This window comes from Bradyrhizobium betae, assembly GCF_004123905.1.
In the GTDB taxonomy this organism is placed as follows: Bacteria; Pseudomonadota; Alphaproteobacteria; order Rhizobiales; family Xanthobacteraceae; genus Bradyrhizobium; species Bradyrhizobium betae_A.
The window spans coordinates 1-113,971 of record NZ_MZXW01000055.1 but is presented as its reverse complement, the minus strand read 5'-3'; the positions used below and the strand labels follow the sequence as shown (position 1 = coordinate 113,971).

General features: G+C 64.0%; 106 protein-coding genes and 1 tRNA gene (1 of these 107 cut by a window edge). 53 read left to right on the top strand and 54 right to left on the bottom strand.

What is annotated here, in order from left to right; translation table 11 throughout:
- Positions 1-760 carry the 5' portion of a glycoside hydrolase family 3 N-terminal domain-containing protein gene (locus tag B5V03_RS39810; RefSeq protein WP_129275869.1) on the bottom strand. 584 nt of this gene lie to the left of the window's left edge, so only the first 760 of its 1,344 coding nucleotides appear in the window; the start codon lies at positions 758-760; the stop codon falls past the left edge of the window.
- A 189-nt stretch (positions 761-949) separates the two neighbouring features.
- On the opposite strand from B5V03_RS39810, the gene B5V03_RS39805 reads away from it, so the two are divergent.
- Genes B5V03_RS39805 through B5V03_RS39795 form a run of 3 tightly spaced genes read left to right on the top strand, consistent with a single transcriptional unit; the run spans position 950 to position 4,752 of the window.
- On the top strand, positions 950-2,452 hold the full coding sequence (locus B5V03_RS39805) for a DUF4153 domain-containing protein (protein WP_164988616.1): 1,503 nt from the start codon (positions 950-952) through the stop codon (positions 2,450-2,452).
- A 12-nt stretch (positions 2,453-2,464) separates the two neighbouring features.
- Positions 2,465-3,169, top strand: a complete 705-nt coding sequence (locus B5V03_RS39800) for a response regulator (protein ID WP_129275867.1) — start codon at positions 2,465-2,467, stop codon at positions 3,167-3,169.
- On the top strand, positions 3,166-4,752 hold the full coding sequence (locus tag B5V03_RS39795) for an ATP-binding protein (RefSeq protein WP_129275866.1): 1,587 nt from the start codon (positions 3,166-3,168) through the stop codon (positions 4,750-4,752). The genes B5V03_RS39800 and B5V03_RS39795 overlap by 4 nt, the downstream gene beginning before the upstream one ends.
- Here B5V03_RS39795 and B5V03_RS41960 read toward each other — a convergent pair.
- Positions 4,749-4,889 (bottom strand): hypothetical protein, encoded by a 141-nt coding sequence (locus B5V03_RS41960; RefSeq protein ID WP_007597071.1) that lies wholly within the window; start codon positions 4,887-4,889, stop codon positions 4,749-4,751. The two genes, B5V03_RS39795 and B5V03_RS41960, sit on opposite strands and share 4 nt — an antisense overlap.
- 231 nt (positions 4,890-5,120) lie before the next feature.
- Between B5V03_RS41960 and B5V03_RS39790 the strand changes: the two genes are divergently transcribed.
- The 8 genes from B5V03_RS39790 to B5V03_RS41955 all read left to right on the top strand — a co-directional run bounded on the left by B5V03_RS39790 (position 5,121) and on the right by B5V03_RS41955 (position 14,529).
- Positions 5,121-5,525, top strand: coding sequence for a DUF3606 domain-containing protein (locus B5V03_RS39790; protein ID WP_129275865.1), 405 nt, complete (start codon positions 5,121-5,123; stop codon positions 5,523-5,525).
- A 24-nt stretch (positions 5,526-5,549) separates the two neighbouring features.
- A complete protein-coding gene (locus tag B5V03_RS39785) occupies positions 5,550-6,041 on the top strand; it encodes a hypothetical protein (protein WP_129275864.1) in 492 nt (163 codons plus the stop codon).
- A gap of 124 nt (positions 6,042-6,165) precedes the next feature.
- Complete coding sequence (locus B5V03_RS39780; protein WP_129275863.1) at positions 6,166-7,095, top strand: alpha/beta hydrolase; 930 nt, start codon at positions 6,166-6,168, stop codon at positions 7,093-7,095.
- Between the two features lie 356 nt (positions 7,096-7,451).
- Complete coding sequence (locus B5V03_RS39775) at positions 7,452-8,456, top strand: TRAP transporter substrate-binding protein (protein ID WP_129275862.1); 1,005 nt, start codon at positions 7,452-7,454, stop codon at positions 8,454-8,456.
- Between the two features lie 6 nt (positions 8,457-8,462).
- Positions 8,463-10,454, top strand: coding sequence for a putative bifunctional diguanylate cyclase/phosphodiesterase (locus tag B5V03_RS39770; protein ID WP_129275861.1), 1,992 nt, complete (start codon positions 8,463-8,465; stop codon positions 10,452-10,454).
- A 157-nt stretch (positions 10,455-10,611) separates the two neighbouring features.
- On the top strand, positions 10,612-11,991 hold the full coding sequence (locus B5V03_RS39765; protein WP_129275860.1) for an HlyD family efflux transporter periplasmic adaptor subunit: 1,380 nt from the start codon (positions 10,612-10,614) through the stop codon (positions 11,989-11,991).
- Entirely contained in the window at positions 11,988-13,931 is a 1,944-nt protein-coding gene (locus B5V03_RS39760; protein WP_129275859.1) for a glycosyltransferase, read from the top strand. Before B5V03_RS39765 ends, B5V03_RS39760 begins: the two co-directional genes overlap by 4 nt.
- Positions 13,932-14,364: 433 nt before the next feature.
- Complete coding sequence (locus B5V03_RS41955; RefSeq protein WP_164988615.1) at positions 14,365-14,529, top strand: hypothetical protein; 165 nt, start codon at positions 14,365-14,367, stop codon at positions 14,527-14,529.
- Between the two features lie 98 nt (positions 14,530-14,627).
- Here the strand turns inward: B5V03_RS41955 and B5V03_RS39755 are convergent, their stop codons facing one another.
- Positions 14,628-14,789: a response regulator gene (locus B5V03_RS39755; protein ID WP_129275858.1), complete on the bottom strand. Its 162-nt coding sequence runs from the start codon at positions 14,787-14,789 to the stop codon at positions 14,628-14,630.
- A gap of 819 nt (positions 14,790-15,608) precedes the next feature.
- On the opposite strand from B5V03_RS39755, the gene B5V03_RS39745 reads away from it, so the two are divergent.
- Complete coding sequence (locus B5V03_RS39745; protein ID WP_164988614.1) at positions 15,609-16,835, top strand: ABC transporter substrate-binding protein; 1,227 nt, start codon at positions 15,609-15,611, stop codon at positions 16,833-16,835.
- 157 nt (positions 16,836-16,992) lie between these two features.
- On the opposite strand, the gene B5V03_RS39740 is transcribed toward B5V03_RS39745, so the two are convergent.
- The gene (locus tag B5V03_RS39740) at positions 16,993-18,555 is read right to left on the bottom strand and encodes an adenylate/guanylate cyclase domain-containing protein (protein ID WP_164988613.1); all 1,563 of its coding nucleotides are present in this window, start codon (positions 18,553-18,555) and stop codon (positions 16,993-16,995) included.
- Positions 18,556-18,745: 190 nt separating this feature from the next.
- Between B5V03_RS39740 and B5V03_RS39735 the strand changes: the two genes are divergently transcribed.
- From B5V03_RS39735 to B5V03_RS39725, 3 genes are all read left to right on the top strand, one after another.
- Entirely contained in the window at positions 18,746-19,837 is a 1,092-nt protein-coding gene (locus B5V03_RS39735; protein ID WP_129275854.1) for an enolase C-terminal domain-like protein, read from the top strand.
- Positions 19,838-19,916: 79 nt separating this feature from the next.
- Positions 19,917-20,969, top strand: coding sequence for a histidinol-phosphate transaminase (gene hisC, locus B5V03_RS39730; RefSeq protein WP_129275853.1), 1,053 nt, complete (start codon positions 19,917-19,919; stop codon positions 20,967-20,969).
- Positions 20,970-20,975: 6 nt separating this feature from the next.
- Entirely contained in the window at positions 20,976-21,461 is a 486-nt protein-coding gene (locus tag B5V03_RS39725; RefSeq protein WP_129275852.1) for an NUDIX hydrolase, read from the top strand.
- Between the two features lie 272 nt (positions 21,462-21,733).
- Here the strand turns inward: B5V03_RS39725 and B5V03_RS39720 are convergent, their stop codons facing one another.
- The gene (locus B5V03_RS39720; protein WP_129275851.1) at positions 21,734-21,976 is read right to left on the bottom strand and encodes a hypothetical protein; all 243 of its coding nucleotides are present in this window, start codon (positions 21,974-21,976) and stop codon (positions 21,734-21,736) included.
- A gap of 242 nt (positions 21,977-22,218) precedes the next feature.
- Between B5V03_RS39720 and B5V03_RS39715 the strand changes: the two genes are divergently transcribed.
- Positions 22,219-22,737, top strand: a complete 519-nt coding sequence (locus tag B5V03_RS39715; protein ID WP_129275850.1) for a DUF4440 domain-containing protein — start codon at positions 22,219-22,221, stop codon at positions 22,735-22,737.
- 102 nt (positions 22,738-22,839) lie between these two features.
- On the opposite strand, the gene B5V03_RS39710 is transcribed toward B5V03_RS39715, so the two are convergent.
- Together B5V03_RS39710 and cpdR are read right to left on the bottom strand one after the other, a co-directional pair.
- Positions 22,840-22,914: transfer RNA gene (locus tag B5V03_RS39710), tRNA-Val, on the bottom strand.
- Positions 22,915-22,988: 74 nt separating this feature from the next.
- Positions 22,989-23,348 carry a cell cycle two-component system response regulator CpdR gene (gene cpdR / locus B5V03_RS39705; RefSeq protein WP_007597092.1) on the bottom strand — a complete coding sequence of 120 codons (360 nt, stop codon included), beginning with the start codon at positions 23,346-23,348 and terminating at the stop codon, positions 22,989-22,991.
- Between the two features lie 324 nt (positions 23,349-23,672).
- Between cpdR and B5V03_RS39695 the strand changes: the two genes are divergently transcribed.
- From B5V03_RS39695 to B5V03_RS39680, 4 genes are all read left to right on the top strand, one after another.
- The gene (locus B5V03_RS39695; protein ID WP_129275849.1) at positions 23,673-24,563 is read left to right on the top strand and encodes an N-formylglutamate amidohydrolase; all 891 of its coding nucleotides are present in this window, start codon (positions 23,673-23,675) and stop codon (positions 24,561-24,563) included.
- A gap of 529 nt (positions 24,564-25,092) precedes the next feature.
- Positions 25,093-25,875, top strand: coding sequence for a histidinol-phosphatase (gene hisN / locus B5V03_RS39690; RefSeq protein WP_129275848.1), 783 nt, complete (start codon positions 25,093-25,095; stop codon positions 25,873-25,875).
- A gap of 73 nt (positions 25,876-25,948) precedes the next feature.
- Complete coding sequence (locus B5V03_RS39685) at positions 25,949-26,914, top strand: Bug family tripartite tricarboxylate transporter substrate binding protein (RefSeq protein ID WP_129275847.1); 966 nt, start codon at positions 25,949-25,951, stop codon at positions 26,912-26,914.
- Between the two features lie 111 nt (positions 26,915-27,025).
- Positions 27,026-27,793, top strand: a complete 768-nt coding sequence (locus tag B5V03_RS39680; RefSeq protein ID WP_129275846.1) for a hypothetical protein — start codon at positions 27,026-27,028, stop codon at positions 27,791-27,793.
- A gap of 69 nt (positions 27,794-27,862) precedes the next feature.
- Here the strand turns inward: B5V03_RS39680 and B5V03_RS39675 are convergent, their stop codons facing one another.
- Positions 27,863-28,753 (bottom strand): LysR substrate-binding domain-containing protein, encoded by an 891-nt coding sequence (locus B5V03_RS39675; protein ID WP_129275845.1) that lies wholly within the window; start codon positions 28,751-28,753, stop codon positions 27,863-27,865.
- Positions 28,754-28,844: 91 nt separating this feature from the next.
- Between B5V03_RS39675 and B5V03_RS39670 the strand changes: the two genes are divergently transcribed.
- A complete protein-coding gene (locus tag B5V03_RS39670) occupies positions 28,845-29,597 on the top strand; it encodes a sulfite exporter TauE/SafE family protein (protein ID WP_129275844.1) in 753 nt (250 codons plus the stop codon).
- Between the two features lie 123 nt (positions 29,598-29,720).
- Here B5V03_RS39670 and B5V03_RS39665 read toward each other — a convergent pair whose 3' ends face one another.
- Positions 29,721-30,353 (bottom strand): LysE family translocator, encoded by a 633-nt coding sequence (locus tag B5V03_RS39665; protein ID WP_129275843.1) that lies wholly within the window; start codon positions 30,351-30,353, stop codon positions 29,721-29,723.
- Between the two features lie 237 nt (positions 30,354-30,590).
- Between B5V03_RS39665 and B5V03_RS39660 the strand changes: the two genes are divergently transcribed.
- Positions 30,591-32,387 (top strand): adenylate/guanylate cyclase domain-containing protein, encoded by a 1,797-nt coding sequence (locus B5V03_RS39660; protein WP_164988612.1) that lies wholly within the window; start codon positions 30,591-30,593, stop codon positions 32,385-32,387.
- A 204-nt stretch (positions 32,388-32,591) separates the two neighbouring features.
- A complete protein-coding gene (locus B5V03_RS39655) occupies positions 32,592-35,399 on the top strand; it encodes a di-heme-cytochrome C peroxidase (protein WP_129275841.1) in 2,808 nt (935 codons plus the stop codon).
- A 169-nt stretch (positions 35,400-35,568) separates the two neighbouring features.
- Here the strand turns inward: B5V03_RS39655 and B5V03_RS39650 are convergent, their stop codons facing one another.
- A complete protein-coding gene (locus B5V03_RS39650; RefSeq protein ID WP_129275840.1) occupies positions 35,569-36,516 on the bottom strand; it encodes an alpha/beta fold hydrolase in 948 nt (315 codons plus the stop codon).
- Between the two features lie 208 nt (positions 36,517-36,724).
- Here B5V03_RS39650 and B5V03_RS39645 point away from each other — a divergent pair, with 208 nt between their 5' ends.
- Positions 36,725-37,195: an Hsp20 family protein gene (locus tag B5V03_RS39645; protein ID WP_164988611.1), complete on the top strand. Its 471-nt coding sequence runs from the start codon at positions 36,725-36,727 to the stop codon at positions 37,193-37,195.
- A 155-nt stretch (positions 37,196-37,350) separates the two neighbouring features.
- Positions 37,351-38,133 (top strand): alpha/beta fold hydrolase, encoded by a 783-nt coding sequence (locus tag B5V03_RS39640; RefSeq protein ID WP_129275838.1) that lies wholly within the window; start codon positions 37,351-37,353, stop codon positions 38,131-38,133.
- 234 nt (positions 38,134-38,367) lie between these two features.
- Here B5V03_RS39640 and B5V03_RS39635 read toward each other — a convergent pair whose 3' ends face one another.
- Positions 38,368-39,165, bottom strand: coding sequence for a hypothetical protein (locus tag B5V03_RS39635; protein ID WP_129275837.1), 798 nt, complete (start codon positions 39,163-39,165; stop codon positions 38,368-38,370).
- A gap of 491 nt (positions 39,166-39,656) precedes the next feature.
- Between B5V03_RS39635 and gltB the strand changes: the two genes are divergently transcribed.
- Positions 39,657-44,390, top strand: a complete 4,734-nt coding sequence (gene gltB, locus B5V03_RS39630) for a glutamate synthase large subunit (protein ID WP_129275836.1) — start codon at positions 39,657-39,659, stop codon at positions 44,388-44,390.
- A 145-nt stretch (positions 44,391-44,535) separates the two neighbouring features.
- Positions 44,536-45,987 (top strand): glutamate synthase subunit beta, encoded by a 1,452-nt coding sequence (locus B5V03_RS39625; protein ID WP_129275835.1) that lies wholly within the window; start codon positions 44,536-44,538, stop codon positions 45,985-45,987.
- A gap of 217 nt (positions 45,988-46,204) precedes the next feature.
- Here the strand turns inward: B5V03_RS39625 and B5V03_RS39620 are convergent, their stop codons facing one another.
- Complete coding sequence (locus tag B5V03_RS39620) at positions 46,205-47,947, bottom strand: outer membrane beta-barrel protein (protein ID WP_129275834.1); 1,743 nt, start codon at positions 47,945-47,947, stop codon at positions 46,205-46,207.
- A 185-nt stretch (positions 47,948-48,132) separates the two neighbouring features.
- Here B5V03_RS39620 and B5V03_RS39615 point away from each other — a divergent pair, with 185 nt between their 5' ends.
- Entirely contained in the window at positions 48,133-49,140 is a 1,008-nt protein-coding gene (locus tag B5V03_RS39615) for a KpsF/GutQ family sugar-phosphate isomerase (protein ID WP_164988610.1), read from the top strand.
- A gap of 107 nt (positions 49,141-49,247) precedes the next feature.
- Here the strand turns inward: B5V03_RS39615 and B5V03_RS39610 are convergent, their stop codons facing one another.
- Positions 49,248-49,805 carry a carboxymuconolactone decarboxylase family protein gene (locus B5V03_RS39610; protein WP_129275832.1) on the bottom strand — a complete coding sequence of 186 codons (558 nt, stop codon included), beginning with the start codon at positions 49,803-49,805 and terminating at the stop codon, positions 49,248-49,250.
- A 72-nt stretch (positions 49,806-49,877) separates the two neighbouring features.
- Here B5V03_RS39610 and B5V03_RS39605 point away from each other — a divergent pair, with 72 nt between their 5' ends.
- Complete coding sequence (locus B5V03_RS39605) at positions 49,878-50,210, top strand: winged helix-turn-helix transcriptional regulator (protein ID WP_129275831.1); 333 nt, start codon at positions 49,878-49,880, stop codon at positions 50,208-50,210.
- A gap of 60 nt (positions 50,211-50,270) precedes the next feature.
- Here the strand turns inward: B5V03_RS39605 and B5V03_RS39600 are convergent, their stop codons facing one another.
- The 4 genes from B5V03_RS39600 to hemH all read right to left on the bottom strand — a co-directional run bounded on the left by B5V03_RS39600 (position 50,271) and on the right by hemH (position 53,989).
- Positions 50,271-50,714, bottom strand: coding sequence for an NfeD family protein (locus B5V03_RS39600; protein WP_129275830.1), 444 nt, complete (start codon positions 50,712-50,714; stop codon positions 50,271-50,273).
- Between the two features lie 18 nt (positions 50,715-50,732).
- The gene (locus B5V03_RS39595; RefSeq protein WP_129275829.1) at positions 50,733-51,734 is read right to left on the bottom strand and encodes an SPFH domain-containing protein; all 1,002 of its coding nucleotides are present in this window, start codon (positions 51,732-51,734) and stop codon (positions 50,733-50,735) included.
- Positions 51,735-51,964: 230 nt separating this feature from the next.
- On the bottom strand, positions 51,965-52,942 hold the full coding sequence (locus tag B5V03_RS39590; RefSeq protein WP_129275828.1) for an ABC transporter substrate-binding protein: 978 nt from the start codon (positions 52,940-52,942) through the stop codon (positions 51,965-51,967).
- A 9-nt stretch (positions 52,943-52,951) separates the two neighbouring features.
- Positions 52,952-53,989 (bottom strand): ferrochelatase, encoded by a 1,038-nt coding sequence (gene hemH / locus B5V03_RS39585; RefSeq protein ID WP_129275827.1) that lies wholly within the window; start codon positions 53,987-53,989, stop codon positions 52,952-52,954.
- An 81-nt stretch (positions 53,990-54,070) separates the two neighbouring features.
- Between hemH and B5V03_RS39580 the strand changes: the two genes are divergently transcribed.
- Positions 54,071-54,469, top strand: a complete 399-nt coding sequence (locus B5V03_RS39580) for an MAPEG family protein (RefSeq protein ID WP_129275826.1) — start codon at positions 54,071-54,073, stop codon at positions 54,467-54,469.
- Positions 54,470-54,623: 154 nt separating this feature from the next.
- On the opposite strand, the gene B5V03_RS39575 is transcribed toward B5V03_RS39580, so the two are convergent.
- Genes B5V03_RS39575 through B5V03_RS39565 form a run of 3 tightly spaced genes read right to left on the bottom strand, consistent with a single transcriptional unit; the run spans position 54,624 to position 58,446 of the window.
- On the bottom strand, positions 54,624-55,730 hold the full coding sequence (locus tag B5V03_RS39575; protein ID WP_206736248.1) for a nickel/cobalt transporter: 1,107 nt from the start codon (positions 55,728-55,730) through the stop codon (positions 54,624-54,626).
- Positions 55,727-56,365: a DUF1007 family protein gene (locus B5V03_RS39570; protein ID WP_129275824.1), complete on the bottom strand. Its 639-nt coding sequence runs from the start codon at positions 56,363-56,365 to the stop codon at positions 55,727-55,729. The genes B5V03_RS39575 and B5V03_RS39570 overlap by 4 nt, the downstream gene beginning before the upstream one ends.
- Positions 56,365-58,446, bottom strand: a complete 2,082-nt coding sequence (locus tag B5V03_RS39565; RefSeq protein WP_129275823.1) for a M3 family metallopeptidase — start codon at positions 58,444-58,446, stop codon at positions 56,365-56,367. Before B5V03_RS39565 ends, B5V03_RS39570 begins: the two co-directional genes overlap by 1 nt.
- A 150-nt stretch (positions 58,447-58,596) precedes the next feature.
- On the opposite strand from B5V03_RS39565, the gene B5V03_RS39560 reads away from it, so the two are divergent.
- The 5 genes from B5V03_RS39560 to B5V03_RS39535 all read left to right on the top strand — a co-directional run bounded on the left by B5V03_RS39560 (position 58,597) and on the right by B5V03_RS39535 (position 63,421).
- A complete protein-coding gene (locus tag B5V03_RS39560) occupies positions 58,597-58,848 on the top strand; it encodes a hypothetical protein (RefSeq protein WP_129275822.1) in 252 nt (83 codons plus the stop codon).
- A gap of 661 nt (positions 58,849-59,509) precedes the next feature.
- Entirely contained in the window at positions 59,510-60,652 is a 1,143-nt protein-coding gene (locus B5V03_RS39550) for a type III PLP-dependent enzyme (RefSeq protein WP_129275821.1), read from the top strand.
- 134 nt (positions 60,653-60,786) lie between these two features.
- Complete coding sequence (locus tag B5V03_RS39545) at positions 60,787-61,374, top strand: GNAT family N-acetyltransferase (protein ID WP_129275820.1); 588 nt, start codon at positions 60,787-60,789, stop codon at positions 61,372-61,374.
- Positions 61,375-61,523: 149 nt separating this feature from the next.
- Positions 61,524-61,913 (top strand): RidA family protein, encoded by a 390-nt coding sequence (locus B5V03_RS39540; protein WP_129275819.1) that lies wholly within the window; start codon positions 61,524-61,526, stop codon positions 61,911-61,913.
- A 65-nt stretch (positions 61,914-61,978) separates the two neighbouring features.
- Positions 61,979-63,421 (top strand): homospermidine synthase, encoded by a 1,443-nt coding sequence (locus tag B5V03_RS39535; protein ID WP_129275818.1) that lies wholly within the window; start codon positions 61,979-61,981, stop codon positions 63,419-63,421.
- A 63-nt stretch (positions 63,422-63,484) separates the two neighbouring features.
- Here the strand turns inward: B5V03_RS39535 and B5V03_RS39530 are convergent, their stop codons facing one another.
- From B5V03_RS39530 to B5V03_RS39470, 13 genes are all read right to left on the bottom strand, one after another.
- Positions 63,485-64,225, bottom strand: coding sequence for an acetoacetate decarboxylase (locus B5V03_RS39530; RefSeq protein ID WP_164988609.1), 741 nt, complete (start codon positions 64,223-64,225; stop codon positions 63,485-63,487).
- A 94-nt stretch (positions 64,226-64,319) separates the two neighbouring features.
- Entirely contained in the window at positions 64,320-64,652 is a 333-nt protein-coding gene (locus B5V03_RS41950; protein WP_164988638.1) for a hypothetical protein, read from the bottom strand.
- A 104-nt stretch (positions 64,653-64,756) separates the two neighbouring features.
- Positions 64,757-65,470 carry an MgtC/SapB family protein gene (locus tag B5V03_RS39520; RefSeq protein ID WP_129275815.1) on the bottom strand — a complete coding sequence of 238 codons (714 nt, stop codon included), beginning with the start codon at positions 65,468-65,470 and terminating at the stop codon, positions 64,757-64,759.
- A gap of 104 nt (positions 65,471-65,574) precedes the next feature.
- Positions 65,575-68,754 carry an FG-GAP-like repeat-containing protein gene (locus B5V03_RS39515; RefSeq protein ID WP_129275814.1) on the bottom strand — a complete coding sequence of 1,060 codons (3,180 nt, stop codon included), beginning with the start codon at positions 68,752-68,754 and terminating at the stop codon, positions 65,575-65,577.
- 211 nt (positions 68,755-68,965) lie between these two features.
- Positions 68,966-69,985, bottom strand: a complete 1,020-nt coding sequence (locus B5V03_RS39510) for a WD40 repeat domain-containing protein (protein WP_164988608.1) — start codon at positions 69,983-69,985, stop codon at positions 68,966-68,968.
- Complete coding sequence (locus B5V03_RS39505) at positions 69,985-71,028, bottom strand: CobW family GTP-binding protein (protein WP_129275812.1); 1,044 nt, start codon at positions 71,026-71,028, stop codon at positions 69,985-69,987. The genes B5V03_RS39510 and B5V03_RS39505 overlap by 1 nt, the downstream gene beginning before the upstream one ends.
- A gap of 53 nt (positions 71,029-71,081) precedes the next feature.
- Positions 71,082-71,945: a metal ABC transporter solute-binding protein, Zn/Mn family gene (locus B5V03_RS39500; RefSeq protein WP_129275811.1), complete on the bottom strand. Its 864-nt coding sequence runs from the start codon at positions 71,943-71,945 to the stop codon at positions 71,082-71,084.
- 2 nt (positions 71,946-71,947) lie between these two features.
- Positions 71,948-72,817, bottom strand: a complete 870-nt coding sequence (locus B5V03_RS39495; RefSeq protein WP_129275810.1) for a metal ABC transporter permease — start codon at positions 72,815-72,817, stop codon at positions 71,948-71,950.
- A gap of 6 nt (positions 72,818-72,823) precedes the next feature.
- Positions 72,824-73,576, bottom strand: coding sequence for a metal ABC transporter ATP-binding protein (locus tag B5V03_RS39490; RefSeq protein WP_164988607.1), 753 nt, complete (start codon positions 73,574-73,576; stop codon positions 72,824-72,826).
- 2 nt (positions 73,577-73,578) lie between these two features.
- On the bottom strand, positions 73,579-73,815 hold the full coding sequence (locus B5V03_RS39485) for a hypothetical protein (RefSeq protein ID WP_129275808.1): 237 nt from the start codon (positions 73,813-73,815) through the stop codon (positions 73,579-73,581).
- Positions 73,816-73,859: 44 nt separating this feature from the next.
- Positions 73,860-74,360 carry a hypothetical protein gene (locus tag B5V03_RS39480; protein WP_008138982.1) on the bottom strand — a complete coding sequence of 167 codons (501 nt, stop codon included), beginning with the start codon at positions 74,358-74,360 and terminating at the stop codon, positions 73,860-73,862.
- Positions 74,357-74,968 carry a permease gene (locus tag B5V03_RS39475; RefSeq protein WP_164988606.1) on the bottom strand — a complete coding sequence of 204 codons (612 nt, stop codon included), beginning with the start codon at positions 74,966-74,968 and terminating at the stop codon, positions 74,357-74,359. The genes B5V03_RS39480 and B5V03_RS39475 overlap by 4 nt, the downstream gene beginning before the upstream one ends.
- A 180-nt stretch (positions 74,969-75,148) precedes the next feature.
- Complete coding sequence (locus B5V03_RS39470) at positions 75,149-75,745, bottom strand: superoxide dismutase (protein WP_014491764.1); 597 nt, start codon at positions 75,743-75,745, stop codon at positions 75,149-75,151.
- A 233-nt stretch (positions 75,746-75,978) separates the two neighbouring features.
- On the opposite strand from B5V03_RS39470, the gene B5V03_RS39465 reads away from it, so the two are divergent.
- From B5V03_RS39465 to B5V03_RS39455, 3 genes are all read left to right on the top strand, one after another.
- On the top strand, positions 75,979-76,506 hold the full coding sequence (locus B5V03_RS39465; protein ID WP_129275806.1) for a GNAT family N-acetyltransferase: 528 nt from the start codon (positions 75,979-75,981) through the stop codon (positions 76,504-76,506).
- An 81-nt stretch (positions 76,507-76,587) separates the two neighbouring features.
- Positions 76,588-77,973, top strand: coding sequence for an MATE family efflux transporter (locus B5V03_RS39460; RefSeq protein WP_164988605.1), 1,386 nt, complete (start codon positions 76,588-76,590; stop codon positions 77,971-77,973).
- A gap of 79 nt (positions 77,974-78,052) precedes the next feature.
- Positions 78,053-78,487, top strand: coding sequence for a DUF2147 domain-containing protein (locus B5V03_RS39455; RefSeq protein WP_129275804.1), 435 nt, complete (start codon positions 78,053-78,055; stop codon positions 78,485-78,487).
- Positions 78,488-78,637: 150 nt separating this feature from the next.
- Here the strand turns inward: B5V03_RS39455 and B5V03_RS39450 are convergent, their stop codons facing one another.
- From B5V03_RS39450 to B5V03_RS39425, 6 genes are all read right to left on the bottom strand, one after another.
- On the bottom strand, positions 78,638-79,780 hold the full coding sequence (locus tag B5V03_RS39450) for a DUF3095 domain-containing protein (RefSeq protein ID WP_129275803.1): 1,143 nt from the start codon (positions 79,778-79,780) through the stop codon (positions 78,638-78,640).
- 208 nt (positions 79,781-79,988) lie between these two features.
- Entirely contained in the window at positions 79,989-80,198 is a 210-nt protein-coding gene (locus B5V03_RS39445; RefSeq protein WP_129275976.1) for a hypothetical protein, read from the bottom strand.
- A 127-nt stretch (positions 80,199-80,325) separates the two neighbouring features.
- The gene (locus tag B5V03_RS39440; protein WP_129275802.1) at positions 80,326-81,048 is read right to left on the bottom strand and encodes an SDR family NAD(P)-dependent oxidoreductase; all 723 of its coding nucleotides are present in this window, start codon (positions 81,046-81,048) and stop codon (positions 80,326-80,328) included.
- Positions 81,041-82,423, bottom strand: a complete 1,383-nt coding sequence (locus tag B5V03_RS39435) for a class I adenylate-forming enzyme family protein (protein ID WP_164988603.1) — start codon at positions 82,421-82,423, stop codon at positions 81,041-81,043. The genes B5V03_RS39440 and B5V03_RS39435 overlap by 8 nt, the downstream gene beginning before the upstream one ends.
- The gene (locus B5V03_RS39430) at positions 82,410-82,655 is read right to left on the bottom strand and encodes an acyl carrier protein (RefSeq protein ID WP_129275800.1); all 246 of its coding nucleotides are present in this window, start codon (positions 82,653-82,655) and stop codon (positions 82,410-82,412) included. The genes B5V03_RS39435 and B5V03_RS39430 overlap by 14 nt, the downstream gene beginning before the upstream one ends.
- 145 nt (positions 82,656-82,800) lie before the next feature.
- The gene (locus B5V03_RS39425) at positions 82,801-84,615 is read right to left on the bottom strand and encodes a long-chain-acyl-CoA synthetase (protein WP_129275799.1); all 1,815 of its coding nucleotides are present in this window, start codon (positions 84,613-84,615) and stop codon (positions 82,801-82,803) included.
- Positions 84,616-84,799: 184 nt separating this feature from the next.
- Here B5V03_RS39425 and B5V03_RS39420 point away from each other — a divergent pair, with 184 nt between their 5' ends.
- Positions 84,800-85,780 carry a Bug family tripartite tricarboxylate transporter substrate binding protein gene (locus B5V03_RS39420; RefSeq protein ID WP_129275798.1) on the top strand — a complete coding sequence of 327 codons (981 nt, stop codon included), beginning with the start codon at positions 84,800-84,802 and terminating at the stop codon, positions 85,778-85,780.
- Positions 85,781-85,868: 88 nt separating this feature from the next.
- Positions 85,869-86,573, top strand: a complete 705-nt coding sequence (locus tag B5V03_RS39415) for an SGNH/GDSL hydrolase family protein (protein WP_129275797.1) — start codon at positions 85,869-85,871, stop codon at positions 86,571-86,573.
- Between the two features lie 40 nt (positions 86,574-86,613).
- On the opposite strand, the gene B5V03_RS39410 is transcribed toward B5V03_RS39415, so the two are convergent.
- From B5V03_RS39410 to B5V03_RS39390, 5 genes are all read right to left on the bottom strand, one after another.
- Positions 86,614-86,883 (bottom strand): DUF3551 domain-containing protein, encoded by a 270-nt coding sequence (locus B5V03_RS39410; protein ID WP_129275796.1) that lies wholly within the window; start codon positions 86,881-86,883, stop codon positions 86,614-86,616.
- 26 nt (positions 86,884-86,909) lie between these two features.
- A complete protein-coding gene (locus tag B5V03_RS39405; protein WP_129275795.1) occupies positions 86,910-87,194 on the bottom strand; it encodes a DUF3551 domain-containing protein in 285 nt (94 codons plus the stop codon).
- Between the two features lie 125 nt (positions 87,195-87,319).
- Positions 87,320-89,194 carry a molecular chaperone HtpG gene (htpG, locus tag B5V03_RS39400; protein WP_129275794.1) on the bottom strand — a complete coding sequence of 625 codons (1,875 nt, stop codon included), beginning with the start codon at positions 89,192-89,194 and terminating at the stop codon, positions 87,320-87,322.
- Between the two features lie 144 nt (positions 89,195-89,338).
- Positions 89,339-89,731: a hypothetical protein gene (locus tag B5V03_RS39395; protein ID WP_129275793.1), complete on the bottom strand. Its 393-nt coding sequence runs from the start codon at positions 89,729-89,731 to the stop codon at positions 89,339-89,341.
- A 252-nt stretch (positions 89,732-89,983) separates the two neighbouring features.
- Positions 89,984-90,583, bottom strand: a complete 600-nt coding sequence (locus B5V03_RS39390) for a nuclear transport factor 2 family protein (RefSeq protein WP_164988602.1) — start codon at positions 90,581-90,583, stop codon at positions 89,984-89,986.
- On the opposite strand from B5V03_RS39390, the gene B5V03_RS41945 reads away from it, so the two are divergent.
- On the top strand, positions 90,582-90,755 hold the full coding sequence (locus B5V03_RS41945) for a hypothetical protein (protein WP_164988601.1): 174 nt from the start codon (positions 90,582-90,584) through the stop codon (positions 90,753-90,755). The genes B5V03_RS39390 and B5V03_RS41945 overlap by 2 nt on opposite strands.
- 17 nt (positions 90,756-90,772) lie before the next feature.
- Complete coding sequence (locus B5V03_RS39385) at positions 90,773-91,567, top strand: energy transducer TonB family protein (RefSeq protein ID WP_245502487.1); 795 nt, start codon at positions 90,773-90,775, stop codon at positions 91,565-91,567.
- A gap of 90 nt (positions 91,568-91,657) precedes the next feature.
- Here B5V03_RS39385 and B5V03_RS39380 read toward each other — a convergent pair whose 3' ends face one another.
- Complete coding sequence (locus tag B5V03_RS39380; RefSeq protein ID WP_164988600.1) at positions 91,658-92,464, bottom strand: response regulator; 807 nt, start codon at positions 92,462-92,464, stop codon at positions 91,658-91,660.
- 221 nt (positions 92,465-92,685) lie between these two features.
- Here B5V03_RS39380 and B5V03_RS39375 point away from each other — a divergent pair, with 221 nt between their 5' ends.
- A complete protein-coding gene (locus B5V03_RS39375) occupies positions 92,686-92,919 on the top strand; it encodes a NepR family anti-sigma factor (RefSeq protein ID WP_164988599.1) in 234 nt (77 codons plus the stop codon).
- Positions 92,919-93,467, top strand: coding sequence for a sigma-70 family RNA polymerase sigma factor (locus tag B5V03_RS39370; protein ID WP_014491704.1), 549 nt, complete (start codon positions 92,919-92,921; stop codon positions 93,465-93,467). The genes B5V03_RS39375 and B5V03_RS39370 overlap by 1 nt, the downstream gene beginning before the upstream one ends.
- 71 nt (positions 93,468-93,538) lie before the next feature.
- Here B5V03_RS39370 and B5V03_RS39365 read toward each other — a convergent pair whose 3' ends face one another.
- The 8 genes from B5V03_RS39365 to B5V03_RS39325 all read right to left on the bottom strand — a co-directional run bounded on the left by B5V03_RS39365 (position 93,539) and on the right by B5V03_RS39325 (position 102,617).
- On the bottom strand, positions 93,539-94,237 hold the full coding sequence (locus B5V03_RS39365) for a nitroreductase (protein ID WP_129275788.1): 699 nt from the start codon (positions 94,235-94,237) through the stop codon (positions 93,539-93,541).
- Between the two features lie 149 nt (positions 94,238-94,386).
- Positions 94,387-95,631, bottom strand: a complete 1,245-nt coding sequence (locus B5V03_RS39360; RefSeq protein WP_129275787.1) for an acyl-CoA dehydrogenase — start codon at positions 95,629-95,631, stop codon at positions 94,387-94,389.
- 139 nt (positions 95,632-95,770) lie between these two features.
- A complete protein-coding gene (locus B5V03_RS39355; protein WP_129275786.1) occupies positions 95,771-97,015 on the bottom strand; it encodes an acyl-CoA dehydrogenase in 1,245 nt (414 codons plus the stop codon).
- A 119-nt stretch (positions 97,016-97,134) separates the two neighbouring features.
- The gene (locus B5V03_RS39350) at positions 97,135-98,262 is read right to left on the bottom strand and encodes an acyl-CoA dehydrogenase family protein (protein WP_129275785.1); all 1,128 of its coding nucleotides are present in this window, start codon (positions 98,260-98,262) and stop codon (positions 97,135-97,137) included.
- A gap of 28 nt (positions 98,263-98,290) precedes the next feature.
- Positions 98,291-100,162 carry an AMP-binding protein gene (locus B5V03_RS39345; RefSeq protein WP_129275784.1) on the bottom strand — a complete coding sequence of 624 codons (1,872 nt, stop codon included), beginning with the start codon at positions 100,160-100,162 and terminating at the stop codon, positions 98,291-98,293.
- A 43-nt stretch (positions 100,163-100,205) separates the two neighbouring features.
- Entirely contained in the window at positions 100,206-101,012 is an 807-nt protein-coding gene (locus tag B5V03_RS39340) for an enoyl-CoA hydratase/isomerase family protein (RefSeq protein WP_129275783.1), read from the bottom strand.
- 213 nt (positions 101,013-101,225) lie between these two features.
- A complete protein-coding gene (locus B5V03_RS39330; protein WP_129275782.1) occupies positions 101,226-101,984 on the bottom strand; it encodes an SDR family NAD(P)-dependent oxidoreductase in 759 nt (252 codons plus the stop codon).
- A 54-nt stretch (positions 101,985-102,038) separates the two neighbouring features.
- Positions 102,039-102,617: a TetR family transcriptional regulator gene (locus tag B5V03_RS39325; RefSeq protein ID WP_245502486.1), complete on the bottom strand. Its 579-nt coding sequence runs from the start codon at positions 102,615-102,617 to the stop codon at positions 102,039-102,041.
- 239 nt (positions 102,618-102,856) lie between these two features.
- Between B5V03_RS39325 and B5V03_RS39320 the strand changes: the two genes are divergently transcribed.
- Together B5V03_RS39320 and B5V03_RS39315 are read left to right on the top strand one after the other, a co-directional pair.
- Complete coding sequence (locus B5V03_RS39320) at positions 102,857-104,029, top strand: acetyl-CoA C-acetyltransferase (protein WP_129275780.1); 1,173 nt, start codon at positions 102,857-102,859, stop codon at positions 104,027-104,029.
- 114 nt (positions 104,030-104,143) lie between these two features.
- Positions 104,144-105,688 carry an acyl-CoA synthetase gene (locus tag B5V03_RS39315; protein WP_129275779.1) on the top strand — a complete coding sequence of 515 codons (1,545 nt, stop codon included), beginning with the start codon at positions 104,144-104,146 and terminating at the stop codon, positions 105,686-105,688.
- A 9-nt stretch (positions 105,689-105,697) separates the two neighbouring features.
- Here B5V03_RS39315 and B5V03_RS39310 read toward each other — a convergent pair whose 3' ends face one another.
- Positions 105,698-106,240 carry a methylated-DNA--[protein]-cysteine S-methyltransferase gene (locus tag B5V03_RS39310; protein ID WP_129275778.1) on the bottom strand — a complete coding sequence of 181 codons (543 nt, stop codon included), beginning with the start codon at positions 106,238-106,240 and terminating at the stop codon, positions 105,698-105,700.
- 137 nt (positions 106,241-106,377) lie between these two features.
- Here B5V03_RS39310 and B5V03_RS39305 point away from each other — a divergent pair, with 137 nt between their 5' ends.
- The 7 genes from B5V03_RS39305 to B5V03_RS39275 form a co-directional block, all read left to right on the top strand.
- Positions 106,378-107,196, top strand: a complete 819-nt coding sequence (locus tag B5V03_RS39305) for an alpha/beta fold hydrolase (protein WP_129275777.1) — start codon at positions 106,378-106,380, stop codon at positions 107,194-107,196.
- A 2-nt stretch (positions 107,197-107,198) separates the two neighbouring features.
- A complete protein-coding gene (locus B5V03_RS39300) occupies positions 107,199-108,011 on the top strand; it encodes an alpha/beta fold hydrolase (protein ID WP_129275776.1) in 813 nt (270 codons plus the stop codon).
- Between the two features lie 179 nt (positions 108,012-108,190).
- The gene (locus B5V03_RS39295) at positions 108,191-108,868 is read left to right on the top strand and encodes a GntR family transcriptional regulator (protein ID WP_129275775.1); all 678 of its coding nucleotides are present in this window, start codon (positions 108,191-108,193) and stop codon (positions 108,866-108,868) included.
- 120 nt (positions 108,869-108,988) lie between these two features.
- Positions 108,989-109,789, top strand: coding sequence for a phytanoyl-CoA dioxygenase family protein (locus B5V03_RS39290; RefSeq protein WP_129275774.1), 801 nt, complete (start codon positions 108,989-108,991; stop codon positions 109,787-109,789).
- 152 nt (positions 109,790-109,941) lie between these two features.
- Positions 109,942-111,255, top strand: coding sequence for an NAD(P)H-dependent oxidoreductase (locus B5V03_RS39285; protein WP_129275773.1), 1,314 nt, complete (start codon positions 109,942-109,944; stop codon positions 111,253-111,255).
- 452 nt (positions 111,256-111,707) lie between these two features.
- The gene (locus tag B5V03_RS39280) at positions 111,708-112,799 is read left to right on the top strand and encodes a TRAP transporter substrate-binding protein (RefSeq protein WP_129275772.1); all 1,092 of its coding nucleotides are present in this window, start codon (positions 111,708-111,710) and stop codon (positions 112,797-112,799) included.
- 416 nt (positions 112,800-113,215) lie between these two features.
- A partial coding sequence (locus B5V03_RS39275) for a TRAP transporter substrate-binding protein (RefSeq protein WP_129275771.1) occupies positions 113,216-113,971 on the top strand: 756 nt, incomplete at its 3' end.

Sequence of the window (113,971 nt, the reverse complement as noted above, 5' to 3'; positions counted from 1 at the left end):
CGGCGGGATCGGTGGCGATCGCGCGCTGGCCAATCAGCGTGTGGAAGTCGAGGCGGTTGCGCCGAACCGGCGGCTTGAGGTCGAGCACCGGCGCGAGATTGAGGTTGACGCCGAGGCCGGCGAGCTCACGGCCGTGGATGCGGCCGAACTCTTCGGCCTTGGCCTGCTGGTCGTCCGGGGCAAGCCCGGCGAGCGTCGCCAGCGCCGGCAGCTTGGTCAGCGGCGGCGAGAGATGCCCGACGATGCCGCCCTCCTGGTCCGCGGCGACCACCAGCGGCGGCAGGCCCGCGGCGCGTCGCTTGTCCTGAAGCGTCGCGATCTCGGTACGCAGCGCCTCGATGCTCCGTCCCCGGATGTTGTGCCTTGTGACGTAGACGCCGCCAATCAATCCCTGCTCGGCCAGGCGCGCGACATCGGGAAAAGAAGAATAGCCGACCATGAAGTGCGGCCCGAGCTGACGCGCTTCAGCGGCGCTGGCCTTGAGGACATCATGCTTGCACAGCTCGAACTTGAGATGCGCCGCCGACATCAGCAGCGGCGGCAGGCACCAGAGCATGACGAACAGCTTGCCGGCGATGGTCCGCCACCGTCCTCTACGCAGCAGGACGATGACGATCGCGATGCTTGCGACGACGAGCGTGATGTTTCCGGCGCCGCGCAATGGGACCAGATAGGGATCGTTCTTGTTCGCGGCCGCGAAAGCAACGAGAGGTGCGGCAAGCCAGAGCAAGATCAGTCCGATACGACCGAGGAATTGCATGATGCATCACGCGCGGGGAGTGGCGAATGCTTCGCACCTATCAAAGCGATTCACGCCGCGCGAGGGGCAAAAGCGCGCCTGCACGAAATCTGCAAAAGACTCCTGAAACCGTGCAGACGATGATCCCGCCTTCTGCACAAGAGGTGTTCAGACTTCGTGATGCCACCCATCACGAAAGGTCCTCTCGACATGACGAGCCTGGCTTCGACGATCGCTGCGGAAATCCAGCCGATCAGGCATTCCTCGATTCCGGCCAAGGTCGGCCTTGCGCTGGTGCTGGCCGCGCTGGCCGACTGGCTGTTCTATGGTGAGCGGATCGGGCTATCGCTGACGCTCTTTGCGATCGCGATCGCCTGCGTGTCGGCGCTCTTCAATCATGCGACACTGGATCTGCGGCGCGCCATGATCGGCGCGGCCATTCTCGTCGCAGGCCTCGTGCCGGCCGTCGAGGAGCTCAACATGCTGTCCTTCCTGATCCTCACCATGGCGCTGGTCATTGCGCTTCTGATCGCGACCAATCCGGAAACGACCGGGCTCGCCGAGCGCGCCCGCGCGCTGCGCAACCTCGTTCTGTTTGGTCCCTTCAGGTTCTTCCCCGACGCGCTCCAGATCTTCAACATGTCGGCGTTCACCCGCGGCATCGCGCTCTGGCTGCTGCCTGCAGCGCTCGGCACCGTCTTCGTCGCGCTGTTCGCTGCCGCCAATCCGGTGATCGAGCAGTGGGTGTCCCTGCTCAATCCAAAACTCTTCTTCGAATATGTCAGCATCCCCCGCGTGCTGTTCTGGGCCATGATGCTGGCGCTGGTCTGGCCTTTCATCCATGTGCGCTGGCGGCGCAAGACGGTTGTCACGGCGACCGTCCGCGATGTCGCGGTGCCGCCGCCGCTCCCGCCCGTCGTCTCGGCGGAGTTTCTGGGCCCCTCGACCATCATGCGCTCGCTGATTCTCTTCAATCTGCTGTTCGCGGCGCAGTCCATTCTCGACGGCATCTATCTCTGGGGTCATGTGGCGCTGCCGGCGAACATGACCTATGCCGCGTACGCCCATCGCGGCGCCTATCCGCTGATCGCGACCGCCCTGCTCGCCGCGGCTTTCGTGCTGGCCGCGATGCGCCCGGGCGGGGCGGCCGAGAAATCGACGGTGATCCGGCCGCTGGTCTATCTCTGGGTCGGGCAGAACGTCCTGCTCGTCGCCTCCTCCATCCTCCGCCTCGATCTTTACGTCGATATCTACATGCTGACCTATTGGCGGATCGCGGCGTTCATCTGGATGGGGCTGGTGGCGCTCGGGCTGATCCTGATCGTCGCCCGCATCGTGCTCAACCGTTCCAACCGGTGGCTTGTCGGCGCCAACCTGATCGCGTTAACGATCGTGCTGTACACTGCCTCGCTGGTGAACTTCGACGCATTCATTGCCGACTACAATCTGACGCACAGCAGTGAAATGTCGGGGAAGGGCTTGACCATTGATGCCAACTATCTCCTCACACTCGGACCGCAGGCGCTGCCAGCGCTCGGCAAGATCATCTCGCTTCGCGGTGGTGATTACTGCCTTGCGCGGCGCCGCGATCGGCTTGTAGAAACCCAGCGGCTGGACATGGCCTGGCGAGCCTGGGGATTTCGGAGCTGGCGTCTGCAGCGCCGGCTCGATGCTGAAGCCAAAAGCCAGCCCGGCAATCAGCCGGCAGGGTGAGCGGAGAATTTCTTGGCACATCGCATTCTCATCGTCGACGACGAGGGCCATATCCGCGAGGTGATCCGCGTCGCGCTGAAGAAGGCCGGCATGGACGTGATCGAGGCGCGCGACGGCAAGGAGGCGCTCGCCCGCTTTGCCGCCGACAAGCCCGATCTGATCGTGCTCGACATCGGCATGCCCGAATTCGACGGCCTCGACGTCTGCCGCGAGATCCGCAAGAGCTCCGATGTCCCGATCCTGTTCCTGTCGGCGCGCGACGAGGAAATCGATCGCATCCTCGGCCTCGAGATCGGCGGCGACGACTACGTGACAAAACCGTTCAGCCCGCGCGAACTGGTGGCGCGGGTCAATGTCATCCTGCGCCGCCTCAGCCCGCGCAATGGCGAGGCCAAAGCAAGTCCGGCGGCGCTTGCGCAAGGCGGCCTGCTGATCGATCCCGAGCAGCATGTCGCGACCTTCGCCGGCACGCCGCTAAAACTGACCGCGATCGAGTTCGGCATTTTGCGCGCGTTCCTGACCCGGCCGACCTCGGTGTTCAACCGCGAGCAGCTGATGCGGGCGGCCTACCAGCTCAACATCCAGGTGTCCGACCGCACCATCGACAGCCACATCCGCAACATCCGCGCCAAACTCGCGGCGCTGGCCTGCGAGAACGTCATCGAGACCATCCACGGCGTCGGCTTCAAGCTCGGTCGCTGCGAGAAAGAGGCATGAGCGCGGCGCCCGACAAATGGCGGCCGTCGCTCGGCCTCGTCATCTTCGCGGTGCTGGCGACCGTCGGCGTGCTGCCGCTGGTCGGCCTGTTCTTCTTCCGCCTCTATGACAACCAGCTGATCCGCCAGACCCAGGCCGAGCTGATCGCCCAGAGCCGTGTGCTCGCGACGATCTATGCGCAGGAGGTCACGGCAAGGCTCGACAGCGGCCTCACGCTCGGCGCCGAGGTACCGCCGAACGTGCTGCCCGATCCAGGCGACCAGGTCACCCCGATCCGCGCCGCACTCGATCTGACGGCCAACGACCTCCTCCGGCGGCGGCCGGAGGCGCTGCCCGCGCCGCAAGCAGCGCAGCCGGCCTATGTCGAAATCGGCGCAAGGCTCAATCCAATCATCCGCGAGACCCAGAAGGTGACGCTGGCGGGCTTTCGCATCCTCGATCCGCAGGGCGTGGTGATCGCCGGGCGTTACGAGGTCGGGCAATCGCTCGCCCATATCGAGGAGGTCGCGGACGCGCTGCACGGGCAATACCGCGCCACGCTGCGCAACCGCGTGCCGGATCGACCGCCGCCGCCGATCTATTCCTTCAGCCGCGGCCTCGGCGTCCACGTGTTCTCGGCCATGCCCGTGATCGTCAACAACCGTGTCGCCGGGGTGATCTACACCACGCGGACACCCAGCAACATCTTTGACCATCTCTACCAGGAGCGGGGCAAGTTCGTGCTGGCGGGACTGGCCGTGATCCTCGGCACGATCGCGATCGGCCTTGTCTTCTCTCGCACCATCACGCTGCCGATGCGCGAGCTGATCGATCGCGCCGCCAGAATTGGCCGCGGCGACCGCGAGGCGTTCCGGCCGCTCCGGCATTACGGCACGCGCGAGTTCGCCCAGCTCTCGCACAGCTTCCTCGGCATGGCCGAGCAACTGGCAAGGCGCTCCGACTATATTGCGACCTTCTCGGCGCACCTCACCCACGAGCTGAAATCGCCGCTGACCTCGATCAAGGGCGCGGCCGAACTGTTGCAGGATTCGGTTCAGGGCAAGGCCGGCAGCCTGACGCCCGCCGAGCAGAACACCTTCATCGCCAACATCCTGTCGGACACGCAGCGGTTGGAGGCGATGGCGCAGCGGCTGCGGGAGCTCGCCCGCGCCGAAAGCCTGCCGCAGAACGAGCGGACCGAGCTCGCGGCCGTCATCGCCGATCTCAGGAGCCGGTTTCCGACCAGCGCAATCGAGGCGAGCGGCAGCCTCGACCGCGCCATCGGCATGTCCGGCGAGAAGGCGCTGATCGTGCTGTCGCACCTCACTGATAACGCGATGCGGCACAAGGCTGGGACCATCAGGCTGGAAGCGGTGGACGCGCGGACGACCCTGCTGCTGACGGTGAGCAATGACGGCGAGCCGATCTCAGCGCCGAACCGCGACAGGATCTTTGATGCGTTCTTCACGACCCACCGCGACCAGGGCGGCACGGGGATGGGACTGGCAATCGTGCGCGCGGTCATGGCGAGCCATGGCGGCTCGATCAGGCTCAAGCCCACCGACGCGGGCGTCGCCTTCGAACTCCAGTTTCCGGCAGCCTAGATTGCGAACACCCAGGCGGCGACGATGGTGCCGATGGTGACGAGACCAGCGATGGTCCAGCCGGCGGCATATTCCAGCTCAGGATGACCGGTCGCCCGCATGATCTCTGCCGGATCGGCGGTATGCTTCTCTGCCATGACAGCCTCGCACGTGTTTCCCCGTGTCATGGATAAGTCGCTTCAGCCGGCAAAAGGTTCCGTCACGGACGCGCGACCGACAAAAAATGCGAAAACAACCCCATGCACAGTAGAAACCGCTTTCCGGAGCGGGGCGAAGTCGCGCCACACAAGCGTCTGGCGCGGCGAGGCAAAACGTCCGCTCCGCGCAATCGTCGCGCGGGTGGGCATCTTGCCTTCCAAATCGGACGCATGGCCGACGACAAGGCAAAGCGGGGCGGCGCGGATCGGGCGCTGATCGCGCTCACCGAGAAGTACGAGGTCGCCTACTGGTCGAAGAAGTTCAAGGTGACGCCAGCCAAGCTGAAATATGCCGTCAAGAAGGTCGGCCACTCCGCCAAGAAGGTCGAGGCCTACATCAAGCTCCAGAAGCACCGCGCCGCCGACAAGAGCCGGATCGCACTCGGCGAGGCCTATGAGGTCCGCTACTGGTCGAAGAAGTTCAAGATCACCCCGGCCAAGCTGAAGGCCGCGGTTGCCGCGGCCGGCCACTCCTCCAGGAAGGTCGAAGCCTATCTCGCAGCCCAGAAGGCGGCGAAGAAGAAAAAGGCCAAAAAGGTCCCGAAGAAAGTCGCCAAGCGGAAGAAGGCGGCCTGAGACTTGGGGGACCGTAAAAACAAGATGAAATCCGCCCAGCTGATCTTCGCCTGCGCCCTTGTTGCCGCAACCGCGTCCAGCGTCGCGGCGGCCGCCGACACGCTCGCCAAGGTCTCGGGCGCGACCGCGCTGGCGCTGGCGGGCGTGATCGCGCCATTGTCACCGGTCCTGTCGGGCGCCGAGAAGAAGGCAATGGCGATGCTGTTCGCCGCCAACGCCGATATTCCCTACAAGAAGCCGATCGTCGTGACCGCCGACCGGATCGTCTGCCGCACCGGCAATGTCGACATCACCGTTCGCAATTGCGAGGTGACCTTCGGCAAGAAGGCGAAGACCGTGAACGGCTCCACCGCCAACGAGATCTTCGCCACCGAGGCGCTGGCCGGCGTTCCCGCGGACGGCGCGGCGGGATCGAACTTCGAGAGCCTGAGCAAGCTCAGCTGCACCATCGACCCCAACGCCATCCGCCGGAAGGACGGCAGCGGGGCGGATTGCACGTTCCAGCCGGGGAATTGAAACGGCCTGGAGAACCTGCCAATGGTGCCGTGAAATCGCCTCAAGACGATCCAACTAATAAGGCGAATCGAAAAGACAGGCCAAACGCGCGGGCCAATATGGGACACGCAAGGCCGGCACCAACATGAAGAATTGTCTCGCATTTTTCCTTCTTCTCACCATCACGGCCGCCTCCGCGCATGGTCCGGCGCCGATGCGGCGGAGCGCGCCGTCCGACCTCGTCCTGACAGGCCTCACCGATTCCGACACCACGGCCGGCGGCACCGCGCGGCTGTGCGAGCAGGTCACCTTCTCGCGCGGCCTGCGCTACGGCGAGAGCGAGGCCAATGTGCTCGATGTCGCCGCAAGTAACACCAAGGCGGATACGCCGCGGCCGGTGCTGCTGTTCGTGGCCGGCGACACTTTTACGGGCGACCACGGTGCGCCGGACATCTCGCGCGAGATGCAGGACCAGGCCATGTGCTTTGCCGCGCGCAACGACATGATCGGCGTACGCGTCAATTATCGGCTGGCGCCCACGGCAACCTGGCCGATGGGAGCCAGCGACGTGGCAGCGGCGCTGTCCTGGGTGCATGGCAATATCGACCTGTTCAACGGCGATGCCCGCGAGATCGTCGCGGTCGGCTATGGCGCCGGCGCCTTTCACGTCGCCACCCTGCTGGCGCATCCCGAGTTCCAGACCGAGCGCGCCGACGTTGCGGGCGTCGTGCTGGTGTCGGGGATCTATCGCGCGGGCAAGGAGGCCAGCGACAGCGAGAAGGCCTATCTCGGCCTGGATGCCACCCAATATGACAAGCGATCGGCCTTTCCCGGCATCCTCAATGTCGACGTGCCGATCGTGCTGGCCTGGGCCACGGACGATTCCGCCGGCATCGTGGCGCAGGGTGAGACCCTGAAGAAGACGCTCTGCGGCGCCGGCCACTGCCCGCGCGCCTCCCTCCTGCGCAGCCGCGACGGCATCGCGAGCGCCTTCGGCCTCGATGGCTCCGGCGACAGCCTTGCCGAGCCGACGCTGCTGCTGGTGCATCAGCTGGAGGCGCGGGGGCTGCCGTAACGGCATTGCGAGCGGCAGGGTTGCAAGCTGATTCGGTGTCTGTGCAAATTTGACCGGTCGCTTGCAATATAGCGTTTCGTCCTTGTGTGGCCTGGCGCCCTCGCCTCCGAGACGACGAGCGCGCGCCATTGCCGTGCGACTACGAGCGGCTGAAGTGAGGCAAGTCGCATGGGCCCTCTGGGACAATTGTCTCGCTGGCGTTAACGCGCCCCAAACCACGATGCGCGATTTGGCCGCCGCCCGCACCGCCTTGTGCTATTTGGGACAGTTATCTTAAGAATTTCTATTTATAGAGACCAAGGAAATCCGCGTCTGGCACAATTGTGTGACGCGCTGCCGCCACGATCGGAAAACCGATGCGGAAGTTGCTGGCACGATTCGCGGTGATCTCTTTTGTGCTGACTTCGGCGCTCGCCGCCGAACCGGTCAAGCTCAAATTGGCGTTCTTCAGCTCCGACCGCTCGACGAGTTATCTCGCCGCGGTCAAGCCGTTCGTCGACGCGGTCAACGCCGAGGCTAGAGGCCAGATTGAAATTGACACCTATTTCAGCGGCGCGCTTGGCAAGGATCCGGCCGAGCAGCCCCAGATCGTGCTCGATGGTAGGGCGGACATCGCCTACGTCGTGACGGGGCTGACGCGCAATCGGTTCGCGGACAATGCGATCATCGAGATGCCCGGCCTGTTTACGAGCATGCGCGAGTCTGTTGCAGTGTTCACCCGGCTGATGGCCGTCAACGCGCTGCAAGGATACGAAGACTATACGGTGATCGGCGCATATGTCAGCGAGCCCGAGACGATCCACAGCAGCGTCCCGATCACGTCGCTGAATGATCTGAAGGGCAAGAGACTTCGCGTCAACAATCCCGGCGAAGCCGCAGCGCTCGAAAAGCTGGGGGCGCGGCCTTTGCTCCTGCCGGTCAACAAGATCTCCGAAGCCATCAGCAACGGCAGCATCGACGGCGCCCTCGTGAACCCTGCTTCAGTGGTCGATTACGGCATCAAACGCGTTGCGACTTATCATTACCTTCTTGGCGTCAGCGGCGCACCGCTGATGGTCTTGATGAACCGGAAGACGTTCGACCGGCTGCCGAAATCGGCGCAGGCGATCATTCTCAAATACAGTGGTACGTGGTCTGCCGGACGCTTCGTAGATACCTACGAAGCGGTGGAAAGCAGCATCATGGAGGAGCTAAAGTCCGATCCCAACCGTCACGTGATCATGCCCTCGCCGTCGGACCTGCAGACGGCCAATGCCGCGTTCGCGGCCATTGCCGATGATTGGGCTTCGAAAAGTGAGCGCAATGCCGAGTTGCTGAAAGCGGTCCGGTCGGAGCTCACAAAAATGCGATCGATCCGGTAGCCGCGGATGCCATCACTCGCCAGCATCCGGCCTCTGCGAAACATCGTCATCATCGTCGCTGCGTTCGCCTTTCTGTTGCTGGGCGTCGGGATGACCCTGAAGATCACGACCGATCATCTTCTCCGTCAAGATGCGACGTCGACTGCTCGTAGCTGGGCGCAGTTCCTGGGGACCAGCGTCACCGATCTCGAGCAGATCGCCGGCGGCGAGCAGCCGTCCGCCGCCAGCATAGCGTTCTTCCTGTCGGCGCGAAATTCCGGTGAGGTCTTTCACTACGAGATCTTCAACCGCAATGGCTATTCGCAGCTCGTGTCGACCCGCGATAAGATCGCGCTCGTCGATTTGTCCGAATACAGCCCCGATGCGGCGCGATCAATCGCCGACGGTCAACCAATCGTCGATGTCAGGAAGGGTAATTCGGTCGACCAACCGGCATTTTTCGCGCGCGCCTATGTCCCGGTCCGGGCCGACGGCCGCCACATTGCCGTCGTTGCGGCCTACGTGGACGAAACGGAGCAACGCCGGAGTTTTCACAATGCGTTCCTGATCGCGGCCGCATTCCTTTGCCTGCTGTCGGGCCTCGCCTTCTCCATTCCCGCGGTTGCGTGGTATCGTGAAACAAAGGTGAAACAGGCTGACCGACGGATCCGCTTCCTCGCCCACCATGACGCATTGACCGGGCTGACCAATCGTCCCCATCTGATCGAAAAACTGGAGAGAGCCCTCGCTCACTTGCCGACACGGGGCGGCGGCCTTGCCGTGCACTTCATCGACGTCGATCGCTTCAAGGAGATCAATGATACGCTTGGTCATGACGGCGGCGACTTCCTGCTGAAGTCCATCGCGGAGCGTCTGCACGCTGCGGTCCGGGTCGACGACGTGGTGGCCCGGCTCGGCGGCGACGAATTCGTCGTCGTGCAGAGCGGCATCGCCGGCAAGGCTCAGGCCGAGTCGTTTGCGCGCCATCTTGCCGCCGCCTCAAGTGCTTCGGTGACATTCAAGCAGCACGAGATCCTCACAACCGTGAGCATCGGCGTGACGCTGGCGATGGCGGAGGACACCACCCCGGAGCGGTTACTCAAGAGTGCCGACCTCGCGCTCTACGCGGCCAAGGCAGCCGGCCGCAACTGCATCCGGTTTTTCGTGCCAGAGATGGATACTGAGCTGCAAGCGCGCATCGAACTCGAGAGTGCGCTTCGCGAGGCGGTACTGCATAATCGCTTCGAATTGCATTACCAGCCTCTCTTCGAAATATCTCAGCGCCGCCTTGTCGGCTTCGAAGCGCTGATCCGGATGCCCGCGGCGGACGGAACGCTCATTCCGCCATTGACCTTCATTCCGGTCGCGGAGGACTTGCGGCTCATCGACAAAATCGGGACATGGGTGTTGCAGGAGGCATGCCGTATCGCCGCGACCTGGCCGGCGCACCTGACCGTTGCAGTGAACCTGTCACCCCAGCAGTTCGTGGCGGGCACCATCAGCGACATCGTCGCTGCCGCACTGAAAGAGGCGGGGCTCGCTCCGCACCGGCTCGAACTGGAGATCACCGAAAGCCTGCTGCTCGGCAACACCGAAACGATCATGACGCAGCTCGCGACGCTCAAGGCGATGGGCGTGGCCATCGTGATGGATGATTTCGGGGCTGGCTATTCGAGCTTCAGCTATTTGTGGCGTTTTCCGTTCGACAAGATCAAGATCGATCGAAGCTTCATGCAAGGCCTCGATGGATCGCATTGTCAGGTCGGGACAGTCGTGAAAGCGATCATCGCGCTCGGACGGGAGTTGCGCATGCGAGTGACGGTCGAAGGCGTCGAAACCGCCAACCAGGCAGCGTTTCTCGACGCAGCCGACGGTGATCAGGTTCAGGGCTTCTTCTTCGGCCGGCCGATCCCCGCCTCGGAGCTCGGCGCCAGTATTCTGGCGGGTTTCGCGAGGACAATGCCACCGGCTTCGCCCGTGACCAAACTGCACGTCGTCAACGCAGCGGCCGAACGGTAGCACGAACCTTGCGCCCCTGTGGGGCGATGCGGCTCCCGGCCGCCCGCTATTGTAGATCATTCTCGCGTTTCAGTTAGCGCTTGTCTCACCAACTTCGCACTTTTCTTCCGCGGCCTGCAACTCTCGCCGAGGTTGCGCATTGGTGATCAGGTCTATCATGCAAAATCAACCGCGTCACAACGCGACACCCGAAAGCGGCGATCCACACGCCGGCGAACCTCTCATTGCACCCATCGACGGCGCAAATGCGTACGATCTGCAGCGCCAATTGGACGCCCGTCTCAATCCCGGCGAGACCGAGGCTTCGGAGGCTGACGTTTCGACCGCGAATGTGGCGCAATCCAAGACGAGCCGGACGCCTCGCCGATTTGTGAAGGCAGCAGCGGGCATCGCCATCGTCGCAGTATTCGGCTGGCTGCCGCTCAGAGCGCTTTTCCAGACGTCAAGCGTCGAAGCTGTTGTCAATTCGCGGCTGGTGACGTTGAGATCGCCGATCGACGGGAAGGTTTCAGCCGGGTCCGGTCTGGCAGGCGATTTAGGTATCGTCGGCGAAGGCACTTTCATCCTTCGTGTCGTCAATCCGCGCGGCGACCGCGTGCGACTCGATGATCTGCGCAGTCAGATGTCTCGCCTCGAAAACGAAAGACCTAGCCTCGTTTCAAAGATAGCTTCAGCCCGCGCGGCGCAGAAGGATCTGGCACGTCAGGCGACGCTGTTCACGGCGGGCCGCATCCGTCAGCTCGAGGCGCGCATCGCGGAAATCCAGACCTCAATCGAAGCGGCCGCGGCGCGTCGCGAGGAGGCGGCTGCCGCGGTGGAAAGAGCTTCATCGCTTATCAAATCGGGCAGCGTTTCCTCTGTCGAGCTTGGGCGCTTGACGCGAGATCAAACCATAGCCCAACAGACTGAGATGGGTGCGCGACGCCGCCTTGATGCGACCCAGGTTGAGCTCACCGCCGCGCGCGAAGGCACGTTTCTCGGCGACAGCTACAACGATCGTCCGAGTTCGGTGCAGCGTGGGGAGGAAATGCGGCAGCGGGCTGACGAGCTCACCGCGGATGTAGCGCACGCCGATGCGCAGATCTCCTGGCTCACCGACGAGATTGAATCCGAGCGATCTCGTTACATCAGCCGCTCCGAGGCGGACATCAAGTTCCCCATCGCCGGCCGAATATGGGAGGTCATGACGGCGCCTGGAGAGGACGTCCGGGCCGGACAACCGCTCATTCGCCTACTCGATTGTTCCGGCGCCGTGGTGACGGCGAACGTCACCGAGAGCGTCTATAACGGGCTGCAACTGGGATCTCTCGCCCATTTCCGGCCGAACGCTGGCGGCGCCGAATTGGCAGGCACTGTCGTCAATCTCACGGGCGCCGCAGGGCCCGCAGCCAACCTCGCCATCAATCCCGTCGCGCTGAGTAAGGAACCGTATCGTGCCACGATTTCAGTCCCTGACCTCAACGATGGCTCCAACGACTGTCCGGTCGGGCGAACGGGACGCGTCATCTTCTCGACGGACACTGCGAGAAAGTCATGATCCCCGCGCTGACGCCGGGCCTTATCGCGCTCGGCTTATGCGTTGCCATCCTGCCCTGGCTTCGGCACGAGAACCCCGCGGCGCGCTCGCTGATGGTCGTATTCGCACTGTTGCTCATGGTCCGTTATTTTGGATGGCGCATTGCGGCGACGGTCCCGCCCGTCGGCTGGACTGCCGATTTTGCCGTGGGATCTGTGTTCCTCTTCGCCGAGGCTGCATCGCTTGCGGCGGGTGCGCTGTCACTGGTGTTTCTCAGTCGCACGATCGATCGGACACCCCAAGTCGAAGCCAACAGGCAGTGGCTTGCGGGACGGCACGCGCCGCTGATCGACGTGTTCATTTGCACCTACAACGAGGAAGTGTCGATCCTGGAGCGCACGATCATCGGCGCCACTGGAATGAAATACCCCAACTACCGTGTCTGGGTTTTGGACGACGGGCGGCGCGACTGGCTCGAAAAGCTGGCAGGCGAGCTCGGCTGCCGCTATCTGGCGCGACCCGACAACAAAGGCGCCAAGGCCGGCAACATCAACCACGCTCTGCGGCACGTGACGGGGCTCGCTGATCCTCCCGAGTTCATTTCGGTTCTCGATGCCGATTTCGTTCCCATGCCCGAATTTCTCGCTCGCGCGATGTGCCTGTTCCGCGATCCTGGCGTAGCCGTGGTGCAAACGCCTCAGCATTTCATCAATGCGGATCCGATCCAAACCAACCTGGCCGCGACCAAGGTCTGGCCGGACGAGCAGCGGTTCTTCTTCGATATTATGATGCCAGCGAAGGACGCGTGGGGCGCGGCCTTCTGTTGCGGAACGTCGTCGGTCATCAGACTCTCGTCACTTGTGAATATTGGCGGCTTTCCGACCGATTCCGTGACGGAGGACTATCTCCTGACGCTGCGGCTGAAGGAAATTGGCGCGCGCACGGTGTACCTGAACGAGCGTCTGACCTTGGGGTTGGCCCCCGAGGGACTCAAGGAGTACATCACTCAGCGCAGCCGATGGTGTCTTGGCTTCATGCAGATATGTCGGGGGCGCAGCGGCCCCTTTTCCCGAACATCGCGGCTGGGTGTTGTCGACCGGCTGTCCCTCGTCGAAGCATTCTTGAGTTGGACTTCGACCTACGTCGTCAAGGTATTCGGTCTCGTCGTTCCGAGCCTTTACCTTCTGTTCGGAATCAAAGCCGTCCAAGCGGATCTTTCTGAACTCCTCGGATATTTCCTGCCGTTTTATGTCTGGTATTCGCTCACCATGGCCTGGATTTCCCGTGGACGGTCAATGGCCGTGATGTCGGACGTCGCTCAGTACATTGCTCTGCCGACGGTTCTCAAAGCAGCGGTGACGGGGCTGCTCAGGCCACAGGGACACAAATTCGAGGTCACTGCGAAGGGTGGGGACCGCGATCAAAGCTTCATCGAATGGCCACTGCTCAGGGTATACGGCACCGCACTGTCTATTACGCTTGCGGGAATCGTCTATGCCTTCCTGCTTCATGTGCAGGGCGAAAGCATCGCCTATGGCGGCCTGGCGCTCGCCTGGAGTTTATACAATGCCATCATTCTGACGATCGTCTGCTTGGTGTCCATCGAACAGCCACGGCGGCGGAAGGCCGAGCGATTCGAGCGAGATGAGCCGGTCTTTTTTAACATCGGTGGCCGGCAGTGCATCTATCGTTTGGCAGACATGTCGATCACGGGCGCCCGTTTCGTGAGCGACAGACCACCACCTGTTGGGACCGCGGTTCACTGCACCCTCCAGGAAAGAAAGGTCGCGGCGCTCGTCGTACGACGCACTGGGGATGGATTTGCAATTCGGTTTGATGAAACGCTCAACACGCGCGTCGATCTCGTTCGCGCTTTCTATTCCGGTGACTATGTCAGTGCGTTCACCGGCATACGCGCCGCCCCTGTCGGCAAAGCAATAATGATGCGGATTTTCGGCTGACTACGTTTGCTAATGGTGTAGTTTCCCGGCCTCGATATTGCGCGCGATGTGCGCTCTCTGACACGTTGACAGGAGCCTTTAGAGGTCAGGCGGGACTGTTGATCCGGGCTTCTTGCCCCGTCGGGAGCCACAAAACATGGCTATCGCAGCGAGCCTCAACTCCTCGCAGCAAGGAGCTTCGCGGCACGGAGCATCGCGTCCGAGTGCGGCGACCGACCGCGTCGCGGCAAATCCGGCCGTTTGACACCCAATGCGGTAGCCATCGGAAGCGAGCAATATTGACCTGCGAATCAGCGTCTTTGAGAGCATGTAGTCTTGGGGGTTGTCATGCCAAAGAGCGCGACAAAGCAGGTAGCGCTGTTGGGAGGGTGAAATGACCACGGAGCGAAGGCAGCCAACCCTTTGGCCCCAGAGTCTCGAAGACGAGATGCGAATGAAGCTCGCCCTCCACTCTCTCGAAAAGGAGAACAAGGGCTTGAAGGAATTGGTGGTGCGTCTCTCGGAAACCATCCTTCGACAGGTTTGTCAGGGCGCAGCACTAAGCTCGCTGAAAGATACCGCCGAGGGAAATGTTCATCCGCGCACCGATCCATATTGAGCCCGTCACCCTCGTGTCCAAGCCGAGCGCTGCAATCGGTTCTTCTCGACCAATGCCCAGCTCCAGGCTTCGGCTCGATCGCTCCGGGCAGCGCGCTGCTACGTGGGCGCCCGCAATTCGCCCTGAAACCAAGCCAAGGTATCGGCGGATTTCATCGGATCAACCAACTCGACCGCGAGCTGATGGGCAAAATAGCAAGCGGGACATTCGTAGGTACGAACGTCAAAACTACCCCGGCCGGGCGTGATGCGCGCCAGCATCGTTATTGTCCGACATTTAAGACAAGGTGGTCGCTGAACGGACATGAGGCTCGCTCTGGATCCGGCGGGAGCGCGATACTCTCAGTCACCGATGGATGCCGATGGGAGCGGTGATGGACCATGATGGAATCGTAAGCTCTGCTGCCGCCGGTCAATATTGACCACCATCCGAATTAAGACCCGCTATCCCAAACGAGACCTTTCACAGATGGAATCATTTTTCATCGGACGGTTGCCGAACCAAACCCGCCAAGTGCAAACCCGAGTTCGCCAAGACGGCCTACGATGCAGAACGGCGCACTCTCTCAATCGAAACGACGCAAGCCTGCTCGCGTCCTCGCGCCGGCATCGCCGCGCGTTCGGGCTGGATGGCTCCGGCGACAGCCTCGCCGAACCGACGCCACTGCTGGTGCATTAGCTGGAGGCGCGGGGGTTGCCGTAGCTGTTGCGAGCGACGCGACCATTACGCGCACCGTTTGCTGGGCCACCCCTCTCCCCCGCCCCTCCCCCGCAAGGGGGGAGGGAGCGCAGTGTGCCGAGCGGCCAATATCTGCCCTCATCGCTTGCGCGTTTTTGGATCGAGTCATTGTCCACGAGAAAGGTGCGTTCCCTCCCCCCTTGCGGGGGAGGGTTAGGGAGAGGGGTGCCACGCGGGGACTTTCTCGATCGGACGTGCGGCCCGTCAGCACACCTGCCGTTTTCCGTCGGGCGCGGCGTTTCAAAACCCAGCCACACGATCGCCAAACGCTTGACGTAGATCAACTCGTCTGGGTGCTGAGTGAGCCGACCTCGTTGGGGGCCAACGACAAGGTGTCGAGCATGCGCGTCACCGGCAGGCTGCTGTTCGTTCTCGCCGTCGCCTTCGCTTCGCTGGGGGCGATGTCACAGCAACAGCATTCAGACGAACCAGCGGGCGACAACGAAATCCGCATCGGCAATGTCATGCCGTATTCGGGGCCGCTGTCGGAATTCGGCGCGATCGGCCAGGCGGAGGCCGCCTATTTCGACATGGTCAACGCGCGTGGCGGCATCAACGGCCGCAAGATCCGCTTCATCACGCGCGACGACAATTCCGATCCGGCGACCGCGCTGGAGCTGACGCGCAACCTGGTCGAAAAGGACGACGTGCACCTGATGTTCGGATCGTTCGGCACGCCCGGCAATGTCGCCACGCGCTGGTACCTGAATGAGAAGAAAATCCCGCAGTTGTTCGTCGCCTCCGGCGACGAGGAGCTGAGCCAAGCCAGGGCGTTTCCCTGGACCATGGGCTGGCAGCCGCCGTTCCGGTCAGAGGGGCGCATCTACGCCAACTACATCCAGGCCTATTACCCCCGGAAGAAGATCGTGGTGCTCTGGCAGAACGACCAGTTCGGCCGCATGCTCTACAAGGGCATCCAGGAAGGTCTCGGCGACCTGAATCGTCTTGTCCTCGTCGACATCGCCTTCGATATCAACGACGAGCATCTCGACGGGCACGTCTCGATCCTCAAGCGGACCGGCGCCGACATCTTCGTGTTTCTCGGCGTGCCGTCGACGGCGTCCAAGGTGATCAAGCTGGCGGCGTCGATGAAATGGCGCCCGGTGTTCATCGTGAACGATGCCTCCGCCTCGATCGCCAATGCGATGGCGCCCGCAGGCCTGGAGAATTCGGCCGGCGTGATCTCGGCGGCGTTCCTGAAGGATCCGAGCGATCCCGCATGGAAGGACGATCCCGCCATGAAGGACTGGTTCGCCTTCATGGACAAGTACCATCACGTCGAAAGCACCAACAACAGCGCCGCGCTCTTTGGCTACGCCGCAGCCGAGGCGCTGACGCAGGTGCTGAAGCAATGCGGCGACGATGTTTCGCGCGAGAACATCATGCGGCAGGCGGCGTCGCTGAAGGCATATCAGCCCACCGTTGCGTTGCCCAACATCAGGATGAACACCTCGCCGAGCAGCTACTTGCCGATCAGGCAGATGCGGCTGGTGCAGTTCGACGGGCGGTCGTGGCAGCCGTTTGGTGAGGTAATCGAGACGGCGTTCACGGAGGGGGCGGCGCGGTGACTCGCACGCACTTTTTTGCTCGGGTGAGAGCCGGGTGCGCTTCAGCTTCCACAGCGTCATGGCCGGGCTTGTCCCGGCCATCCACGTATTGATGCGCAGTATGAGGAACGTGGATGCCCGGGACAAGCCCGGGCATGACGACCTCTTGTGCCTCCCCTCACGCCGGTTTCAGCGAAGCCAACGCGCTTTCCAGCAGCGCGCGCACCCGCGCGGCGTCGCCGGATTTCACCACGGCGGGATCGAGATAGAGCTCCAGCCCCGGCGCGCGCTCGGTGATCACACCACTTCGCTCGGCCGCCGCGTCGTTCAGCGCATCGACCGAATACGGAATCACCTCGCGGCTGATGCCCTTCATCGTGATCGCGGGCAGCGCGTGGGCGCGGACGATGTCGCTGACCAGCGCAAAGGTCTCGTAGCTCAGCACGATGCCGCCGGGCTCGGCGATCGATTGCAGCCGCGCGGCGAGGTTCGCTTCGGCGCCGATGATGGTGTAGTCCATGCGATCGCTGCTGCCGAAATTGCCGACGTTGCAATAGCCGGAGTTGATGCCCATGCGCGAGCGGAACGGCTGCTCGATGCCGGAGGCGCGCCACTTCGCGTTGAGCTCGGCCAGGCGCTGCTGCATGCGCCAGGCCATCTGGAGACAGGCCTGCGCATCGGCGCGGTCGCCCTTGGTCTCGGGGTCGCCGAAGAAGATCAGCATGGCATCGCCGATGAACTTGTCGATGGTGCCGCCATATTCATGGGCGATCGCCGACATCTCGGTGAAATATTCGTTGAGCAGCTGGGTCAGTTGCTCGGGCTGGAGCCGCTCGGCGGTGGCGGTAAAATTCTGGATGTCGGAGAAGAAGATGGTGAGCTTCTTGCGCTCGGTGTGGATGGTGACGTCCTTCTGGCCGGAGAAGATGCTCTTGTAGACCTGCGGCGGGATGTAGCGCGAGATCTTCATCGACAGCGACGCCAGGAAGTCGTTAGCGGATTCGAGATCCTTGTTCATGCCCTTGATGCGGCTCGATTGGCGTCGCTGGAGCGACAGGAACGAGAGACCGCTGCCGGCGGCGATCAGGAAATAGGCCAGCAGAAACTTGAACGAAAAAATGTTGGCGGCGATCGGCTGGGCGATGATGACTTCCTGGATGCCGCGGACGTCTCCCACCTTCCAGTCCTTCTTCGGGCTCTCGGGGTGGCTGTTGTGGCAGCTCACGCAGGCCGGGCCCATCATGACCGGCGCGACCAGGCGGACCTTGTCGGAGAATAGCGAGGTGTCGGTCTCGACGATCTTCTGCTCGGGATCCCTGCGGAGCGCATCGAGCGCGTCCTTCTCGAACTTGTCGAGCTGGTGCGGGGCGCGGTTCTGGAACGGGAAGTCCGAGACGAAGCGGTAGGTGATGTTCTCCTGCTGCGCGCCGATCACCCGTCCGAGCTCGAGCGACAGCGTCGCCGGGATCGGGATCGCGCCGGGGACGGATTCGTAATTGTGCACGACTTTGGTGCTGCCGTTCGGATTGGCGAGCACCCGCCCGACCACATTGGTCGCGTAATAGCTGCGCACGCTCGTGATCACTGAATTGAGGTCGACGGCCTGCCGGCGCAGCGCCGTCTTGGAGAGCTCGGTCAGGTCCAGCCACACCGCGAGCGGCAGAGCGAGCAGGAGGAAGGCGATTACGGCGCCCGTCAGGAGGCCGCTCTTGCGCTGCTCTTCGGCGATCTCTTGTTTCACTCGGTGGCTCCGTTGTGTGCGGTTCTGTCGCAAACTCCCGGGATTTGCGGCAAAACCATGCGGCGGCACTGAGCCGATAAACGCAGGCGCGCGCAACCCCATTTTATGGTGGTCGCGGCAACCACCTTTTCGTTTCATGACGAATGTTTAAGATGGGTATCAACCTGCATTCACTCCGCCGGGAGCCCCCATGACTGAGACCATCCGCATCAGGCGTTTCAACGCGCGCGCCGTGATCGTGCCGATGAATCTGCCGCTCAAAACCTCGACCGGAGCGGTCGACAAGGCGCCGCTGGTGCTGATCGACTGCGAGACCGACCGGGGCGCGGTCGGGCATGCCTATCTGTTCTCGATCACGCCGTCGGCCCTGAAGCCGCTGACGGCGATGGTCGCGGAGATGTCGGAGCTCGTCGCCGGGGACGAGCTGCTGCCGTTCGAGATCGAGCGCAAGCTGACCCAGCGCTTCACGCTGCTCGGGCTCGCGGGATTGCAGCGGCTGGCGCAATCCGGCATCGACATGGCGGCGTGGGACGCGCTGGCGCGCACACGCGGCCTGCCGCTCGCGCGGCTGCTCGGCGGCGCGCCGAAGCCGGTCAGGGCCTACAATTCGAAGGGGCTCGGCATCATGCCGGCGGGCGCCGCGGTGGAGGAGGCCCACAAGCTGCTGGCCGAGGGTTTTAAGGCTGCAAAGATCCGCGTCGGCCGGCCCGATGCGCGGGAAGACCTCGCCGTGGTCCGCGCGGTGCGAACAGCCGTCGGCGACGAGGTGACGCTGATGTGTGATTACAATCAGGCGCTCACGGTCACCGAAGCCATCCGCCGCGGCGAGATGCTCGACGACGAGGGCCTGAGCTGGATCGAGGAGCCGATCCGCCACGACGACTACGCGGGCAACGCCCGCATCGCGGATGCACTGCGCACGCCGGTCCAGATCGGCGAGAATTTTGACAGCGCCTTCGCGATGCAGACAGCGCTCTCGGTTGAAGCCTGCGACTATGTGATGCCCGACGTGCAGCGCATCGGCGGCGTCACCGGCTGGCTCCGCGCCGCCGCGCTCGCCCACGCCGCCGGCATCGAGATGTCAACGCATCTGTTCTCGGAGGTCAGCGCGCATCTGCTTTGCGTGACGCCGACTGCGCATTGGCTGGAATATGTCGACTGGGCCGACGCGGTGCTTTCGACGCGGCTGAAGATCAAGGACGGCTTTGCCCTGCCGAGCGAGGAGCCGGGAAATGGCATCGCGTGGGATGAAGGGGCGGTGAAGAAATATCTGGTCGCCTGACCACAAGCACAGCCCCGCAGCCCGGATGGAGCGAAGCGTAATCCGGGCTACGACATTCCTGCCAATCGAGTGATTTATCATGAGCCGCTTCTGGAGTTCCGTCGTCCACGACCTCTCGCCCTACGTACCCGGCGAGCAGCCGAAAATCCACGACCTCGTCAAGCTCAACACCAACGAGAACCCTTACGATCCCTCGCCGCATGTGCTGGCTGCGATCGCGGCTGCGACGGATCGCCTGCGCTTCTATCCCGATCCCGGCGCGACCGTGTTGCGCGAGGCAATCGCTACCCGCTACGGCGTGGCGGCCGATGAAGTGTTCGTCGGCAACGGCTCGGACGAGGTTTTGGCCCACACGTTCCAGGGCCTGCTGAAACAGGACGCGCCGCTGCTGTTTCCCGACATCACCTACAGCTTCTATCCGGTCTATAGCCGCCTCTACGGCATCCGTACCGAGGAGGTGCCGCTCGATGCCGCGATGCAGGTGCAGATTGCCGACTTCCGGCGGCCGTGCGGCGCCATTCTCCTGCCCAACCCGAATGCCCCCACCGGCGTCGCGCTTCCGCGCGCGGCGATCGAAGCGCTGGTGAGCGAGCATCCGGACCAGCTGGTGGTGATCGACGAAGCCTATGTCGATTTCGGCGCCGAAAGCGCCGTGCCGCTGGTCCCGCGCCACGACAATCTCCTCGTCATCCAGACCTTCTCGAAGTCGCGGGCCCTCGCGGGCCTGCGCGTTGGCTTTGCCATCGGCCAGCGGCCCCTGATCGAGGCGCTGGAGCGGGTGAAGGACAGCTTCAACTCATATCCGCTCGACTGCCTTGCCATCGCCGGCGGCGTTGCGGCGATCAAGGACGAGGCCTGGTTCGAGCAGACCCGCGGGCGCATCATCGCGAGCCGCGAGAAGCTGGTCCGCGACCTCTCGGGCCTGGGCTTCGAGGTCGTGCCGTCCATGGCGAACTTCGTGTTCGCGCGCCATCCCGGCCACAGCGGCGCAGAACTCGCAGCCGGACTTCGCAGGCACGGCGTGCTGGTCCGGCATTTCGCAAAACCCCGCATCGGGGATTTCCTGCGCATCACGGTCGGGACCGAGGACCAATGCAGCCGCCTGATCGCCGTGGCGCCCGAGCTGGTGTGAACCCGCATGACCACATGGCGCCCTCACCCCCAAATCCGCATCGTCGCGATCGGCCTGCATTGGCGCGACGGGCGGCTGCTGGCGGCCGAGGTGCGCGACGATGCCGGACGGATCAAGGGCGTGCGCCCGCTCGGCGGCGAGATCGAGTTCGGCGAGAGCTGGCGGGCGGCGCTGCTGCGCGAATTCAACGAAGAGCTCGACATCGACGTCACCATCATCGGCGAGCCGCTGGTGATGGAGAACATTTTTGTGCACGAGGGATCGACCGGACACGAGGTGATGTTCATTGCCGAGGTCAGCTTTCCGGATGGCGCGTTCAGCGGCCAGGACCGGATCGATTTTCGCGAGGATAGTGGAGAGGAGATCGTTGCCCGCTGGTTCGATCTTGCGAATCTCGACGTCGAGAGCAGGCCGAGCCTCTATCCGACCGGGTTGAAGGACTTGCTGCTCGCAAGCAAGCTCTCCGTCCCGTCATCCCCGCGCAACCGCTAAGAGGTTGTCGCTGGAGGTGCGAGTAGCGCAATGCAGCAGCATCGCGCCGGGAGCCTCGAAGGAGAACGGCCCGGATGCAGCGGGGCCGTCGCCCTTCGAGGGCCGCTGAAGAAGCGGCCACCTCAGGGTGACGGTGTGAGATGGGAGCGCTCTGCTTCCCCATCTGCGAGCGCAGCGAAGCAATCCAGAATCCCTCCGCGGAAAGACTCTGGATTGCTTCGCTGCGCTCGCAATGACGGATTTGAGGCAACAGCGCCGCCTGGCTAGCTGCGCTACCACACCTCCGCGCCGGGGATCTTCCTGCGCACCGCCATGCGCTGGATCCAGATGCAACGGCGGACGGACCTGTTCGAGCGGCCGACGGCAGATATGCCCTCGCCGGCCTGAAGCAGCGGTGCCATGGTCTGCCGCAGTTCGCGGCAGCGCTGGAGCTCGGCTTGCCAGTCAATGATCGCAGCGTCAGTGCGCGATGCCATCAACGCCAGCATCGCCATGGCAAGACAGCTCGCCCGCATCGTGCGCACTCCCTTCACCGTGATCCGCCCGGATCGCGCCGTTGGCCATCCCGGCCGTGGCGCCACGAACGATAACTCAACTTGTTGTTGGCGGCGAGAGTTTGCCCGTTACGTCCCGCGGCATCCGACCATGGCCTGAACCAACGCATCCGTGATGCGGCGATGACCGCTGATCATGCGATTCTGAAAAGGCGGCGAAACAATCAATGGTATGTTTATCGTCATCCCAAAGAGAGGTGAACATGCCCCCTTCCGAGATGTCTCAAGGCTCCAGGCTCCGACGATTCTCACGCCGCCATTATGTTGCGGCAGCCGCAGCGCTTTTTTTCGGCGTAACCATCTGGTCGGCCGGACCTGCGCTGGCCGCGGCAAATGATGCGGAGGCACGGACGATCTTCGAAAAATTCATTGCCGCGCAGAATGCGCACAACGCGGACAATGTGAAGGCCCTGCTCTGGAATTCGCCGGCCACGCTGTTGTTTGCGCGGGGCATCGAGACGCGAGGACGTGATGCGGTCGCCGATCGCTTCAAGACCTACTACGCGGGTACCTGGCACCTCGAGCCCGACATGTCGAAATTCCACGTCGCCGTGATCTCGAACGAGGTGATGCAGGTCCTCGTGCCGATCGTCTTCACGCGCGGCCTTCCCGGCAAGCCGCCGCAACAGAATACATTTCTGATCAGCCAGACCTACGTTCAGGACGCGAACGGCTGGTCGGTCGCCTCCATCATGCCGGTGGCGAATACGGAGCTGAAGTAGGGAGGGGTTGGGCTTGCCGATCCGTAGCTCGCGGCTGCAAGCCCGGCTGCGCCCTCTGGGCTTCGGCGTGGCATCCTTCTCTCGGCTATCGCGAGCGAAGGATGGTGGGCGCGACAGGGATCGAACCTGTGACCCCTACCATGTCAAGGTAGTGCTCTCCCGCTGAGCTACGCGCCCTAGATGTCGTCTAGATCGGGTCGGGTCCCTATAACGGCTCAGGGGAGCCGGTGCAAGGACGGAAGGGGGCCGATTTAGGCCGCCAGCATCTTGTTCACTTCGCTGACCAATTCGCGCAGATGCACGGGCTTGGACAGCACCTTGGCGTTCTTGGGGGCGTCCGAATCGGAGTTCAGGGCGACCGCGGCAAAGCCGGTGATGAACATGATCTTGATGTCGGGGTCGAGTTCCGAGGCCCGGCGGGCGAGCTCGATGCCGTCCATTTCCGGCATCACGATGTCGGTCAGCAGCATCTCGAACGGCTCTTCCCGGAGCCGCTGATAGGCGGCCATGCCGTTGTCGTGGGACGAGACCTGAAAACCGGCGTTTTCCAGCGCCTTGACCAGGAAACGGCGCATGTCGTTGTCGTCTTCGGCGAGCAGGATTTTGGGCATGGCAGGAAACGTCGAATCCCCAGAGGATATCAGCAGAGGTCACTAAGCCCGACAGAGGGTAAATTTGGGGTGAAAATCTTTACCCTCGCGGCTCGCGCTGCCGGCTCCTTGTGAACCCGAATGCGGGCCGAATCAATCGAGCCGCACTGGCGTGTCCCCGCCTCCTTGCCCGCACGGTTAAGACATGTTCCAGCGCCGATCACATCTTTTCGCTTGGCAGAATGGTTGTGATTCCGGACAATGACGACACATAAGAGCCGCCAGGCGGCCGAATCATTCGATCCGGGGCCCGGATCGTGCGGCGAAGGGACGAAGCCCGAGAAGATGACCCGGTTTGACGGCGAGGTGTCGCCAGCCTTCGAGATCGTGGAGCCCGCCCAATGGCGCGCGCCTGTCATCTTCAACTCGCCCCATTCCGGCTCGACCTATCCGGACGAATTCCTCAGCGCCTCCAGGATCGACCTGCCGCAGTTGCGGCGATCCGAAGATTCCTTCATGGACGAGCTGATCGGCCATCTCAGCGACCGCGGCTTTCCGACCGTGCGGGTCAACTTTCCCCGCTCCTATGTCGACGTCAATCGCGAGCCCTATGAGCTCGACCCGCGCATGTTCACCGGGCGCCTGCCGAGCTTTGCCAACACCCGCTCGATGCGGGTCGCCGGCGGCCTCGGCACCATTCCGCGCGTGGTCGGCGACGGCCAGGAGATCTACCGCGAGCGCATCCTGGTCGACGACGCGCTGGCGCGGATCGAAACGCTGTACAAGCCTTACCACCGCGCGCTGCGTCGGCTGATCAACAAGGTGCACCAGATGTTCGGCACCGTCGTGCTGGTGGATTGCCACTCGATGCCCTCGGTGGGCGTCAGCAGGGACGAGCCGCGCCGGCCCGACATCGTGATCGGCGACCGCTACGGCACCAGCTGCACGCCGCTGCTGCCTGACCGGGTCGAGGAAACCATGGGCGGGCTCGGCTATTCGATCGGCCGCAACAAGCCCTATGCCGGCGGCTTCATCACCGAGCATTACGGCAACCCCGCGAGCGGCTTGCATGCGGTGCAGCTCGAGCTCAACCGCGCGATCTACATGGACGAGCGGCGCCGCGAGCGTGGTCCGCGCTTCGGCCAGGTCGCGTCCGACTTCGGCGTGCTCGCCGACGTGCTCGCGACCACGATCCCGTTCGGCGATCTCGGCCCGTTCCAGGCCGCGGCGGAATAGACGAGAACTTTTTTTCTTCGAAAGATCGTGCTGGCTGCGATTGGCGCGCAGGCGTTTTCGCCTCACGTCTCAGCGCGCGTAAAATGAAAATAGAGGCCAAAGAAAAAAGGGCCGCTTCTGATGAAGAAGCGGCCCAAGTCTAGGGAGGAAACGCCCAAGGAGGGCAGCGGTAACGCGAGAAGCGCTACCGCACCGCAACAATATGCGGCCGCGACGCACAAAGTGCAAGGGCTTTTGAGCGGTTTCCCATGCACTACGCACATAGCTCATTTGCTTATAGCGAAACCCAGATTCAGTTTCTTTGATAAGGAAATTCAATGGGTTGATAGTCGTTTGCATACGAACAAGGCATGTTCGGAACTAAGTTTTCAACTCTATGATCGATATTTGGCCAGCGGGTGGCTCGAATGAGGCAGGGCTCCGCGGGCATCCAAAATACCAGGGTGCAAATCAAGACAGCGCTGCACGCGCGAGGCGAATTGAGCTACGCAAGAGCGAGCTTCACCGACTTTCGTTTTGAGGATGCGCCGTGACGGTGATCGACTTCTCCGCCTTCATCGAACGGCTGGCCACCGCCTCCGGCGAAACCATCCTGCCGTTCTTCCGCACCTCGCTGTCGATCGACGACAAGAGCAAGACCAGGGAATTCGACCCGGTGACGGAGGCCGACCGCGCCGCCGAGGCGGTGATGCGGCGGCTGATCAAGGCCAGCTTCCCCCAGCACGGCATCGTCGGCGAGGAATTCGGCAATGAGCGCGAGGACGCCGATTATGTCTGGGTGCTCGACCCCATCGACGGCACAAAATCCTTCATCGGCGGCTTTCCGATCTGGGGCACGCTGATCGCGCTGCTGCACAAGGGCACGCCGGTCTACGGCATGATGCACCAGCCCTTCATCGGCGAGCGCTTTTCCGGCGACAACGGCTCGGCCAACTACAAAGGCCCCACCAGTGAGCGCCGGCTCCAGGTCCGCCGCTGCGCCTCGCTGTCGGAGGCGACGAGCTACACCACCTCGCCGCTGCTGATGAACGAGCGCGACCGCGCCATCTTCGGCCGCATCGAGAAGGGCGCGCGTCTGTCGCGCTATGGCGGCGACTGCTACTCCTATTGCATGCTGGCCGCCGGTCACGTCGATCTCGTGGTCGAGACCGAGCTGAAGCCTTATGATATCGCAGCCCTGATCCCGATCGTGACCGGCGCCGGCGGCGTCGTCACGACGTGGGAAGGCAAGCCGGCCCAAGGCGGCGGCCGCATCATCGCAGCCGGCGACGCCAGGGTTCACGAAGAAGCACTGAAACTGCTCAACGGTTAGCCTCTGTCGTTTGCGCATGATCCTCTCGGAAAACCGCTGCACACTTTTCCGGATCATGCTTTAGGGAGCCTGCATGAAAAACCGGCGTAAGCTGCTCCTCGCATTCCTGCTGCTGTTTCCGACCCTCGCCTCCGCCCAGAATTTCCCGACCAAACCGATCAAGCTGATCGTGCCGTTCCCGGCCGGTGGCCCCAACGACATCATTGCCCGCGTGATCGGCCAACGCATGTCGGAATTGTCGGGCCAGCCGGTGCTGATCGACAATCGCGCCGGCCAGGGCGGCGTGCTCGGCACCGACGCGGTCTCCAAGGCCGCGCCTGACGGCTACACCATCGCGATCTCCTCGGCCGGCGCGCTCGCGATCAGCCCGAGCATGGAGCGGGTCGCCTACGACACCGCCAGCGACCTCACCCCGATCACGCTGGTTGCGACCGTGCCGGAAATGCTCGTCGTCGCCACCAATGTGGAGGCGAAAAACGTCAGTGAGCTGATTGCGCTGGCCAGGGCGCAGCCGGGAAAACTCAACTTTGCTTCCTCGGGCCCCGGCAGCCTGCCGCATCTCGCCGGCGAGCTGTTCAAGCTGACGGCCAAGATCGACATCGTGCACGTGCCCTATCGCGGCGCCGCGCCTGCGGTGAATGATTTGCTTGGACAGCAGGTGCAGATGACCTTCCTCGATCTCCCGGTGCTGCTGCCGCAGGTCAAGGCCGGCGCCCTGCGGCCGATCGCGGTCGGCTCGCCCGAGCGCGCACCGACCGCGCCTGATGTCCCAACCATGGCGGAAGCCGGTTTTCCCGACCTGCGCATCGAGAACTGGTACGGCCTGGTGGCGCCGAAGGGCACGCCGAAGGAGATCGTCACCGCGCTGCACGGCCTCGCGACCAAGGCGATGGCGGATCCCGCGGTGAAGGAGAAGCTCGCAGCCCAGGGCGCAACGCTGATCGGCGACGAGCCGGAGCATTTTCGCAGCTTCATCGCCGATGAGACCAAGAAGTGGGCGAAGGTGATCAAGGACGCCGGGGTGGAGACGGCGAAGTAGCGTTCTTGCTCATTTTTTGAGAAGCAGACGAACAATCGAATGAACTTTTGGTCTCTCGGAGGTCGTCCAGTGGCATCATCGGCAAGGCCCTCGCTGTCGGTGGAACCGATCATGAAGGGACCGCGACTAAAGGTTGAACGAGCGAACGAACATCTAAATGCACTCATCAGCTTCTCGTCGCCCTTATCCAAAGAACTGCACGAGGTTTCCATCGGTCGCCCCACAGGAATGCCGGGCAAACCCAGAGATTTTATGGGTTGGGATGTGGCCTATCGACCCAAAAGACCAATCTCTGAGTTCTTCGCGCTCATCATCGGAGACACAGTCCATAACCTGCGAACCGCTCTCGATCACTGGGCGATGGGAGTAGTCGGCGCAGCGACCGGAAACGCAAGGGATCGAAGCATCTATTTTCCGTTTGCTGGCAGAGGGAAGCAGCTCGAAACCACCAGTGCTTACATCGCAATACAGAAGGCGGTCCCAGACGCCGCAGAGTTCATTCGTGACAAAATAAAACCGTATGAGGACGGAGATTCCGGCATTTGGCCCATCACAGAGTTGGATAACATCGACAAGCACAACTTTATCCTGCCTGTCGTTTCGTTCTCCACCATCAGCAGAGGGAAAATCCGCATTGCCAACGGCAACGTTCTCGAAGGTAATCTTCTCCAGAATGACGCGAACCGATGGCAAGGCATCGCCTTATTCGATCGTCCTCCAGTCATTGAGGAAGATTTCGAGGTCTCCGTTGAGCTAACCTTCCCAAAAGGAGGCCTCTTTGAGGACAAGGGAGTTATTCCAACGCTGAGGAACCTGTCCAATCTCGTGTCCGGCGGACTGGACGCTCTCGAAGAATTCCTTCGGACGCGAGCCAGATAGTGGAGAATGATAGCAACTTCGCCGGAAACCTGCCGCCCATGAAGGGGGTAAGTAAGACATCACGGCCCCTCACACCGCCGCTGCCCTCAAATGCTCCACCAGCATCTTGGCCGGCCTTGGCAGCGTCTTGAAGCTCCGCGCGCAGATCACGAGCTTCCGGTTGGCCCAGGCGTCGCGCAGGCGGACCATCGCGAGTGGCATCAGTTTGGCGCAGCGGCGGGCTGCGGCTTCAGGCACCAGCGCGACACCGACGTCGGCAGCGACCAGCTGGCAGATCGCATCGAAGTCGCGCAGGCGCGCGCGGAAATGCGGGCGCATGCCGAGCCGCGCGGCATGCTTTGAAATATGCATCTGAAGCGCGGTGGCGCTGGTCAGTCCGACGAATTCGCAGTCGTTGGCCTCCTGAAAGTCGATCTGGCGGCGGGCGGCGAACGGACCGCGTTTGGACGTCACCAGGGTCAAACGGTCCTCGCTGAACACAAAGCGCTCGATATGCTCGGGCAGCGCGTGCTCGGCAGCAAAGCCGAGATCGGCGGCGCCGGCGGTGATGGCGGCGGCGATGTCGGTGCTCTCGCGCTCCTCGATGTCGATGGCGACGTCGCGATGCTCGCGCAGGAAGCCGGCAAGCGCCTTGGGCAGGTGCTCCGAGAGCCCGGAGGTGTTGGCGAGGAAGTGCACGCTCGCGCGCACGCCGCTGGCAAAGCCGGCGAGATCTCCGCGCATGGCGTCGATCTGATGGATCACGACCCTGGCATGATCGAGCAGGCTCTCGCCGGCCGCGGTCAATTCGACGCCGCGGCGACCGCGCTTGAGCAGCGCGACGCCGAGCGCATCCTCGAGCCCTTTGATGCGCGCACTGGCCGAGGCCAGCGCCAGGTGCGAACGCTCGGCGCCGCGGGTGATGCTGCGCTGGTCCGCAACCGCGATGAAGAGCTGGAGGTCGACGAGGTCGAAGCGCATGGCGGATTTCTCCCTAGCCTTCGTCGCAAGCGAAGGCTGTCTCCGTAACCTTCAGATTGTGCCGGCACGCGGCTTCGGTCAATGTGCGGACATGATCGACCCGCTTCTCATTGTCATCGCTGCCGTGTTCCTGGTCGCCGGATTCGTCAAGGGCGTGGTCGGGCTCGGCCTGCCGACCGTGTCCATGGGCCTGCTCGCCGTGAGCATGGCGCCAAGCCGCGCGATCGCCATCGTGATCGTGCCCGCCATCGTCACCAACATCTGGCAGACTTTTGTCGGCCCCCATCTGCGCGACATCCTGAGGCGGCTGTGGCCGCTGATGATCGGCACCGTGATCGGCTGCTGGCTCAATGCCGGCGCGCTGACCGGCCCGCATGCACGCTACGGCACCGTGGTGCTCGGCATCCTGCTGGTGATCTACGCCATCATCGGCTTGAGCAAATTCCAGTTCCGCGTCGCCCCTCGGAATGAGAAATGGGTCGGCGGCGTGGTCGGCGTGATCACCGGCGTGATCTCGGCCTCGACAGGCGTGCAGGTGATCCCCTCGATGCCGTTCATGCAGGCGATCGGCATGGAGAAGGACGAACTGGTACAGGCGCTCGGCGTGTTCTTCACCACCGCGACATTGGCGCTCGCCTTCAATCTCACGGCCGGCGGATTGCTGACGCCGGCCAATGCGGTGCCGGGCGCCGTCGGCATGGCCATGGCCTTTGCCGGCATGTTCATCGGCCAGTCGGTGCGGGCGCGGATGCCGGCGGAAGCGTTTCGCCGCTGGTTCCTGATCGCGATGATTTTGCTGGGCGTTTATCTCGCCGGCAGCGCGCTGGTGAAGGAGTTTGCGTAAGGCAGAATCGTAAGGTGGGCAAGGCGAAGCGTGCCCACGCATTTTTTGTAATCGAGAGAGGTGGTGGGCACGGCGCAAGTGCGCCTTTGCCCACCTTACGCATCCATCATCCGTTCGGATGAGCTACCGCGTCTCCAGCATGGCGACGCGGATGCCGAGATAGATGAAGAGGCCGCCGAGCGCGCGGTTGACCCAGGCGATCGCGCCCTCGGAGCTGCGCAGCCGATTGGCGGCCTTCGCCGCGAACGCGGCCAGCACCAGGCACCACAGCGTCCCCGTAAAGATGAAGATCAGGCCGAGCGTCAGGAAGGCGAGTGGCTTGTGCGGGGCATCGGCTGCGACGAATTGCGGCAGGAAGGCCAGGAAGAACAGCGCGACCTTGGGATTGAGCGCATTGGTGAAGACGCCCTGGAGGAAGACCCGCCGCAGCGAGCTTCGCACCGGCTCGTCGATGGCGGATGCGAGCACCGGGCGTGACCACAGCATCTGGAGTCCTGTCACGACGAGATAGGCCGCGCCGGCCAGCTTCAGGATCGAGAACGCGGTGGATGAAGCCATCAGCAGGGCCGAAAGGCCGATCGCAGCGCCCACGACGTGGAAAAAGCAGCCGCAACTGATGCCGAGCGCCGCGGCGGCGCCGCCCCGCCAGCCCATCTGCATGCTGCGACCGATCACATAGACCGTATCAGGCCCCGGCGTGATATTGAGCAGGATGCCTGACAGGATGAAGAGCCAGATTTCGTGAATGCCCAGCATGTGAGGTGCCCCGCCGACCCGCTCCCCGTCTCAAGGCGGAGGGCTTAGTCGGTTCGGTCGTCCCCGTCCACCACCGGGATTGCGGAGAGTTTACCTCGAATTTGCAATGCGGATCATACTTTCGCTCGGCCTCATCTGCTCTATAAAGGCAGGGTTCTTGAAATGCGGGATTCGAGGCGACTGCCACGCCGTGGCCGGTCCGAGATTCCTTACGAAGTGCCCTTGGAGCTCCGGATTATGGAAAGACGTCTGGCCGCCATTGTCTGCGCCGATGTCGCCGGCTATTCGCGCATGATGGGCAGCGATGAGGCCGGTACCCATGCCGCCTTCAAGGCCCATCGCAGCGCGATCCATCCCATCATCCTCAATCACGGCGGCCGCGTCGTCAAAAACACCGGCGACGGCTTCCTGCTGGAGTTTCCCTCCATCGTCGGCGCCACCGAGGCTGCGGTCGCGATGCAGACGGTCATGGCGGAGCGCAACCACCATCTGCCGGCCGAACGTGCCATGCAATTCCGGCTTGGCATCCACATGGGCGACGTCATCGCCGATGAGGACGAGGTGTTCGGTGACGATGTCAACATTGCCGTCCGCCTTGAATCCGTCGCGAGCCCCGGCGGCTTCGCCATCTCGGCCAAGGCCTACCGGGAGGCGAGCAAGCATCTCTCAGTGCTGCTGGTCGATGCCGGCAACCATCGTTTCAAGAACATCAAGGACCCGGTCGGGGTCTGGACCTGGACGCACGAAGGCGCGCCGGCGCTCGCGCCCGAGCTGAAGGAGGCCTCCGCGCTCTCGCAGCAGTACCGCACGGCCATCGTCGGCGTGCTGCCCTTCGCCAATCTCAGCGACGCCCAGGACGAATATTTCTCCGACGGCCTGACCGAGGATCTGATCCACGCGCTCTCGCTGCAATCCTTCTATCGCGTGCTGAGCCGCAACTCGACCTTCGCCTTCAAGGGCAGGAACACCAGCACGCGCCTGATCGCACGTGAGATCGACGCGACTTATCTGATCCAGGGTTCGGTGCGGCGCGCCGGCGCAAAAATCCGCGTCACCGCCGAGCTGATCGCGCCGGAGACCGGCGAGCAGCTCTGGACCGGACGCTACGACCGCGACATCGGCGACCTCTTTGCGATGCAGGACGAGATCACAACCAATCTGTCCGCCGCCATCGCCACCGAGATCGTCCGGGCCGAGGCCTCGGCCCCGGCGCGACTCTCGACCGACGTGACCGCCTGGGACCGTTTCCTCAAGGGGCTGTCGCATTATTACCGGCAGACCAAAGAGGATTTGGCCACCGCCGTCGACCTGTTCCGAGAGGCCATCAGGGTCGATCCCAAACTCTCGATCGCGCACGCCTATCTCGCCACGATCCAGATCCAGAGCATCCAGTTCGGCTGGGTCAAGGGCACGCGCGAGATGTGGGCCGAAGCGATGGGTCTCGCCGAGACCAGCGTCCGGCTCGACCCGCGCTCCTCCTTTGCGTTCTCGAGCCTGTCCTGGGCCCACGCGATGGAAGGACATTACGAGGCTGCGATGGACGCCGCCAAACGTGCGGTCGCGCTCAATCCCTACGACATGGGCGCGCGCGGCGTGCTCGGCATCTGCCATTTCGTCATCGGCGAGCACCGCGAGGCGATCGAGCTGTTCTCGATGGCGTCGCAGCGCGACAACAGCGACCCGCGCTACCAATGGGCGGCGCTGAACGCCTTCAGCCATTATCTGTTGGGGCAATATGACGCGACGCTGTCATGGGCCCGCGAGCAGCTCTACGTCAACCCGAACCACTTGCAGGCGCTGGCGATCCGCGCCGCGGCGCTGGCGCAATTGGGGCGGCACGACGAGGCCTTCGAGGCCGCCGGCGTGCTGATGGGCAACTACCCGACCCTGAATGTCGATCGCCATTTGCGCAATTTCCATTGGAAGCGGCCCGAGGACCTCGGCCATTACCGCGAGGGTCTGCTGAAGGCGGGCGTGCCGCTCAGCAAATTGACCCTGGTCCAGAGCGACCTCAAACGCGCCGCCGAATCCTGACGGCCGCGGGCAGCCGGCAGCCTCTCGTCAATTTCTTGTCCTTATTTTCTGGCAACATCGCGCCGGCTTTTATTGACACGACAGTGAATTCGGCCACACTTCTTTACACGCTGAAGTAGTACAGCCTGCTGTCGATTTGTTAGGACTTTGCGCGCTTGATCGGCGCGCCTTCATTTCGCGACTCGCATTTTCAGGAATTGGGCCATGAACGACCCCGCCGCGAAGCCTCCCTTCAATCCCTCGATCGAAGTCTCCCCCAACAATCCCTGCCCCTTTTTGCGCGGCCTCGTCGGCGAGGGTTTTCTCGACGGCGGCACCGTCCCGCTCCGGACGGTGTCGCAGACCATCGCGAATGCAAGCGGTGAGGTCGGGCTGAAGAAGACTTCGGCCCGCATCCAGGTCCGCGGCGTTGCACTGATCGCCAACGGCGCCTGTCACATCCTGCAAAGCATCTTCTGGGGCGCGCAGCTCAACAGGTTGCGCGGCGGCCCGCTCGACAAGCTCGGTGCCGGCTCGCGCATCCTCGGCGTCGACGGGCGCGTCAACGAGGACGAGATCGCGCGGCTCGCCAGTTTCGGCAGCACCTGTGCCGACCCCGACGGCGGCACCGAGACCGGGCTCAACGCCTCGCAAATCCAGACCTTCATGAAAGACAATCTCAAGCGCGCCGGCAATCAGGCGCGCTGGTACTACCCGCTCCTGATGAAGTTCGAATGGCCGATCCTGCTCAAGATCATGGGCAAGGGCCAGGGGGACGACCGCTATCTCAGCGTGGCCGAGGTGAGGACATTGTTCAACGAACGCAAATTCCCTGACAAGGTCACCCAGCGGGTCGTCGCTCAGCCGGTCACCCCGCCCTCGCTGATCTTGCGCGCCGCCGGCGGCCTGGTTGCCGCGCTGCTCGTCTTTGGCATCGTGGCGCTGCGCTTTCCCGATCAATTCCAGCCGATGCTGCCCGGCATCCTCGGCGACCTCGTGGCGCCGCCCTTGCCGAAGCTCGTCGAACCCCGGGCGGCGTACTGGCTCGAGCAAAACTGGGCGCTGGAGGACCGGCACTGGTTTCATCACGCTAGCCAAGGCACCGCCACCTTCCCGGTGCCCTATCGCTGGTTCATGGCGCTCGAGCAGCCGCGGCTTCATTTCTTCGCCAAGCCCGGGATGCTGCACGACAGCGACCATCTGCAGCGCTTCGGCTTCATCCCGAGTCCGCAGACGATCGACACCGACGACACCACGCTACGCCGGTTCGGCTATGCCAATGTCTACGACAAGACGAAGCCGCTGCCGGCACGGCTTTGGGATCCGCCGGTCAACTGGGGCAAGCAGGCTGAAAACATCGACGGCCTGCCCGTCGGCTTTGCCCGCATGACCGGCGTGGCCGATCCCGCGACCGGCCAACTCGGCGAGGACCGGATCGGCCTGACCTGCGCGGCCTGCCACACCGGCCAGATCCACTACAAAGGCATCGACATCCGCTTCGACGGCGGCCCAGCGATGACCGACCTCAGGAAGCTCGAGGTCACGACCGGCCTGTCGATCGCCTACACGCTCTACGTGCCGGGTCGCTTCAAGCGCTTCGCCGACCGCGTGCTCGGCCCCTCTGCCAGCGATGCGGACCGCGATGCGCTGAAACAGCAACTGGGTGCGATCGGCACGTTCCTGGTCGACTGGGAGAAGACCTACGCGAAAACCATCGCCGGCAAGACGAGGTTCAACGAGAAGACGAAGCGGGACGAGCAGCAGCAGGACACCGAGGAAGGCTACGGCCGCCTCGACGCGCTCAACCGCATCGGCAACCAGGTCTTCTCGCAGGACATGACGCTCAGTGGCCTCAGCGGCTTCGAGAAGAATCTGCATGCCAAGGATGCGCCGGTCAGCTTCCCGCCGATCTGGACCGTGCCCTGGCTCAAATACGCGCAATATGACGCGTCCATCGAGCAACCGCTGATCCGCAACGCCGGTGAAGCGCTAGGCGTGACCGCGCTGCTCAATCTGTCCGACAAGACGCCGAAGGACGCGCTGTTCCGCTCGTCGATGGACATCAATAATCTGAACTGGATCGAGGATCTGCTGAAGGGGTCGGCGCCCCTTCCGAAAAAGCAGCTCTCCGGACTGACATCACCGAAATGGCCATCGGACATTTTCGGTGATGATGCCTGGAAGATCGATGGCGACCGCGTCAATCGCGGCCGCAAGCTCTATGCGGAGATCTGCGTCGAATGTCATCTCGGGCCGGTCAACGACCGCAAGTTCGACGACGAATTTCCCGACAAGAGCATCTGGTCCTCGCCACGCTGGGAGGCGATCGGCGACGCCAAATTCCTGAACGAGGTCCAGAAAGGCGTCAAAGGCATGGGGACCGATCCCGCCCAGGCGAATGTGCTGGCGACGCGGACGGTCCAGGTGCCAGGCTTTCTCAAGCTCGATCCCACGCAGAACCTCAATGCCTGGTGGGACTGCAAACTGCCGGACATCTCTTCGACCGACATGCCGTACTCGGTCGGCCTGATGGTGCTCGTCGACATCGTCAGCCGCAAGGCGATGGACGATGCGAAGATCGACCCGAAGGTTCAGGATATCTGGTGGGGCAAGCGCCAGAACTGCCCGAACGCCGGTCCGCAGCCGGCCGAAAAGAATGAGCCGGCGCCCTGGTATCGCGCGCGCCCGCTCAACGGCGTCTGGGCCACCGCGCCTTACCTGCACAACGGATCGGTGCCCTCGCTCTGGTGGATGCTGACGCCTGCGGCCGAGCGCCCCAAATCGTTCTGCATGGGTGGCGGTCGCGACTACGATCCGAAGCAGGTCGGCTTCGCGGTCACGGACGGCGAGAGCTGCAAGACCGGGCAGTCGCGCTTCTCGACGCGAGCGTCTGACGGCACCGAGATGTACGGCAACAGCAATGCCGGCCATTCGTTCGATGGCACGCCGGGGCCCGGCAAGGACGGCACCATCGGCCGCGTGCTCAAAGAGCAGGAGCGGTATGATTTGATCGAGTATTTGAAGACGCTGTAGCTGGCTTTCACCTCTCCCCGCTTGCGGGGAGAGGTCGGAATTCGCGCGCGGCGCGTATTCCGGGTGAGGGGGTACAGGTCTCTCGACGATCTTGCGTGCGGAGAGAGGCCCCTCACCCCAACCCTCTCCCCGTAAGAACGGGGCGAGGGAGCGCACCGTCGCTGCCGCCTCACTTGAACAATGGCGTACCCGGCACGAACGCGTCAAACGCCGCCCAGAACTGGGAGCGGTAGCGGTCCTGCTCCTGGAGGATCTCGTGCTTGGCGCCGGCGATCACGAGATGGGAGCCGGCGCGCAGATGATAGGCGAACTCCTCGATCGCCGCGGTCGAGACCACGGCGTCGTTGGAGGCGGCCAGCATCAGGATCGGCTGACGGATCTCGGAGGGGTAGTCGATGCCCTTGAAGGTTTGCATCGCGCGGAAGGCGGTATCGGCCCAGGCGACCGTTGGTGAGGCCAGCCCGAGCGTCGGGTCCTCCTCCAGGATCGCAGCATTGCGCGCATAGCGCACGGGATCGCTGGTCAGGGGATTTCCAATGAACGGATTGAGCCCGGTGATCTGGTCGCTGCCGCCCGGGACATAGCGGCCGCCCATTCCCATCAGACGCATCGTCTTCAGCAGCGCCCGCGCCGGTAACGAGGTGGTGCGGCCTGGCAGGTCGATCATCGGCGCCGACAGCACCATGCGGTCGAACCAGCGCTTGCCGGCATGCGCCACCCGCAGCATCACCGTGCCGCCCATGGAATGGGCGAGCGCGAAGAAGGGCGGCGGGCAATCCGGCAGCACCACCTGCTGCACGAAGGTCTCGACGTCGATCTCGAAATCGGCGAAGTCGCGCACATAGCCCTTGCGCGGATCGCGCAGGCGGCGCGAGGAATGGCCCTGCCCTCGCCAGTCGATCATCGCCACCGCAAAGCCGCGGTCGCGCAAATCGCGCACGGTCTCGAAATATTTCTCGATCTGCTCGCTGCGTCCGGTGAAGACGCAGACCGTGCCCTTGCGGTTCGCCGGCGGCGCCCAGCGCGCAAAGCGCAGTTCGGCGCCATCAGGGGTCTTGATGGTGCCGCTGACGACGTCTTCGGGAACGGGATTGGACGGGATCGAGACCAGCGTCATTGGGCGCGAAATGCTGCAAATCAAGAGGTGGGAGCGCCGAAAAGGCGCAGATTGCTGCCCTCTTGAACGCCGTTCCCTTGAACCCATATCACCATGGTGCAGGCCGCTACCAGTGTTTCGGGACCGGAACATCAGGCTGCACACAGACGAAAGCCCGGCCCGATTGGCGGGCGGGTTACTCAACAGTCGCTCAATGGAGGACTTGACCATGCGTACCTACGACCTGACCCCCTTCTACCGTTCCACCGTCGGCTTCGACCGTCTCTTCAACCTGCTCGACCAGACGAGCTCGGACGGCAGCCCCGGTTATCCCCCCTACAACATCGAGCGCACCGGCGAGAACGATTACCGCATCACCGTTGCGGTCTCGGGCTTCGCCAAGGATGAGCTCTCCATCGTCGCGAAGGAAAACACGCTGACGATCAAGGGCGAGAAAGTCGCCAACGAGAACTCGAAATCCGAAGTGCTCTACCGCGGCATCGCCGCGCGTGCCTTCGAGCGCGCCTTCCAGCTTGCCGACTTCGTTCAGGTGAAGAATGCCTCGCTCGAGAACGGCCTGCTTCACGTCGACCTCGTCCGCGAGATTCCCGAGGCCAAGAAGCCGCGCCAGATCGCGATCAACGCCAGCGCGCCGAAGGCGCAGGTGATCGAGAACTCGGCTGCGCAAGCCGCCGCGTAAATCACGTAACGCCACTTCCAGGTTTGAGAGAACGCCCCGGTGCCCCGGGGCGTTTTTCGTTTTGCGCCGCATCACAGAACGGTGAGGATACGTAACGCCGCCGCCTCGCGCTCCGTCCTATGGACATCGAACCCAAAACAAGACGGAGAACGATCATGACTTTCTGGCGCAGCCTTTTCGTCGCCGCGAGCCTGCTGGCTCCTCTCAGCCTTGCGCAAGTTAATCTTGCCCACGCGCAGACCCCGCAGACGGTGAAGGCGACGAATGTCGTGCTAGTGCACGGCGCCTGGGCCGACGGCTCGAGCTGGTCCGAGGTGATCCCGATCCTCCAAGCCGCCGGCCTTCACGTCACGGCCGTGCAAAATCCGCTATCGTCGCTTGCGGACTCCGTCGACGCCACCAAACGCGCGCTGGCCGAGCAGGACGGACCGACCGTGCTGGTCGCGCATTCCTGGGGCGGCACCGTGATCAGCCAGGTCGGCACCGATCCGAAGGTCACCGGCCTCGTCTATGTCGCCGCGCGCGCACCCGATGCGAACGAGGACTTTGTGGCGCTGTCGAAACAGTTTCCGGCCGGACCGGCGCGCGCCGGTATCGTCGAGCGCGACGGCTACACAAAACTCTCCGAAGACGCCTTCCTGAAATATTTTGCGAACGGCGTGAAGCCGGAGCGGGCCAGGGAGCTCTACGCCGTGCAATGGCCGACGGCGGCCTCGATCTTCGCCGGCCGCACCACGGAAGCGGCTTGGCATTCGAAGCCGAGCTGGTACGCGGTGTCGAAGAACGACGGCACCATCAATCCCGATTTCGAGCGCTTCCTCGCCAAGCGCATGAACGCAACCACCATCGAGCTCGATGCCGGCCACCTCTCGCTGGTGTCGCATCCGAAGGAAGTGGCGAAGTTGATCCTGGAAGCGGCGGGGTATCCGCGGAGCTGAGGCTTCGTCCCGACAACGCAAAAGCGCCCGAAATTTTTCGGGCGCTTTTTTGTTTTGCTCAACTGTGGTCCCTGCGAACGCAGGGACCCATAACCCCAGGGAGAAGTTTGGCGAATATCTGTCGTTCGGTACTCCCACCTCATCCCCATTGATAGATCGCGCGGTATGGGTCCCTGCGTTCGCAGGGACGACAGCGTGAGTGTGGTTAGCGCCGCCGCATCAAAACGAGCAACACTAATCCAGCCCCTGCGCCGCCGGCATGTCCTGGGTCGGCAGGATCGTCGCTGCCGGCTTGGCTTGGCCGACGGTTGGCGCGGCGGCTTGTGGTGCGGCCTCGGCAGGCTTGGCCTGCACGGCGGCGGTCTGCTGCGTGGGCTGAGCCTGCGGCACCTGAGCCTGCGGCGCTTGGGCCTGCTGCGGCGCAGGCTCAACCGGCTTCGCGGCTGCGACCGGCGCCTCGGCGCGCTGAGGAGCAGCCTTGGGCAATGGCACGGTGCGGCTGGCAACATGCGGGATCGGGGCTGGCGGACGCGGCGGGCCGCTGCGGACCATGGTCGGCGGCGGCAGCGCACTTTGCGGGCGATAGGGCACGACCGCGGGCTCCTCGAGGGCCGGCGCCATGCCATAGGCATCTGCATTCGGCATGAAGCGGATGATCCTACCGTCGCGGGCATCGATCACCAGCCGGCCGTCATCGCCGCGGCGGTCGATCACCGCGATGGTGTAGACGGCACCGCGCAGGCGCGGGATGCCGAGCGGCGAGAAACCGTTTTCGCGCAGCACTGCGTAGACCTCGGTCGACGGCAGCAGCGCTGGGGCCGGGCCACGTTCCTCGTAGCCATAGCCGTAGCCTTGGCCGTAACCGTAACGCGGCGGAGGCGGCGCGGCGTCCGGCGGCACATAGGGTCCGTCGAAATCCGACACCGCGATCATGCCCCCGCCGACGATACCGTTCGCTGGAACCTGTGCCTGAACCGCGGTCCCAGCCAGCGCGAGCGCGGCGGCGGCCACACATCCTGTGAAAAACTTCATGGTCGAGACGCTCCTGTCAGGCCCCCGAATGCCTCGCGCTCTCTCGCTTCTTGCGGCGTGATGCGCCTTTCGAAGGGGCGATCCGAAGCTTCATTCGGGATTTCGGCGCCTACAGGGCCGGATCAGGGCGCGTTTGCTTCAAAACCGGGGCCGCGCAACTTTCGGAAAGCGATTGATTGACATATCGGGAATCGGGACTTCCGCGCGCTTGTGTGATAGACAAAAATTTGGCAAGGTGATGGTTAGGACAGGAAGACTGTCTCAATTTGCTTGCGGTTCCGGCATAGGGATTGCAACGAAAGTCGGTGCTCTCGAGCGCCAAGAAGGCAACAGGCAAAGCCGTTCTCGGGGACGAAGAACGCCTAGGCCTGAATTTAAGAAAATGCGGCTCGCAGCGGACGAGCGGTGACCCAGAGGCGGGTGCCGCGGAACGCCCAAGGTGCGCCGAAGAGAGCGGTGAGGCAGCTTGCCGCATGGAGAGGATTGGAACAATGAACGGGTCGCAATTCGAGCGCGGAAACATCGTGGCAGAACAACTGTCGGCGACGGTCGCCTCGAAAACGACCGATCCGATTCAGGAACACAATTCACGTCCGCCGGCCGAAGGCCTCTACGATCCGAGCCTGGAGAAAGACTCCTGCGGTGTCGGCTTCATCGCCAACATCAAGGGTCAGAAGTCCCACGAGATCGTCGCGGACGCGCTGAGCATCCTCTGCAACCTCGAGCATCGCGGTGCCGTCGGCGCCGACCCGCGCGCCGGTGACGGCGCCGGCATTTTGGTGCAGATCCCGCACGCCTTCTTCAGCCGCAAGGCCAAGGAGATCGGCTTCACGCTGCCCGCGCCCGGCGAATACGCCATCGGTGCGCTGTTCCTGCCGCGCGACACCGCCTGGCGCAACGTCATCAAGAGCATCATCGCCGACCAGATCAAGGAAGAGGGCCTGACCCTGCTCGGCTGGCGCGACGTGCCGACCGACAATTCCTCGCTCGGCGTCACCGTGAAGCCGACCGAGCCCGCCTGCATGCAGGTGTTCATCGGCCGCAACGGCACCGCCAAGACCGAGGACGATTTCGAGCGCCGGCTCTACATCCTGCGCAAGTCGATCTCGCAGGCCATCTACCAGCGCCGCGACCGCGGCCTTGCGGGCTATTACCCCTGCTCGATGTCCTGCCGCACCGTGATCTACAAGGGCATGTTCCTGGCCGACCAGCTCGGCAAGTACTATCCCGATTTGCACGAGGCGGATTTCGAGAGCGCGCTCGCACTCGTTCACCAGCGTTTCTCGACCAACACCTTCCCGGCGTGGTCGCTGGCGCATCCCTACCGGATGATCGCGCATAACGGCGAGATCAACACGCTGCGCGGCAACACCAACTGGATGGCGGCGCGCCAGGCCTCGGTGAGCTCCGAGCTCTACGGCAAGGACATCAACCGGCTCTGGCCCATCTCTTATGAAGGCCAGTCGGACACCGCCTGCTTCGACAACGCGCTCGAATTCCTGGTGCAGGGCGGCTACTCGTTGCCGCATGCCGTCATGATGATGATCCCAGAGGCGTGGGCCGGCAATCCGCTGATGGATGAGAAGCGCCGCGCCTTCTACGAATATCATGCCGCGCTGATGGAGCCGTGGGACGGCCCCGCCGCGATCGCGTTCACCGACGGCCGCCAGATCGGCGCCACGCTCGACCGCAACGGCTTGCGGCCGGCGCGCTATCTCGTCACCAAGGACGACCGCATCGTGATGGCGTCCGAAATGGGCGTGCTGACGATCCCCGAGGACCAGATCATCACCAAGTGGCGCTTGCAGCCCGGCAAGATGCTGCTGGTCGACCTCGAACAGGGCCGTCTCATTCCCGACGACGAGATCAAGGCCGAGCTCGCCCGGAGCCATCCCTACAAGGAGTGGCTGGAGCGGACCCAGATCGTGCTGGAAGAGCTGCCGAAGGTGCCGACGACAGGCGTGCGCTCGAACCTGTCGCTGCTCGATCGCCAGCAGGCGTTCGGCTACAGCCAGGAAGACATCACCATCCTGATGACGCCGATGGCGGCCACGGGCGAGGAAGCCGCGGGATCGATGGGCAACGACACGCCGATCTCGGCGCTGTCGGCCAAGGCCAAGCCGCTGTTCACCTACTTCAAGCAGAACTTCGCGCAGGTCACCAACCCGCCGATCGACCCGATCCGCGAGGAGCTGGTGATGAGCCTCGTCTCCATCATCGGACCGCGGCCGAACCTGTTCGACTTGCAAGGTCTTGCCACCACCAAGCGCCTCGAAGCGCGCCAGCCGATCCTGACCGACGCGGACCTCGAAAAGATCCGCTCGATCTCGGAAGTGGCGGAGTCGCACTTCAAGTCGCGCACGCTGGACACCACCTTCCACGCCGGCCTTGGTGCGGCCGGCATGGACCAGGTGCTCGACGAGCTTTGCGCACGCGCCGAGAGCGCGGTGCGCGAGGGCGTCAACATCATCATCCTGTCCGACCGCATGGTCGGCTCGGACCGCGTGCCGATCCCGTCGCTGCTCGCCTGCGCCGCCGTGCATCATCATCTGATCCGCACGGGTCTTCGCACCTCGGTCGGTCTCGTCGTCGAATCCGGCGAGCCGCGCGAAGTGCATCACTTCGCCTGCCTGGCCGGCTACGGCGCCGAAGCGATCAATCCTTATCTGGCGTTCGAAACCATCATCGCGATGAAGGACCGCCTGCCCGGCTCGCTCGACGACTACGAAATCGTCAAGCGCTACATCAAGTCGATCGGCAAGGGCTTGCTCAAGGTGATGTCCAAGATGGGCATCTCGACCTACCAGTCCTATTGCGGCGCGCAGATCTTTGACGCCATCGGCCTCAGGGCTGAATTCGTCGGAAAATTCTTCGCCGGCACGCACACCCGCGTCGAGGGCGTCGGTCTGGCCGAGATCGCGGAAGAAGCCGTGCGCCGCCATGCCGACGCGTTCGGCGAGGCGCTGGTCTACAAGACCTCGCTCGACGTCGGCGGCGAATACGCCTATCGCAGCCGCGGCGAGGACCATGCCTGGACCGCGGAATCGGTTGGCCTGCTCCAGCATGCCGCCCGCGGCAATTCGCTGGACCGCTACCGCGCCTTCGCAAAGATCCTCAACGAGCAGTCGGAGCGTCTGCTGACGCTGCGCGGCCTGTTCCGGATCAAGAACGCGGAAGAAGAAAAGCGCAAGCCGATCCCGCTCGACCAGGTCGAGCCGGCCAAGGACATCGTCAAGCGTTTTGCCACCGGCGCGATGAGCTTCGGCTCGATCTCGCGCGAGGCGCACACCACGCTCGCGATCGCCATGAACCGGATCGGCGGCAAGTCGAACACCGGCGAAGGCGGTGAGGAAGCCGACCGCTTCAAGCCGATGCCGAACGGCGACAGCATGCGCTCGGCGATCAAGCAGGTCGCCTCGGGCCGCTTCGGCGTCACCACGGAGTATCTCGTCAACTCCGACATGATGCAGATCAAGATGGCGCAGGGTGCCAAGCCCGGCGAAGGCGGCCAGTTGCCCGGCCACAAGGTCGACGCGACCATCGCCAAGGTCCGTCACTCGACGCCGGGCGTCGGACTGATCTCGCCGCCGCCGCATCACGACATCTACTCGATCGAGGATCTCGCGCAGCTCATCTACGACCTCAAGAACGTCAACCCGGACGGCGCGGTCTCGGTCAAGCTCGTCTCGGAAATCGGCGTCGGCACGGTCGCCGCGGGCGTTGCCAAGGCGCGCGCCGACCATGTCACCATCGCGGGCTTCGAGGGCGGCACCGGTGCCTCGCCCCTGACCTCGATCAAGCACGCCGGCTCGCCGTGGGAGATCGGCCTCGCCGAAACCCACCAGACGCTGGTGCGCGAACGGCTGCGCAGCCGCATCGTGGTCCAGGTCGACGGCGGCTTCCGCACCGGCCGTGACGTCGTGATCGGCGCGCTGCTCGGCGCCGACGAGTTCGGCTTCGCCACCGCGCCCTTGATTGCGGCCGGTTGCATCATGATGCGCAAGTGCCATCTCAACACCTGCCCGGTCGGCGTCGCGACCCAGGACCCCGTCCTGCGCAAGCGCTTCACCGGCCAGCCCGAGCACGTGATCAACTACTTCTTCTTCGTCGCGGAGGAAGTCCGCGAGATCATGGCCTCGCTCGGCTTCCGCACCTTCAACGAGATGATCGGCCAGGTGCAGCTGCTCGACCAGACCAGGCTGGTCGCGCACTGGAAGGCCAAGGGCCTCGATTTCTCGAAGCTCTTCGTCAAGCAGAAGGAAGAGAAGGGCCAGAAGATCTATCACTCCGAGCGCCAGAACCATCATCTGGAAGCGGTGCTCGACCGCACGCTGATCGAGAAGGCAACGCCTGCGCTCGACCGTGGCGCGCCGGTGAAGATCGAGGCCAATATCAACAGCACCAACCGTTCCGCCGGCGCGATGCTGTCGGGCGCGGTGGCCAAGATCTACGGCCATGCGGGACTGCCGCACGACACCATCCATGTCAGCCTGAAGGGCACCGCCGGCCAAGCCTTCGGCGCGTGGCTCGCCCACGGCGTCACCTTCGAGCTCGAGGGTGAGGGCAACGACTATGTCGGCAAGGGCCTCTCGGGCGGCAAGATCATCGTCAAGCCGCCGAAGAACTCGGCCATCGTGCCGGAAGAAAGCATCATCGTCGGCAACACCGTGATGTACGGCGCTATTCAAGGCGAGTGCTACTTCCGCGGCATCGCCGGCGAGCGTTTTGCCGTGCGTAACTCGGGCGCGGTCGCCGTGGTCGAGGGCGCCGGCGACCATTGCTGCGAATACATGACGGGCGGTATCGTGGTCGTGCTCGGCAAGACCGGGCGCAATTTCGCGGCCGGCATGTCCGGCGGCATCGCCTATGTGCTCGATGAGGCCGGCGACTTCGACAAGCTGTGCAACATGGCGATGGTCGAGCTCGAGCCGGTGCTGTCGGAAGAGATGATCAACGCCGACGCCTATCATCACTCCGGTGACCTCGAGGCGCATGGCCGGGTCGACGTGTTCAAGGACCTGCTAGACTCCGACGTCGAGCGCCTCCACGTCCTGATCACGCGCCATGCGAAGGCGACCGGCTCCAAGCGCGCCGCCGATATCCTTGCCAATTGGAAGGAGTGGCTGCCAAAGTTCCGCAAGGTGATGCCGGTCGAGTACCGGCGCGCACTGCGCGAAATGGTCGCCAACGCGGACGCCGAGCCGAAAATCGCGATCGGGGCGTAAGGCATCACACCTCGTCATTGCGAGCGCAGCGAAGCAATCCAGACTTTCTTCCTTGATGCAGACTGGATTGCTTCGGAGCTCACGCTCCTCGCAATGACGACGAGAAGAAACAAAACGAATTTAAGCGGTAGGGACTTCGGGTTTAATGGGCAAGATCACGGGTTTTCTCGAAATCGAACGGCATGACCGCAAGTACACCCCGGTCGCCGAGCGCGTGAAGCATTTTGGCGAGTTCGTCGTTCCCTTGACCGAGAAGGAAACGCGCGACCAGGCCGCGCGCTGCATGAATTGCGGCATTCCCTATTGCCACGGCACCGGTTCGGTCGCGCCGGGCACGCCCGGCTGCCCGGTCAACAACCAGATCCCCGATTTCAACGACCTCGTCTATCAGGGCAACTGGGAAGAAGCCTCGCGCAATTTGCACTCGACCAACAATTTCCCGGAGTTCACCGGCCGCATCTGCCCGGCGCCGTGCGAGGCGTCCTGCACGCTCAACATCGACGACAACCCTGTCACCATCAAGACCATCGAATGCGCGATCGTCGACCGCGCTTGGGACAATGGCTGGCTCAAGCCTGAAGTCGCCTCCGTCAAGACCGGCAAGAAGGTCGCAGTGGTCGGCTCGGGTCCGGCCGGCATGGCCTGCGCGCAGCAGCTCGCGCGTGCCGGCCACGACGTGCATCTGTTCGAGAAGTACGCCAAGGCCGGCGGCCTGCTTCGTTATGGCATTCCCGACTTCAAGATGGAAAAGGGTATCATCGACCGCCGCGTCACGCAGATGGAAGGCGAAGGCGTCACCTTCCACTACAACAGCCATGTCGGCGCCGACGGCAATGTCGATCCGCGCGAGATGCTCAACGAGTACGACGCCGTCGCCCTCACCGGCGGCGCGGAAGCCCCGCGCGACCTGCCGATCCCCGGCCGCGAGTTTTCAGGCATCCACTACGCCATGGACTTCCTGCCGCAGCAGAACCGCCGCGTCTCCAGCGAGCCGCTGGGCGGCGTCCAGGAGATTTTGGCCGGCGGCAAGCATGTCGTCGTCATCGGCGGCGGCGACACCGGTTCGGACTGCATCGGCACCTCGCTGCGCCAGGGCGCGCTGTCGGTGACCCAGCTCGAGATCATGCCGGCTCCGCCCGAGCACGAGAACAAGGGTCTCACCTGGCCGAACTGGCCGCTGAAGATGCGGACATCGTCGAGCCAGGCCGAAGGCGCGATCCGCGAATTCGCCGTGCTGACGCAAAAGTTCACCGGCGAGAACGGCCAGGTCAAGAAGCTGCACTGCGTCCGCGTCGACGACAAATTCAAGCCGATTGCCGGCACCGAGTTCGAACTCGACGCCGACCTCGTCCTGCTCGCGATGGGTTTCGTGCACCCCGTGCACGAAGGCCTGCTCAAGATGCTCTCGGTCGAGCTCGACCCGCGCGGCAACGTCAAGGCCAACACGCTGGACTACCAGACCTCGCGCCCGAACGTGTTCACGGCTGGCGACATGCGCCGCGGCCAGTCGCTGGTCGTGTGGGCGATCCGCGAGGGCCGGCTGTGCGCAAGGTCGATCGATACGTTTTTGATGGGGAAGACGGATCTGCCGCGCTGAGTGAGGCGCGAGCTGACCATTACAACTGAGGCTGTCATCGCCCGCCTTGTGCGCACTTGCGCACTGGAGCGGGCGATCCAGTATTCCAGAGACCGCTGTCGTCTACTGAGAAGCCGCGGCGTACTGGATGCCCCGCCTTCGCGGGGCATGACGACGGAGTGAATGGTGAGAGCGCCGGCTAACCAAGCGCACCCGTCCAAACGCGTCCTGCCGCCCTTCAATTCTGCAACCTCACCCCCAGCATCACCACCGTCCCCTGCGAGCTGGACCCCGCCTGGTTCGAATCCAGGATGTCGTGACGCAGCGTGCCCTTGATCCAGATGTTGCGGTTGAGCTTGTAGATCAGATTGCCTTCGAGCGAGTAGGTTTTGTCGTTGCGGCCCTGGTTCTGATAGTCGTAGGTGCCGTAAGTGAACTTGCCCACGGCCGTCAGCCAGCGGCGGAAGTCGTGGTCGACTTCGACCCCGTAGGTGTGCACCAGCACGCCGGAGGAGCCGGGGATGGTGGTCTCGGCGATCTGGGTGTCGGTGGCGAATTTCACCGTGGTCAGGCCGCTGGCGTTCCAGATCAGCGAGCCCGCAGTGAGGAAGCCCGAGAGCTGGCTGAGGCGCGGGTCGGTATAGCTCCGCGCGGAATAGCCGACCGAGACTTCGCCGGTGAGGATGCGCGAGAACTCGAAGGACGAGCCGATTTTGGCGTAGCCGCCGTTTGAATCGCGGAAGTAGCCGTTGCGATCGGCGGCCTGGTCGTGGACGCGGGTATCGCCCTGGATCTCGACGAACGGTTTTAGCCCGGGCTTCAGCTCATAGGAGAAGCGGCCGACGCCGCCATACTGGTTGAAGTCCCGGTCGCCGTTGCTGAAGGTCGAGCCGTCGGTGAGCTTTGAATCCGTGTAGGCGGTGCGATCCACCGTCGCGCCGGCGGCGACCTGGAAACGATTAAAGGTCTGGTCGAAGCCGAAGGTGCCGCCATAGGTGGCATAGACAGGATATTTCTGCAGGCCGGCCTGCACGTTCGGGCTGCCGGGATTGTCGGTCGCGAGCCGCAGGCGCAGCTGCGAGGTCAGCTTGAAATCGCGATCGACGTCGGCGCGGCCGTCGACATGGCCGGTGAAGTCAGGACGGTTGATCTCGACAGGCGACGGCGAAGCAAAACCGTCGATGGTCGCCGGCATGTTGTTGGTGTAGCCCGAGAACGAGCCGCGCAGATCGGCGACCAGCGCGTGGCGCTCCCAGTCGGACTGAACGAGAAGGTCGGGGGCAACGACATAGACCGGCGATCCCACCGGCTTGCTGAGACGCGCCGGGTTGGTGTCGTAGCCGGTGGAAAGCTCGAGCCCGCCCTTGATCAGGAAACTGCCCGCGTAGTCGCCGACCGCGCCGAACGCATCGTCATCGACTTTGAGGCGGCGGCGCAGCGGCTGGCCGGGCACATTGCCGGCCATCGCCGGCGGCACCGGCGTCTTGTGCGCGGTCTCGGATGGGGGCGGCGCGATGCGCGGCGGGCCCAGCGTCCTGTCCTGGGCTGCGGGAGGCACGGGCGAGCCGGGGCCAAGCGGACGCTTCGGCTTGGGCTGGCCGGGATAGAGCTTTGGCTGCTGCCGCTTGCGGTTCAGCGAGTCGTAGCCGGAGCCGCTGGCGCCATTGGCGGCGGGCAGGCCGTAAGTCGGGACCTGGCCGACGCGCGAGGTCGCCGGCCTCTCGCGGCTCTTGCGCGGATCGGCATTGGGATCGGGCAGTGCCGGCAGCGCGTCCAAGGGCGCCTGCGGCACGCCCGCCGTGCGGCGCGTGGGCAGCGTCTCGGGCGAGGCAAAGCCGCCGCGGTTGGGATTGAACAGGTCGGGCGTTAGGCTCTGGGCGGCCGCAGGGGCACTTCCAAGGGCCGTCAGCACCAGACATGGCAAAGCAGCGCGCAGGAAATGCGCGCGTTTGCTCCGGCCCGTGCCTGGAGACGACCCCACGATGTAATAACTCCAACGAAATCAAACACTTTCACGATCGCCCCCGTCGGCTGGCGGGAACCATCGTTAATGGAGTTAAAACAATTATGGTTAATGACCGGTTGAGGGCATTTGCGGCCTCGTCGCCTCGCCCGCGCGGGCGTGCTAAGCAGGCGCCAACGGCCTACCCTTCCCTGGACCTAGACATGCCGAGCTCGAAACCGCTGATGACCGCATCATCCGGCCCCATTCCTGACAGCGTCGAATCCGCGCTCCGCACGCTGGAGACGGAGAGCGGCGGCATCAACGCGCTCGCCGCCGCCCTGCGTGGCCCGCTCGGCGATACCTTCGCCAAAGCCGTCGACCTGATCCGTCAGGCAAAAGGCCGCGTCATCGTCACCGGGCTCGGCAAGTCCGGCCACATGGCACGCAAGATCGCGGCGACCTTGGCCTCGACCGGCACGCCCGCCTTCTTCGTCCACACCGCGGAAGCCGCCCATGGCGACCTCGGCATGATCACCACCGACGACGTCATCATGGCGCTGTCCTGGTCCGGCGAGCAGCCGGAGATGAAGACGCTGGTGAACTATTCGGCGCGCTTTGCAATTCCCATGATCGCGGTGACGTCGAACGCTTCGTCCTCGCTGGGGCAAGCTGCCGACATCGTAATCGAGCTGCCCAAGGCGCGCGAGGCCTGCCCGCACAACCTGGCACCGACCACCTCGACCATGATGCAGGCCGCGATCGGCGATGCCATCGCGATCGCGCTACTCGAAGGCCGCGGCTTCACCGCGCTCGAGTTCGCGCATTTCCATCCCGGCGGCAAGCTCGGCGCGATGCTGAAATTCGTCCGCGACTACATGCGCACCGGCGCAGATATCCCGCTCAAGCCGCTCGGCACGAAAATGTCCGACGCGGTGATGGAGATGTCGGCGAAGGGGCTGGGCTGCGTCTGCATCGTCGACGACGCCGGCGGGGTTGCAGGCATCATCACCGACGGCGATTTGCGCCGCCACATGCGGCCCGATCTGCTGACGGTGTCGGTCGACGACATCATGACGAAGCAGCCGAAGACCGTGCCGCCCTCGATGCTCGCCACCGAGATGATCGAGGTGCTGAACACACGCAAGATCACGACGCTGGTCGTGACCGAGGCGGACAAGGTGGTGGGCATCGTGCACCTGCACGATTTGCTGCGGGCGGGGGTGGCGTAAGGCACGCGCTCTCCTCGTCATTGCGAGCGCAGCGAAGCAATCCAGACTGTCGCCCTGGAGGCAGTCTGGATTGCTTCGTCGCAAGAGCTCCTCGCAATGACGCGTGGTTAGAGTTGCGCCGGAAACCGCGCCGCCTTTTCCTCAAGCGGCAGCCGCAGCCCGTTCGCCAGATACGACACCGTGCGATAGAAGCCGCACAGCAGCATGATCTCCAGGATCTGCGCTTCGTCGTAATGCGCCGACAGCGCGGCGAATTCCTCCTCGCTGAACGTCGCGCGGGTGTGCAGCGCGTCGACCGCCGCGATCAGCGCCTGCTCCGCCGGAGACCAGCAAGATGATGCGGCATCGCCCTGCACGGTCGCACGCACCTCTTCCTCCGTGAGATTCGCAGGCCCTGCAAAAATCGCGACATGCACGCCCCATTCATATTCGCATTTGTTCAGCGCGCAGGTGCGGTCGATGACGATCTCGCGCTGGCGCAGCGACAGCGGTCCGGGATCGAGCAGGCCGCCGGCGCGGAACTTGTCCCAGGCGCGCGCGTGGCCTGCCATCACCCGGAACAGCACCAGCGGCGGCGCGCCGCGCATGATGCGGTCGAATTGTTGCTGGATCTCCGGGGGATAAGGCTGATCGAGCGGGGCGATGCGCGGTGTGGCCTGGGACACGGGCCGTCTCCATTGCTACATTTATCGTAGCAATACGCTACATTATCTGTAGCGCAACGCAAGAGGGCGACGATGGCAAAGCAGGCAGCATCGGGGGGCGTCCGCGGTTCGCGCACCGGACGGCCGGTCATGGCGCTGCTCGATTTGCTCGGCCGGCGCTGGAGCCTGCGGATTCTGTGGGAATTGCGTGACGCCCCCCTCACCTCCCGCGCATTGCGCACGGCTTGCGACGAGGCCTCGCCGACGGTGCTGCAAGCGCGGCTGACGGAGCTGCGCGAGGCGGGGTTCGTGGAGCTGGGCGACGGCGGAGGCTATGGATTGACGCCGCTCGGGCGGGAGCTGTGCGAGACGTTCATGCCGCTGCACCGGTTTGCGGAGAGGTGGCGCAGCAAGCGCAGTGCCTAAGTGGAACGACGCCGACCCAACAAACTCGTCATTGCGAGCGAAGCGAAGCAATGACGGCAATTAAGCCGCGGCAACCGTCAGATTCGCACCATCCACCTGCACCACCTTCACCCGCGTCCCCGCCGGCGTATCGGGGCCGGCCACGCGCCAGACCGTGTCGCCGATGCGCACGGTGCCGTTGCCGTCGATGATGGGCTTCTCCAGCGTGAACTCGCGCCCTAACAGCGCCTCGGTCCGCTTGTTGAGGAACGGGCTGGCGCTGGCATCGCTCTTCGGCCGGGCGAGACGGCGCCACACCGGCACAGCGGCTGCGGCGAAGATCGCGAACATCACGAGCTGGATCTGCCAGGACACGACAAGCCCGAACGAGATCAGGCCGACCAAAAGTGCGGCTAACCCGAGCCAGAACAGAAACACGCCCGGCGCCAGCACCTCCAGCGCCATCAGGATGAAGCCGAAGATCAGCCAATTCCAGGTGCCGAGCGATACCAACATGTCGGTCATGACACGACCTCTTTATAACTAACCCTGCCGCGGCGGCACAGCCGGCGGCGTGCTGCCAGTCGTCGGCACCGAGCCGCGTCGAGCGGCGGCCGCCGCCGACGCAGCACTTTCGCCGAATGTCGCCTTGGCGATCTCGCCGATACCGGCGAGCGAGCCCAGCATGCTCATCGCCTCGACCGGAAGCATGATGACCTTCTGGTTCGGCGAGTCGGCGAGTTGCCCGAACGCCTTGATATACTTGTCCGCGATGAAATAGTTCAGCGCGGAAACATCACCCTTAGCGATGGCTTCCGATACCACGAGCGTCGCCTTGGCCTCGGCCTCCGCGGAACGTTCGCGGGCCTCGGCGTCGCGGAACGCAGCTTCCTTGCGGCCTTCCGCCTGGAGGATCTGCCCCTGCTTGGCACCCTCGGCGCGCAGGATCTCGGACTGGCGCTGGCCTTCGGCCGCGAGAATATCGGCGCGCTTGACGCGCTCGGCCTTCATCTGCCGGCCCATCGCTTCGACGAGATCGGCGGGCGGCACGATGTCCTTGATCTCGATGCGGTTGACCTTGAGGCCCCACGGCGAGACCGCGGCATCGACGACGCGCAGCAGGCGCTCGTTGATCTCGTCGCGATGCGACAGCACCTGGTCGAGATCCATCGAGCCCATCACCGAACGGATGTTGGTCATGGTCAGCACGATGATCGCCTGCTCCAGATTGGAGACTTCGTAGCTCGCCTTGGCGGCGTCGAATACCTGGAAGAAGGCGACGCCGTCCACCGTCACGGTGGCGTTGTCCTTGGTGATCACCTCCTGCTCGGGAATGTTGATCACCTGCTCCATCATGTTGATCTTGCGCCCGACCTGATCGAAGTAGGGGATGATCAAATTGAGCCCGGGGCTCAGCGTCTGAGTGTATTTGCCGAAACGTTCGATGGTCCAGTCATAGCCCTGCGGCACCGTCTTCACGCCGGCGACCAGCGTGACGATGACGAGCAAGACAAGGACAATCGCGAAAATGTCGAAACCGCTCATATTTCCTCCAAGGCGGGAAAAGGCCCTTTTCCCACGCTGTCATTGGTCGGGATCAAGACCCTACCGGTTCAGCGGTCGCAATTCACGTCGGTATCGGCGAGATTCTGCACAAGACGCAGCGGGAGAGAACGGTCACGATATGTATTTGCGGACGGCTCTTGAAAGCGCGCAGGCGCAGACCTAGCCGCGAAAGTTAACGAATCCTGGCATGCCGTCCGCCACCAACGACGTCATTCGATGACGTCGTTCGCGATTGCGAGCAGGCTTGGGGAAAGCGTGGCGCCGATCGCCCTCGCCGTCTTCAGGTTGACCGCGAGTTCAAACTTGGTGGGATTCTGGACCGGCAGGTCGGCCGGCTGCGCTCCCTTCAGGATACGGTCGATATAGGAGGCGGCGCGGCGGATCTGCTCGGCGCTGTCTGTGCTGTAGGACATCAGCCCGCCCTCGTCGACGAAGGTGCGGCTCCAGAACACCGCCGGCACGCGCGCCTCGCTGATCGCCACCAGGAGATGGGCGCGATTGGCCATGGTGAAGAAGTCCGGCAGGATCAGCAGGCCGCAATCTTTCCGCGACGCCAGCGCGGCAATCGAGGCGGCGTCATGGACCGGCGCAGCCTCGACCGTCACATGAAGCGTCCGTGCGGCGTCCTCGACCGTGCGCAGCATCAGGGGCGCGAACGGCGCGGTGGCGGGATTGTAGACGACGACAACGCGGGACACTTTCGGCGTGACCTGCGTCAGCATCTCCAGCCATTTGCCGGCAAGCGGGCCGTCATAATCGGTGAAGCCGGTGATATTGCCGCCGGGATGCGCGAGGTTTTTGACAAAACCCTGGCTGACGGGATCGGTGACGACGGCGAACACGATCGGGATCGTCGTGGTGCGCTGGCGCAGCTCTTCCACCGAGGGGGTGCCGACCGCAAGCAGGATATCGGGCTTGAGTGCGATCAACTCATCGGCGAGCCGCGCGATGCGCGCGCGGTCGCCGGCACCGCTGCGCCAGTCGACCTTGAGATTGCCGTGCTCCTTCCAGCCGTGGGTGGCAAGCGCTTCGACCAGGATCGTGCTGCGAACCTGCCCGATCGCATCATCGGCGGCGGTGACCGAGAGCACGCCGAGCCGACGCGTTGTATTCGGCTGCTGCGCCACCACCGAAGCCGGCAGCGCGGCGGTCATCCCAAGAAGCGCCAGGATCTCGCGCCGGTTCATGGGGGCTCCTCAGATCCAGCCCTGGAGCTCGCGCAGCACCAGCGTGCGGATCACATCCATGCCGGGATCGCTGTCGTTCAGACACGGGATCGCGGAAAACTCCTCGCCGCCATTGTGCTTGAAGATCTCGGCATTCTCCTGCGCGATCTCCTCCAGCGTCTCCAGACAGTCGGCGGAGAAGCCCGGCGTCACCACCGCGATGCGACGCACGCCTTCCTTGGCGAGGCGCTCCATAGTCTTGTCGGTGTAAGGCTGGAGCCACTCGTCATTGCCGAAGCGGGACTGGAAGGTCAGCAGCAGCTTTGTGTCGTCCATGCCGAGCCGGCGGCGCAGCGCCTCGGTCGTGGCGACACACTGCTCCTGATAGGGATCGCCCTTGTCGACATAGGATTTCGGCATGCCGTGGAACGAGGCGACGATCAGCTCCGGCGTGAACGACAGCGTCGCCAGATGCGTCTCGATCGAGGTCGCGAGCGCCTCGATATAGGCTTCGTCCTCGTAATAAGGTGGCGTCACCCGCAGCGTCGGCTGGTTACGCAGGCGGGCGAGCACGCGGAACACTTCGTCGCAGACGGTCGCCGAGGTCGGAGCGGAATATTGCGGATACAGGGGCACAGCGAGGATGCGGTCGCATCCCCTGGCGATCAGCGCGTCGATGCCCGCCTTGATCGAGGGATTGCCGTAGCGCATCGCCCAGTCCACGACGACGTGATCGCGGTCCGACAGCGCGGCCGCAAGCTTGTCGCTCTGCGAGCGCGTGATGGTCTTCAGCGGCGACTCGTTCCGCTCGGTGTTCCAGATCTTCTGGTAGTCGAGCGCCTTGGTGCGGGGACGGCTGCGCAGGATGATGCCGTTCAGCACCAGTTGCCAGATCAGGCCCTGGTCCTCGATGACGCGGGCGTCGGACAGGAACTCCTTGAGATAGACCCGCACGCCCGGCGCATCGGCCGTATCGGGCGTGCCGAGATTGACCAGAAGCACGCCGACGCGCTTCGGGGCGGACTGAACGGCCGGCTTCGCAGTCTCGATGGGGACGACGTTTGTCATGGCTCTGTGGGTCGCGCGTTGGTCCGAACTTGTCAAGATGAGGCCGGAATCGCTAGGGTCGCACCCAAGCGGGAGGGGCTGATGACACTCGCGGAATGGTGCGTTCTTGGAACGCTGCTGCTTTACTTGTCTACGATCGTCGCGATCAAATGGATCAGGTTTCGCGGGTTCGACAATTCACGCCCGCGCGATCCGGCTTTCTACGAGGACGCGCTGGCGCAGCGCGCGCTGGGTGCCCACCAGAACGGCATCGAGACCTTCCCGTTCTTCGCCTTCGCGGTGCTGCTCGCCGAATTCCGGGAGGCGCCGCAGCGGCTGATCGACGAGCTCGCCGTGCTGTTCCTGATCGTGCGGATCGCCTACGTGCTGACCTATCTCGGCAACCGCCCGACGCTGCGCTCGATCCTCTTCAGCATCGGCTTCGCGATCAATCTCGGGATCTTCTTCATGCCGATGTTGAAGCGGTTTTTGCCGGTGTGAGTCCCGTGTCCCGGGACGCGGTGCAGCGCTCTTGCGCTGCTCCGCAGAGCCGGGACCCAGAAGGTGACGCGATCCCCTACAAAGAGATGGGCTCCGGCTCTGCAGCGCATCGTCGAAGAGACGCTGCGCTGCGTCCGGGGCACGAGAGTTTTCCCTAGAAACACGTCGTCCGCTCAGCCGCGATGTAGCCGAACAACAGGCCCGCGCCGAACAGCAGCACGAGGGCGGCGGCGCCGAATTCGATGCCGCGCATGAACAGCGCGCCGCCGCCGTCGCGCCCGGCGCTGAGGCGGGCGGCGATGTCCTTGGCGGAGACGGCGACGACCGCGATGGCCGCGACGGTGATTGCAGTGCCGAGGCCCATCAGGAAGGTCGCGGCGATGCCGGCCCAGAACAGGCCTTGCGCCAGCGCGAACACCAGCACCAGGATCGCGCCCGAGCAGGGACGGATGCCTACGGTCAGGATCGCGGCAAACCCGCGCCGCCAGCCGCCAGGGCCGGCGAGCTCGTTCGGCGTCGGGCCGTGGGAGTGGCCGCAATGCTCGTCGTGGACGTGGTCGTGCGCGTGATGGGCGTGGGCATGACCATGACCATGATCGTGGTCGTGATGATCGTGCGCATCATGATGATGGTGATGGCCGTGATCATGGTCATGCGGCACGCCAGCGATCGCCGGCACCGGCTGAACCGCCTGGAGCGCGCGGATGAACGTGCGGCCCTTGACCCAGACCAGCCGCAGGCCGAACAGCGCGATCAGGGCGTAGCTCGCGATCTCGATCGCGCCTTCCGCCTTGCACATGGTCTTGGCGGTCGCGTTCAGCACCCAGGCCGAGACTCCGACGATCAGGATCGCCACCAGCGACTGCATCAGCGCCGAGGCGAACGACAGCGCGATGCCGCGCCGGGCCGTCTCGCGGTTGGCGACGAGATAAGAGGCGATCACCGCCTTGCCGTGGCCGGGACCGGCGGCGTGGAAGATGCCGTAGGCAAACGAAATGAAGAGCAGCGTCCACACCGCCGAGCCGTCGGACTTGGCGGCGCGGATGGTCGACGACATCTGGCGATAGAATTCCGACTGCTTTGCCAACAGCCAGCCGATGAGGCCACTGGCCTCGGGCTCCGCCGCTTGCGCCGGGCGCGGCGCGCCAAAGGGATTTTGTGCGAGGAGATCATGGAGCGCGGCGTCGGCCGCGCCCACGACGAGGAGAACCGCCGTACAGGTGAGGAGCCCACGCGCGAGCGGGGAGAGTTGCGGCTTCAAGGGCAATCCACCGTGATCTTGTTGGCGAACATCATGCCAAAGTTGGCGTTCGGGCCATCCATGAAGGTCTGCTCGTTGAGCTTCTGCGCGGTCGCCGTGCCGTCGCTGGGGCGGTCGAGCTTCATCTGGCAGCCGGCGGGCGCACCGATCAGCTTGACCGGATTGTCCTTGGCCATCTGGAAGTCGATGAAGAAGGAGCGGTCGAACACTTCGAGCACCAGCTGTTTGGGCTTGACCGCGTTCTTCAGCGGCAAGGTGAAGTGCAGGGTCAGCACCGTATCCTTGTAATCGAGGAAGTAGTCGACCGGCTCGTTAAAACGCTCCTTCTTGCCGTCGGCTCGCGCGAAGGTGAAGTAGGCATATTCCTTCAGCGACTCGACATTGGTCTGCGCCAGCGGCCCCAGTTCCTCGCGCGTATAGGCGCCCTTGGTCTTGCTCTCGAGCCCCTGCACCGCATAGGCAGAGAACATGTCGTCAAACGTCCAGGCGTGTCGCACGCCGGTGATGCTGCCGTCGGCAGCGTAAACCAGCTCGCTGGTCGCGGTAATCCAGACATGCGGATGCGCGCGCGCAGCGCCCGCCGCGAACACAAGACCAGCGGCGAGCAGCAGGCCGAACAGGGCGCGCATGCCCATCAGGCCGCCTTGGCGCCGTCGAGCAGGCCACGACGACGCAGCAGCGCATCGGGCTCCGGCGGGCGGCCGCGGAAGGCTTCGTAGGCGGCTTCTGGATCGACCGATCCGCCTGAGGAGTAGATGTCGTCGTGCAGGCGTTTTGCGACGGCGGGGTCGAATATGTTGCCGGCTTCCTCGAACGCGCCGAAGGCGTCGGCGTCCATCACCTCAGACCACATGTAGCTGTAATAGCCGGCGGCATAGTGGTCACCGGAGAAGATGTGACCGAATTGCGTGGGCCGGTGGCGCAGCGAGATCTCCTCGGGCATGCCGATCTTCTCCAGCTCCTTCTTCTCGAAGGCGCGGACATCCTGCGCAGCCGAGGCCGGCTGGGTGTGGAATTCGAGGTCGACCAGTGCCGAGGAGACGAACTCGACCGTGGCAAAGCCCTGGTTGAATTTTCGCGCGGCGAGGAAGCGCTGGAGCAGATCGTCCGGCAGCGGCTCGCCGGTCTGGTAGTGTTTTGCGAACTGCTGGAGCACCTCGGGCCGCTCCTGCCAGTGCTCGTAGAGCTGCGACGGCAGCTCGACGAAGTCGGTGAACACGGAGGTGCCCGACAGCGACGGATAGGTCACGTTGGAGAGCATGCCGTGCAGGCCATGGCCGAACTCATGGAATAGCGTGCGGGCATCGTCGGGCGACAGCAGTGAGGGCTCGCCATTGGCACCCTTGGCGAAGTTGCAGACGTTGATGATGAGCGGCGCGATCTCGCCGTCGAGCTTCTGCTGGTCGCGCAGCGAGGTCATCCAGGCGCCGGAGCGCTTCGACGGCCGGGCATAGTAGTCGCCGTAGAACAGCGCCTTGTGCTTGCCATCCGGACCCTTCACCTCCCAGACCCGCACGTCCGGGTGCCAGGCCGGGACGTCCTTGCGCTCGGCGAAGGTGATGCCGAACAGGCGCGTGGCGCAGTCGAAGGCGGCGGCGATCATGTGGTCGAGCGTCAGGTACGGCTTGATCGCGGCGTCGTCGAAATTGGCGCGCTGAAGCCGGAGCTTTTCGGCGTAGAAGCGCCAGTCCCAGGGCGCGAGCTTGAAATTGCCGCCCTCGGTCGTGATCAGCGCCTGCATCTCGTCGCGGTCGGCGAGCGCCCGTGCCCGCGCCGGCTTCCAGACCCGCTCGAGCAGGCCGCGCACCGCATCCGGGGTCTTGGCCATGGAATCCTCGAGCCGGTAGGCGGCGAAGGTCGGATAGCCCAGCAGCTTCGCGCTCTCCTCACGCAGCTTCAGGATCTCGACGATGGTTCCGTTGTTGTCGTTGGCATTGCCGTTATCGCCGCGCGCCGTAAAGGCCTTGTAGACCTTCTCGCGCAGGTCGCGCCGGGCCGAGCTCTTCAGGAACGGCTCGGTCGAGGAGCGCGAGAGCGTCACGATGGCCTTGCCTGCCATGCCGCGCTCGTCTGCCGCAGCCTTGGCGGCGGCGACGAAGCTTTCGGGCAGGCCCTGGCGGTCGGCCTCCCCCAGTTCCATGAACCACTCCTGCTCGTCGCCGAGCAGATGGTGGCTGAAGCTCGTGCCAAGCTGGGCAAGCTTTTCGTTGATCTCGGCCATGCGCGTCTTGGCCTCGTCGGACAGGCCGGCACCGGCGCGGTGGAAGCGGGTGTAGGTGCGTTCCAGGAGGCGCAGCTGTTCCGGATCGAGACTGAGATTGGCGCGATTCTCGTGCAGCTGGGCGATGCGGCCAAACAGCACGGCGTTCATCATGATCGGATTCCAGTGCCGCGCCATCCGAAGCGAGACCTCCTTGTCGATCTCCAGGATGGCCGGGTTGGAATGCGCCGAGACGAGGTCGTAGAAGACCGAGGCGACCTTGCTCAGCAGCTTGCCCGAGCGCTCCAGCGCCGTGATGGTGTTGGCGAAGTCGGCCGCCGCGGGATCGTTGGTGATCGCGGCGATCTCCGCCGAGTGATCCGCGAAGGCCTGCTCGAAGGCCGGGAGGAAGTGCTCCGGCTTGATCTCGTCGAAGGGCGGGGTCGCGAACGGCGTCACCCAGGCCTTCAGCAGCGGATTGGTCTCGGAGTCCGTAGTTTGGCGGGGATCTGACATCGCTGGTCTCGTTTTTGAGCCTGATTTGTTGGGGCCAGCTATAGCACGCGATGGGGCTTTTTTGGGCCATTTGCCCTTGCTCCCGGCCGCCTTTTCGGGGAGATTGCGGCCCTCGAAGCCTGGCCTCGAAGCCTTGGGACCCCTGAACTCATGAACGCGCCTTCCTCCTCCCGTCAGATCGTCTGGCCGAGCGTCATCACCGTCATCAGCGCCGCCATCCTGATCGGTGCCGAAGTGTTCGGCGCGGCGTTTGCCGGCGGCTGGGCGCTCGCAATCCTGTTGGGGCTCGGCGACCAGGGCGCACACATCCTCCAGGCCGTGCTGTTCGCGCTCGGCGTACTGGTGATGACCGCCTTCATCCGCGCAGCTCAGCGCGTCGAGCCGTTCTTCAAGCGCCGTTGACGCTTCTCGCGCGTCAGAGACACGCGCGCGTCACAGAAAACTTAACGCACGTTCATCTTCCGCGTCGCTCGCGCAACACTGCGCAAGCAGATGTTAGGCAATTCTGTCCGCAGCCTAAAAAAATTCTTGCGAAGCAGAGTCAAAAGCCTTATGTGCGCTCTTGCCCAATTTCGCACGTGCCTGTGGTCGTGTGTCAGTCGGTAGGTATCCGGACAAGAGGCCGGACAGCCGCCAAGGGGTGAAGAAGCCGAGGGGCTCTTCGGAAGTGCGAAGGTCGCGAGACCCAAGCAAACCCGGAGCGTCCAGCATCTCTCTCAAAGAGATGCCTTGTCGAAGGTGACTTCACTTTTTGCAACCGTGACTGGCAGCCGGAGGCGAACCGGCGCACCCCGCTCTCAACGGGGGACGCGACTTAAAGCAACGACGGATCGGGCTTTTTTGGTCTCTACCGGCATTCCAACGCCGGCGCGGGCTACTGAAAAGGCTTGTCCTTCATTGCCAGGTGTGCGGGCGGGAAATTCCCAACCAATCCACGGCAGCACAGTCTGGTTTGAGTCTCGTGGCTTTGTCGCGCCTCCATCGCGCGATCTGGCCGGAGCGCTCATATCCGACACTATTTTTTTGAACGGATCCCCGTCGCTGGGCCGTTTGGGAGAGTGCTATGACCGATCGTATCCAGGAATTCCTGCGCAACCGCCGCAGCGAGGGCCTCGACACCGAGCCGTGCCTCGTCGTCGACCTCGAAGTCGTGCGCGACAATTACCAGACCTTCGCCAAGGCGCTGCCCGACAGCCGCGTGTTCTACGCCGTCAAGGCGAACCCGGCGCCGGAAGTGCTGTCGCTGCTCGCGTCCATGGGCTCCTGCTTCGACACCGCGACGGTCGCCGAGATCGAGATGGCGCTGGCCGCGGGCGCGACGCCCGACCGCATCTCCTTCGGCAACACGATCAAGAAGGAGCGCGACATCGCGCGCGCCTTCGCGCTCGGCATCCGGCTGTTCGCGGTCGACTGCACCGCCGAGGTCGAGAAGATCGCCCGTGCCGCTCCCGGCGCGAAGGTGTTCTGCCGCATCCTCTATGACTGCGCCGGCGCCGAGTGGCCGCTGTCGCGCAAGTTCGGCTGCGACCCGGAGATGGCCGTCGAGGTGCTCGACGTCGCCAAGCGCCTGGGCCTGGAGCCGTGCGGCATCTCCTTCCATGTCGGCTCGCAGCAGCGCAAGGTGAAGGCGTGGGACCGCGCGCTGGCGATGGCCTCGCAGGTATTCCGTGACTGCGCCGAGCGCGGCATCAACCTGACCATGGTCAACATGGGCGGCGGCTTCCCGACCAAGTACCTGAAGGACGTGCCGCCAGTCGTCACCTACGGACGCTCGATCTTCCGCGCGCTGCGCAAGCACTTCGGCAACCAGATTCCGGAGACCATCATCGAGCCGGGCCGCGGCATGGTGGGCAATGCCGGCATCATCGAATCCGAGGTCGTGCTCATCTCGAAGAAGAGCGACGAGGACGAGGTGCGCTGGGTCTATCTCGACATCGGCAAGTTCGGCGGTCTCGCCGAGACGATGGACGAGTCGATCCGCTACGCCATCCGCACCCCGCATGACGGCGCGGACATGACGCCATGCGTGCTCGCGGGCCCGACCTGCGACAGCGCCGACGTGCTGTACGAGAAGAGCCCGTATCCGCTTCCCGTCACGCTCGAGATCGGCGACAAGCTGCTGATCGAAGGCACCGGGGCCTATACGTCGACCTACTCGGCGGTGGCATTCAACGGCATCCCGCCGCTGAAGACCTACCACATCTAAGCCGCCTCGCTTTTTCAGAGGCCTGACGAACCCGGGAGCCGGCTTGCCGGCTCCTTCCCTGACATTTCGATTTCTGACGACGCCTTGGACCGGCGTGCTCCTCGCACGTCCGTTCAAGCGGGGACTGACGCGCCATGACCACTTTTCGGAAGCCACAAGTCGCCCTCACTTCGAAAGCCGCTCCGTTCGCGATCCGTGCGGAACGTGCTGCCGACGTCGCGACGCGTGAAGCGCTGCTGGATGCGAGCTTTGGCGAGACCCGCCATGACCGCACCTGCCAGCGCCTGCGCGACGGACGCGCACCTGCCGCCGGCCTCGCGCTGGCTGCCGTGCGCGAGGGGACGCTCGTGGGAACCGTGCGGCTGTGGCACGTCAGCGCCGGAGGCAGGCCCGCTCTGGTCCTCGGACCACTGGCGGTGGACCCTGCCTGCCGCGAGCTCGGGATCGGCGCCGCGCTGATGCAACAAGCGCTGGCCGCCGCCCGGGCGCGCGGGCATCAAGCCGTGATCCTGCTCGGCGATGCCCCCTATTACGCCCGCTTCGGCTTCACCGGCGAGAAGACCGGCGCGCTGTCGCTGCCCGGCCCGTTCGAGCGCGACCGCCTGCTGGCGGTCGAATTCACCGACGGCGCGCTCGATGGCGCCGAGGGGATGATCGTTCCGACCGGAGCGGCCTTGCCCAAACGGAGGTCGGTTCGCGGCCTCCACGCGCAAGCGGCCTAAGGGATCGTCATCGAGGTGACGACCCAAGCCGCGTTAAGCGGCAACGTCCGGCCGCGCCTGCGCCAGCCTCTGTTCGTTTGGGGTTGCGCGAGCCCCGGAAACGCCCTTTAACCCCACGAAATTTCCCCTTTTCAGTCGAGGCCGAACCCATGTCCCGTCGCCTGATCTCCACCGGTTCTCCCCTCGAGAAGACCGTCGGCTACAGCCGCGCCGTGATCGACGGCGATTTCGCCTTCGTCGCGGGAACCACTGGCTATGATTACACGACGATGACGATGCCTTCTGATGTCACGAGCCAGTCACGCAACTGCTTCAAGACCATCGAAGCCGCCCTGAAGGAGGGCGGATTCGAGATGGCCGATATCGTCCGTGCGACCTATTACGTCACCGACGCCAGCTTCATCGATGCCCACTTCGCCGTCTGCGGCGAGGTGCTCGGTGACATCAGGCCGGCGGCGACGTTGCTGGTTGTCAGCGCCCTCGCCAAGCCCGAGATGAAGGTCGAGATCGAAGTCACCGCCAAGCGCCGCAGCATCTGACAAGCGCCGCAGCGCCTGATCCACCCCCATCCTTTGTCCGCCAGCACGTTCCGGAGAAACCATCCATGAGCCCCACCCCGCAGATCTATGCGAAGATCACCGGTCCCATCGTCATGGTCGGCTTCGGCTCCATCGGCAAAGGCACGCTGCCGATGATCGAGCGGCATCTCGACTACGACAAGTCGCGCGTCACCGTGATCGACCCCAAGGACGAAGGCCGCAAGGCGCATTGCGAGAAGCAGAATGTGCGCTTCATCCAGAAGGCCGTGACCAAAGACAATTACCGCGAATTGCTGACCCCGCTGCTCACCGAAGGCGGCGGCCAGGGCTTTTGCGTCAATCTCTCGGTCGACACCGGCTCCACCGACATCATGGAGCTCTGCAACGAGCTCGGCGCGCTCTATATCGACACCGTCAACGAGCCGTGGCTCGGCTTCTATTTCGATGCCACGAAGGGCCCGGAAGCGCGCTCCAATTACGCGCTGCGCGAAGTGACGCTGGCCGCCAAGAAGGCGCGCCCCCCGGGCTCGACGACGGCCGTCTCGTGCTGTGGCGCCAATCCCGGCATGGTCTCGTTTTTCGTCAAGCAGGCGCTGCTCAATGTCGCCGCCGATCTGAAGCTCAATGCCCCCAAGCCGAAGACCAAGGCCGAATGGGCGGACCTGATGCGGCAGGCCGGCATCAAGGGCATCCACATCGCCGAACGCGACACCCAGCGCTCCAAGACGCCGAAAGAGCCTGACGTGTTCGTCAACACCTGGTCGGTAGAAGGTTTCCTGTCGGAAGGCGTGCAGCCGTCCGAACTCGGCTGGGGCACCCATGAGAAATGGATGCCCGAGAATGCGAAGACCCACGAGGCCGGCTGCGGTGCTGCCATCTATCTGATGCAGCCCGGCGCCAACACGCGCGTGCGCACCTGGTGCCCGACCCGCGGCGCGCAATACGGCTTCCTCGTCACCCACAACGAGTCGATCTCGATCTCCGATTATTTCACGGTGCGTGACGCATCGGGCAAGGCGGTCTACCGGCCGACCTGCCACTATGCGTATCATCCGGCCGACGATGCCGTGCTGTCGCTGCACGAAATGTTCGGCCGCGCCGCCAAGATGCAGGAGAAGCACCACATCCTCGACGAGAACGAGATCGTCGACGGCATCGACGAGCTCGGCGTGCTGCTGTTCGGCCATGACAACAATGCCTACTGGTACGGCTCGCAGCTCTCCATCGAAGAGACCCGAGCGCTCGCGCCCTATCAGAACGCCACCGGCCTGCAGGTGACCTCCGCGGTGCTCGGCGGCATGGTGTGGGCGCTGGAAAACCCGAACGAAGGCATCGTCGAAGCCGACGAGATGGATTTCGATCGTCTGCTGGAAATCCAGCTGCCGTATCTCGGCCCGGTCAAGGGTTTCTACACCGACTGGACGCCGCTGACGGATCGTCCCGGACTGTTTCCGGAAGACATCGACACCAGCGATCCCTGGCAGTTCCGGAACGTCCTGGTGCGCTGATCGGGCACCACGCCTGATCGATCATGATGCCCGGCCTCGCGCCGGGCATTTTTTGTTCGCGACCTACTTCGCCATGTAGTCGAATGCCACGCTGCCGAGCCCCAGCGTCAAATCCGCCTTGAAGTGCAGCGCGGAGACGACTTCGCGCACTGGCAGGCGGGCAACATCGCAGAGCGCATGGGGAAACAGGCCGAGCGCGGCGGGACCGGTCCAGGCTTCCTTCAGCGTGATGTTCTCGAGATGAAACCGTACCAGCTCGCAGATCCGCGGGCTGCCGTCCACATGCGGAATGATCTTCAGGATGAAGTTCGGCGCCTTCATCGAGTTCAGCACGGTCTCGTGATCGAGCGGGCGGTGCTTGTAGCCCATGGTCGCAGACGCGCACAGCACCGAGCCGTAGTGCAGCGAGCCGACGAGCACGTCGCTCTCGACCTCGATCTTCGGCTTCGCCAGCTTCTTCGGAAAACCCCACAGCTCGCGGCCGCCGGCGATTGGCCCCTCATCGTCGAGATACATCGCGTGGGTGTAGGCGCCCAACTCGCCCTTGAAGCGGACCGGGATCACCTGCCCGGTTTCGGTGTAGTCGCCGAAGCCGGTCGAGTCGGGCATGCGAATGAATTCGTATTTCACCAGCGGCTCCGCCACCTCAAGCGGCTCGGGCACGATCGCGGCGAGGGCTTCGGGATCGGTCCTGTAGGTGATGATGAAATATTCGCGGTCGAAGAAGCGATATGGCCCCGGCGGGAATGACGGGTTGGTGAGCGGCATCGAATAAGCGGTGCGGCGGACGTCTTCGATCTTCATGGGAGGCCCCATCTGTCGTTGGCGCGACGGATTATGGAACGGGCCGTTTGCCGAGGCGAGATCAAATGCGCGTCACAATACTCTGGCCGTCGGGCTACTTCTCCCGGATCGGCGGCGCGATCTTCTCCGCGGGCGCCGCCGGCAGTGCCGGCTTGGTCGCCGCACCCTGCGTCTGTGGATCGGGGCGCGCGGGCTCGGGGGCCGGCGTCGTCGGCCGGTCGCCGCCGGGCTTGGCTTCCGCGGGCGTCTTGTTCTGATCGTCGGATGGCGTGCCCTGAAGCGGTTGCGTCGCCTGCGCCGTCTGCATCCGGCTCTCGGCCCGGATCTGCGCGAGTGACAGGCCTGACACCACGACGCCTGCTGCGAACAGCGAGCAGGCGATCATCAGGTCGCGTTTCAGTCTGCGTTTACCATCATTGCCGGGCATGTCGATCACCGCCTTTTGTCCGCGGGACCAACGATCTTGCCCCACGACGGTTCCGCTGCCCGCAAGGCGGGAACCTGTCGCTTGAGCGCCAAAACGCCGCGCTATTACGTGGTGCTGACTTCCCACGTCGCGTGGCGCACGCCCGGCAAATGCTGGAGATCGGTCGCCACCACGTTCAGCTCGTTCGGGTCGATCGCGGTCGCGACCAGCTTGGCGACGATCTCCAGAACGTCGTCCCCGATCTCGGCCACGTCGATATCGGCCACCGGATATTTCGCGGCCTCGAGCTTCTCGACGAGCCGGTCGCGCATGTCAGGCAATGCATCCGGCGCGACGGCCAGCTTGAAGTAATAGGTCGCCTCCGAGGTCTTCTCATTCAGCGGGATGCGGTTGATGGCATTGACCAGGGGGCGCAGCATGGTGTTGCCGGCGATGACGAACACGGTCAGCGCGGCGGCCTGCGCAACCATGTCGGCACCGGCACAGGAGCCGACCGCGGCCGAGGCCCACAGCGTCGCCGCGGTATTGAGCCCGCGCACGTCCATGCCCTGCTTCATGATGACGCCGGCGCCGAGGAAGCCGATGCCGGAGACGACGTAAGAGATCACCCGCACCGCGCCGTCCGAGCCGGTCAGATGCATGGCCAGATCGACGAACGCGGCGGCGCCGACCGCGACCAGCACGTTGGTGCGCAGGCCCGCGGTGCGCTGGCGATACTGCCGCTCGGCGCCGATCAGTGTGCCCAGCACGAAGGCCGTGGTCAGGCTGACCAGCGTGTCGGCGAAGTCGGCAAGCTGGAAGGTCGTCAAAAACCGCATGGTCCCTCGCACGGGTTGGCAACGATCTATGCGAGAGCGCCGACGAGGTCAATTTGGACGGGCATCGGCGCTGTGGAAGCCGATGCCCGTCCGATCGTTTCGCGTCAGTGGGCGGCCGCAAGCTGCGCCTGCTGCGGCGGCTGGTAGCTGAGCAGCGTTCCGCCGTTGCCATCTGCCGACAGCACGAAGGACGAGGCCGAATACTGCGCCAGCAGCGCCCAGGAATAGCTCTGGCCGCCGTCGGTCGTGACCGTGAGGTTGTTCGAGCCGTCGACAGCGACGCTGCTGACCACGGTGTTGCGGAAGTCGATGTAGTCATCGGCGCCGAAATTGGCGATCGAACCGGCGAGGCCCGCCGGCGCGTCCAGCCACAGCATTGCGCCGTTGCTGCCGCCGAAATCAACGTTCTGAAGCAGGCCACCGGCATAGACATGCTCGCTGCCACCATCCACGTGCGTGTTCGTGGCCGTGCCGCCGGAGCCGACGTCCTGCTCGCCGCCACCGCTGACGGAGGCACCGCTCGCAGCACCCGCCACGAACTGGAAGCCGCCATTGATGGTCGCGTTGCTGTCGGCAGCGCCGGCGTCCACGTACTGGAGGCCGCCGGTTGTGATCACCGTATTGGCGGTTTGTCCGCCCGAGCCGACATATTGCCGCCCACCGGCGTTGATGGTGGTGCCGGTGGCGTGGCCGTCGGCTTGCACCTGCTGGTCCCCGCTCAGCACGGTATTGGTGACGGTTGCGTTGGCGACACCCTGGAAGCCGCCCGCGACAACCGTCGTGGTGTCGGCGCTGCCGCCGCCATAGACCTGCTGTTTGCCGCCGGAGGCGACGGTGACGCCGATGGCCGTGCCGAAGTCGTTCTGAACGCCGCCGCTCACGATGACCATGCCGGCGGACGTTCCGCTCAGCCACTGCGTGCCGGCATTCGTCGCGTTGAAATCGTTCGCACCGGCAGCGACGAACTGCACACCGAAGGCATCGATCAGGGTGTTGCGGCTGGTGCCGGCCTTGTCGACAATTTGCTGTCCCCCCGCCTTGATTTCGGTGTGAACCGCGTTGCCGCTGTTGGTGATCTGCTGATAGCCAAACAGGACGGCGTCGGTCGCCGTACCGGAGACGATGCCCTGGCTGCCTCCAGCCAAGATGGTCGCGGTGAAGGATCGGCCGCCAAATGCGACGGTCTCCGTCCCGCCATTTTCAATCACCGCCCCGGTCGACACGCCATAGTTCACCACTGACGCGCCACGAAGGATAGTCGTCCCCACCGTGGACGTCCCGGGGAGTGCGCCGGGGCCGGGCATGACAAGGGTCGAACCCGACATCACGTACGCGTTCGTAAGCGAGGTGCCTCCGGGGAGATTGGAGCTGCGGACCAGCGGAATGGCCTGCGACACGCCGAGATTGCCGGCGGCGTCACGCAGCTGGGCCGTTACGTAGGAGATACCGATCACCGGAGAGAGGTTGTCCAGGTGCCAGGCGCCGTCGGTGCTGGTGACGGTGTAATTCGTCCCGCCGTAGGACACGGTCAGAGTGGCCGGCGCGTCGGCGAGATCAAGCGTGCCGCGGATGTTGACAAGGTTGGATGTTGCATCCGAATTGACGACGCTCGTGATCGCGAGGACGGGAGCCGTCGTATCGACCGTGAACGTGAATGCCGGGCCGAAGGTGCCGTTGCCCTGCGTGTCGGTCGTGGAGGCGACATAGCTGTAGGTGCCGTCGTGCAGGCCGGACACGCCGAGGCGCCATGTGCCGTCCCGGCCAACCGTGGCCGTCCCGACGATCGCGTGGGTTACGGCATCGGAGACCGAGATGATGTCGCCGGCATTGCCAGCACCGGTCAGCGTCGTTGCACCGCCGTTGAAATGCGCCGCATTGATGTAGTTCTTGCCGTCAGTGCCAGGCGTCACGTCCGCGTCGGTGATGGCCAGCGCCGGGGACGTCCGCACGATCGTGTAGGCCGGTCCCGACTCGTTGGATGAGCCGCTGAGCAGGATATCGGTGCCCGTAGACTGGTTGAATCCCGAGCCGAATTGATATCCGACCAGAATGTCGGCCTTGCCATCGCCATTGAGGTCGCCGACCCCGATCTGCCCGGCGGTCTTGTCGAGCGGTGAGACCCTTGCTGGCCCGAACGTGCCGTCGCCGTGACCATAGAAGGTGACGAGCGTATTGTTGGTGGTGACGACCATGAGATCGGCCTTGCCGTCACCAGTGACGTCTGCGACCGCGCCGCTGCCAATCGTGGCCCCCGCCTGAAGAGTCCCGGACGAGCTGAAAGTGCCGTCGCCGTTGCCGAGCAGGATCGAGATCCCGGTCCCGCTCACGGCTGCCATGTCGAGCTTGCCGTCACCATTGAAATCGCCGGTGACAACGGTGGTCGCCGTCCCGACCTGGGAGGACGGAGCCTGGAATGTGCCGTCACCGTTGCCGAAGCTCAGCGCTATTGCCGAAGACGAGTTCCTCGTCACCAGGTCGAGCTTGCCGTCGCCATTGAAATCGCCATAGGCGATGGAGCTCGCGCCGAGGCTCGTGGTGATGGCGGTCCCAAACGTACCGTTGCCGTTGCCGGGCAGGACCGTGCTGCCGATCACGATGTCGGACACACCATCGCCGGTCACGTCGATCACCTTGGGTGTTTGATAGGCTCCGCCGGCGGCATAGCTCGTCGCGGCCCCGAATGTGCCGTCACCATTTCCGAAGCGAACCTTCAGACCGGCGCTGGTGACCTGCGCGAGGTCCAGCTTGCCGTCGCCATTCAGATCGGCAAGCGTTACCAGCGCGAATACGTCTCCCGTTCGTTCACTGGAAACAGAAGAGAAGTGACCGGTCCCGTCATTCAGCGCCACCTCAAGGTAGCCTATGCTGAAGGCAAAGGTTCCTCCCGTCACAATGTCCAGCTTTCCGTCTCCATTGACGTCGCCGACCGCGATGGACGTCGGAGGGTTGGTGATCAGCGCCGTTTCGGATTGGAACGGTCCGACATAATAGCCGCTGGAATCCCGGACGTTGGTCCCGGTGAACTGGAGCGCCACCGAGCCGGAGCCAGAGCCGGTGTTGACCGTGACGGTATAGCTCGCGCCGTTGCTGCCGGCGACCGGGGACACATCGGTGATGCCTGCGCCGCCGATGCCGCCGGTCAATGCGAGGCTGAACTGGTCGGCCGCGACGCCGAGAACGGGCTTCGAGAAGGTCACGGTGTAGTGCACCGTGCCGGCATCGGTCTGGGTCGGATCGGTGGCCGTGATGCTGGTGATGGTCGGAAGATTGGAAATGGTTGGCATCGGAATTCCCTGCGGTGGCGCGCGTTGATGCGAGGCCTCGAATTGCACGCAGGCTCCGGACAAACCGGTGCCAGGCGCAATCGATCGCGCGACGGCAATTCGAAATTGCACGTCGCGCACTCTGCATCTGCGACCCTACAGGGGCTGCTTGTCGGCTATGTTACACGTTAACAAAATTAACGTAACGGGGAGAGGCTGTGCACAGCGGGCCTTACAGCTCCAGCAATCCGCCGTCGCCGTTTTCGTCAGCGAACGCTAGCAGCGTGCCCTTGGCATTCCAGGCGATTGCGGCCACGGGTGGCGTGCCATTACGACGAACCAGAATCTCCGCGCCGTCCTCCAGCCGCACCATCAGCACGGTGCCGTCGCTGTAGCCGGCAGCGAGGAGGTCGTTCTTCGGATGGCAGGCTACCACGGACACGCGCGCCTGAAGCGGCGCGAGCATCGCGGGCTCCTTGCCCATCGGGCCGTCCTTGCTGGCGAACGGCCATATGATGACGGTGTCGGCGCCCGAGGTCGCCAGCCCCTTGCCGCCCGCGCTCCAGGACATCGAACGGACGCGGCTGGGATAGCCGGTCATGCGCATGTGCCTGTTGTCGGCGAGCCGCCAGCCGTGCAGCGCCGATTCATGCATGGTGGTGACGAGGAACTTGTTGTCCGGGCTGAAGGTGACGCCGAGATGCGAGCCGGCCCAGGGCAGGAATTCGGCCGAGCCCTCCATGTTCGGAAACCACAGGGTGGCGCCGTTGTAATGCGCGATCGCCAGCCGCAGGCCCTTCGGCGCGAACGCGAGACCACCGACGGTCGAGGGCACCTCCAGGGACTTCTCCTCGCCCTTGCCGCTCTTGACGGTCGCGACCTTGCCAGCCGACCAGGCGAAGGCGCCATCCGGATGCAACGCCACTGCGTCGATCCAGCGCCGCTTCGGATCGGTGGCGAGCAGCGTCACCTCGCCCTTGGCGTCGAGCGAGACGACCTTGCCATCGTCGCCCCCCATGATGAGGCGCTTCCCGTCGGAGGCGGTCGAGAGAATGCCGCCGCTATGGACAGCGACAGTGCTGATCTCGCCCTTGGCATCGACGAACGCGACGTTCTCCTCACCGCCGACAAAGGCGGCACGAGGCCCTAGGAAATGCACCCACGTCACGCCCATGCCGAGCGTAACAGGCTTGACGCGGTCGGTGACGGAGACGATCGAGGCGGAATCGGGGGCGGGCGTGAACTCTTTCATCACGAGACGATGCAGCTCTCGAAGCCCGTGCGAATGAGCTCTTCCGGCAATTCGCGGCCGATGAAGACGAGGCGGCTTTCGCGCGGCTCGCCGTCCTTCCACTTCCGCTGGTGGTTGCCCTCCAGCATCATGTGAACGCCCTGGAACACGTAGCGGTCGTCGTCGTCGTGGAAAGCGAGGATGCCCTTGGAGCGCAGGATCTTGCCGCCCTCGACCTGCACCAAATTCTGGAGCCAGGGCATGAACACGTTCGGATCGAGCGGCTTGTCGGTCTTGAGCGACAGCGATTGCATGTCCTCGTCGTGATAGTGCTTCAGGCCGTGGCCGTGATCATGGTGGTGATGATGGTCGTGGCCGTGGTGATCATGGTCGTGGTCATGATCGTCGACCTCGAGGAAATCAGGCTCGATGTCGAGGATGCGGTCGAGGTCGAACGCGCCGCGATCGAGCACGTCGGCCAGCGCCACCGAGCAGCGCTCGGTGCGGTGGAGTTTCGCATAGGGATTGATGCCGCGGATGCGGGCCTCGACTTCGGCAAGCTCCGCCTTGGTGACGAGATCGGTCTTGTTCAGCACGATGACATCGGCAAAGGCGATCTGGTTCTTGGCCTCGGGCGCGTCCTTGAGCCGGTCGGACAGCCATTTGGCGTCGGCAACGGTGACGACCGCGTCGAGGCGGGCGTTCTTCTGCACGTCCTCGTCGACGAAGAAGGTCTGGGCGACCGGTGCCGGATCGGCGAGACCCGTGGTCTCGACGATGATGGCGTCGAACTTGCCCTTGCGCTTCATCAGGCCGTCCATGATGCGCACGAGGTCGCCGCGCACGGTGCAGCAGATGCAGCCGTTGTTCATCTCGAACACTTCCTCGTCGGCGCCGATGATGAGGTCGTTGTCGATACCGATCTCGCCGAATTCGTTGACGATGACGGCGTATTTCTTGCCGTGGTTTTCCGACAGGATGCGGTTCAACAGCGTGGTCTTGCCGGCACCGAGATAGCCGGTCAGCACGGTCACGGGAATTTTGGAGGCGGTCGCTTCAGACATAACAACTCCGAGGTCGGGCTTGTTGCGCGACGCAAGGCGGGGTGGCCCCTGCCCTAGTGGTCAAGCGCGCTGGTCAGGGCCTTTATATTGTGCCTGACCATATCAATGTAAGTGGGTGCAGGCCCCTTTTCGCTGGTCAAACCGTCCGAAATCAGGATCCCGCCGACCTTTGCGCCCGTCTCGGCCGCGATCCGCCGGATCAGCCGGTCGTCGCTGATATTCTCCAGAAATACCGCCGGGATTTTTTGGGCCTTGATCTGGCCGATGATGGTCGCGATGTCGCGGGCGCTGGGCTCGGTTTCGGTGGAGACGCCCAGGGGGGCCACGAACTGGATGCCATATTCGGCGGCGAAATAGCCGAAAGCGTCATGGGTCGAGATCACCTTGCGCCGCTCCGGCGGGATCTTGGCCACGGCCTCGCGGACCTCGCGGTCGAGCGCTTCGAGCTTTTCCAGATAGGTCTTGGCCTGGGCGCGGAAGAACTCCGCATCGTCAGGGTCCGCCGCGGCCAGCGCATTGGCGATATCGGTCACGTAGATTTTGGCATTCGGCACGGACTGCCAGGCATGCGGGTCGGCAGCCGAGCCGAGCTTATGCGGGGCAATGCCGGCGCTCGCGGTGACGACCGTCGCCTTGCTGCCGGAGGATTGCACGAGACGCGGCAGCCAGCCCTCGAGGCCGAGCCCGTTGACGATGACGAGTTTTGCGTCCGCGATGCGCTTCGCATCGCTCGGCGCCGGCGTGTAAACGTGGACGTCGCTGTCGGGACCGACCAGCGTCGTGACGTTGACCCGGTCGCCGCCGATGGTGCTGACGAAGTCGCCGAGGATCGAGAAGCTCGCGACCACATTGAGTCGCTCGGCGGCATGCAGCGGCGAGGCGATCAGCAGGAGCATGCAGAGCAGGAGACGCCGCATCGTCACGCCTCCAGATGCCGGCCGGGAAACAGCTGCCGGACGATGCCGCCGACGCGGCCAAACAGGACCGAGACGATGTAGAGCACCGTTGCCACGAGAATAATCGCGGGGCCCGAGGGCACGCGGGTCTGGAACGACAGCACGAGGCCGGCATAGCCCGAGATCGCGGCGGCGATCACGGCGATACAGATCATGACGGTGAGATCGCGCGACCAGAACCGCGCAATGCCCGCGGGCAGAATCATCAGCCCGACCGCCAGCAGAGTGCCGAGCGCCTGAAAGCCGTTGACGAGATTGATGACGACCAGCGCGAGGAAAGCGAGATGCGCGGGGCCGCCCGCGCGGCTCACGGTGCGCAAAAATAAGGGATCGACGCTCTCGATCACGAGCGGGCGATAAATCACGGCCAGCACCAGCAGCGTCACCGTGGCGTTGAAGGCGACCACCAGCAGTGTCTGGTCGTCCATAGCGAGGATGTTGCCGAACAGCACGTGCAGCAGGTCGATATTGGTGCCCTTGATCGAGACGATGGTGACGCCCAGCGCCAGCGAGGCCAGATAGAAGGTCGCAAGCGACGCGTCCTCCTTGAGCCCGGTCGAGCGGGCGACCACGCCGGCGAGAATCGCGACCGCAAAGCCGGCGATCAGGCCACCGGCGGTCATCGCAAACAGATTGAGGCCGGAGAGCAGGAAGCCGACGGCGGCACCCGGCAGAATCGCATGCGCCATGGCGTCGCCCACGAGGCTCATTCGCCGCAGCATCAGGAACACGCCGATCGGCGCGCCTGCCAGCGACAGCGCGATCACGGCCGCAAGCGCCCGCCGCATGAATTCGAATTCGGTGAATGGACCGATCAGCGCGTCATAGACCATTTGTGATCACGCCGCCCGCGAGCGTCCGCCCTCGGCGCAGGCCGTGGCACTGTCGTCAAAGGCCTCGCACATCCGCATCGCGACCATCAGATTCTCCGGCGTCAGCACCTCCGCCGTCGGTCCCCAGGCCACGGGGCCGCGTGCCAGCACCAGCGTCTCGCTGAAATGATTGCGCACCATCTCCATGTCGTGAAGTGCTGCGAGCACCGTGCGGCCCTCGCCGTGCCAGTGCTTCACCAGCGCGAGCAGGTCAGTCGTGGTCTTGCTGTCGATGGCATTGAAGGGCTCGTCGAGCACGATCAGCCTTGCGTCCTGGAGCAGCACGCGTGCGAACAGCACGCGCTGCATCTGACCGCCGGAAAGTGTGCCGATCGGCCGGTTCTCGAAACCATTGAGACCAACGGACGCAATGGCGCGAAGAATCTTCTCGCGCGCGGCCTTGCCGATGCCGCCGAACAGGCCGGCGTCGCGCCATAGCCCGGTGCCGACGAAGTCGTACACGGAGATCGGGAAGCTGCGGTCGATCTCCGCGCTCTGCGGCAAATAGGCGATATCGCGGCTATCGAGCCCGCCGAGATGGATGCTGCCGTCGAGCGGCCGGAGGATGCCGACGATGCCGCGCAGCAGCGTCGACTTGCCGGCGCCATTTGGGCCGATCACCGCGACCAGTGCGCCGGGCGCGACCTCGCCGTTGAGATGATGCACGGCCGGATGCCGGTCATAGCCGAGCGTGACATTGTGAAAGTGAACCGCCGCCATGGTCACCTCATCGCCAGGAAGACGACGCCCCAGAGCACGGCGCAGGCGGCCAATGCGGCCGCGAGCCGGCCGGCCATGGTCATGCGCAGGATCGACCAGGGCGCGTCCTGGGCCGGATGCGGGGAGGCTGCATCATGGACATGAGCGTGGGTGTGGTCATGCCCGTGGGCATGAGAATGATCATGGGAATGGCCATGAGCATGGTCGTGATGATGGGCGTGGGAGGCGGCGGGAACCATGCTGAGGACGTTATATTATAACATTACGCCTGTCCACGGCCGGCTCACGGCTTGCCGATCACCATCGCGATGGCGGCGGCCACGAATGGAAATGGCACCGACACCGCGCAGCGGAACCAGACGAAACGGGCCGGCATGAACGGGATTTCCCACAAAATCACCCGCTGGAAGGCGAACAGGGCCCAGGCGACAACATAGGCGACCACCTGGGGCACCCCGCCGCCGGACTTCAGCGCCACCGTACCGATGGAGAAGCCGATCACCGGGCCACCGGGCGTGGCCGCGCCGGCGACCACGGCGGTCGCAACCCCGAGCCAGCCGCTGTCGGGGCCGAGCCAGCCTGTGATCACCTCCTGCGGGATGATGGCGGCGATGTAGCCGGAGCCGATCACGCCGAGCGCGATGCGCGGCACGATGTTGATGAAGTCCATCGAGCCTTCGCGCAGCGAGGCCTTGAACACCGGAGGGCCGCGGCGGAAGGCGATCAGGCCGACGCCGAACACCGAGCCCCACAGCAGGATGTCGATGAGAAGCGCCGCGCTCAATTCTCGTCGTCCTTCGCAGCTGGCGTCGGATAGAGCCGGACATAGACGAAGCGGCCGAGGCTGCCTGCAAGCACCGGCAGCGGCAACGAGATCAAAATCCGCCACAGCGTGAAGTCGGTGCCCATGATCGGGATTTCCCAGGCGACGGCGCGGCCATAGCCGATCAGGGTCCAGCTCACGACCATGGCGATGGTGGCGCCGAAATCGGCGCCGACCGCCAGCAGCGCGCTCGCCACGGGATAGGCAGTGAAGGGGCCGCCGGGCAGGATCGCACCGAAGGCGGTGCCGATCAGAAGGCCCTTCAGGCCGGATTTCGGCCCGAGCGAGCGCGAGACTTTTTCGTGCGGCAGGATTTCCGAGATGAAGGCGCCGAGCAGGCAACCGGCCAGCACGCGCGGCAGGATGCCGCCGAACAGCGAGAGATCGTGGGTCAGGATGTCGAGAACGCCGTCGGTGCCGTCACGCCGCCAGACCAGGGCCGCGCTCACCGCGACCAGCGCCGCGATGATGATGGTCGACCAGCCGATCGGCTTGCGCACCCGCCCCGGCCGCGGCTCGGAGTCCGCGTCCTCGGCAGGCGCCGGGTCTTTCAGGGAAGGGTCTGACAACGGGCTGGGGTCGGCTCGATGATGATGCCCACCCTGATTAAGGGCGCCGTTCATGCGATGCAAACGGTACGATGGCGTGAGCGATGCGCGCCTTGCGCAGGGCCATGCGGGGCCACGAATTCCGCACAGCAAAAAGGCGGCCGCGCGAGCGACCGCCTTCGCTATTCCGATGGGGCGAACTCAGGCCTTGTCGAACAGGGACTCGACGTATTCCCAGTTCACGAGGTTTTCCACGAACGCCTTGAGATAGTCGGGACGGCGGTTGCGGTAGTCGATGTAGTAGGAGTGCTCCCAGACGTCGCAGCCGAGGATCGGGGTGGCGCCGTGCACCAGCGGATTCTCGCCGTTCGGGGTCTTGGAGATCTCGAGCTTGCCATTCTTGACCTGGAGCCAGCACCAGCCGGAGCCGAACTGGCCGACGCCGGCCGCCTGGAAGTCGGTCTTGAACTTCTCGAAGCCGCCGAGGTCCTCGTTGATCTTCTTCTCGAGCTTGCCCGGCAGCTTGGTGCCGCCGCCATTGGGCTTCATCCAGCTCCAGAAGTGGATGTGGTTGTAGTGCTGGCCGGCATTGTTGAACACCGCGGGGTTCTTGCCGAACGAGCCCTTGACGATCTCCTCAAGGGACTTGCCTTCCCATTCGGTGCCCTTGAGCGCGTTGTTGCCGTTGGTGACATAGGCCTGATGATGCTTGTCGTGGTGGAATTCCAGCGTCTCCTTCGACATGAACTGGCCGAGGGCGTCATAGGCGTAAGGGAGTGGGGGCAGCGTGAATGTCATGGGTTCTTGTCCGCAACTGGTGGGGAACGAGGCTTAACGGTCATCCCTTATAGAAGGTTCCTCTGCCGTTAAATACCTCTGAATTTGCGAAAATGCGTGATGCGACCGATTGGCCGGATTGCATAAAATCGACGCAAGCGTGTGAGGCGTTTCGACCCGGCGCAAAATATCATTGCCTTTGAGGCGCTTATGGCAGAACGAACGCACCACACGGAGATGCGGAAGAGAGAGCGATGAGCATCGAGATCGATATTTTGAACGGCGACGCCTCGTGGCGTATCGCGGAGCCGCTGCATCAGGCGGTCTGGGGCCCGCAACAGATTGCGGACAAGCCCTGGGCCCACGTCAAATGGGCCAATGCCGATTTACGGGTATTGATCGAGACGCCCGAGGATGGCCTCGTCTGTCATGTCGGCATCTATTTCCGCACCGTGACCTGGAACGGGCAGAAGGTCCATATCGGCGGCATCGGCGGGGTCTGCACCCGCGAGGACCGGCGCGGCCGCGGCTATGCAACCATGGCGATCGACGCAGCGGTGCATACCATGCGCGCCAACGAGGCGGTCCGCTTCGCGCTGCTGTTCTGCGAACCGCATAATTTCGCATTCTACGCATCCCGCAGCTGGCTTCCCTTCAAGGGCGAGGTCTATTGCGAACAGCCGGAGGGGCGGATCCGTTTCGACGCCATGGCGCCCTATGTCTTCAACATCGTCCGCGCGCCGACGCTCGGCACCATCGACCTCTGCGGCCTGCCGTGGTGAGCCCTGCGTGACGACCGGCTGGCGCGGGCGCAGACCACCCGGTAATATGTCGATCATCATTTGATATTCCGCCCGGTGAACATGACGATCGACGCCCCGATAGACGCCGCGCCGCCGCATGCACCGGTTGCCTCCCCCATCGCCAGCCTGCTGACCGCGCCGATCCTGCCGACGCTGCTGCGGCTCGCGATCCCCAACATGATCGCGATGGTCGGCAGCACTCTGGTTGCGATCGCGGAGACCTCCTATATCGGCCGGCTCGGCACCATCCCGCTGGCCGCGATCGCGCTGGTGTTTCCGTTCGCGATGCTGACGCAGATGATGAGCGCCGGCGCGATGGGCGGCGGTGTCTCCTCCGCGATCAGCCGCGCGCTCGGCGCGGGGAATCGCGACCGCGCCGCGACGCTCGCGGTGCATGCCGCCATCATCGGCCTCTGCGGCGGGCTGTTCTTCACGGTGATGATGCTCGCTTTCGGCCGCGCTTTCTTCACGCTGCTGGGCGGACGCGAGCGCGTGCTCGAGGAAGCCTGCGGCTATTCGCAGATGCTGTTCTCCGGCGCGGTCGCGATCTGGCTCGTCAACACGCTGGCTTCCGTGATCCGCGGCACCGGCGACATGCGCCTGCCTTCAATGATTCTGATTGGAACCAGCGTGATCCAGATCGCGCTCGGCGGCACGCTGGGGCTCGGTCTGTTCGGCGTGACACAATTCGGCATGCCCGGTGTCGCCGCCGGCCAGCTGATCGCCTTCAGCTGCGCCGCGATCTTCTTCCTCTGGTATCTGCTGTCGGGCCGCAGCCGGCTGCAGCTTGAATTCCGCGCGTTTCATTTCGAGCGCGCGATGTTCCTGGACATTCTCAAAGTGGGCGCGGTCGCCTGCCTGTCGCCGCTCCAGACCGTGCTCACCATTTTGACCTTCACAAAAATCCTCGCGACTTTCGGCACCGAGATGCTGGCCGGCTATGGCATCGGCTCGCGGCTGGAATTCTTGCTGATCCCGATCACTTTCGCCTTCGGCATCGCTTCGGTGCCGATGGTCGGCATGGCGATCGGCGCCGGCCAGATCAAGCGCGCGCGGCGTGTGGCCTGGACCGCGGCCGCGGCCTCCGGACTCACCGTCGGCCTGATCGGTCTCATCATCGCGCTCGATCCCGCCTTGTGGACGTCGCTCTTCACCAACGATCCCGGAGTCACCTCCGCCGCACACAGCTATTTCCACTGGGCCGGCCCCGCCTTCGTGTTCTTCGGCATGGGCGTGTCGCTCTATTTCTCCTCGCAGGGCGCGGCGCGCGTCGGCGGGCCGGTGCTCGCCTCCACTGCGCGGCTTCTGATCGTCGCGATCGGCGGCATCGGCCTGATGATGGCGCAGGCGCCGGCCTGGACCTTGTTTGCGCTGGTCGGCGGCGCCATGGTCGTGTTCGGGCTCTCGACCGCGGCCTCGGTCGCCTTCGCGCGCTGGGGCAAATGAGCGCAGAAATGTGATTCCATCCAGCGTTGCACTATCCTGCTAGGCTGCTATGGAGGCGCTCCACTTCGGGGCATTCTCCATGACTTCCAGATTCGCTGCTCTCATCGTCAATCTGGCTGCGCTGTTCAGCACGAATTCCGCGCAGGCGCAGAGCGCCGACGGGACCTGGCTCACCCAGGCCGGCGATGCCCGCGTCAAGATCAGCAAATGCGGCGGCGGCATCTGCGGCCACATTGTCTGGCTGCGCGAGCCCATGGACACCGCAACCGGCCAGCCCGCCACCGACAGCAAGAATCCCAATCCCGCGCTCGCCAAACGGTCGATGATCGGCCTGCCGCTGTTCAGCGGCATGCAGCCGTCGGGGCCGAACAAATGGTCGGGCCAGATCTACAATGCCGATGACGGCAGCACCTATGCCAGCAGCGTCAGCGTGACAGGCGCGGATTCGCTGCGGGTCGAAGGCTGCGTCGGCGCGCTCTGCGGCGGCGAGACCTGGACCCGCGCGGGGCGCTAGACGATCTCGTGTCCCGGACGCGCTGCGGCACGAAGCGACGCTGCTCAGAGCCGGGACCCATGCATAAGAAATTGCCTTGCCAAAATTCTGGGCCCCGGCTCTGCAGCGCACCGTTTCACGCTGCGCTGCGTCCGGGGCACGAGAGTGGCGTCACGCCATCATCGCCTTCAACGCCGTCGCCGCCGAGGCATAGCCGCCTCGCGCGCCGTCGATGAAATGGACGTGGTCGCTGCGCAGCGCCGAGGGCGTGAAGCAGGTCATCATCGCGGCGTCCTGCGGGTAGAGGCCGTAGCGCACGATGCCATCGCGCGCGGCGGCCGCGAGACGATCGCTCAGCGCGCGCTCGAGCTGCGGGGTGCAGTCGAGGATCATGCGCAAGCCGTCGTCATATTTGCGGAAGTCCGAGTTCTCGACCACCTGGCGCTTGTAGACGTTGGGCACGAAGCCGCCGATGTTGAGGTCGAAACGCATGATCAGATAGACGAACAGTGTGTAGGCCAGCACGCGGGCGCGGCGTACGACCAACGGGCCGCCGCGCTTGGTGCGGGCTTCATAGTCCAGCCCCTGCGAGGGCCATGTCAGCGGCGGCCCTTGCGGCGGCACCGGGCGGCCGCCATCCGGACTGCGCTCGACGAGGTGGATGACGTCCTCGATCACCTTGCGGAAGGCCGAGGGATCGGCGCCGCGCACCGGCATCACCAGCACCGACAGGATCAGGCCGCGCGCGGCCGGCATCACCTCGAAGCGGCAGGACAGGCCGGAGAGATCGGGCTGCGTGCCGGCGGGCGCCTCGTTGACTGCAAACTCACCGCGCTTCATCGCGGCGTCGGCCCAGGCGAGCCCGCCGCCGGAGAACATCGCATAGGACAAATTGGCCGATGGACCGAAGCGCGCGACGCGAACATCGAGCCCTTGCGCGCGGATGGCGCTGACCGGCACCAGCGCAACACGCATCTTCAAGTCAAGATCCTCGCGTACCCAGGTCGCGGTCGCAGCCAGTGCCTCGCGGGCGCGACCGAGATCATCTGGCGCGACGGCAAAGCTGGCGCCGTCACCGCCGAACACGAAGGGGAATTCGCGGCCCTCCAAGGCATTCGTCACCGCCGCGATCACGGCGGCGCCGGCCATGTTGACCGCCTTGTAGCGCTGCGCCGCGATTGCCTTGGTGGAATCGACGATGTCGCCGACACCGATGCTCCAATCGTCCGGCAGCGGTGCATAGAGTGCGGGGTCCATCAGGCTGGTGAAGCCGCGGAAGACGGGAATGCTGCCGTAGAAGGATTCGGCGGTCATTGCGGGAGCCGGTCGGGTTCAGATGAGACGAGATACGCGGCGGGACCAGTTTGGGTTCGCCGGCCGGCGCACCCGAAAAGGCAGCGCATCATTGGCTGAAACGGCCCCGACGACAAGATGCCCGTTCACGCCGACAGTAAACAATCAACTGCGACAGCCGACGAAGCGCTCGGCCAGCCTCGCGGTAATTTGGGAGCGGCGATATCCGCTAATGCAGCTTCTCGTCCTCGCGCTTGCGCAAGACATCGAGAGAGGCGTCGTGGCAACCGACCAAGCGCACGAATTGCTGCGGATACATTTCATGGCCGTGACTGCCGGAATTCTGATTTGCCATCGGCGGGCAATGGATGTCGTCCGGCTTCGCGCGCGACGGCTCGGCCCGGCTCTGATTTGAAGCGGTCATGTTTGAAGTGGCCATCGACTGCTCCCTTTCGATTAAGGCAGATCGATTGACGTAACCCAATCGATTGCGGGGCATCTTACGACCAAATCCGGCTTGATGTCATTGCGCCGGATCAACGCAATTGTGGCGGCGGAGTTCCGCTTTACGCCGTATTGCCCGCATCGATCGTGAACACGGTACCGGTGACGTTGCGGCCGCCCTCGCCGAGCAGATATTCCACCATGCGTGCGACGTCTTCGGTCTCCGGCAGGCGACGTAGCGCACTGCGACCCGCGATGCGCTTGCGGGCCTCGTCGGAGAGATTGTGCGTCAGCTCGGTGTCGATGAAACCAGGCGCGATCGCATTCACGGTGATGCCGAGCTTGCCGACCTCGCGCGCGAGTGAGCGGGTAAAGCCCGTCGCAGCGGCCTTGGTGGCTCCATAGACCGAGAGGCCATTATAGCCGGTCGTCGCAATGATCGAAGAGATATTGATGATGCGGCCGGCACCATCGGCCATCATCTGGCGCGCGACATATTTGGTGAGGATGATCGGCGACAGCACGTTGAGCTGCACCAGTGCCTCGATCTCGGAATTGTGCATGGTGGCGAGCAGGCCTTCGGTGCCGAGGCCGGCATTGTTGACGAGGCCGTAGATCGGGCCGAACTCGTCGCGAATAAGCTTCGCGAACGCCGGGATCGCGTCGATCACGGCGAGATCGCAGGCGCGGAAATGCAGGCGCCCTTCGGAGAGGCCGATCGCGGCCTTGAGCTCGTCGCTCTCGCGGCGCGCCGCGGCGATCACATTGTAGCCTGCGTCAGCGAGGCGCTTGCCAATCGCAAGGCCGATGCCGCGGCTGCCGCCGGTGACGAGAACATTATGCATCGGTGCGCGCCAGTTTGCCGGCCGGAGTGACGTCGAGCGCCTCGACGAAGCGGATCACCGCCGGCACCTTGTGGGACGCGAGCTGGGCGCGGCATTGATCCAGAATCTGGTCACGGATTTCCTTCACCCGCGTCTGATCGGTGCCGTCGGCCAGGATCACATCGGCGACGACGATGCCGCCGGTGATCGGACTCTTTCGCGACTTCGCCCGCGACATCCGCACATCCGGATGGCGATTGATCACCGCCTCGATCTCTTCGGGATGAACTTTCAACCCGCCGATATTGATGATGCCGCCGCGGCGGCCGACGAAATAATAGCGGTCGCCGCGCAGCTCGACGATATCGCCACTGTCGACGAAGCCGTCGCCATCGGTCAGCGCTGCGGCGTTGCGGCCGATATAGGCGTGGGCCGTGCGCGTCGAGCGTATCCGCAGCGAGCCGTCCACGACCTTCATCTCGACGCCATTGCGGTTGCCGAGATAATTGGCCGGAAAGCCCTCGAGGCCGTCATTAACGGCGAAGCCGACGCCCGCCTCGGTCGAGGCATAGGCATGGCCGACGGAGGAGTTGGGGAATGCCGCCTTCAAGCCGTCAAGCACCGCCTGGTCGGCGATCTCGCCGGAGAGACGGACATAACCCGGCGCGAACTGCGCGGCCGCGCCGCTCATCAAAAGCTTGCGCCAATGCGACGGCGTGCCGGAGATATGGGAGACGCCGCGCGCATTCAGCCGCGCGACATGATCGCCGAGCGCCTCGTGCGGATCGGACAGCACCATGGAGCCGCCGGAGAGAACGGCGCGGAGGAAGATCTGGAGGCCGCCATAGCGGCGAATGTCGTAGAACGTCGCCCACACCGGCGCGGCCCCCTTCGCGGGGCCTTCGGCGACGATGGCGCCGGTCAGCGCTTCCAGGGTATGACCGACGATCTTGGGCACGCCTGAGGTGCCCGAGGTCAGCATCAGCCATTCAGTGGCGCGCTCGGTCTTGGCCGGCACCGTGGCCTGAAGCGGCAATTGGGCGGCGACGATCAGCGACACGCCGGTATCGCCCCAGCGATCAGGCTCGTCGGTGACGACGGCATCGATCCCGGCATCGGCGATCAGCGCGTCGAGATATGCAGGATTGAGATCCGGCGGACACAGCAGCATGCGACGGGCAATGCCGTCGAGCTCGATCATGGCAAGACCCGACCGCAGCTGGTCGGACAATTTGAGCAGCACGGCGCGGCCCGACAGCTCGCGCAGTCGGCCGCCCAGAACCGTATGCGACAGGATATCGGTCAGCGACACGAGATCGTGCGCATCCGACAGCGTGCGGCCCGTCAGCCCCGCGCCGAGATAGTCGCGAAGCGCAAAGATCTCACGCGGGGACATTTTCGTAGGCCCGCACGAAATCGCCCACGGTGGCGGGGAACGCTGCGTCCTCGGAAATGGTGAAGGGGTCGATGCCGGTCTCGTCCTCGAGGCGCGCGACCAGGATCGCGAAGGCGAGCGAATCGAAACCCGTCTCGTGCAGCGACAGATCGTCCGAGAGGGCGGGAAGCGTGACGTGCTGTTCCTTGGCGATCTGCTGGATCGCTTCGATGACCTTAGACCGTACCGACATGGCTGGCTCGCTCTTGTTATCGATATTTCGTGTGACGGCGGCTCTTGATGGCCGCCTCCCCATGGACCGTTGTTTACCGGACAGAAGTAAATGGCTTCTTGGACAATTCAGATAAAATTGGACCTATCTCTCGATTTTGCCCCGGCTAAAGCCTGATCGTGCCGTCCAGGATCTGCGCATACGCCGCCGCGTCAAGCGCGACATAAGCGCCGGACTTCGGGTCCAGCATGAACAGCGGATCGCTGATCACAGTCGGGTCAAATCCCTCGCGGGCGAGCTCACCCTTCTTCTGCTTGAACGTCTCGGTCGCATCGAGCTCGCGCGAGACACGAATGAAGACCGGGCGGGCGTAAGCCGGCAGGCGTTGTGCAAGATGCGCTGGCAGCACAGCGATGTCAAAGCCCTCGTTCACGACGATGGCGCTCATGCCGGCGCGACCGTCGGTGCCCAGAATGCTGACGCCGTAGGTGGTGGCGTCGATCACGCCGGTGAAATCGCGCACAGCGTCGTTGACCTCGGAGGTCGCGACGTTCTCGCCTTTCCAGCGAAAAGTATCGCCGATGCGATCGACGAAATGGAAAAAGCCCTTGTCGTCGAGCCGCATCAGATCGCCGGTGCGGAACCAGGCATCGCCCTTGGCAAAGACGTCGCGCAGGATTTTCTTCTCGGTCTCACCTGCGTCGGTATAGCCTTCGAAGCGACCACCGCCCTGGTCCGCGGAGCCGATGCGGCCGATGGCTTCGCCCGCCTCGCCGCGGCTACAGGCGATGCAAAAGCCCTCGTCATTGCGCAGCGGCGCGCCGCTGTCAGGGTCGAGCTTGACGAGGCCCGCCGGAAAACGGTGCGCGAGCAGCGGCGGGATGCGGCCGATCGCGCCGGGCTGGCCCTCGACGTTGAACAGCGAGAAATTGCCTTCGGTGGCCGCGTAGAATTCGAGGATGCGGGGAATCGCGAAGCGGCCCTGAAAGTCCTCCCAGATGTCGCCGCGCAGGCCGTTGCCGCAGGCGAGCCGCAACCGGTGGCGGTTTTCGTATTCCGACGGCGGCGCCTTCAGCAGATAGCGGCAGAGCTCGCCGATATACTGGAACAGCGTGCAGTCGTGGCGCACGATGTCGGGCCAGAAATGCGAGGCCGAGAATTTTTCGGCGATTACCACCGAGCCGCCGGCGGCAAGCATGCTGCAGGGCGCAACGATGCCGCCGACCGAATGGAAAAGCGGCAAGCAGTCATAGAGCCGGTCCTGCGGCGAAGCGCCAGTGAGGCCCGCGAACCAAAAACCCCAATTGAGGATGCGGCGATGGCTGATGCTGGCAGCCTTCGGCAGGCCTGTGGTGCCGGAGGTGTAGATCAGCAGCGCGCGGTCGTCGATGGTGACCTCGCCATGCTCGTCTGGCGAAAGCGGACCGTCATCGAGTGCGGCGAGCGCGACATCGATGGCGCGCTCGCTGCGGGCGTCGCCATGGATCCAGATCTTTGCTTCCGTCTTCAGATGCGGCTTCGCGCTCTCCAGCGTCTCCGCCAGGTCACTCGCGACGATGATGTGCAGAGGCCTTGCGACGTCGAGGCAATGCGCGAGCGATGGTCCGACGAGTTTTGTGTTGATCAGCGCGACCACGCCGCCGACGCGGCTGATGCCGAGCCATGCCGCGACATAGTCGAGGCCATTCGGCATGATCAGCGCAACGGTATCGCCTTTGATGACGCCGACCGAACGCGCCCAGCGCGCATAGCGGTTGATGCGTTTCGACAGGCTCTGGTAATCCAGGCTTGCGTCATCCGTGACCAGCGCGACGCGGTCGGGCTGACTGCGCGCCCAATCGTCGACGACGTCGGCGAACAACCGGCCCGGCAGCGTCTCGATCCGCGCAGTGAGCTCGATCGCCTTGAGCCATATCTTCGAGGCCGACGGCGCGCGCGCGGCTTTCGGTTGCTCGATGACGCCGGTGGTCATGCCGTTCATGCTTTCGGAACGTGTCTATTGGTTCCCCCAAGCTTAGCCCGCGCGCCCTGCCCAGGTGTTAAGAGACAAGGTAAAACCGGGTTAGTCCGCGGTTAACTCTAGTCATCCTTTACCAAGCCGGCGGGATCGGCGTGCGATCTGGCGCCGTTTTTGCGATAGCAAGGCGACAGCGGGGATGCAGATCATGATCACAAAGCGCCATTTCCTTCAAACCGCCGCCTGCGCCGCTGCCACGTTCGCGGCGCCGCGCGGCTTCGCGCTGAGCAACCCCTCCTATCCCTCGCGCAGCGTGAAATGGGTGGTGCCCTATGCGCCGGGCGGCGCCACTGACGTGCTGTCGCGGCTGCTCTGCCAGCGCCTGTCCGACCGGCTCGGCCAGACCTTTGTGGTCGAGAACAAGCCCGGCGCCGGCAGCAATATCGGGACGCAGGCGGTGATCACCTCGGCGCCCGACGGCTACACGCTGCTGCTGACCTCGACCGCGAACGCGATCAACGCTTCGTTCGATCCGGCGCTGCCCTATGATTTCGCCAAGGGCATCGCGCCGGTCGCCGGTGTCGCGCGGATTCCGCTGGTGCTGGTCGTCAACAATGATCTGCCGGTGAAGACCGTCGCTGACTTCATCGCCTACGCCAAGGCCAATCCCGGCAAGATGTCGATCGCGTCCTCCGGCATCGGCACCTCGCTGCATCTGTCCGGCGAGCTGTTCAAGTCGCTGGCCGGCGTGCAATTCACCCACGTGCCCTATCGCGGCTCGGCGCCGGGCCTGACCGACGTGATGAGCGGCCAGATCCAGGGCATGTTCGACAACGTCAGCTCGTCCTTCGAGCTGGTGCGCGCCGGCAAGCTGCGCGCGCTCGGCGTCACCACGCGCGAGCGCTCGGAGATTTTGCCGGACGTGCCGCCGATCGCGGACACGCTCCCCGGCTACGAGACGAGTTCGTTCTACGGCGTCGGCGCCCCGCACGACACGCCACGCGAGATCATCGACCTGCTCAATCGCGAGATCGACACCGCACTGTCCGACACCGAGATCAAGGCGCGCATCGCCGAGCTCGGCGCGATCCCACTGCACGGCAATGCCGGCGCATTTGGCGGCATGCTGACGGCCGAGACCGACCGCTGGCGCAAGGTGGTCGAGCTGTCGGGGATCAAGAAGGACTAGCGCCCTGGCCTCACGAGGCTAGGCGGCTCCGGACAAACAAGCTAGGTTTTCCACCCAACGTTGTCCTGACAGCAAAGGGAGACGGCCCGTGGCTCTCGACCCATCACAAATTCCCGTCCAGGCCACACCGTTCGAGCAGCCGCTGAGCAATTTTGCCAGCCGCTTGAAGAGCGGACAGGTCAGGGTCGTCGCCATCGGCTCTTCGACCACGGCGGGTGAGGGAGGCATCGCCCCCTATCCGCAGCGGCTGCTGGCGGACCTTCGGATCCTGCTTCCAGGCATCACGATCGAGGTCATCAACCGGGGCGTCGGCGGTGAAGACGCCCCGGCCGAGCTCAAGCGGTTCGAGCATGACGTCTTCGATCTGAAACCGGATCTCGTCATCTGGCAGGTCGGCACCAATTCAGTATGGCAACAGAACCCTCCTTCGCTCGAGGACACCACGCGAGCCATTCGCAACGGCATTGACCAGTTGCTCTACGCCAAGCGGATCGATGTCACCCTCATGGACCTGCAATATGTGCCCGCGCTGCTGACACCGGCCAAGGCCAGGAAGGCGGACGCCATGGTCGAGGCGATCGGCAAGATCGCGGAGGAAAAGCGCGTCAACGTCTTTCGTCGCTTCGAGCTGATGAAAGGCTGGCACGATGTCGCCGGGATTTCGTTCGACCGCATGGTCGATCCCGGCGATGACGACAGGCTGCATGCAAGTGACTGGACCACGGACAAGATGGCGTGGCAGTTGGCCAACGCGATCATTGCCGCGGCCAAAAAGGCACCTCAGAGCGCCTAGTTCTGCATGCTTCGTTGAGTTGGCAAAACGAGCAGCGGCGCTAGCCGCGACGGCTGTGCTGCGCACGCGGCTGCGGCACGTTCACCGGATAATACGGATTGAGATCGCAGGTCGCGCCTCGCCCCGACGCGGTGGCGCGACACTGCAGCAGCGACATGAAGGAGCAGTCATACCACTCCCCGCCGCCACCATTCGCGCCGGAATAGACGTGCATGCAGACGGGGTGGCTGGGGTCGAAGGTCTGCGCATGCGACGGCGCGGTCGCGAGCAGCGCACCGACGATCAAAGCCAGGCCGAATGGGCTACGCATACCGATGCTCCTGCGCGCCGCGCGGATCAGTGCTGCGGCTTCTTGTGACGCTTGCGCTGAGGCGGCGGCGGTTCGTCAAAGGCGTAATAAGGATTGACGTCGCAGCTCGCGGAGCGGCCCGACGCCGTGGCGCGGCACTGCGGCAGCGAGGTGAAGGAGCAGTCGAAATAGTCACCGCCGCCACCGCCAAAGCCGCCGTGCATATAGACGTGCATGCACACCGGATAGCGCGGATCGTAGGTCTGGGCGCGCGCATCTGCCGCAGCAAACAGCGTGACAATCGCGGTGAGGGTCAGGATCGGCAAGCGCATGGAGACATCCTCGAATCGATGGCGCCGGCGGATCTGATGCCGACGGCCTCCTATGGCATAACACCACGCCGGAGGCGACTGTTCCTCCGCGCAGATGACGGCAAGGTGAGCGATGCGCTGCGACGCTAGCCCAGCCCCTGCAACACGAGCCGGTTCAACCGCGCCGCAAACGCCGCCGGGTCTTCCGGCAACTCGCCGTCCAGGATCTGCGCCTGCTCGAGCAGCAGCAGACTGAGATCGTCGACGGCCTTCGAATCCGCTTGCGCCTTCGTGATCGCGCCCACCATCGGATGGCGCAGATTGATCTCGAGCACCGGTTTGGTGCGCATGCCGCGGTTTTGCTGCGACAGGATGCGCTCGAGCTCGCGGCTCGGCCCCTGGCTGTCGGCGACGAGGCAGGAGGCCGAGCTGGTCAGGCGCGTCGAGGCCTTGACGTCGCTGACGCGCTCGCCGAGGGCGGCCTTGATCACCGCGATGGTGGCGGCTTCATCGGCGACGGGCTCATCCTTCTTCGCCTCGTCCGTCTCGTCTGTGCGCGGGATCAAGTCGAGATTCAGATCGCCCTGGCTCAGCGACTTCAGCGGCTTGCCTTCGAAATCCGTCGGCATCGAGGTCCAGAACGCATCGACGGGATCGGACAGCAGCAGCACCTCGATGCCGCGCGCGGTGGCGGCTTCCAGCCGCGGATTGGACTTCAGCCGCTCCAGGCTATCGCCGACGAGATAATAAATCTCGGTCTGGTTGGGCTTGAAATCGGCGATGACCTGCTTGAGCGCCCGCTTCTCGCCTGATGTCGTGGTGAATCGCGACAGCGCCAGCAGCTTCTCGCGGCGCTCGAAATCCTCATAGATGCCCTCTTTCAGCACCGCGCCGAAGGCATCCCAGATTTTTGCAAAGTTCTCGGCGTCCTTGTCGGCGAGGCTTTCGAGCTCGTTGACGACGCGCGTCGCCACAGCTTTGCGGATCTGCGCCAACTGCGGATTGTTCTGAAGCATCTCGCGCGAGATGTTGAGCGGGAGATCCTCGCTGTCGACCACGCCGCGGATAAAGCGCAGATAGCCCGGCAACAAGTCAGCGTCATCGGTGATGAAGACGCGGCGGACGTAGAGCTTGACGCGGCCCTTGCGGTTCGGCTCGAACAGGTCGAACGGCTTCGTCGACGGCGCGAACAGCAGCACGGCGTAGGAGTAACGGCCCTCCGCGCGGTAGTGCAGCGTCATCGCGGGATCGTCGAAGGCGGATGCGATCTGCTGATAGGCCTTCTTGTAGTCCTCCGCCGTCAACTCGGATTTCGAGCGCTGCCACAGCGCGCTCGCCGAATTGATCTGGCGTGGTTCGCCCTCTTCAGGCACGAGCTCGATGGGAAAGAGGATATTGTCGGAATAGGCGCCGATGATGCGCTCGATCTCGTAGGTCTCGAGGTACTTCTTCGCGTCGTCCTTCAGGTGGAGGACGATCTCGGTGCCGCGCGCAACGCGCGCCGCTTCCTCGTCGCTGGCCCGCACGATCTCGAAGCCGGAGCCGCCTGATGACGTCCAGGTCCAGACGTCGCTCTCGCCGGCGCGGCGGCTGACCACGACGATCTTCTCGGCGACCATGAAGGCGGAATAGAAGCCGACGCCGAACTGGCCGATCAGGCCGAGCCCATCCTTGGCCTCCTTCAGCTTCGACACGAAGGCCTTGGTGCCGGAGCGGGCGATGGTGCCGAGATGATCGATCAGCTCCTGCCGCTCCATGCCGATGCCGTTATCGGCGATGACAAGCGTTCCGGCCGTCTTGTTCGGGATGATGCGGATCTTTAGGGCATCGCCCTCGCCGAGCAGCGAAGTGTTTTCGATCACCTCATAGCGCAGCTTGTCGCAGGCATCCGAGGCGTTGGAGACGAGCTCCCGCAGGAAGATGTCGGTCTCCGAATAGACGGAGTGCACCATGAGGTGCAGAAGCTCGGAAACCTCGGCCTGGAAGGGCTGCGTATGCACAGCCGTATCTGACGTCGTCATGCGTTTACCCGGTCAATCAGAAGAGGAGGAAACCCCGGATATAACGCAAGGGGATAGGGGATCAAGGGGACGAAAAAAATCGCCCTTCCCGCGGAAGGGCGATTTGTCCAGCGCGGCCAAGGTCCCCTTGCCGGCAAAGTCGGTTCAGGTCACGCAGCGGCCGGGTTGAAGCAGTTTTGCGACCTCGGTCAGGGAGCTCACCATCGGCTCGCAGGCAATCGTCGGCCGGCTGCGGCCCTGCTTCTGGAGCAGCACCGGCGGCTTGGCGTTGCCGGTCTCGATCACCGCGGGGACCCGCAGCAGCACTGACGTGTCGGCGAGTTCGTTCGGACGCATCGAGACAGTGCGGGTGGGAACCGCCGCCGGCTTGATCTCGGCGAGCCGGTCGGCCTTGCCGTTGCGATTGACGTTGTGGCCCGGCTTGTCGGCGGCCGCCTGCCAGCGGTCGGCCAGATCATGACCAGAGGCCAATTGCGCAGCGCCGAGCGCGAATGTGATGGCGACGGCACCCAAAAATGCTTTGTGAATCTGTGACATGGCTGTCGATCCCTCGCCCCATGGCGATCGCGGGAACAACGCGGACGGAGGATCGGGAGTTCTCAGGAGTTAAGATCACTTAACCGTGTGCGAAAATCACCGGACCCTGCACAAAAAATTTTGCAACCGCCTGGAACGACTCCAGCGCCCGGGAGTCGTCTCAACAGCCGGCTATTCCCCCCTGCCCCATAAGCCGGCGACGTAGGGCGCGACTGTGGTGATGCCAGTCGCGCCTTACATTTTTTCTGGGCTTCACTTCGCTTTCCCCGCCAGCCACTCCCGCCCCTCGCCATAGAGCTTCTCGACCTCGGGCCCCGTCAGGCCTGGCATGTCGCGCTTGACCTTGTAGCCGATCAGCTCCTGCATGTAGGCGAGGTGGCGATAGCCTTCGGGCAGCGCGGCGAGCGCTTTTTGATCGAGTTGAAGCTTTGCGGCGGGATCGACCGGATCGATCCGATCCTTCTCGTAGATCGGCTGGCGGCGGACGATGCCCCATTTGTCCTGGCGCTTCTCCAGGAAATCGTAGAAGCGTCCGGTGCAGACGACGTCGCAGAGCACGTCGTGCACGGGGGCGCGCTGCGAGATCGTCATCTTGGTCTGGGCAATGGCCCGCTCGCCAGAAAGATCGATGCTGGTGCCGCCGAGGAAATGCAGGATGCGCACGCCCTTCGCAAAGCCCTCCTGGCTGACGCGCATAAAATCCCGCGCCGGCCCCTGAAACCAGGTGGCGGACATCCAGCCTTCGTCGTGCCAGACGGTGGCAAAGCGTTCCCAGTCGCCAGCGTCGCGCCACACCGCCCAGTTCTCGACGAGGTCGCGGATGGCGAGGCGGTCGAGGAGTTGCTGGTCCATGGGCGTAGTCTCCGAGCGGCTTGAAGCGGCGATGGGTGTCATCGCCCCGAAATATCAACGGGGCAATGAGGTTGCCGTCAAGCACGCGATGCTTTGCGGCGGCTCGAATTGCCCACAGCAGGGGAAACGCGATGCGAGCAACGAATCTTGCAATCAACCTGACCGCGATTAATATCCGCACCGATGCAGATGAAATTCCCCTTACTTGCCGCGCTTCTTGGATTGCTCGCGGCTTTCCCCGCGCATGCGCAGACCGATACGCAGACCGAACGTGTGACGGCCTGGAAGGCGAGGCTGACCGGACATATTACCGGCAGCGGGCTACTTCCAATTGAAGGGCGAGGGCAATCCGGCCACGCCAAGGTCACTTTCGTTATCGACCGGTCCGGCAAATTGATGTCACGGGCGTTGGTTGCGAGCACCGGCTCTCAGCAGCTCGATGCTGCTCTGCTGGCGATCTTCGATCGCGCCCAACCATTTCCCGAACCGCCATCGGAGCTGAAGGAGGACACGTTCTCTTTCTCAGTGCCGATTGTCATCGGCGGCCGTCACTTCAATGTGCCGCCCTACGGGTTGGCGGCGAGCGCGCCGACGCCTGCCTTCGCCGTGTCCGACGCTTTGGACGCCTGGCGTAAGGCGGTCACCGAGCATGTCTGGCGCAACAGGACGTTCCCTCCGGAGGCGATCGGTCAGAAAGGCGATGCCGGCGTCACATTCGTGGTCAATCGTTCGGGCAAATTGATCTCGAATGCGCTGGTGGAAAGCACCGGATTCCCGCCGCTCGATGCTGAGACGCTCGCGATGGTCGAGCGATCCGTGCCATTCCCGAAGCCGCCGGTCGAGGCGGAGGACGATTTGCAAAGAGTAACCATCCTCATTGCTTTCGATGGAACGCCGCTGAAGGGATCGTCCAATGGATGGTCGTGGGCCGCGGACGAAGCCAAGGTAAAGAGCAAGGTCAACGGCGTCTGCCGCGGCTGCTGAAGGAGAGCCCGTGAACGCAGAAACGGCGCGCCTTGCGACGCGCCGTTTCGTATTTGGCAATGCCGGCTACGTTACGTCGCCGGCGCCTTATTACGCCGCCGGCGCCTTCGGCGTGCGGTTGCGGGAGTTGCGCTGGAAGAACAGCGCCTGGCTCGCCACCGCCGACACCATTGCGGGCTGGAATGGTTTTGAGATCAGGAACGCCGGCTCGGGGCGCTCGCCGGTGAGGAAGCGCTCCGGATAGGCGGTGATGAACACCACCGGCACCTCGAAGGTGCGCAGCAGCTCGTTGACGGCGTCCAGGCCCGACGAGCCGTCGGCGAGCTGGATGTCAGCGAGGATCAGACCGGGCCGCTTGTTCTTGGCCAGCGCCACCGCGTCGGCATGGGTGCGTGCGACGCCGACGACGTTGTGGCCGAGATTCTTCACCAGGCTCTCGAGGTCCATGGCGATGAAGGTCTCGTCCTCGATGATCAGTACGTCGGTGGCGATCTCGGCGGCCATCTCGCGTCCCGCGGCGTCCGCAAGCCGGCGCGTGTCGGCGACGTCGGAGCCGAGGACGTAGGCGACTTCCTCCTCCGAAAATCCCTCGAGTGACAGCAGCAGAAAGGCCTGCCGCGGCAGTGGCGTGATGTTCGACAGCCGCCGCTCGGGCGGCATCGGCAAGGTGGTCACCTCGGAATCGTCGTTGACGGAGACGGAATTCCAGATCTGGGTGAACAGCCGGAACAGGCCGGCGCGCGGCCCGTGGCTCTCGTCGAGCACGCTGGGATCCCCAAGCATGGCTTCCAACATGGCTGCAACATAGGCGTCGCCGGAGGCCTGGCTGCCCGTCAGGGCGCGTGCGTACCGGCGCAACAACGGCAAGTGTTCAGCGACAAGCTGTGAACGGGACATCCCCACTCCATTCATTTCGGACCAAACCTTAAGAACCGGGAACTGCGAGGGGAGGCCCGGGTTCCCCTACCGGAGCTGACTACGCCTCAGGATAAGAAAAGTTCCGTCGCTCTGGGAACTTTTTGTCGAACCTGGAATTGAACTCATCCAGGGAACGGCTCCCGGTTGAGAAAACTTCTCGATTTTGCAGTCACTTAACTCGGGGAAACGTGGAACAGGTCATGAAAGATCTCAAGTCTCAAGCCAGCAGAAGCACGACCCCCGGCAAGGGAGGCCTTACTCCGGAGATCCAGTCCCGGATCGGGCATCAACTGCGCGCGATGTACGACGACGTCGTGCGGCAGGGGGTTCCGGACCGGTTCGCGGAACTGATCAAGAAGCTTGATGCGCCGGGAGGCGGATCTCAGAGCGAGAATGGGGCTGGGGGCTCCAACGACAACAATGGGAGGGATTAATGCCTCTCACGGACTCCCTTCGTGACGACATCCTCGCGGCCGTGCCGAGCTTACGCGCGTTCGCCATCTCGCTCAGCGGCAATGCCGACCGCGCCGACGATCTGGTGCAGGAAACCCTGTTGCGCGCGCTCGCCAACATCGACTCGTTCCAGCCCGGCTCCAATTTGCCGGCGTGGCTGTTCACGATCCTGCGCAATTTGTTCCGCTCCGACTATCGCAAGCGGCGGCGCGAGGTCGAGGATGCCGAGGGCAATTATGCGAAGACGCTGAAGACGCAGCCCTCGCAGAACGCGCATCTCGAATTCGAGGAGTTTCGTGGCGCGCTCGAAAAGCTTCCGCAGGACCAGCGCGAAGCGCTCATCCTGGTCGGCGCCTCCGGCTTCTCTTATGAGGACGCCGCCTCGATCTGCGGCTGTGCGGTCGGCACCATCAAGAGCCGCGTTAACCGCGCGCGCTCGAAGCTCGCCGCGCTGCTCTATGTCGACGGCGCCGAGGATTTCGGGCCCGACGAGACCGTGCGCGCCGTGATCGGCGGCAGCGGCGGATAGCGTCCATCGGACTGAGACGAGAAACGTGAAGGCGGCCGTTTCCACGGCCGCCTTTGCACGTGTGTATCAACTCACTCGCCGGCGAACGTCACTGTATCCGCCACGCTCGCACGCGAGGTGCGATAGCTGTTGACCTTGTGCGCATCGTCGGCATAGCCAAACGAGATGCCGCAGACGACTCGGCGGTCGTCGCCCAGGTTGAAATGACTGCGGATCAGCCCGGAATGGCGTGCCAGTGCTGCCTGCGGAATGGTGCCGAGACCGAGCGCCTGCGCGGCCAGCATGAAATTCGAGACATAAGCGCCGCAATCGATCGCACCGTAGATGCCCAGCGGCTCGTTGGTGTGAATGATCGCGACATGCGGCGCGCCGAAGAAATTGTAATTCTCCAGCGCCTGCTTTGCGTAGGCCATTTTGTCACCGCGCGCGATGCCAAGCGTATTGTAGAGCTGAAAGCCGCTCTCGCGGCGGCGTTCGAGATAGACGCCGGCATATTCGCGCGGCGGCGTGAAATCGTAATCGTCGCCCAATCCCCCAGACGCTTCCTTGTAGATCAGTTGGCGAAAGCGTTCCTTGGCCTCGCCGCTGGCGATGATGACCTGCCAGGGCTGGCTGTTACACCAGGACGCCGTGCGCTGCGCCGTGGTCAGCACACGCTCGATGGTCGCGCGGTCAACTTCTTTGTCCAAGAAAGCGCGGACGGAATAGCGCTCGTTGAGGAGCTCTTCGAGCACGCCGATGCGGTCGTTTTGCTTGACTTGTGCGTCCATGGATCAGCTCGCGTTGTTCTCTTCGTAGTCTTCGTAGGGTGGGCAAAGGCGCGAACCGCCGTGCCCACCGACAGACTTACCCCGGCGCATCTGCATATGGTGGGCACGCTTCGCTTTGCCCACCCTACGAGATGCAGCGAGCGGCAACATCACCGCCCCTTGGTCGGGATCTTGTTATACGGCACATCCTTGTCGACGCGGATGTCGCCTGGCAAGCCCAGCACCCGCTCGGCGATGATGTTGCGCAAGATCTCGTCGGTGCCGCCGGCGATGCGCATCGACGGCGAGGACAGCAGCATCTGCTGGAACTGACCCTGCACCGTCTCCTCGTCCGTGCCGGTGAGAGCGCCGGCCGCGCCCTGGAGGTCCATGGCGTAGGTCGCGATGTCCTGCAGCATCATGCCCGACACCAGCTTGCCGATCGAGTTCTCAGGTCCCGGCCGCTCGCCCTTCGACAGCGCCGAGATCGCGCGGTAGCTGGTGTATTTCAGCCCGCTCGACTTCACCGCCCAGCTCGCCAGCTTCGAACGCACGGCGGGATCATCGATCGCAAGCCCGTCCTCCAGCATCAGATTCGAACAGAACTCGAACAATTCAGGCACGCCAGTCGCGAGCCGCGAGCCGATCGACATCCGTTCGTTCATCAGCGTGGTCAGCGACACGCTCCAGCCCTCCCCGACGGCGCCGAGCCGCTGGCTGTCGGGGATCACGACATCAGTGAAATAGACCTCGTTGAATTCCTGCATGCCATTGGCCTGCCTGATCGGCCGGACCTCGACGCCAGGACTCTTCATGTCCAGGAAGAACATGGTGAGACCCTTGTGCTTGGGCACGTTGGGATCGGTGCGCGCAATCAAAAGACCGTAGTCGGAGTAGTGCGCGCCCGAGGTCCAGATCTTCTGGCCGTTGACCACCCAATTGTCGCCCTTCTTCTCCGCGCGCGTGCGCAGGCCCGCGACATCCGAGCCGGCCGACGGTTCGGAGAACAACTGGCACCAGATCTCCTCGCCTGAAGCAAGCTTCGGAAGATGGCGGCGCTTGGCGTCCTCACTGCCCCAGGCCATCACGGTCGGGCCACACATGCCCTCGCCGATCTGGAAAGGCTGCGTCAGCTTGCCGTAAACGCCTTCTTCCTGCTGCCAGATCACCTTCTCGATCGGCGTGGCGTCGCGGCCGCCATATTCCTTCGGCCAGTGCAGGCAGGCCCAGTTACCCTCGAACTTCTTCTTCTGCCAGGCCTTGCCGACATCGACGATGTCGTGATTGGCAAGCTTGATACGGCCGAGGGAGGATTTTGACAGCTCGGCGTGCAGCTCTTTCGGCGCATTGGCCTCGACCCATTTGCGCGCGGTCTCACGGAATGCGGCTTCCTGCGGGGTGTCGTCGAAATTCATCTTCGAACTCTCCTCTCTCGTGCCCCGGACGCGGCGCAGCGCGAAGCGGTGCGCTGCAGAGCCGGGGCCCATTGTGGCCTTCTGGGACCCGGCTCTGCGAAGCGGCGCTTAAGCGCCGCATCGCGTCCGGGACACCAACTCATCTTCCCTTGGTCGGGATCTTGTTGAACGGCACGTCCTTGTCGACCCGGATATCGCCGGGCAGGCCCAGCACTCGCTCGGCGATGATGTTGCGCATGATCTCGTCGGTGCCGCCTTCGACGCGGGTGCCGGGCGCCCGCAGCAGCATCGCCTGGAAACGGCCGGCGAGCTCGGCATCCTCGGGGCCACTGACGACACCGCTCGCGCCTTGCAGATCGAGCGCGTAGGTCGCGACGTCCTGGATCATGGAGCCCGCTACCAGCTTGCCGATCGAATTTTCCGGACCCGGGCGCTCGCCCTTCGACAGCGCGGAGATCGCGCGCATGCTGGTGTATTTCAGCCCGCTCGCCTTCACCGCCCAGTTCGCGAGCTTCGAGCGCACCGCGCGATCCTCGATCGCCGGACCGTCGTCGAGCATCAGGCTGGAGCAATACTCGAACAGCTCCGGAAAACCGGTCGAGACGGCCGCGCCGATCGCGCTGCGCTCGTTCATCAGCGTGGTCAGCGAGACATTCCAGCCGTCACCTACCTCACCGAGCCGCTGATGATCGGGGATGCGGACGTTGGTGAAATAGACCTCGTTGAAATCGGAGGCGCCGCTCGCCTGCTTGATCGGCCGCACCTCGACTCCCTCGCTCTTCATGTCCAGGAAGAACATGGTGAGGCCCTTGTGCTTGGGCACGGTGGGATCGGTGCGGGTAAGCAAAATGCCGTAGTCGGAATAATGCGCGCCCGAGGTCCAGATCTTCTGGCCGTTGATGACCCAGTCGTCACCATCCTTCTCGGCGCGCGTGCGCAGGCCCGCGACGTCGGAGCCGCCGGCCGGTTCTGAGAACAGCTGGCACCACACCTTTTCGCCGGAAGCGAGCGGCGGCAGATAAGTGCGCTTATGCTCCTCGCGCGCGAACGCCATCATGGTCGGCCCGCACATGCCGTGGCCTATGATGAACATGCGGGACAGTTGGCCGAATGGCCCTTCTTCCTGCTGCCAGATCACGCGCTCGATCGGCGACGAGCCGCGGCCACCATACTCCTTCGGCCAGTGCAGGCAGGCCCAGCCGGCGTCTGCTTTCTTCTTCTGCCAGGCTTTTGCAACTTCAAGAATGTTGGCGTTCTTGAGCGCTGTGCGGCCGAGCGAGGATTTGCGCAACTCGTCTTCATATTGCTTGGGCGCGTTGGCACCGATCCATGCGCGGGCAGTGGCGCGGAATTCGGCTTCCTGCGGGGTGTCGTCGAAGTTCATGGTCTCTCATCCTTCGCAGGCACCGTAGGATGGGTAGAGCGGAGCGAAACCCATCTCTTAGACCACCCGCGTCATGATGGGTTTCGCTACGCTCTACCCATCCTACAAATCACCGCGCGTTACGCCGCGTTCTTCTTGCGCATGCGGTCGATCAACTGATCTTCCCAATAAGTGAGGCTGCCGAGCCCGAGCGCCATGGCGTTGGCGCGGCGGTAGTACATGTGGCAGTCGAACTCCCAGGTGAAGCCCATGCCGCCGTGAACCTGGATATTGTTCTTGGCGCAGTGCTGGAACGCCTGCGTCGCGCTGATGCGCGCGGCAGCTGCCGCTTCCGGCAGTTCGCCCGCATTGGTCGAGAGCGCCCAGGCGCCGTAATAGCTGTTGGAGCGCGCCAGCGTCGCCGAGACGTACATATCGGCCAGCATGTGCTTGACCGCCTGGAACGAGCCGATCTGACGGCCGAAGGCGATACGATCGAGCGCGTAGTCGCGCCCCATTTCGAGCGCGCGGTCGGAGCCGCCGACTTGCTCGAAGGCGCACAGCACCGCGGCGCGGTCGAGCACCTGGGTCAGAATGCTCCAACCTTCGCCGGCAGCACCGAGCGGCTCGGCCTTAGCGTCCTTGAAGGTGATCTCGGCCTGCCCGCGGGTCGGATCGAGATTGGTGAGGCTCTTCACCTCGACGCCACCAGCTTTGAGACCGACCAGGAACAGCGAGATGTCGCCGTCGCGTCCGCTCGATCCCGTGCGCGCGGCAACCACCGCGAAATCGGCGATCGCGCCATCAGCCACCGGTTTCTTGACGCCGTTGAGCACGCCATTCGCAGCCGCGAGCGTGACGTTCTTGGCCGATGGATTGCCCTTCCCCTCGAACAACGCCAGCGTGCCGATCGCCTCGCCCGAGGAGATCGCCGGCAGCCACTTTTTCTTCTGCGCGTCGCTCCCCGCGATCAGCAGCGCTTCGGCCGCGAGATAGACGGTCGAGGAAAACGGCACTGGCGCATTCGCCCGGCCCATCTCCTCCGCGATCACGCAGAGCTCGAGATGGCCTGCTCCCGCGCCGCCGAACTCCTCGGGGATCGCGACGCCGAGGAAGCCCATCTCGGCAAGGCCCTTCCAGAGCTCCTTGTCGTAAGGAGCTTTGCCGTCGAGCACGATTCGCACTGCCTTCGGCGAGCACTTCTCGGCGAGGAACTTGCGTGCCTGATCGCGGAGTTGCTTCTGGTCGTCGGAGAAATCGAAGTTCATGGCGGCATACCTGTGTTGATCGTGTCGACTACTTGAGAATGATGACGTCCTGATCCGGCTTGTCCGCGTAGAGCCGCTCCACCAGCGCCACGCGGCGCTCAAGGCCGGCGCGCTGGTTGATGTAGCCCTTGTCGGTGAGCTCATTGCCGTCGATCGAGGGCGGTTCGGCCATCAGCATCGCGCGCGCGATGATGCGGCTGCTGGCGCCTTCGCACTCTTTGTTATGCGCCTCCAACCCGCGCTTGAAGCAGGCGATCACCTCGGGATGCTTCACAGCATCGTCGAAGCTGAGATCGGCATTGCCGACGAGCTGGCGGCAAGCATGCAGGTTCGGCCAGGCGAGCAAACCGATGAAGGCGCGATCCTGCCCCGCGACCAGTGCGTCATGCACGACAGGCGTTGCGGCCGCAATCGCATCGGTGCGCAGCGAGCCGACATGCACGAACGTCCCGGTGGTGAGCTTGAAATCCTCGACCACGCGGCCGGCGAAGATGATGCCCTTCACCGGATCGGCATCGTCGACGAAAATGCCGGCATCGCCGATGCAGTAAAAGCCTTCTTCGTCGAACATCTTCTTCGTCAGATCCGGCTGACCAAAATAGCCGGGCGTGACGTTGACGCCGCGCAGGCGCAGCTCGTATTTCGAGCCGCACGGCACCATCTTCAATTCGACGCCGGGGAACGGCAGACCGATCAGGCCGACACGCTCGGTGTCCCAATAGGTGCCGGTCGAGGTCGGCGAGGTCTCGGTCGAGCCCCAGCCGGTGTAGAACACGATGCGCTCGCCGGTGGTCTTCACGGCCAGCGCCTGCATGCGGTCATAGAGATCGTCCGGAAGCCGCGCGCCGCCATAAGCCATGATCGAGAGGTTCTTGAAGAAGGAGCGGCAGAGCGCATCGTCCTTTTCCATCGCGGCGGCAAGCGCGGCATAGCCGGCCGGCACGTTGGCGTAATAGGTCGGCGAAACCTCGCGCAGGTTCTTGATGGTCTCTTCCAGCTGCCCCGGCATCGGCCGGCCGTCGTCGATATAGAGTGTGCCGCCATCGACCAGAACGGGGTGGAACGCAGCATTGCCGCCCATGGTGTGATTCCACGGCATCCAGTCGAGAACGACCGGGAGCGGGCCGCCCGGAATGCGCGGCCGCACCTGCATCATCATCGCTGCATTGGCACACATCATCTCCTGCGTGTTGATGACGGCCTTGGGCATGCCGGTCGAGCCTGACGTGAACAGCAGCTTGCCGACGGTGTCGGGCGTGATTTTTGCGATCGAGGGCTCGACATCCTTCGTCACTGGGGTCGCCGCCAGCTCGGCAAAGCCGACGCTCTTGATGCCATCGCACGGACGCACCACGTGAACGACGGTGACGCCGGTCAGATCGAGTGCCTTCAGCGCCCTCTCGAACGTCGGCCCGTCCTGCACCATCACGACGGCCGGCTTGATCAGGTCGAACAGGTACTTCAGCTTGACATGATCATGGCTCATCAACGAGTAGGCCGGCGACACCGGCGCTGCCGGCGACCTCGCCTGCATTGCGGCCTGCGTCATCAGCGCGTGCTCGATTGAGTTGCCGGAAAGAATCGCGACCGGGCGTCCCTCTAGCTTGAGATTCAGCAGCGCCTGCGTCAGCGCATCCACGGCGCGCTTGGCCTCACCATAGGACACCTTGCGCCATTCGCGATTCGCTCCGCCGCGCTGCGCGAGCCAGGTACGCTCGGGCGCTTGCTTCGCCCATTTCGCCAGCGAAGCCGGAAGATGCTTCTCGTAAGCCTGCAGCGGAATGCGCGACTTCAGCACCACCGTGCCGTCGCCGCGGCGCTCGACATCGATGTCGCGCGCGAGCCATTCGACCTTGCGAAAGGCGGGCTTCGTCATCGCTGCCGCCGCGCTTCCACTCATTTTGCGTCTCCCGGAATTATCGTCCTTGGCGGATCTTTGTCGTTCAGCGCTTGATATAGACAGGCTTTCGCTTCTCAAGGAAGGCCCTGATGCCTTCCGAAAATTCATCGGAGCGGCTGCACAAAACCTGGTTGCGGTCCTCCATCGCGATCACGGCTTCCAGCGATCCCGCATCGACGCTCATGTTGAGGCATTCCTTTGACAGGCGCAGCCCCACGGGCGAGGCCGCCACCATCGCATCGACATAGGACTCGGCCGCGGCATCGAGCTTGTCTTCATCCACGACCTCAGAGACGAGCCCGACAGCAAGCGCGCGCTCGGCGCCGATGAAACGTCCCGTGAGGATCAATTCGGATGCCACGGAGACACCAACGAGGCGCGGCAGAAAATAGCTGGTGCCGATGTCGCAGCCGCCAAGGCCAAGCTTGATGAACGCGCAATTCATCCGCGCCGACTTCGTCGCGATGCGGATGTCGGAGGCAAGCGCCAGCGCAAAACCACCTCCGGCCGCCGCGCCCTGCACCAGCGAGATGATCGGCTGCGGACAGCGCCGCATCAGCATCACGATGTCGGCAATGCGGCGCTGCGAGTCGAGGGACTCGGTGACGCCCGGCGGCTCCTGCTGCCCGGCACGGCGTTGCATGGCCGCCTTGAGATCGAGGCCCGCACAAAAATTCTTGCCGGCGCCCTTCAGCACCACCACGCGCGTGTCACGATTGCGCTGGAGGCCCTGGAAATAAACGTTGAGCGCATCGATCAGCGCGGGATCGAGCGCGTTGAGACTATCAGGACGATTGAGCGTCACCCGGTCGACGCCGTCGTCATGCTCGATCAGCAGCGGTTGGGACATGGGGGCCTCGCACTTTCTTGCCACACGAAGACCGTCTCCCACCCTCCCCTGGAGGGGGAGGGTCGGCTCACATTGAGCGCAGCGAAATGTGAGACGGGGTGGGGTGACAGTCTCTCCGCTTGAGACGCTGCCCGTGTGGAGAGATCACCCCACCCCGCTCGCGCTACGCGCGATCGACCCTCCCCCTCCAGGGGAGGGTAAGAGATGCACCGCCTATCGCGGCGCCATCCGGATCGCTCCGTCGAGACGGATGGTCTCGCCATTGAGCATCGCATTCTCGACGATGTGCACGGCGAGTGCGCCGTATTCCTTGGCATCGCCGAGGCGCGAGGGATGCGGGACCTGGGCGCCGAGGCTCTTGCGGGCTTCCTCGTTCAGACCCATCAACAGCGGCGTGAAGAACAGGCCGGGCGCAATGGTGTTGACGCGGATTTTTTGGCTCGCGAGGTCGCGCGCGGCAGGCAGCGTGAGGCCGACAACGCCGCCCTTCGAGGCCGAATAGGCGATCTGGCCGATCTGGCCTTCGTAAGCGGCAACCGAGGCGGTGTTGATGATGACGCCGCGCTCCTCGCCGACCGGCTCGATCGTGACGAGGCGCTCGGCAAACAAACGCAGGCAGTTGAAGGTGCCGATCAGATTGACGTTGATGATGCGCGCGAACTTTTCGAGCGGATAGACGCCGTCGCGGCCGACGATGCGCTGCGAGCCACCGATGCCGGCGCAGTTCATCAGCACGCGCGCAACGCCATGCGCGGCTTCCGCCTTTGCGATCGCGGCCTTGATCTGCTCTTCGCTGGTGACGTCGGCATGGAGCGCGACGCCCTTGACCTCGGCGGCGACCTTCTCGGCGTTGTCCTTGTTCTGGTCGATCACGCCGATCCTCGCGCCCCTGGCCGCCATGGCGCGGGCGGTCGCTTCGCCGAGACCCGAACCACCACCGGTGATGAGAACGGCTACGTCTTTCAGTTCCATCGCTTGTACCTTTCCTTGGACGTTTCTTCTCTGGACTTGAGAGTGATGACCGGATTATCCGGCCGCGACGGCTTCCCCGGCTTGCGTGAGGATGCCACCGCAGATCAGCGTTTCCATGTGCTTGATATATTGCCGGCAGACGTCATCGGTGACCGGACCGACGCCGGTCGCGCGAGACATCGCGTGCCGGCCGAAGAACAGATGATCGCAGGCGCCGATCAGGCTGGTGTAGAACAGCACCGGATCGGTGGCGCGGAATTCGCCGCGGCTGACGCCCTCGGCGAGCAAGCGGCGGTGGAAGTCCAAAAGCGGCGCCACGAAGAACTTCGAAACTTCGTCTGCGGAGCCCGCAACGCTCTCGTGCAGGAGATAGTGGATCAGCCGGTTCATGTAGGGGAACCGGTGATAGGCACGGATGATGCCGGCGATATGCAGCTTCAGCTTCGCCGTCGGCGTGATCGGCTGCGCCAGCAGATATTCGAGATTGGACAGCTCCGTCCCGGCGTCGCGCTCGAGCAGCGCCAGCAAGAGGCCGTCCTTGTTGCCGAAATGATATTTGACTAGCGCGGCATTGGCGCCCGACTTCTGGGCGATGTCGGACAGCGAGATCTCGATCGAGGAGCGTTCGATCATCAGCTCGCTCGCGGCCACGAGCAATTTCTCTGCCGTGGAATTTTTCCCGCTGGGGAGCCTGTTCGGTACGCTGGTAGTCACGGAGATCCCCGTTCTCGCCGCCTGAAGCGGGCCGCAGATAAGCCGAAGCAGCGCCTCATCACAAGAGTTAATTGATCGATTGACTAAACGATATCCCGCCCCTTAAATCCGCCCCCGACAACCCAACCCTATCAAGAACAATCCAGGGAGAGACCGAAATGGCCGAGGCTTACATCGTCGCCGCTGCGCGTACCGCGGGCGGGCGCAAGGGGGGCCGCCTCGCCGGCTGGCATCCGGCCGATCTCGCCGCAAAAGTGTTGGACGAGCTGGTCGATCGCACCAAGGTCGATCCCGCGCTGGTCGAGGACGTCATCATGGGCTGCGTGATGCAGGTCGGCGAGCAGTCCAACAACGTCGCGCGCAACGCAATCATGGCCTCGAAGCTGCCGGAGAGCGTTCCGGGCACCTCAATCGACCGCCAATGCGGCTCCTCGCAACAGGCGCTGCACTTCGCGGCTCAAGCCGTGATGTCAGGCGCAATGGACGTTGTTATTGCCGCCGGCGTGGAATCGATGACCCGCGTGCCGATGGGCCTGTCTTCGCAGCTTCCGGCCAAGAACGGCTTTGGCAATTACAAGAGCCCAGGCATCGAGGCGAAGTATCCGAACATCGTGTTCAGCCAGTTCACCGGCGCCGAGATGATGGCCGAGAAGTACGGCCTCTCCAAAAACGATCTCGACGAATATTCTTACCAGAGCCACCAGCGCGCGATTGCGGCCACTCAAGCCGGTCACTTCAAGAAGGAGATCGTGCCGCTCGAGATCACCCGCGCCGACGGCAGCAAGGACACCCATCAGATCGACGAAGGCATCCGCTTCGACGCCACGCTCGACGGCATCAAGGGCGTCAAGCTGATCGCCGAGAACGGCAAGCTCACTGCGGCGAGCGCCAGCCAGATCTGCGACGGCGCTTCCGGCGTGATGGTCGTCAACGAGCGCGGCCTCAAGCAGCTCGGCCTCACACCGCTGGCACGCATCCATCACATGACCATGACCGGAGGCGATCCCGTGATCATGCTCGATGCTCCCCTGCACGCCACCAAGCGCGCGCTGGAAAAGGCCGGCATGAAGATCGACGACATCGACCTGTTCGAAGTCAACGAGGCCTTTGCCTCGGTGCCGACCGGCTGGCTGAAGACCACCGGCGCCGATCCGGAGCGTCTCAACGTCAACGGCGGCGCCATCGCGCTCGGCCATCCGCTCGGCGGCTCCGGCACCAAGCTGATGACGACGCTGGTCCACGCCCTGCACCAGCGCGGCAAGCGCTATGGCCTCCAGACCATGTGCGAAGGCGGCGGCATGGCCAACGTGACGATCGTCGAACGGCTGTAGAAAATAAAGCGAATGGTGAATGGCGAGTAGCGAATAGTGGGTAGGTGAAAGGCGATTTGCCCTTCTTCCCTATTCGCCATTCGCTACTCGCCATTCGCGTCCTGAGGAAGCGCCATGACCCATCCGTCCATCTACGCCCGCATCACGCCCGACAAGATCGCTTATCAGATGGCCGGGACCGGCAAGGCGATCACCTATCGCGAGCTCGACGAGCTCTCGAACCAGGGCGCAAACCTGTTTCGCTCGCTGGGCCTGAAGGCCGGCGACCACATCGCGCTGCTGATGGAGAACCGCCTCGCCTTCATGGAGATCTGCTGGGCGGCACAACGCAGCGGGCTCTATTACACCGCGATCAGCCGTTATCTGAAGCAGGACGAGATCGACTACATCATCGCCGATTGCGGCGCCAAGGTCGTGATCACCACGCCGAAATGCGCCGACCAGATCAAGGATCTGGTCAAGGGCACGCCGGGCGAGCCGATCTTCTACATGATGGACGAGCCCCTTCCGGGCTTCCGCTCCTACGACAAGGAAGCGGCCGCGCAAGCTGTGGCGCCTGTCGCGGATGAGGTCGCCGGCTACGACATGCTGTATTCGTCCGGCACAACCGGCCGGCCCAAGGGCATCAAGAAGGCGTTCGAAGGCAAGACCATCGATGTGCCGAATCCGCTCCTGAAGGTGCTCTGTGCCGACATGTGCCGCATGGATGCCGAAAGCACCTACCTCTCGCCGGCGCCGCTCTATCACGCCGCTCCCCTGCGCTTCAACATGATGGCGATCGTGCTCGGCGGCACCTCCATCATCATGGAGCATTTTGACGCCGAAGAGTTCTTGAAGCTGGTCGAAAAATATGAGGTGACGCAGTCGCAGCTGGTGCCGACGATGTTCGTGCGCATGCTGAAGCTGCCGGACGAGATCCGCGCGAAGTACAACGTCTCGACGCTGAAGGGCGCGATCCATGCCGCAGCGCCCTGCCCGGTCGAGGTCAAGGCAAAAATGATCGAATGGTGGGGGCCGATCCTGATCGAGTATTACGCAGGCTCGGAAGGCAACGGCGTCACCGTCTGCAACTCGCAGCAGTGGCTGGAGCATCGCGGCAGCGTCGGCCGCGCCGTCGTCGGCAAGATCAAGATTCTGGACGAGAACGACGAGGAGCAGCCGCCAGGCGAGATCGGCACCGTCTACTTCGCCGATGCGCCCGCCTTCACCTATCACAACGACCCCGAGAAGACGAAGAAGGCCTACAACGCCAAGGGCTGGTCGACGCTCGGCGACGTCGGCTATCTCGACAAGGACGGCTTCCTGTTCCTCACCGACCGCAAGTCCTACATGATCATTTCCGGCGGGGTGAACATCTATCCGCAGGAGACCGAGGACGTGCTGATCACCCATCCCGAAATCGCCGACGTCGCCGTGTTCGGCGTGCCGAACGAGGAGATGGGCGAAGAGGTGAAGGCCGTGGTGCAGCCGCACGACATGAAGCGTGCGGGCAAGGTGCTCGAGGCCGACCTGATCGCCTACTGCAAGACGCGCCTCTCCGCGATCAAGTGCCCGCGCTCGATCGATTTCGAAGCCGAGCTGCCGCGCACGCCGACGGGCAAGCTGGTAAAGCGGCACCTGCGCGACAAATATTGGCCGACGACGGTGGCGAAGATTTAACGCCGAGCCTCAATCAAACAGGCTCGGCGTGTGGTTCACCAGCGCGCCTTCGATCTCGAGCATCTTCAGCTTCGTCACCACGCCGCCGTTCGCCGAGAAGCCGCCGGGCTTGTTGCCGGCGGCCAGCACGCGATGGCAGGGCACGACGATCGGGCACGGGTTGTGCCCGAGCGCCTGGCCGACGTCGCGTGACAACTGGACACCACCGAGCTGCTTGGCGATATCGCCATAGGTGATGGTCTTGCCGGGCGGGATGGCGCGGGCGATCGCGTAGACACCGCGGTTGAAGTCAGGGACGCCGTCGAGATCGAGCGGGATGTCGGTGAGATCATCCGGCTCGCCCGCGAGCAGTTTGACGATGCGGTCGATCGCCTCTCGCACCTCGGCGGTCGGCTCGGCTTCGGTGGCCTCAGCGTGGCGCTGGCTGATGCGGGTGCGGATCTTCTGCTCGCCGCCCATCGGCAGTTGCGTGCCGTTGATGCCGCGCGGGCCCCAGGCGATGGCGCAGAGGCCGATCTCGGTGTCGAACAGGGCAAAATGCTGGTCGGTCATGGCTTGGGTCCTAACCTCACGTCCTCGACGCATGCCCCCATTGTGATCTGCGGCTATATCTAGGCTTGGAAATAGTTGCGATCCACCCGGTTTCCGTGAATCTTGCACAGGAGTTCCGCCCCCTTCGCGAGCCGAGAATGCAAAGCCTCCACGTCAACGGATACGACATGCCCTATCTCGACGTGGGTGAGGAGAGGGGCCGCCCGCCGCTGATCTGTGTACACGGCTCCCTCAACGACTTCCGCGTCTGGGGCTGCGTGCTCGGACCGATGACGCAGCGGCATCGGGTGATCGCTGTCAGCTTGCGGCATTTCTTCCCGGAACGCTGGGACGGGGTCGGCGACACCTATTCGATCGCCCAGCATGTCCAGGACGTCATCGCCTTCATCGAAAAACTCGACCTCGGCCCGGTCGATCTGATGGGCCATTCCCGCGGCGGGCACATCTGTTTTCGCGTGGCGCAGCGGCGGCCGGACCTGCTGCGGCGGCTGATCCTGGCCGAGCCCGGCGGCGAGCTCGATGCCAGCCTTGATCCCGATTATGCCGGCGGCCCCTCGCCGCTGCTGGCGCGCTTCACGGCCTCGGCCGAGAAGATTTCGGCGGGCGATGTCGACGGCGGCCTCGCCGTCTTTGTCGACACGCTGGAGGGCGCCGGCACATGGCCGCGGCTGCCGGCGATGGTGAAGCAGAACCTTCGCGACAACGCCTTTACCCTGATCGGCCAGGTTCGCGACAACCGCCCGCCGTTCTCGAAGGCGGATGCGGAGTCCATCAAGATGCCGACGCTGTTCATCCTGGGCGCGCGGACCAAGGGCCTGCTGCCAAAGGTGCTGCATGCGCTCGCCGCGCATGTGCCCTATTCCAAGACGGCGATCATCCCGAACGCGACGCATCCGATGTTCGAGCAGGCGCCGCAGAAATACTCCGAAGTGGTTCTCGACTTCCTGGCGAGCTGATCATGCAGACATTTCGCGTCAACGGTTACGACATGGCCTATCTCGAAGTTGGAGACGGCCCGCCGCTGGTCTGCGTGCATGGCACGCTCGGGGATTTCCGCACCTGGTATTCCGTGCTTGGACCGCTGTCGAAGACCCATCGTGTGATCTCGGTCAGCCTGCGGCATTTCTTTCCCGAGCATTGGGATGCCGTCGGCGACGACTACAAGATGGCCCAGCACGTCTCTGACACGATCGCCTTCATCGAGCAGGTCACGCTTGGGCCGGTCGATCTGATGGGCCATTCGCGTGGCGGCCATATTGCGTTTCGTGTTGCGCAGGCGCGGCCTGATCTGCTGCGAAAACTGGTGCTGGCCGAGCCGGGCGGAGATCTCGATGCCAGCCTGCCGGTGCCCACGGGCACGCCCGCGCATCCGCCGCTCGCCGCACGCACGGCGCGCTCGGTCGAGATGATCCGCGCCGGCGATATCGAGGGCGCGCTGCAGAACTTCTACGAGGGCATCGAAGGCGACGGCTCGTGGCGGCGCGTGCCGGCGGCGGCCAAGCAGCAGCTGCGCGACAACGCGCTCACCTTCCTCGGCCAGATCAACGAGCAGCGCAGGCCCTACACGCTTGCCGATGCGCAAGCGATCCAGACGCCTACGCTGCTGATCGGCGGCGGCGCGACCACGGGCAGCCTGTCGGTGATGTGGCGCGTGCTGGCCGGGCACATCGCGGGCAGCAAGACGGCGGTGATCCCCAATGCCGGACACTGGATGTTCGAGCAGGCACCGCTGGAGTTCGGCGACGTCGTGAGTTCGTTTCTGGCGGCGTGACGGGGGTCCCCGACTCATTTTCGCGAAAACAACCCCATGCACAGTAGACGGGCCTCGCGATATCAATGACTTAGCGCGATCCGTCCAAAAAACGGCCTTCCACCCCCGTCTTGACGGCTTCCCCCTCCCACGATACCTTCGAATACGGAATTCTGTATTCCTTTTCCGGAGCTGCCGGCGTGATCCCTCTCGACCCGCTTCCGAACCTGATCGACCAGGTCTATGCGCGGATTCTGGAGGCGATCTCCGACCGCACGCTGCAGCCCGGCCAGCGCATCCGGCAGAACGAGCTCGCCGACAAGCTCGGCGTGTCGCGCCAGCCGGTGTCGCATGCGCTGCATCTGCTGCACCGGCAGGGCCTCGTCGCCGAGAGCGGCAAGCGCGGCTTTGAAGTCACCCAGCTCGATCCCTCGCGCATCCGCCAGCTCTACGAGGTGCGCGGCGCCATCGATGCGCTCGCCGCGCGGCTTGCAGCTCAGCGCGCCGCCAGCGATGCCGCGGGACGCGCGCGGCTCGACGCGGCACTTGCCGCCGGGCGCCGCATTGATCGCAACACGTCGCTTGCCGAGCTGATTACGCTCGACGTCGATTTTCATCGTGCGATCTATCAGCTCGCGGGCAATCCCGTGATCGAGGAGACGATCACCCCGCAATGGCCGCACATGCGGCGTTCGATGGCGACGGTGCTGTCGGAGCTCGACTATCGCGGCAGCGCATGGGCGGAGCATGCCGATATCGCCAAACACATTCTCGCAGGCGATGCGAAGGCCGCCGAGCGCGCCGCGCTGGCGCATGCGCAGACGGCGGGACGGATGACCGAGGAGAGATTGCGGGCGACGGACGAGGCGGCAGCGTAGCGGCAAACGCCGTCATGCCGGGCATCCACGTTCTTTGAACGTGAAGCAAAGACGAGGATGGCCGGGTCAAGCCCGGCCATGACGAGAGAGCAAACAATAAAACAAACAGGAGGACGACCCATGAAACTGTCCCAGGAGCAACTGGAGTTCTTCCACCGCGAGGGCTGGCTGTTTTTGCCCGAGCTGTTCAGCCAGGAGGAGGTCGATCTGCTCGCGCGCGAGGCGGTCGGCATTTATGACGCCAACCGGCCGGAGGTCTGGCGCGAGAAGAGCGGCGCGCCGCGCACGGCCTTTGCCGCGCATCTCTACAACGAGGCCTTCGGCATTCTCGGCGCGCATCCGCGCATGATCGATCCGGTCGAGCAGCTGTTCGGCGAGCCTGTCTACATGCACCAGTTCAAGATCAACGCGAAATCGGCCTTCACCGGCGATGTCTGGCAGTGGCACCAGGATTACGGCACCTGGAAGCGCGACGACGGCATGCCGGAGCCGCGCGCGATGAACATCGCGATCTTCCTCGACGAGGTGATGCCGATCAACGGCCCGCTGATGCTGGTGCCGCGCAGCCAGAATGCCGGCGATCTCAAGGCCTCGCATGACCTTGCCACCACGTCCTATCCGCTGTGGACGCTGGACGAGGAGACCGTGACGCGGCTGGTCAAGCAGGGCGGCATCGTGGCGCCGACCGGCAAGCCTGGCGGCATGCTGATGTTCCACGGCAATCTCGTGCACGGCTCCAGCGGCAACATCACGCCCTACCCGCGCAAGATCGTGTACCTAACGCTGAACGCGGTCTCGAACTACATCCGCACGCCGACCAGGCCGGAGTACATCGCGCACCGCGATTTTGCGCCGATCAAGACGGTGTATGATGATGCGCTGGTGCGGCTGGCGCGGGCGCCGCGGCAGGCGGCGGAGTAGGTCTCGTGCCCCGGATGCGGCGCAGCACGTCAGTGATGCGCTGCTGAGCCGGGGCCCATGCCACTAGCATTTGTCTTTCTGGGTCCCGGCTCTGCGCAGCAACGCTACGCGTTGCAGCGCGTCCGGGACACGATACTTGATCAGGTAGCATCATGAACCTCTTCCGCCTGCTCCAGGCCCGCGCGTCCGCCGGCAAGCCTGTTCGTGTCGCGCTGATCGGCGCCGGCAAATTCGGCTCGATGTTTCTGGCGCAGGTGCCGCACACGCCGGGGCTGGAGGTGCCCATCATCATCGACATCGACCGCGAGCGCGCACGCGAGGCGTGCCGCACCGTCGGCTGGAGCGCCGAGCGGATCGCGGCCACCGTGTTCACCGATGACGGCGCGCGGGCGATTGCCGGCGGCGCGATGGACGTGGTGGTGGAGGCGACCGGCAATCCCGCGGTCGGCATCAAGCATGCGCGCGCAGCGATCGCAGCGGGCAAGCATATCGTGATGGTGAATGTCGAGGCTGACGTGCTAGCAGGCCCACTGCTCGCCGAGGAAGCACGCAAGGCGGGTGTGGTCTATTCGCTCGCCTATGGCGACCAGCCGGCACTGACGGCCGAGATGGTCGACTGGGCCCGCGCCACCGGCTTTCGCGTGGTTGCTGCCGGCAAGGGCACAAAATATCTGCCGGCCTATCACGACGTGACGCCTGATGGCGTCTGGCAGCATTATGGCCTGACCGCGGGCGAAGCGCAGTCGGCCGGCATGAATCCGCAGATGTTCAACTCCTTCCTCGACGGCACCAAATCGGCGATCGAGATGGCCGCGATCGCGAATGCCTGCGGGCTCGACGTGCCGGCCGGTGGCCTGTTGTTTTCGCCCTGCGGCGTGGACGATTTGCCGCACATCATGCGTCCCAGCGACAAGGGCGGCGTGCTGGAGCGCTCGGGCGTCGTCGAGGTGGTCTCCTCACTGGAGCGCGACGGTCGTCCGGTGTTTCGCGATCTGCGCTGGGGCGTCTATGTCGTGCTGGAGGCGCCGAACGACTACGCCGCCGACTGCTTCAAGCAGTACGGCCTGAAGACCGACAGCAGCGGACGCTTTGCCGCGATGTACAAGCCCTACCACCTGATCGGGCTCGAGCTGAACATCTCGGTGCTGTCGGCGGCGCTGCGGGGCGAGCCGACCGGACAGCCCTACGGCTTCCGCGGCGACGTCGCGTCGGTCGCAAAACGCAATTTGCGCGCCGGCGAGATGCTGGACGGCGAAGGTGGCTATACGGTGTGGGGCAAGCTGGTGCCGGCGGCTGCGAGCCTGAAGTTAGGCGCGCTGCCGATTGGTCTCGCGCATCGGCTCAAGCTGAAGCACGACGTCGCCCACGGCGAGATCGTGCGCTGGAGCGACGTCGAATTCGACGCCAATAACGAGACGATCAGGACAAGGAAGGCGATGGAGGCGGCGTTCGCGAAGGAGGGGTAGAGGATTGGGTTGAGTTGGTATGGCCGCGGGCTCCTCGCCTCTCCCGCTTGCGGGAGAAGTCGGCGCGTCCCGGGCGATGCGAAGTATCGTCCCGCGCGCCGGGTGAGGGCTTTCTCCACTGGGGGAGTCTTCGTTGTCGAGACACCCTCTCCCCAGCCCTCCCCCGCGAGCGGGGAGGCTGTTGCCCAATCATGCGGCAAATTCACCGGCGCCCCCGACTTTCGTCTGGCCAGCGTTCTCAGCTGCGAGGGTAGCATGAGGCTTGATTATCGCGGGGCCTCCGGTCATCCTTGCTGACGGAACCGCAATGATCGGACTTCCAACAAAAAGAGCCCATCAGGGCCATTCGGAAACGCTACCAAGCCTCAAACAAAACAAGTTCGAGCTTCGGCAAGAAGAGACGACATCAAGATCGTTCCCTGGTCGACGCATCGGCATAACGGAGGGTACGCATGAAACGTCGTGATTTTCTGAAGGTGACAGGCGTTGGCCTGGCCGCGAGCGCAGCGGTGGCTGCGCCCGCGATCGCGCAAGGCTCGCCCGAGGTCAAGTGGCGCTACGCCACGAGCTGGCCGAAGGCGCTCGACACGCTCTATGGCGGCTGCGAATATTTCTGCAAGAAGGTCGCCGACATCACCGACAACAAATTCCAGATCCAGCCGTTTGCGGCCGGCGAAATCGTTCCGGGCTTGCAGGTGCTCGACGCCGTCTCGAACGGCACGGTCGAGATCGGCAACACCGCGCTTTATTATTACTGGGGCAAGAACCCCGCCTTCACTTTCGCGACCGCGCTGCCGTTCGGCTTGAACACGCGCCAGCAGATTTCCTGGCTGCTGTGGGGCGGCGGGCAGGATCTCGTCAACGACCTGCTGAAAGAGCACAACGTCTACGGCATCCCGACCGGGTCCACCGGCGCGCAGATGGGCGGCTGGTTCAGGAAGGAGATCAAGACCACCGACGATCTCAAGGGCCTGAAGATGCGCATCGGCGGCTTCGCCGGCACCATCCTCGCCAAGCTCGGTTGCGTGCCGCAGCAACTCGCCGGCGGCGACATCTATCCGGCGCTGGAGAAGGGCACGATCGACGCGGCCGAGTGGGTCGGCCCCTATGACGACGAGAAGCTCGGCTTCGCCAAGGTCGCGAAGTATTATTACTATCCGGGGTGGTGGGAAGGCACGAGCCAGGGCCACAATATCATCAACATCGACAAGTGGAACGCGCTGCCCAAGCACTACCAGGCGGCGGTCGACGCGGCGTCGCGCGATACCTTCACTTGGATCACCGGCAAGTACGATGCGGTGAACGCGCCGGCGCTGAAGCGGCTGATCGTGAACGGCGCGATCCTCAAGGGCTTTCCGCAGGAAGTGTTGGAGGCCTGCTACGGCGCGGCGAACGAGATCTATGCCGATCTCGCCAAGACCAATCCGCATTTCGGCAAGATGCATGCGAGCATGATGGCCTTCAAGAACGACTCGCTGCCGTGGACCCAGGTGGCCGAGCTGAGCTACGACAGCTTCATGGCGCGGATGCGGACCAAGACGTGAGGCGCTGAACGAGCCACACGACTAAAGACGGAGAAGCCCCGGAGAAGTCTCCGGGGCTTCTTGCGTTAAGCACAGCTCTCGTAGGGTGGGCAAAGCGGAGCGTGCCCACCACCTCAGTCCGGCGCAGACAGATCGTGGGCACGGCGCAAGTGCACCTTTGCCCACCCTGCGGGAGCTGGTGTTGGCGCTGACTGCGGTGGCCTTCGCAACTGCGAGCGTCCCGACGACGCTTGATTATCGCACGGCGAGCGCTCATCCTCACGGGCGGAACCGCAACGCACGGGATCCGCCAAGAGCCCTGAAGGGCCGCCGGACACGCTCACACCTTCACAACACCAAATCGATTATCGACCAAGCCAAGACGACACGAAGATCGTTCCCTTAAGTCGAGCAATCGGCACAACGGAGGGATACGCATGAAACGTCGTGATTTCCTGAAAGTGACAGGCGCAGGTCTTGCAGCGAGCACAGCGGTCGCGGCACCGGCCATCGCACAGTCTTCGCCGGAGGTGAGATGGCGGCTCGCCGCGAGCTGGCCCAAGGCGCTCGATACGCTCTATGGCGGCTGCGAATATTTCTGCAAGCGCGTGGCTGAGGCGACCGACAACAAGTTCCAGATCCAGCCGTTTGCGTCCGGCGAGATCGTCCCGGGCCTGCAGGTGCTCGACGCCGTGTCGAACGGCACCGTCGATATGGGCAACACGGCGCTGTATTATTATTGGGGCAAGAACCCCGCCTTCACGTTCGGCACGTCGCTGCCGTTCGGGCTGAACACCCGCGCGCATATTTCCTGGCTGTTGTTCGGCGGCGGCACCGAAATGCTCAACGACCTCCTGAAGGAATACAACACGGTCGGCATTCCAACCGGCTCGACCGGCGCCCAGATGGGCGGCTGGTTCCGGAAGGAGATCAAGTCGATGGAGGATTTCAAGGGATTGAAATTCCGCATCGGCGGCTTTGCCGGCACGATCATCGCAAAAGTCGGCGGCGTGCCGCAGCAGATCGCGGGCGGCGACATCTATCCGGCGCTGGAGAAGGGCACGATCGACGCCGCAGAATGGGTTGGCCCCTATGACGACGAGAAGCTCGGCTTCGTGAAGGTCGCCAAATTCTACTATTATCCGGGCTGGTGGGAGGGCACCGGCCAGGGCCACAACATCGTGAATCTCGAC

Coding starts and splice junctions, on each gene's coding strand:
- B5V03_RS39805 (WP_164988616.1), top strand. CDS start 950: ATGACGAGCCTGGCTTCGACGATCGCTGCGGAAATCCAGCCGATCAGG.
- B5V03_RS39795 (WP_129275866.1), top strand. CDS start 3,166: ATGAGCGCGGCGCCCGACAAATGGCGGCCGTCGCTCGGCCTCGTCATC.
- B5V03_RS41960 (WP_007597071.1), bottom strand. CDS start 4,889: ATGGCAGAGAAGCATACCGCCGATCCGGCAGAGATCATGCGGGCGACC.
- B5V03_RS39790 (WP_129275865.1), top strand. CDS start 5,121: ATGGCCGACGACAAGGCAAAGCGGGGCGGCGCGGATCGGGCGCTGATC.
- B5V03_RS39785 (WP_129275864.1), top strand. CDS start 5,550: ATGAAATCCGCCCAGCTGATCTTCGCCTGCGCCCTTGTTGCCGCAACC.
- B5V03_RS39780 (WP_129275863.1), top strand. CDS start 6,166: ATGAAGAATTGTCTCGCATTTTTCCTTCTTCTCACCATCACGGCCGCC.
- B5V03_RS39775 (WP_129275862.1), top strand. CDS start 7,452: ATGCGGAAGTTGCTGGCACGATTCGCGGTGATCTCTTTTGTGCTGACT.
- B5V03_RS39770 (WP_129275861.1), top strand. CDS start 8,463: ATGCCATCACTCGCCAGCATCCGGCCTCTGCGAAACATCGTCATCATC.
- B5V03_RS39765 (WP_129275860.1), top strand. CDS start 10,612: ATGCAAAATCAACCGCGTCACAACGCGACACCCGAAAGCGGCGATCCA.
- B5V03_RS39760 (WP_129275859.1), top strand. CDS start 11,988: ATGATCCCCGCGCTGACGCCGGGCCTTATCGCGCTCGGCTTATGCGTT.
- B5V03_RS41955 (WP_164988615.1), top strand. CDS start 14,365: ATGAAGCTCGCCCTCCACTCTCTCGAAAAGGAGAACAAGGGCTTGAAG.
- B5V03_RS39755 (WP_129275858.1), bottom strand. CDS start 14,789: ATGCTGGCGCGCATCACGCCCGGCCGGGGTAGTTTTGACGTTCGTACC.
- B5V03_RS39745 (WP_164988614.1), top strand. CDS start 15,609: ATGCGCGTCACCGGCAGGCTGCTGTTCGTTCTCGCCGTCGCCTTCGCT.
- B5V03_RS39735 (WP_129275854.1), top strand. CDS start 18,746: ATGACTGAGACCATCCGCATCAGGCGTTTCAACGCGCGCGCCGTGATC.
- hisC (WP_129275853.1), top strand. CDS start 19,917: ATGAGCCGCTTCTGGAGTTCCGTCGTCCACGACCTCTCGCCCTACGTA.
- B5V03_RS39725 (WP_129275852.1), top strand. CDS start 20,976: ATGACCACATGGCGCCCTCACCCCCAAATCCGCATCGTCGCGATCGGC.
- B5V03_RS39720 (WP_129275851.1), bottom strand. CDS start 21,976: ATGCGGGCGAGCTGTCTTGCCATGGCGATGCTGGCGTTGATGGCATCG.
- B5V03_RS39715 (WP_129275850.1), top strand. CDS start 22,219: ATGCCCCCTTCCGAGATGTCTCAAGGCTCCAGGCTCCGACGATTCTCA.
- cpdR (WP_007597092.1), bottom strand. CDS start 23,348: ATGCCCAAAATCCTGCTCGCCGAAGACGACAACGACATGCGCCGTTTC.
- B5V03_RS39695 (WP_129275849.1), top strand. CDS start 23,673: ATGACCCGGTTTGACGGCGAGGTGTCGCCAGCCTTCGAGATCGTGGAG.
- B5V03_RS39685 (WP_129275847.1), top strand. CDS start 25,949: ATGAAAAACCGGCGTAAGCTGCTCCTCGCATTCCTGCTGCTGTTTCCG.
- B5V03_RS39680 (WP_129275846.1), top strand. CDS start 27,026: ATGAAGGGACCGCGACTAAAGGTTGAACGAGCGAACGAACATCTAAAT.
- B5V03_RS39675 (WP_129275845.1), bottom strand. CDS start 28,753: ATGCGCTTCGACCTCGTCGACCTCCAGCTCTTCATCGCGGTTGCGGAC.
- B5V03_RS39670 (WP_129275844.1), top strand. CDS start 28,845: ATGATCGACCCGCTTCTCATTGTCATCGCTGCCGTGTTCCTGGTCGCC.
- B5V03_RS39665 (WP_129275843.1), bottom strand. CDS start 30,353: ATGCTGGGCATTCACGAAATCTGGCTCTTCATCCTGTCAGGCATCCTG.
- B5V03_RS39660 (WP_164988612.1), top strand. CDS start 30,591: ATGGAAAGACGTCTGGCCGCCATTGTCTGCGCCGATGTCGCCGGCTAT.
- B5V03_RS39655 (WP_129275841.1), top strand. CDS start 32,592: ATGAACGACCCCGCCGCGAAGCCTCCCTTCAATCCCTCGATCGAAGTC.
- B5V03_RS39650 (WP_129275840.1), bottom strand. CDS start 36,516: ATGACGCTGGTCTCGATCCCGTCCAATCCCGTTCCCGAAGACGTCGTC.
- B5V03_RS39645 (WP_164988611.1), top strand. CDS start 36,725: ATGCGTACCTACGACCTGACCCCCTTCTACCGTTCCACCGTCGGCTTC.
- B5V03_RS39640 (WP_129275838.1), top strand. CDS start 37,351: ATGACTTTCTGGCGCAGCCTTTTCGTCGCCGCGAGCCTGCTGGCTCCT.
- B5V03_RS39635 (WP_129275837.1), bottom strand. CDS start 39,165: ATGAAGTTTTTCACAGGATGTGTGGCCGCCGCCGCGCTCGCGCTGGCT.
- gltB (WP_129275836.1), top strand. CDS start 39,657: ATGAACGGGTCGCAATTCGAGCGCGGAAACATCGTGGCAGAACAACTG.
- B5V03_RS39625 (WP_129275835.1), top strand. CDS start 44,536: ATGGGCAAGATCACGGGTTTTCTCGAAATCGAACGGCATGACCGCAAG.
- B5V03_RS39615 (WP_164988610.1), top strand. CDS start 48,133: ATGCCGAGCTCGAAACCGCTGATGACCGCATCATCCGGCCCCATTCCT.
- B5V03_RS39605 (WP_129275831.1), top strand. CDS start 49,878: ATGGCAAAGCAGGCAGCATCGGGGGGCGTCCGCGGTTCGCGCACCGGA.
- B5V03_RS39600 (WP_129275830.1), bottom strand. CDS start 50,714: ATGACCGACATGTTGGTATCGCTCGGCACCTGGAATTGGCTGATCTTC.
- B5V03_RS39595 (WP_129275829.1), bottom strand. CDS start 51,734: ATGAGCGGTTTCGACATTTTCGCGATTGTCCTTGTCTTGCTCGTCATC.
- B5V03_RS39590 (WP_129275828.1), bottom strand. CDS start 52,942: ATGAACCGGCGCGAGATCCTGGCGCTTCTTGGGATGACCGCCGCGCTG.
- hemH (WP_129275827.1), bottom strand. CDS start 53,989: ATGACAAACGTCGTCCCCATCGAGACTGCGAAGCCGGCCGTTCAGTCC.
- B5V03_RS39580 (WP_129275826.1), top strand. CDS start 54,071: ATGACACTCGCGGAATGGTGCGTTCTTGGAACGCTGCTGCTTTACTTG.
- B5V03_RS39570 (WP_129275824.1), bottom strand. CDS start 56,365: ATGGGCATGCGCGCCCTGTTCGGCCTGCTGCTCGCCGCTGGTCTTGTG.
- B5V03_RS39565 (WP_129275823.1), bottom strand. CDS start 58,446: ATGTCAGATCCCCGCCAAACTACGGACTCCGAGACCAATCCGCTGCTG.
- B5V03_RS39560 (WP_129275822.1), top strand. CDS start 58,597: ATGAACGCGCCTTCCTCCTCCCGTCAGATCGTCTGGCCGAGCGTCATC.
- B5V03_RS39550 (WP_129275821.1), top strand. CDS start 59,510: ATGACCGATCGTATCCAGGAATTCCTGCGCAACCGCCGCAGCGAGGGC.
- B5V03_RS39545 (WP_129275820.1), top strand. CDS start 60,787: ATGACCACTTTTCGGAAGCCACAAGTCGCCCTCACTTCGAAAGCCGCT.
- B5V03_RS39540 (WP_129275819.1), top strand. CDS start 61,524: ATGTCCCGTCGCCTGATCTCCACCGGTTCTCCCCTCGAGAAGACCGTC.
- B5V03_RS39535 (WP_129275818.1), top strand. CDS start 61,979: ATGAGCCCCACCCCGCAGATCTATGCGAAGATCACCGGTCCCATCGTC.
- B5V03_RS39530 (WP_164988609.1), bottom strand. CDS start 64,225: ATGAAGATCGAAGACGTCCGCCGCACCGCTTATTCGATGCCGCTCACC.
- B5V03_RS41950 (WP_164988638.1), bottom strand. CDS start 64,652: ATGCCCGGCAATGATGGTAAACGCAGACTGAAACGCGACCTGATGATC.
- B5V03_RS39520 (WP_129275815.1), bottom strand. CDS start 65,470: ATGCGGTTTTTGACGACCTTCCAGCTTGCCGACTTCGCCGACACGCTG.
- B5V03_RS39515 (WP_129275814.1), bottom strand. CDS start 68,754: ATGCCAACCATTTCCAATCTTCCGACCATCACCAGCATCACGGCCACC.
- B5V03_RS39510 (WP_164988608.1), bottom strand. CDS start 69,985: ATGAAAGAGTTCACGCCCGCCCCCGATTCCGCCTCGATCGTCTCCGTC.
- B5V03_RS39505 (WP_129275812.1), bottom strand. CDS start 71,028: ATGTCTGAAGCGACCGCCTCCAAAATTCCCGTGACCGTGCTGACCGGC.
- B5V03_RS39500 (WP_129275811.1), bottom strand. CDS start 71,945: ATGCGGCGTCTCCTGCTCTGCATGCTCCTGCTGATCGCCTCGCCGCTG.
- B5V03_RS39495 (WP_129275810.1), bottom strand. CDS start 72,817: ATGGTCTATGACGCGCTGATCGGTCCATTCACCGAATTCGAATTCATG.
- B5V03_RS39490 (WP_164988607.1), bottom strand. CDS start 73,576: ATGGCGGCGGTTCACTTTCACAATGTCACGCTCGGCTATGACCGGCAT.
- B5V03_RS39485 (WP_129275808.1), bottom strand. CDS start 73,815: ATGGTTCCCGCCGCCTCCCACGCCCATCATCACGACCATGCTCATGGC.
- B5V03_RS39470 (WP_014491764.1), bottom strand. CDS start 75,745: ATGACATTCACGCTGCCCCCACTCCCTTACGCCTATGACGCCCTCGGC.
- B5V03_RS39465 (WP_129275806.1), top strand. CDS start 75,979: ATGAGCATCGAGATCGATATTTTGAACGGCGACGCCTCGTGGCGTATC.
- B5V03_RS39460 (WP_164988605.1), top strand. CDS start 76,588: ATGACGATCGACGCCCCGATAGACGCCGCGCCGCCGCATGCACCGGTT.
- B5V03_RS39455 (WP_129275804.1), top strand. CDS start 78,053: ATGACTTCCAGATTCGCTGCTCTCATCGTCAATCTGGCTGCGCTGTTC.
- B5V03_RS39450 (WP_129275803.1), bottom strand. CDS start 79,780: ATGACCGCCGAATCCTTCTACGGCAGCATTCCCGTCTTCCGCGGCTTC.
- B5V03_RS39445 (WP_129275976.1), bottom strand. CDS start 80,198: ATGGCCACTTCAAACATGACCGCTTCAAATCAGAGCCGGGCCGAGCCG.
- B5V03_RS39440 (WP_129275802.1), bottom strand. CDS start 81,048: ATGCATAATGTTCTCGTCACCGGCGGCAGCCGCGGCATCGGCCTTGCG.
- B5V03_RS39435 (WP_164988603.1), bottom strand. CDS start 82,423: ATGTCCCCGCGTGAGATCTTTGCGCTTCGCGACTATCTCGGCGCGGGG.
- B5V03_RS39430 (WP_129275800.1), bottom strand. CDS start 82,655: ATGTCGGTACGGTCTAAGGTCATCGAAGCGATCCAGCAGATCGCCAAG.
- B5V03_RS39425 (WP_129275799.1), bottom strand. CDS start 84,615: ATGAACGGCATGACCACCGGCGTCATCGAGCAACCGAAAGCCGCGCGC.
- B5V03_RS39420 (WP_129275798.1), top strand. CDS start 84,800: ATGATCACAAAGCGCCATTTCCTTCAAACCGCCGCCTGCGCCGCTGCC.
- B5V03_RS39410 (WP_129275796.1), bottom strand. CDS start 86,883: ATGCGTAGCCCATTCGGCCTGGCTTTGATCGTCGGTGCGCTGCTCGCG.
- B5V03_RS39405 (WP_129275795.1), bottom strand. CDS start 87,194: ATGCGCTTGCCGATCCTGACCCTCACCGCGATTGTCACGCTGTTTGCT.
- htpG (WP_129275794.1), bottom strand. CDS start 89,194: ATGACGACGTCAGATACGGCTGTGCATACGCAGCCCTTCCAGGCCGAG.
- B5V03_RS39395 (WP_129275793.1), bottom strand. CDS start 89,731: ATGTCACAGATTCACAAAGCATTTTTGGGTGCCGTCGCCATCACATTC.
- B5V03_RS41945 (WP_164988601.1), top strand. CDS start 90,582: ATGGGCGTAGTCTCCGAGCGGCTTGAAGCGGCGATGGGTGTCATCGCC.
- B5V03_RS39390 (WP_164988602.1), bottom strand. CDS start 90,583: ATGGACCAGCAACTCCTCGACCGCCTCGCCATCCGCGACCTCGTCGAG.
- B5V03_RS39385 (WP_245502487.1), top strand. CDS start 90,773: ATGAAATTCCCCTTACTTGCCGCGCTTCTTGGATTGCTCGCGGCTTTC.
- B5V03_RS39380 (WP_164988600.1), bottom strand. CDS start 92,464: ATGTCCCGTTCACAGCTTGTCGCTGAACACTTGCCGTTGTTGCGCCGG.
- B5V03_RS39375 (WP_164988599.1), top strand. CDS start 92,686: ATGAAAGATCTCAAGTCTCAAGCCAGCAGAAGCACGACCCCCGGCAAG.
- B5V03_RS39370 (WP_014491704.1), top strand. CDS start 92,919: ATGCCTCTCACGGACTCCCTTCGTGACGACATCCTCGCGGCCGTGCCG.
- B5V03_RS39365 (WP_129275788.1), bottom strand. CDS start 94,237: ATGGACGCACAAGTCAAGCAAAACGACCGCATCGGCGTGCTCGAAGAG.
- B5V03_RS39360 (WP_129275787.1), bottom strand. CDS start 95,631: ATGAATTTCGACGACACCCCGCAGGAAGCCGCATTCCGTGAGACCGCG.
- B5V03_RS39355 (WP_129275786.1), bottom strand. CDS start 97,015: ATGAACTTCGACGACACCCCGCAGGAAGCCGAATTCCGCGCCACTGCC.
- B5V03_RS39350 (WP_129275785.1), bottom strand. CDS start 98,262: ATGAACTTCGATTTCTCCGACGACCAGAAGCAACTCCGCGATCAGGCA.
- B5V03_RS39345 (WP_129275784.1), bottom strand. CDS start 100,162: ATGAGTGGAAGCGCGGCGGCAGCGATGACGAAGCCCGCCTTTCGCAAG.
- B5V03_RS39340 (WP_129275783.1), bottom strand. CDS start 101,012: ATGTCCCAACCGCTGCTGATCGAGCATGACGACGGCGTCGACCGGGTG.
- B5V03_RS39330 (WP_129275782.1), bottom strand. CDS start 101,984: ATGGAACTGAAAGACGTAGCCGTTCTCATCACCGGTGGTGGTTCGGGT.
- B5V03_RS39325 (WP_245502486.1), bottom strand. CDS start 102,617: ATGATCGAACGCTCCTCGATCGAGATCTCGCTGTCCGACATCGCCCAG.
- B5V03_RS39320 (WP_129275780.1), top strand. CDS start 102,857: ATGGCCGAGGCTTACATCGTCGCCGCTGCGCGTACCGCGGGCGGGCGC.
- B5V03_RS39315 (WP_129275779.1), top strand. CDS start 104,144: ATGACCCATCCGTCCATCTACGCCCGCATCACGCCCGACAAGATCGCT.
- B5V03_RS39310 (WP_129275778.1), bottom strand. CDS start 106,240: ATGACCGACCAGCATTTTGCCCTGTTCGACACCGAGATCGGCCTCTGC.
- B5V03_RS39305 (WP_129275777.1), top strand. CDS start 106,378: ATGCAAAGCCTCCACGTCAACGGATACGACATGCCCTATCTCGACGTG.
- B5V03_RS39300 (WP_129275776.1), top strand. CDS start 107,199: ATGCAGACATTTCGCGTCAACGGTTACGACATGGCCTATCTCGAAGTT.
- B5V03_RS39290 (WP_129275774.1), top strand. CDS start 108,989: ATGAAACTGTCCCAGGAGCAACTGGAGTTCTTCCACCGCGAGGGCTGG.
- B5V03_RS39285 (WP_129275773.1), top strand. CDS start 109,942: ATGAACCTCTTCCGCCTGCTCCAGGCCCGCGCGTCCGCCGGCAAGCCT.
- B5V03_RS39280 (WP_129275772.1), top strand. CDS start 111,708: ATGAAACGTCGTGATTTTCTGAAGGTGACAGGCGTTGGCCTGGCCGCG.